105 protein-coding genes, 3 tRNA genes and 1 pseudogene (1 of these 109 running past the window's edge) are annotated in these 111,247 nt (G+C 70.5%); 46 read left to right on the top strand and 63 right to left on the bottom strand.

Annotated elements, in window-relative coordinates; translation table 11 throughout:
• The 5 genes from ACYVHU_RS13905 to ACYVHU_RS13885 form a co-directional block, all read left to right on the top strand.
• Window positions 1–934 carry the 3' portion of an AfsR/SARP family transcriptional regulator gene (locus tag ACYVHU_RS13905; protein WP_498948704.1) on the top strand. It extends 722 nt beyond the left edge of the window, so only the last 934 of its 1,656 coding nucleotides appear in the window; its start codon lies off the left edge, out of view; its stop codon occupies window positions 932–934.
• Between the two features lie 316 nt (window positions 935–1,250).
• Complete coding sequence (locus ACYVHU_RS13900) at window positions 1,251–2,186, top strand: N-acetylglucosamine kinase (RefSeq protein WP_498948703.1); 936 nt, start codon at window positions 1,251–1,253, stop codon at window positions 2,184–2,186.
• 172 nt (window positions 2,187–2,358) lie between these two features.
• The gene (locus ACYVHU_RS13895; RefSeq protein ID WP_078762247.1) at window positions 2,359–2,547 is read left to right on the top strand and encodes a hypothetical protein; all 189 of its coding nucleotides are present in this window, start codon (window positions 2,359–2,361) and stop codon (window positions 2,545–2,547) included.
• Between the two features lie 153 nt (window positions 2,548–2,700).
• Window positions 2,701–2,773 (top strand) — tRNA-Lys (locus tag ACYVHU_RS13890).
• 166 nt (window positions 2,774–2,939) lie between these two features.
• A tRNA-Lys gene (locus tag ACYVHU_RS13885) sits at window positions 2,940–3,012 on the top strand.
• A gap of 574 nt (window positions 3,013–3,586) precedes the next feature.
• Here ACYVHU_RS13885 and ACYVHU_RS13880 read toward each other — a convergent pair.
• A complete protein-coding gene (locus ACYVHU_RS13880) occupies window positions 3,587–4,438 on the bottom strand; it encodes a helix-turn-helix transcriptional regulator (protein ID WP_078762246.1) in 852 nt (283 codons plus the stop codon).
• Between the two features lie 86 nt (window positions 4,439–4,524).
• Here ACYVHU_RS13880 and ACYVHU_RS13875 point away from each other — a divergent pair, with 86 nt between their 5' ends.
• The 3 genes from ACYVHU_RS13875 to ACYVHU_RS13865 all read left to right on the top strand — a co-directional run bounded on the left by ACYVHU_RS13875 (window position 4,525) and on the right by ACYVHU_RS13865 (window position 7,092).
• Complete coding sequence (locus tag ACYVHU_RS13875) at window positions 4,525–5,307, top strand: SDR family NAD(P)-dependent oxidoreductase (RefSeq protein ID WP_078762245.1); 783 nt, start codon at window positions 4,525–4,527, stop codon at window positions 5,305–5,307.
• Between the two features lie 692 nt (window positions 5,308–5,999).
• Window positions 6,000–6,176, top strand: coding sequence for a hypothetical protein (locus tag ACYVHU_RS13870; RefSeq protein ID WP_159457272.1), 177 nt, complete (start codon window positions 6,000–6,002; stop codon window positions 6,174–6,176).
• Window positions 6,177–6,342: 166 nt separating this feature from the next.
• The gene (locus ACYVHU_RS13865) at window positions 6,343–7,092 is read left to right on the top strand and encodes a DsbA family protein (RefSeq protein WP_498948700.1); all 750 of its coding nucleotides are present in this window, start codon (window positions 6,343–6,345) and stop codon (window positions 7,090–7,092) included.
• 41 nt (window positions 7,093–7,133) lie between these two features.
• Here ACYVHU_RS13865 and ACYVHU_RS13860 read toward each other — a convergent pair whose 3' ends face one another.
• Window positions 7,134–7,583 carry an MFS transporter gene (locus tag ACYVHU_RS13860; protein WP_498948699.1) on the bottom strand — a complete coding sequence of 150 codons (450 nt, stop codon included), beginning with the start codon at window positions 7,581–7,583 and terminating at the stop codon, window positions 7,134–7,136.
• Between the two features lie 34 nt (window positions 7,584–7,617).
• Here ACYVHU_RS13860 and ACYVHU_RS13855 point away from each other — a divergent pair, with 34 nt between their 5' ends.
• Window positions 7,618–7,788 (top strand): type 2 periplasmic-binding domain-containing protein, encoded by a 171-nt coding sequence (locus tag ACYVHU_RS13855; protein ID WP_235001000.1) that lies wholly within the window; start codon window positions 7,618–7,620, stop codon window positions 7,786–7,788.
• Between the two features lie 405 nt (window positions 7,789–8,193).
• Here ACYVHU_RS13855 and ACYVHU_RS13850 read toward each other — a convergent pair whose 3' ends face one another.
• Window positions 8,194–9,036 (bottom strand): glycosyltransferase family 2 protein, encoded by an 843-nt coding sequence (locus ACYVHU_RS13850; protein ID WP_078762242.1) that lies wholly within the window; start codon window positions 9,034–9,036, stop codon window positions 8,194–8,196.
• Window positions 9,037–9,517: 481 nt separating this feature from the next.
• Complete coding sequence (locus tag ACYVHU_RS13845; protein WP_498948696.1) at window positions 9,518–10,606, bottom strand: serine/threonine-protein kinase; 1,089 nt, start codon at window positions 10,604–10,606, stop codon at window positions 9,518–9,520.
• Between the two features lie 215 nt (window positions 10,607–10,821).
• On the opposite strand from ACYVHU_RS13845, the gene ACYVHU_RS13840 reads away from it, so the two are divergent.
• Both ACYVHU_RS13840 and ACYVHU_RS13835 read left to right on the top strand, forming a co-directional pair.
• Complete coding sequence (locus tag ACYVHU_RS13840) at window positions 10,822–11,193, top strand: ArsR/SmtB family transcription factor (protein ID WP_200813649.1); 372 nt, start codon at window positions 10,822–10,824, stop codon at window positions 11,191–11,193.
• Window positions 11,190–11,819, top strand: coding sequence for an SRPBCC family protein (locus tag ACYVHU_RS13835; RefSeq protein WP_078762239.1), 630 nt, complete (start codon window positions 11,190–11,192; stop codon window positions 11,817–11,819). Before ACYVHU_RS13840 ends, ACYVHU_RS13835 begins: the two co-directional genes overlap by 4 nt.
• Window positions 11,820–11,861: 42 nt before the next feature.
• On the opposite strand, the gene ACYVHU_RS13830 is transcribed toward ACYVHU_RS13835, so the two are convergent.
• From ACYVHU_RS13830 to ACYVHU_RS13820, 3 genes are all read right to left on the bottom strand, one after another.
• The gene (locus tag ACYVHU_RS13830) at window positions 11,862–12,821 is read right to left on the bottom strand and encodes an MSMEG_6728 family protein (protein ID WP_078762238.1); all 960 of its coding nucleotides are present in this window, start codon (window positions 12,819–12,821) and stop codon (window positions 11,862–11,864) included.
• A gap of 60 nt (window positions 12,822–12,881) precedes the next feature.
• Complete coding sequence (locus ACYVHU_RS13825) at window positions 12,882–13,247, bottom strand: DUF3140 domain-containing protein (RefSeq protein ID WP_235000999.1); 366 nt, start codon at window positions 13,245–13,247, stop codon at window positions 12,882–12,884.
• Between the two features lie 373 nt (window positions 13,248–13,620).
• The gene (locus tag ACYVHU_RS13820; protein ID WP_498948693.1) at window positions 13,621–13,941 is read right to left on the bottom strand and encodes a hypothetical protein; all 321 of its coding nucleotides are present in this window, start codon (window positions 13,939–13,941) and stop codon (window positions 13,621–13,623) included.
• Window positions 13,942–14,316: 375 nt separating this feature from the next.
• Here ACYVHU_RS13820 and ACYVHU_RS13815 point away from each other — a divergent pair, with 375 nt between their 5' ends.
• Window positions 14,317–15,231: a tetratricopeptide repeat protein gene (locus ACYVHU_RS13815; RefSeq protein ID WP_078762235.1), complete on the top strand. Its 915-nt coding sequence runs from the start codon at window positions 14,317–14,319 to the stop codon at window positions 15,229–15,231.
• Window positions 15,232–15,480: 249 nt separating this feature from the next.
• On the opposite strand, the gene ACYVHU_RS13810 is transcribed toward ACYVHU_RS13815, so the two are convergent.
• The 4 genes from ACYVHU_RS13810 to ACYVHU_RS13795 form a co-directional block, all read right to left on the bottom strand.
• Window positions 15,481–15,678, bottom strand: a complete 198-nt coding sequence (locus tag ACYVHU_RS13810; RefSeq protein WP_078762234.1) for a DUF397 domain-containing protein — start codon at window positions 15,676–15,678, stop codon at window positions 15,481–15,483.
• A gap of 22 nt (window positions 15,679–15,700) precedes the next feature.
• Complete coding sequence (locus ACYVHU_RS13805; protein WP_432939051.1) at window positions 15,701–16,441, bottom strand: DUF5753 domain-containing protein; 741 nt, start codon at window positions 16,439–16,441, stop codon at window positions 15,701–15,703.
• Window positions 16,442–16,521: 80 nt separating this feature from the next.
• Window positions 16,522–16,710, bottom strand: a complete 189-nt coding sequence (locus ACYVHU_RS13800) for a DUF397 domain-containing protein (protein ID WP_432939054.1) — start codon at window positions 16,708–16,710, stop codon at window positions 16,522–16,524.
• A gap of 9 nt (window positions 16,711–16,719) precedes the next feature.
• Window positions 16,720–17,568 carry a helix-turn-helix domain-containing protein gene (locus tag ACYVHU_RS13795; RefSeq protein WP_432939057.1) on the bottom strand — a complete coding sequence of 283 codons (849 nt, stop codon included), beginning with the start codon at window positions 17,566–17,568 and terminating at the stop codon, window positions 16,720–16,722.
• Window positions 17,569–17,730: 162 nt separating this feature from the next.
• Here ACYVHU_RS13795 and ACYVHU_RS13790 point away from each other — a divergent pair, with 162 nt between their 5' ends.
• From ACYVHU_RS13790 to hrpA, 3 genes are all read left to right on the top strand, one after another.
• Window positions 17,731–18,087, top strand: a complete 357-nt coding sequence (locus tag ACYVHU_RS13790; protein ID WP_432939060.1) for a hypothetical protein — start codon at window positions 17,731–17,733, stop codon at window positions 18,085–18,087.
• Window positions 18,084–18,587 (top strand): ATP-binding protein, encoded by a 504-nt coding sequence (locus ACYVHU_RS13785; RefSeq protein WP_235000997.1) that lies wholly within the window; start codon window positions 18,084–18,086, stop codon window positions 18,585–18,587. The genes ACYVHU_RS13790 and ACYVHU_RS13785 overlap by 4 nt, the downstream gene beginning before the upstream one ends.
• Before the next feature lie 140 nt (window positions 18,588–18,727).
• Window positions 18,728–22,663, top strand: coding sequence for an ATP-dependent RNA helicase HrpA (gene hrpA, locus ACYVHU_RS13780; protein ID WP_078762231.1), 3,936 nt, complete (start codon window positions 18,728–18,730; stop codon window positions 22,661–22,663).
• A 57-nt stretch (window positions 22,664–22,720) separates the two neighbouring features.
• Here the strand turns inward: hrpA and ACYVHU_RS13775 are convergent, their stop codons facing one another.
• The 4 genes from ACYVHU_RS13775 to ACYVHU_RS13760 form a co-directional block, all read right to left on the bottom strand.
• Window positions 22,721–22,984: a DUF2795 domain-containing protein gene (locus ACYVHU_RS13775; protein WP_078762230.1), complete on the bottom strand. Its 264-nt coding sequence runs from the start codon at window positions 22,982–22,984 to the stop codon at window positions 22,721–22,723.
• Window positions 22,985–23,015: 31 nt separating this feature from the next.
• Window positions 23,016–25,535 (bottom strand): ATP-dependent Clp protease ATP-binding subunit, encoded by a 2,520-nt coding sequence (locus ACYVHU_RS13770; RefSeq protein ID WP_078762229.1) that lies wholly within the window; start codon window positions 25,533–25,535, stop codon window positions 23,016–23,018.
• A gap of 178 nt (window positions 25,536–25,713) precedes the next feature.
• Window positions 25,714–26,199 (bottom strand): C40 family peptidase, encoded by a 486-nt coding sequence (locus ACYVHU_RS13765; protein ID WP_498948688.1) that lies wholly within the window; start codon window positions 26,197–26,199, stop codon window positions 25,714–25,716.
• Window positions 26,200–26,563: 364 nt separating this feature from the next.
• Window positions 26,564–27,334 (bottom strand): TetR/AcrR family transcriptional regulator, encoded by a 771-nt coding sequence (locus ACYVHU_RS13760; RefSeq protein ID WP_498948687.1) that lies wholly within the window; start codon window positions 27,332–27,334, stop codon window positions 26,564–26,566.
• Window positions 27,335–27,434: 100 nt separating this feature from the next.
• On the opposite strand from ACYVHU_RS13760, the gene ACYVHU_RS13755 reads away from it, so the two are divergent.
• From ACYVHU_RS13755 to ACYVHU_RS13745, 3 genes are all read left to right on the top strand, one after another.
• Window positions 27,435–28,391, top strand: coding sequence for an ATP-binding cassette domain-containing protein (locus ACYVHU_RS13755; protein ID WP_144390128.1), 957 nt, complete (start codon window positions 27,435–27,437; stop codon window positions 28,389–28,391).
• Window positions 28,388–29,185, top strand: coding sequence for an ABC transporter permease (locus ACYVHU_RS13750; protein ID WP_078762227.1), 798 nt, complete (start codon window positions 28,388–28,390; stop codon window positions 29,183–29,185). The genes ACYVHU_RS13755 and ACYVHU_RS13750 overlap by 4 nt, the downstream gene beginning before the upstream one ends.
• A gap of 364 nt (window positions 29,186–29,549) precedes the next feature.
• A complete protein-coding gene (locus ACYVHU_RS13745; protein ID WP_078762226.1) occupies window positions 29,550–30,044 on the top strand; it encodes a metallophosphoesterase family protein in 495 nt (164 codons plus the stop codon).
• A 12-nt stretch (window positions 30,045–30,056) separates the two neighbouring features.
• Here the strand turns inward: ACYVHU_RS13745 and ACYVHU_RS13740 are convergent, their stop codons facing one another.
• On the bottom strand, window positions 30,057–30,902 hold the full coding sequence (locus ACYVHU_RS13740) for an SDR family oxidoreductase (RefSeq protein ID WP_235000996.1): 846 nt from the start codon (window positions 30,900–30,902) through the stop codon (window positions 30,057–30,059).
• A gap of 131 nt (window positions 30,903–31,033) precedes the next feature.
• Here ACYVHU_RS13740 and ACYVHU_RS13735 point away from each other — a divergent pair, with 131 nt between their 5' ends.
• The 10 genes from ACYVHU_RS13735 (at window position 31,034) to ACYVHU_RS13690 (ending at window position 39,297) form a co-directional block, all read left to right on the top strand.
• Window positions 31,034–31,495 (top strand): DUF6098 family protein, encoded by a 462-nt coding sequence (locus ACYVHU_RS13735; RefSeq protein ID WP_078762224.1) that lies wholly within the window; start codon window positions 31,034–31,036, stop codon window positions 31,493–31,495.
• Between the two features lie 805 nt (window positions 31,496–32,300).
• Complete coding sequence (locus ACYVHU_RS13730) at window positions 32,301–33,530, top strand: sensor histidine kinase (RefSeq protein ID WP_078762223.1); 1,230 nt, start codon at window positions 32,301–32,303, stop codon at window positions 33,528–33,530.
• A gap of 115 nt (window positions 33,531–33,645) precedes the next feature.
• Window positions 33,646–34,071 carry a roadblock/LC7 domain-containing protein gene (locus ACYVHU_RS13725; RefSeq protein ID WP_078762355.1) on the top strand — a complete coding sequence of 142 codons (426 nt, stop codon included), beginning with the start codon at window positions 33,646–33,648 and terminating at the stop codon, window positions 34,069–34,071.
• A gap of 53 nt (window positions 34,072–34,124) precedes the next feature.
• Window positions 34,125–34,487: a DUF742 domain-containing protein gene (locus tag ACYVHU_RS13720; protein WP_078762222.1), complete on the top strand. Its 363-nt coding sequence runs from the start codon at window positions 34,125–34,127 to the stop codon at window positions 34,485–34,487.
• Window positions 34,488–34,500: 13 nt separating this feature from the next.
• On the top strand, window positions 34,501–35,061 hold the full coding sequence (locus ACYVHU_RS13715) for a GTP-binding protein (protein WP_078762221.1): 561 nt from the start codon (window positions 34,501–34,503) through the stop codon (window positions 35,059–35,061).
• A gap of 206 nt (window positions 35,062–35,267) precedes the next feature.
• Window positions 35,268–36,002, top strand: coding sequence for a thioesterase II family protein (locus tag ACYVHU_RS13710; RefSeq protein ID WP_078762220.1), 735 nt, complete (start codon window positions 35,268–35,270; stop codon window positions 36,000–36,002).
• Between the two features lie 126 nt (window positions 36,003–36,128).
• The gene (locus ACYVHU_RS13705; RefSeq protein ID WP_078762219.1) at window positions 36,129–37,190 is read left to right on the top strand and encodes a lactonase family protein; all 1,062 of its coding nucleotides are present in this window, start codon (window positions 36,129–36,131) and stop codon (window positions 37,188–37,190) included.
• A gap of 154 nt (window positions 37,191–37,344) precedes the next feature.
• Window positions 37,345–37,959 carry a biotin transporter BioY gene (locus ACYVHU_RS13700; RefSeq protein WP_235000995.1) on the top strand — a complete coding sequence of 205 codons (615 nt, stop codon included), beginning with the start codon at window positions 37,345–37,347 and terminating at the stop codon, window positions 37,957–37,959.
• Window positions 37,960–38,020: 61 nt separating this feature from the next.
• Window positions 38,021–38,704 (top strand): energy-coupling factor ABC transporter ATP-binding protein, encoded by a 684-nt coding sequence (locus ACYVHU_RS13695; RefSeq protein WP_078762218.1) that lies wholly within the window; start codon window positions 38,021–38,023, stop codon window positions 38,702–38,704.
• Window positions 38,701–39,297 (top strand): CbiQ family ECF transporter T component, encoded by a 597-nt coding sequence (locus tag ACYVHU_RS13690; protein WP_432939076.1) that lies wholly within the window; start codon window positions 38,701–38,703, stop codon window positions 39,295–39,297. Before ACYVHU_RS13695 ends, ACYVHU_RS13690 begins: the two co-directional genes overlap by 4 nt.
• A gap of 14 nt (window positions 39,298–39,311) precedes the next feature.
• Here ACYVHU_RS13690 and ACYVHU_RS13685 read toward each other — a convergent pair whose 3' ends face one another.
• The 4 genes from ACYVHU_RS13685 to ACYVHU_RS13670 are packed head-to-tail and all read right to left on the bottom strand — an operon-like array spanning window position 39,312 to window position 43,691.
• On the bottom strand, window positions 39,312–40,643 hold the full coding sequence (locus ACYVHU_RS13685; RefSeq protein WP_078762216.1) for a Gfo/Idh/MocA family protein: 1,332 nt from the start codon (window positions 40,641–40,643) through the stop codon (window positions 39,312–39,314).
• Window positions 40,644–40,684: 41 nt separating this feature from the next.
• Window positions 40,685–41,548 (bottom strand): carbohydrate ABC transporter permease, encoded by an 864-nt coding sequence (locus ACYVHU_RS13680; RefSeq protein ID WP_078762215.1) that lies wholly within the window; start codon window positions 41,546–41,548, stop codon window positions 40,685–40,687.
• Window positions 41,545–42,435, bottom strand: a complete 891-nt coding sequence (locus tag ACYVHU_RS13675) for a carbohydrate ABC transporter permease (RefSeq protein WP_078762214.1) — start codon at window positions 42,433–42,435, stop codon at window positions 41,545–41,547. Before ACYVHU_RS13675 ends, ACYVHU_RS13680 begins: the two co-directional genes overlap by 4 nt.
• Window positions 42,432–43,691, bottom strand: coding sequence for an ABC transporter substrate-binding protein (locus ACYVHU_RS13670; protein WP_078762213.1), 1,260 nt, complete (start codon window positions 43,689–43,691; stop codon window positions 42,432–42,434). Before ACYVHU_RS13670 ends, ACYVHU_RS13675 begins: the two co-directional genes overlap by 4 nt.
• A 330-nt stretch (window positions 43,692–44,021) precedes the next feature.
• Between ACYVHU_RS13670 and ACYVHU_RS13665 the strand changes: the two genes are divergently transcribed.
• Both ACYVHU_RS13665 and ACYVHU_RS13660 read left to right on the top strand, forming a co-directional pair.
• The gene (locus ACYVHU_RS13665; protein ID WP_078762212.1) at window positions 44,022–45,035 is read left to right on the top strand and encodes a serine hydrolase; all 1,014 of its coding nucleotides are present in this window, start codon (window positions 44,022–44,024) and stop codon (window positions 45,033–45,035) included.
• A 51-nt stretch (window positions 45,036–45,086) separates the two neighbouring features.
• The gene (locus ACYVHU_RS13660) at window positions 45,087–46,100 is read left to right on the top strand and encodes a threonine aldolase family protein (protein WP_078762211.1); all 1,014 of its coding nucleotides are present in this window, start codon (window positions 45,087–45,089) and stop codon (window positions 46,098–46,100) included.
• A 64-nt stretch (window positions 46,101–46,164) separates the two neighbouring features.
• Here the strand turns inward: ACYVHU_RS13660 and ACYVHU_RS13655 are convergent, their stop codons facing one another.
• The 3 genes from ACYVHU_RS13655 to fabG form a co-directional block, all read right to left on the bottom strand.
• A complete protein-coding gene (locus tag ACYVHU_RS13655; RefSeq protein ID WP_078762210.1) occupies window positions 46,165–47,289 on the bottom strand; it encodes an acyl-CoA dehydrogenase family protein in 1,125 nt (374 codons plus the stop codon).
• Window positions 47,286–48,491 (bottom strand): acyl-CoA dehydrogenase family protein, encoded by a 1,206-nt coding sequence (locus ACYVHU_RS13650; RefSeq protein WP_498948679.1) that lies wholly within the window; start codon window positions 48,489–48,491, stop codon window positions 47,286–47,288. Before ACYVHU_RS13650 ends, ACYVHU_RS13655 begins: the two co-directional genes overlap by 4 nt.
• Window positions 48,492–48,562: 71 nt before the next feature.
• Window positions 48,563–49,321: a 3-oxoacyl-ACP reductase FabG gene (gene fabG, locus ACYVHU_RS13645; protein WP_078762208.1), complete on the bottom strand. Its 759-nt coding sequence runs from the start codon at window positions 49,319–49,321 to the stop codon at window positions 48,563–48,565.
• Window positions 49,322–49,542: 221 nt separating this feature from the next.
• Between fabG and ACYVHU_RS13640 the strand changes: the two genes are divergently transcribed.
• From ACYVHU_RS13640 to ACYVHU_RS13630, 3 genes are all read left to right on the top strand, one after another.
• Window positions 49,543–50,295: an amidohydrolase family protein gene (locus ACYVHU_RS13640; protein ID WP_432939084.1), complete on the top strand. Its 753-nt coding sequence runs from the start codon at window positions 49,543–49,545 to the stop codon at window positions 50,293–50,295.
• An 876-nt stretch (window positions 50,296–51,171) separates the two neighbouring features.
• Entirely contained in the window at window positions 51,172–51,684 is a 513-nt protein-coding gene (locus ACYVHU_RS13635; RefSeq protein ID WP_078762205.1) for an ATP-binding protein, read from the top strand.
• A gap of 208 nt (window positions 51,685–51,892) precedes the next feature.
• Window positions 51,893–52,777, top strand: coding sequence for a Sco1979 family transcriptional regulator (locus ACYVHU_RS13630; RefSeq protein ID WP_078762204.1), 885 nt, complete (start codon window positions 51,893–51,895; stop codon window positions 52,775–52,777).
• A gap of 102 nt (window positions 52,778–52,879) precedes the next feature.
• On the opposite strand, the gene ACYVHU_RS13625 is transcribed toward ACYVHU_RS13630, so the two are convergent.
• Together ACYVHU_RS13625 and ACYVHU_RS13620 are read right to left on the bottom strand one after the other, a co-directional pair.
• Window positions 52,880–53,113 (bottom strand): DUF397 domain-containing protein, encoded by a 234-nt coding sequence (locus tag ACYVHU_RS13625; RefSeq protein ID WP_078762203.1) that lies wholly within the window; start codon window positions 53,111–53,113, stop codon window positions 52,880–52,882.
• A gap of 225 nt (window positions 53,114–53,338) precedes the next feature.
• Window positions 53,339–54,241 (bottom strand): metal ABC transporter substrate-binding protein, encoded by a 903-nt coding sequence (locus tag ACYVHU_RS13620; protein WP_078762202.1) that lies wholly within the window; start codon window positions 54,239–54,241, stop codon window positions 53,339–53,341.
• Window positions 54,242–54,345: 104 nt separating this feature from the next.
• Between ACYVHU_RS13620 and ACYVHU_RS13615 the strand changes: the two genes are divergently transcribed.
• Window positions 54,346–55,476, top strand: a complete 1,131-nt coding sequence (locus tag ACYVHU_RS13615) for an NAD(P)/FAD-dependent oxidoreductase (RefSeq protein WP_498948677.1) — start codon at window positions 54,346–54,348, stop codon at window positions 55,474–55,476.
• Between the two features lie 106 nt (window positions 55,477–55,582).
• On the opposite strand, the gene ACYVHU_RS13610 is transcribed toward ACYVHU_RS13615, so the two are convergent.
• The 4 genes from ACYVHU_RS13610 to ACYVHU_RS13595 form a co-directional block, all read right to left on the bottom strand.
• Window positions 55,583–55,957, bottom strand: coding sequence for a nuclear transport factor 2 family protein (locus ACYVHU_RS13610; protein WP_078762200.1), 375 nt, complete (start codon window positions 55,955–55,957; stop codon window positions 55,583–55,585).
• 48 nt (window positions 55,958–56,005) lie between these two features.
• On the bottom strand, window positions 56,006–56,812 hold the full coding sequence (locus ACYVHU_RS13605; protein ID WP_498948676.1) for a DUF1684 domain-containing protein: 807 nt from the start codon (window positions 56,810–56,812) through the stop codon (window positions 56,006–56,008).
• Window positions 56,813–56,972: 160 nt separating this feature from the next.
• Window positions 56,973–57,866, bottom strand: coding sequence for a class I SAM-dependent methyltransferase (locus ACYVHU_RS13600; protein ID WP_078762198.1), 894 nt, complete (start codon window positions 57,864–57,866; stop codon window positions 56,973–56,975).
• Window positions 57,867–58,019: 153 nt separating this feature from the next.
• The gene (locus ACYVHU_RS13595) at window positions 58,020–58,601 is read right to left on the bottom strand and encodes an XRE family transcriptional regulator (RefSeq protein ID WP_200813648.1); all 582 of its coding nucleotides are present in this window, start codon (window positions 58,599–58,601) and stop codon (window positions 58,020–58,022) included.
• A gap of 92 nt (window positions 58,602–58,693) precedes the next feature.
• Here ACYVHU_RS13595 and ACYVHU_RS13590 point away from each other — a divergent pair, with 92 nt between their 5' ends.
• The gene (locus ACYVHU_RS13590) at window positions 58,694–59,698 is read left to right on the top strand and encodes an NAD(P)/FAD-dependent oxidoreductase (protein ID WP_078762196.1); all 1,005 of its coding nucleotides are present in this window, start codon (window positions 58,694–58,696) and stop codon (window positions 59,696–59,698) included.
• A gap of 135 nt (window positions 59,699–59,833) precedes the next feature.
• Complete coding sequence (locus ACYVHU_RS13585) at window positions 59,834–61,444, top strand: MFS transporter (RefSeq protein WP_498948674.1); 1,611 nt, start codon at window positions 59,834–59,836, stop codon at window positions 61,442–61,444.
• A 503-nt stretch (window positions 61,445–61,947) separates the two neighbouring features.
• Here ACYVHU_RS13585 and ACYVHU_RS13580 read toward each other — a convergent pair.
• The 4 genes from ACYVHU_RS13580 to ACYVHU_RS13565 all read right to left on the bottom strand — a co-directional run bounded on the left by ACYVHU_RS13580 (window position 61,948) and on the right by ACYVHU_RS13565 (window position 66,605).
• Window positions 61,948–62,616 (bottom strand): potassium channel family protein, encoded by a 669-nt coding sequence (locus ACYVHU_RS13580; RefSeq protein WP_078762195.1) that lies wholly within the window; start codon window positions 62,614–62,616, stop codon window positions 61,948–61,950.
• 20 nt (window positions 62,617–62,636) lie between these two features.
• Window positions 62,637–64,058 carry a TrkH family potassium uptake protein gene (locus ACYVHU_RS13575; protein ID WP_078762194.1) on the bottom strand — a complete coding sequence of 474 codons (1,422 nt, stop codon included), beginning with the start codon at window positions 64,056–64,058 and terminating at the stop codon, window positions 62,637–62,639.
• A 146-nt stretch (window positions 64,059–64,204) separates the two neighbouring features.
• Complete coding sequence (gene nhaA, locus ACYVHU_RS13570) at window positions 64,205–65,464, bottom strand: Na+/H+ antiporter NhaA (RefSeq protein ID WP_078762353.1); 1,260 nt, start codon at window positions 65,462–65,464, stop codon at window positions 64,205–64,207.
• Between the two features lie 229 nt (window positions 65,465–65,693).
• The gene (locus ACYVHU_RS13565) at window positions 65,694–66,605 is read right to left on the bottom strand and encodes a cation diffusion facilitator family transporter (RefSeq protein ID WP_078762193.1); all 912 of its coding nucleotides are present in this window, start codon (window positions 66,603–66,605) and stop codon (window positions 65,694–65,696) included.
• A gap of 110 nt (window positions 66,606–66,715) precedes the next feature.
• On the opposite strand from ACYVHU_RS13565, the gene cmtR reads away from it, so the two are divergent.
• Entirely contained in the window at window positions 66,716–67,063 is a 348-nt protein-coding gene (gene cmtR, locus ACYVHU_RS13560; protein ID WP_078762192.1) for a Cd(II)/Pb(II)-sensing metalloregulatory transcriptional regulator CmtR, read from the top strand.
• A 14-nt stretch (window positions 67,064–67,077) separates the two neighbouring features.
• Here cmtR and ACYVHU_RS13555 read toward each other — a convergent pair whose 3' ends face one another.
• Window positions 67,078–67,893 carry a (2Fe-2S)-binding protein gene (locus tag ACYVHU_RS13555; protein WP_078762191.1) on the bottom strand — a complete coding sequence of 272 codons (816 nt, stop codon included), beginning with the start codon at window positions 67,891–67,893 and terminating at the stop codon, window positions 67,078–67,080.
• Window positions 67,865–68,356, bottom strand: a complete 492-nt coding sequence (locus tag ACYVHU_RS13550; RefSeq protein ID WP_078762190.1) for a MarR family winged helix-turn-helix transcriptional regulator — start codon at window positions 68,354–68,356, stop codon at window positions 67,865–67,867. Before ACYVHU_RS13550 ends, ACYVHU_RS13555 begins: the two co-directional genes overlap by 29 nt.
• A gap of 214 nt (window positions 68,357–68,570) precedes the next feature.
• Between ACYVHU_RS13550 and ACYVHU_RS13545 the strand changes: the two genes are divergently transcribed.
• A complete protein-coding gene (locus ACYVHU_RS13545; protein ID WP_078762189.1) occupies window positions 68,571–71,774 on the top strand; it encodes an efflux RND transporter permease subunit in 3,204 nt (1,067 codons plus the stop codon).
• Between the two features lie 174 nt (window positions 71,775–71,948).
• The gene (locus ACYVHU_RS13540; RefSeq protein WP_200813645.1) at window positions 71,949–72,092 is read left to right on the top strand and encodes a hypothetical protein; all 144 of its coding nucleotides are present in this window, start codon (window positions 71,949–71,951) and stop codon (window positions 72,090–72,092) included.
• A gap of 93 nt (window positions 72,093–72,185) precedes the next feature.
• Here the strand turns inward: ACYVHU_RS13540 and ACYVHU_RS13535 are convergent, their stop codons facing one another.
• Entirely contained in the window at window positions 72,186–72,653 is a 468-nt protein-coding gene (locus ACYVHU_RS13535; RefSeq protein WP_144390144.1) for an ATP-binding protein, read from the bottom strand.
• 631 nt (window positions 72,654–73,284) lie between these two features.
• Here ACYVHU_RS13535 and ACYVHU_RS13530 point away from each other — a divergent pair.
• The 3 genes from ACYVHU_RS13530 (at window position 73,285) to ACYVHU_RS13520 (ending at window position 77,104) form a co-directional block, all read left to right on the top strand.
• Window positions 73,285–75,336 carry a PhoX family protein gene (locus ACYVHU_RS13530; RefSeq protein ID WP_078762186.1) on the top strand — a complete coding sequence of 684 codons (2,052 nt, stop codon included), beginning with the start codon at window positions 73,285–73,287 and terminating at the stop codon, window positions 75,334–75,336.
• A gap of 115 nt (window positions 75,337–75,451) precedes the next feature.
• Window positions 75,452–76,528, top strand: coding sequence for an L-glyceraldehyde 3-phosphate reductase (gene mgrA, locus ACYVHU_RS13525; protein ID WP_078762185.1), 1,077 nt, complete (start codon window positions 75,452–75,454; stop codon window positions 76,526–76,528).
• 75 nt (window positions 76,529–76,603) lie between these two features.
• On the top strand, window positions 76,604–77,104 hold the full coding sequence (locus ACYVHU_RS13520; protein ID WP_078762184.1) for a GNAT family N-acetyltransferase: 501 nt from the start codon (window positions 76,604–76,606) through the stop codon (window positions 77,102–77,104).
• 19 nt (window positions 77,105–77,123) lie between these two features.
• Here ACYVHU_RS13520 and ACYVHU_RS13515 read toward each other — a convergent pair whose 3' ends face one another.
• The 6 genes from ACYVHU_RS13515 to ACYVHU_RS13490 are packed head-to-tail and all read right to left on the bottom strand — an operon-like array spanning window position 77,124 to window position 84,686.
• Window positions 77,124–78,017, bottom strand: coding sequence for a mycofactocin-associated electron transfer flavoprotein beta subunit (locus ACYVHU_RS13515; protein ID WP_078762183.1), 894 nt, complete (start codon window positions 78,015–78,017; stop codon window positions 77,124–77,126).
• 46 nt (window positions 78,018–78,063) lie between these two features.
• Window positions 78,064–78,432, bottom strand: a complete 369-nt coding sequence (locus ACYVHU_RS13510; protein WP_235001007.1) for a ferredoxin family protein — start codon at window positions 78,430–78,432, stop codon at window positions 78,064–78,066.
• A 2-nt stretch (window positions 78,433–78,434) separates the two neighbouring features.
• Window positions 78,435–79,736 carry an FAD-dependent oxidoreductase gene (locus ACYVHU_RS13505; protein ID WP_235000992.1) on the bottom strand — a complete coding sequence of 434 codons (1,302 nt, stop codon included), beginning with the start codon at window positions 79,734–79,736 and terminating at the stop codon, window positions 78,435–78,437.
• Window positions 79,733–80,758 carry a mycofactocin-associated electron transfer flavoprotein alpha subunit gene (locus tag ACYVHU_RS13500; protein WP_235000991.1) on the bottom strand — a complete coding sequence of 342 codons (1,026 nt, stop codon included), beginning with the start codon at window positions 80,756–80,758 and terminating at the stop codon, window positions 79,733–79,735. The genes ACYVHU_RS13505 and ACYVHU_RS13500 overlap by 4 nt, the downstream gene beginning before the upstream one ends.
• The gene (locus tag ACYVHU_RS13495; RefSeq protein ID WP_235000990.1) at window positions 80,755–82,725 is read right to left on the bottom strand and encodes a mycofactocin system FadH/OYE family oxidoreductase 2; all 1,971 of its coding nucleotides are present in this window, start codon (window positions 82,723–82,725) and stop codon (window positions 80,755–80,757) included. The genes ACYVHU_RS13500 and ACYVHU_RS13495 overlap by 4 nt, the downstream gene beginning before the upstream one ends.
• Window positions 82,722–84,686, bottom strand: coding sequence for a mycofactocin system FadH/OYE family oxidoreductase 1 (locus tag ACYVHU_RS13490; protein WP_078762180.1), 1,965 nt, complete (start codon window positions 84,684–84,686; stop codon window positions 82,722–82,724). Before ACYVHU_RS13490 ends, ACYVHU_RS13495 begins: the two co-directional genes overlap by 4 nt.
• A gap of 603 nt (window positions 84,687–85,289) precedes the next feature.
• Here ACYVHU_RS13490 and ACYVHU_RS13485 point away from each other — a divergent pair.
• The 4 genes from ACYVHU_RS13485 to ACYVHU_RS13470 all read left to right on the top strand — a co-directional run bounded on the left by ACYVHU_RS13485 (window position 85,290) and on the right by ACYVHU_RS13470 (window position 91,331).
• A complete protein-coding gene (locus ACYVHU_RS13485; protein WP_078762179.1) occupies window positions 85,290–86,273 on the top strand; it encodes an ABC transporter permease in 984 nt (327 codons plus the stop codon).
• Window positions 86,274–86,493: 220 nt separating this feature from the next.
• Window positions 86,494–87,420 (top strand): ABC transporter permease, encoded by a 927-nt coding sequence (locus ACYVHU_RS13480; protein ID WP_078762177.1) that lies wholly within the window; start codon window positions 86,494–86,496, stop codon window positions 87,418–87,420.
• Window positions 87,421–87,437: 17 nt separating this feature from the next.
• Window positions 87,438–89,564 carry a dipeptide ABC transporter ATP-binding protein gene (locus ACYVHU_RS13475; protein ID WP_432939113.1) on the top strand — a complete coding sequence of 709 codons (2,127 nt, stop codon included), beginning with the start codon at window positions 87,438–87,440 and terminating at the stop codon, window positions 89,562–89,564.
• Window positions 89,565–89,615: 51 nt separating this feature from the next.
• A complete protein-coding gene (locus ACYVHU_RS13470) occupies window positions 89,616–91,331 on the top strand; it encodes an ABC transporter family substrate-binding protein (protein WP_078762175.1) in 1,716 nt (571 codons plus the stop codon).
• Window positions 91,332–91,449: 118 nt separating this feature from the next.
• On the opposite strand, the gene ACYVHU_RS13465 is transcribed toward ACYVHU_RS13470, so the two are convergent.
• The 21 genes and pseudogenes from ACYVHU_RS13465 to ACYVHU_RS13365 form a co-directional block, all read right to left on the bottom strand.
• A complete protein-coding gene (locus ACYVHU_RS13465; protein ID WP_078762174.1) occupies window positions 91,450–92,490 on the bottom strand; it encodes a MinD/ParA family ATP-binding protein in 1,041 nt (346 codons plus the stop codon).
• Window positions 92,491–93,388: 898 nt separating this feature from the next.
• Complete coding sequence (locus ACYVHU_RS13460; RefSeq protein WP_498948668.1) at window positions 93,389–93,805, bottom strand: hypothetical protein; 417 nt, start codon at window positions 93,803–93,805, stop codon at window positions 93,389–93,391.
• A 31-nt stretch (window positions 93,806–93,836) separates the two neighbouring features.
• Window positions 93,837–94,442 (bottom strand): hypothetical protein, encoded by a 606-nt coding sequence (locus ACYVHU_RS13455; protein WP_498948667.1) that lies wholly within the window; start codon window positions 94,440–94,442, stop codon window positions 93,837–93,839.
• A complete protein-coding gene (locus ACYVHU_RS13450; RefSeq protein WP_078762171.1) occupies window positions 94,439–95,812 on the bottom strand; it encodes a hypothetical protein in 1,374 nt (457 codons plus the stop codon). Before ACYVHU_RS13450 ends, ACYVHU_RS13455 begins: the two co-directional genes overlap by 4 nt.
• A gap of 735 nt (window positions 95,813–96,547) precedes the next feature.
• Window positions 96,548–97,198 carry a C40 family peptidase gene (locus ACYVHU_RS13445; protein WP_235000989.1) on the bottom strand — a complete coding sequence of 217 codons (651 nt, stop codon included), beginning with the start codon at window positions 97,196–97,198 and terminating at the stop codon, window positions 96,548–96,550.
• A gap of 30 nt (window positions 97,199–97,228) precedes the next feature.
• The gene (locus ACYVHU_RS13440; protein ID WP_498948666.1) at window positions 97,229–97,759 is read right to left on the bottom strand and encodes a hypothetical protein; all 531 of its coding nucleotides are present in this window, start codon (window positions 97,757–97,759) and stop codon (window positions 97,229–97,231) included.
• A 31-nt stretch (window positions 97,760–97,790) separates the two neighbouring features.
• Window positions 97,791–98,852: an OmpA family protein gene (locus ACYVHU_RS13435; protein ID WP_498948665.1), complete on the bottom strand. Its 1,062-nt coding sequence runs from the start codon at window positions 98,850–98,852 to the stop codon at window positions 97,791–97,793.
• A 117-nt stretch (window positions 98,853–98,969) separates the two neighbouring features.
• Window positions 98,970–99,686, bottom strand: coding sequence for a pilus assembly protein TadG-related protein (locus tag ACYVHU_RS13430; RefSeq protein ID WP_498948664.1), 717 nt, complete (start codon window positions 99,684–99,686; stop codon window positions 98,970–98,972).
• A gap of 41 nt (window positions 99,687–99,727) precedes the next feature.
• Window positions 99,728–99,949, bottom strand: a complete 222-nt coding sequence (locus tag ACYVHU_RS13425) for a hypothetical protein (protein WP_498948662.1) — start codon at window positions 99,947–99,949, stop codon at window positions 99,728–99,730.
• Window positions 99,950–100,058: 109 nt separating this feature from the next.
• Window positions 100,059–100,796 carry a response regulator gene (locus ACYVHU_RS13420; RefSeq protein ID WP_078762167.1) on the bottom strand — a complete coding sequence of 246 codons (738 nt, stop codon included), beginning with the start codon at window positions 100,794–100,796 and terminating at the stop codon, window positions 100,059–100,061.
• The gene (locus tag ACYVHU_RS13415) at window positions 100,793–102,037 is read right to left on the bottom strand and encodes a sensor histidine kinase (protein ID WP_235000987.1); all 1,245 of its coding nucleotides are present in this window, start codon (window positions 102,035–102,037) and stop codon (window positions 100,793–100,795) included. The genes ACYVHU_RS13420 and ACYVHU_RS13415 overlap by 4 nt, the downstream gene beginning before the upstream one ends.
• Window positions 102,038–102,059: 22 nt before the next feature.
• Window positions 102,060–102,968, bottom strand: a complete 909-nt coding sequence (locus ACYVHU_RS13410; RefSeq protein ID WP_200813643.1) for a type II secretion system F family protein — start codon at window positions 102,966–102,968, stop codon at window positions 102,060–102,062.
• Window positions 102,969–103,000: 32 nt separating this feature from the next.
• Window positions 103,001–103,930, bottom strand: coding sequence for a type II secretion system F family protein (locus ACYVHU_RS13405; RefSeq protein WP_078762165.1), 930 nt, complete (start codon window positions 103,928–103,930; stop codon window positions 103,001–103,003).
• Window positions 103,927–105,279 carry a TadA family conjugal transfer-associated ATPase gene (locus ACYVHU_RS13400; RefSeq protein ID WP_078762164.1) on the bottom strand — a complete coding sequence of 451 codons (1,353 nt, stop codon included), beginning with the start codon at window positions 105,277–105,279 and terminating at the stop codon, window positions 103,927–103,929. Before ACYVHU_RS13400 ends, ACYVHU_RS13405 begins: the two co-directional genes overlap by 4 nt.
• Before the next feature lie 25 nt (window positions 105,280–105,304).
• Complete coding sequence (locus ACYVHU_RS13395) at window positions 105,305–105,691, bottom strand: TadE/TadG family type IV pilus assembly protein (protein ID WP_078762163.1); 387 nt, start codon at window positions 105,689–105,691, stop codon at window positions 105,305–105,307.
• A 3-nt stretch (window positions 105,692–105,694) separates the two neighbouring features.
• Window positions 105,695–107,308, bottom strand: coding sequence for an AAA family ATPase (locus ACYVHU_RS13390; protein WP_078762162.1), 1,614 nt, complete (start codon window positions 107,306–107,308; stop codon window positions 105,695–105,697).
• Window positions 107,309–107,311: 3 nt separating this feature from the next.
• Window positions 107,312–108,070, bottom strand: a complete 759-nt coding sequence (cpaB, locus tag ACYVHU_RS13385; RefSeq protein WP_078762161.1) for a Flp pilus assembly protein CpaB — start codon at window positions 108,068–108,070, stop codon at window positions 107,312–107,314.
• 38 nt (window positions 108,071–108,108) lie between these two features.
• Window positions 108,109–109,182 (bottom strand): hypothetical protein, encoded by a 1,074-nt coding sequence (locus tag ACYVHU_RS13380; RefSeq protein WP_498948659.1) that lies wholly within the window; start codon window positions 109,180–109,182, stop codon window positions 108,109–108,111.
• A 344-nt stretch (window positions 109,183–109,526) separates the two neighbouring features.
• Window positions 109,527–109,602: transfer RNA gene (locus ACYVHU_RS13375), tRNA-His, on the bottom strand.
• Window positions 109,603–109,677: 75 nt separating this feature from the next.
• The gene (gene orn / locus ACYVHU_RS13370; protein ID WP_078762160.1) at window positions 109,678–110,319 is read right to left on the bottom strand and encodes an oligoribonuclease; all 642 of its coding nucleotides are present in this window, start codon (window positions 110,317–110,319) and stop codon (window positions 109,678–109,680) included.
• A gap of 91 nt (window positions 110,320–110,410) precedes the next feature.
• Window positions 110,411–111,247 (bottom strand): annotated as a pseudogene (locus tag ACYVHU_RS13365) (hypothetical protein); the annotation flags it as partial.

The following is a 111,247-nucleotide window of genomic DNA, read 5'->3' as shown; positions in this document are numbered from 1 at the left end:
CCTCGCGGGCCGTCTCGGCGTCGACCCGGGGCCCGCGCTCCAACGGACCTTCCACGCCATCTTGCGCGGGGACCTGGAGGAACGGACCGTCGTGCCCCGCCCCCGCCCGGCCGATGCGGGCGACGGACGGGAAGGCCCCCCGCCCGCCCAGCTTCCGGCGGCACCTCCGGTCTTCGTCGGGCGACGCGAACAGCTCGCCGAGCTGGATCGCCTGGCCGACGAGGGGAGTGAGGCGAGCCGGGCGCTGGTCAGCGGACCGCCGGGGGCCGGTCGCACCGCGCTGGCCGTGCACTGGGCGCACCGCGTCGCACACCGCTTCCCCGACGGGCAGCTCTACGTCGACCTGCGCGGTCAGAACGGCACCCCGCTGGACCCCGCCGACGTGATGCGCCGCCTCGTGCGCCCGTTCGGTTTCCACGAGGGACTGCCCGCGGCGGTCGACGAGCGGGCCGCGCTGCTGCGGTCGGTGTTCGCGCGCCGGAGACTGCTCCTCGTGTTGGACAACGCCTCCTCCGCGGCGCAGGTCCGTCCGCTGTTACCAGGGTCGCCTTCGTGCGCGACGGTCGTCACCAGCGACTTCTGGCTCGCCGACCTCATCGCGCGCGAAGGCGTGCTCACCGTGGCGGTCGGGGAGCTGGCGGACGATGAGGCCCGAGCGCTCCTGGACCGCCTGGCCGGTGCGCAGCGGACAGCGGCCGAACCCGGGGCGACCGACCGGTTGCTCGACCTGACCGGCCGCCTGCCATTGCCCCTGCGAATGGCGGCGGCCTGGCTGGTCACCCATCCCTCGACGAGGATCGGCGCGCTGGCCGACGCGATCGCCGCCCACCGGGACGCCGACCCCGTCGCGCGGACGGTGGCCGCCCTCGACGGGGACCCCCGCTTCCTGCTGGACCACTCCAGCCGGGAGGGAGGGCGGATCCGGCGGAGCTGAACCCCCCGCCCCGCCGGACGCGCCCCTCCCGCGTGGACCGCCCTTTCACCAACGCGGGCGACGACCCACCATGGAACCCCCGCCATGGCGGGCCGCCAGGACCGATGTTCCCGGCCACGCACACCACAGTGACGGATCGAGCTTTCGGGGCGCTGCTGTTTCGCTTACGTTCCGCTTTGTTCGGATCTGCGAAGCGAAGGACGGGAGAAAGCGGACCCACGCGGTTACGGCGACCCGAAAACCATGGCCTCGCGGTGGTGGCACCGTGTCGTGGCGGGGCGGTGTGCGGGAACCGATCCTGACCTAGGGTTCCCTCATGAGCGCCGAAGTCGTCATCGGGGTCGATGCGGGGGGCACCTCCACCCGCTGTGCCGTCGCCACCCGGGAGGGGCGGATCCTGGCGCGGGGAAGCGCGGGCGGGGCCAACCAGTACTCCAGTCCGGATCCCGCCGCCGCGCTCGCCGCCGCGCTGCGCGACGCGCTGGCCGGAGCCGGGCGGGTCACGGTCACCGGGGCGGTGTTCGGCATCGCGGGCGCGTCAGGCCCGGGCCGGGTCAGGGCCATGGAGTCGGTGCTCCAGGCCTGGGGCGAGCTGGGGCTCCCGGGCACCCCTCACGTCAGCGACGACATCGCGGTCGCCTTCGCCGCGGGAAGCACCGTTTCCGCGGGGACGGTGCTCATCGCGGGAACCGGCGCGGTTGCCGCACGGGTCCGCGAGGGGACGGTGACGCGCCGCTGCGACGGACACGGCTGGCTGCTCGGGGACGAGGGGTCGGCGGTGTGGATCGGACTGGCCGGACTGCGCGCGGTGCTGGCGGCGGAGGACGGGAGGCAGGGGGCGACCGTGCTCGCGCAACGCCTGCCGGCGGCCTTGGGGGTCGCGCCGGGTGATCCCCAGGCGTTGGTCCGGGCGGTGCACGACCGTCCTGCGGCCCGGTTGGGGGAACTGGCCCCCGAGGTCACCCGGGCCGCGGAGGAGGGCGACCCGCAGGCCCTGCGGATCACGGTGGAGGCGGCCGGACGGTTGCTGGCCGCCCTTGAGGCGGTCGCCCCCCGGCCCGCGGAGCCGTTGGTGCTGGCGGGGTCGGTGCTGGGAGAGGGGCCGGTGGCCCGCGAGGTGCGGGCGGCCGTCGAGCGTCGCCTCGGCGTCACGCCGATCCGCGCCGGCGAGGGGGTGCTCGGGGCGTTGGGGCTCGCCCTGCGCCGTTGCGGCGTCGGCGAGGAGGCGCACGCGGCGCTGTTGGAGGCGTGAGGGTTCCCGCGGCGAATGTGATGTACCTCATTCTGTGAGGGGTGGGTGTCGTCGTGACACCGTGGTGACGTCTGTGCTTCTTCCCCCGCGGGGAGCCTCCGGTCGGACGCGGGTGGAAAAGAGGGCCGCCGAGGGCTTCGAGTGGTGCCGCCGAGTCGCTAATGTCGAGCCCATGTCACAGCACAATCAGGAACAGCCCAACGACCCCGCCGGCTCCACCACCATGTTCCGCCGCTTCGTCGCGGAGAACAACGAGCCGGAGGAGGCGCCGCGTCGCCCCATCACTCCCTACGTTCTCGCCGCCGTCGGCGCCATCGTCGCCATCGGCATCATCGTCGTGGTGGTCATGACGTGGTCGTGACCGCCCCGACCCGCGGTCGCGGCTGAGCGTCGGCTCCCGTTCGCGGGGGCTCTCAGCCGCGACCGGGTCGGACGGTTCGCGAGTACTCCGAGGTCCTGCTAGAGTTAACGACGTCGAAAGGGCCGACGGCCTGGACGGCGAGCCGCTAGGCGGGCGCCATTAGCTCAATTGGCAGAGCAGCTGACTCTTAATCAGCGGGTTTGGGGTTCGAGTCCCTGATGGCGCACAGACAACGCCCCACGATCATCCGGTCGCGGGGCGTTTCTTGTTTCCACTGGTCGCCGGGGCGGCGCTCCTGTGACCCAGGCTGCACCCGTTCGTGTCTCGGCGCCCTCCGACATCGGGTAGAGTTTTACCTGTCGCCGGGACGTCGGATCGGACCGGAACGACGGGCGCCATTAGCTCAATTGGCAGAGCAGCTGACTCTTAATCAGCGGGTTTGGGGTTCGAGTCCCTGATGGCGCACGCGAAAAGCGTAGATCAGACGCGATAAGGACGGTACAGGCGTTGTTGTTCGCCTGTTTCGTCCTTTTTCTTGTGCCTCGTGCCTGGCTCTGGTACGTCCGGGCGCATCAGCCTCCGACGGATCGGGTTCCCATGCCCCGCACCGGTGAGTGCCGGCGACGGTCATGTCCGTGTCGGCGGCCCGCGTGACGGCCCTGTCGAGGCCGTCCGAGGACCACGGGGTGCCGCGGAAGATCCGCCCTGGTGTGAGGTCGAGCAGGGGTCTGCCCCCGCGTCCGTGCACGGTCTCGTGGTGGCCGGCCGATCGCCCCAGGGCAACGGAGTTCGCCGGGGCGTCCGGTTCCCGACACGTGCCACATGGGAGGAACCCACGCCGAGAGGTTCCCCGCGTCCGTTCGGCGGACACGGGACCGGACACGCGGGTCTTCGGATCTGCGCCGTGATCTTGCTCGGGGCGTCGTCTGCCGCCCGGCCGCGCCTGTCGGCGAGGTCGGCCGGGGGAGGGCGGTGCCGGACCGGCGTGCCCTTCCGGCCTCCGTTTCGGCGATGGTGTTCGCGGTGGCCGAGCGCGGCGCTAGCGCAGGAAGTCACCGGCCTGGGCGCCGAGCACGTGCAGCAGAGCCAGCGCCTCGGCGTCAGGGGAGCCCGGTTGCGCGCTGTAGAGCACGAGGTGCTGGTCGCGGTCGGTGAGGGCGAGCGAGTCGCAGTCGACGGTGATCTCCCCGACCACCGGGTGGCGGAACGTCTTCGTGAGCGTTTGCGCGGCCTGTACGTCGTGCCGCTGCCAGAGCCGGGCGAAGTCGGGGCTGGCGTCGCGGAGTTCGTCGACGAGGCCGGTCACCATGGGGTCCGTGGGATAACGGGCGAGGGCGGACCGGAGCTCCATGACGACGTGATGCCGGAACTCCGTGGCGTCGGAGAGCCCGCCCAGCGCCGCGGCGGCGCGCTCCGGCCCGAGGAACGCCCGGCGCGCGAGATTGCGCTCCGGTGGGGCCGGCGAAGCGAAGTCCCCCATGAGCGCGGCCGCGAGGTCGTTCCAGGCCAGCACCTCGAACACGGCGGACATCACGAAAGCGGCCGTCTGCTCCAGCCGTTCGAGCAGCGTGAGGATGCTCGGTCGGACGTCGCGCCGGTGCAGCCGGGTACGGATCGGCGCGGTGCCCGCGAGGACGTGGAGGTGGTCGGACTCGGCACCGGTGAGCCGCAACGCGCCGGCGATCCCGGCGAGGACCTCGCCCGAGGGGCGTGGCGCCCTGCCCTGCTCGAGCCGGACGTAGTACTCGGTGGAGATGTGCGCGAGGACCGCGACCTCCTCGCGGCGCAGCCCCGGTGTCCGACGGCGCGGTCCCGAGGGGAGGCCCACGTCCTCGGGCCGGAGCCGCTCGCGGCGGCTGCGGAGGAACGCCCCGAGCTCTTGTCTGTTCATACCCCGAGTCTGCACGCTGTCCGGCGGCGGATCCTGGTACTGCCTGTGCCTGCATCCGGTCGGGGGACCGGCCGGATGCTGTCGTCATGACGAACACCACCGACATCGCACCCATCGGCCTGCTCACCGGCAAGGTCGTGTTCATCACCGGCGCCAGCCGCGGCATCGGGGCCGCCGCGGCCCGGCTCTTCGCCTCCGAGGGCGCGGCCGTCGTGCTGGCCGCCCGCAGCACTGACGCCCTCGACCGCATCGTCGCCGAGATCCGTGCCGACGGAGGTGTCGCCGACGCCGTCACCATGGACCTCGCCGACCGCGGGAGTATCCGCGCCGCCGTCGGCCGCGTCGAAGAGCTGCACGGACGGCTCGACGGCGCCTTCAACAACGGCGCGGCGGTCCAGCGGCCCGGCCCGCTCGATTCCACGACCGACGAGGACATCGACGAGCAGTTCGCCGTGAACTTCCGCTCGCACTGGACCGCCATGACCGCCGAGGCCGCACTCATGCAGCGCAACGGCGGCGGGGCGATCGTCAACACCTCGAGCATCGGCAGCCGTCGCGCGAACCCCGCCCTGCCCGCCTATGGCGCGATGAAGCGCGCGCTCAACAGCATCACCGAGACCGCGGCCGTGACCTGGGGCGGTCGGGGCATCCGCGTCAACGGCATCACCCCCGGCGGCACCGCCACGGAGATGATGGAGGCGTGGGAGGCGGTCTCCCCGGGCATCATCGAGCGCAACAGGGCGGCGACCCCACTCGGCCGCATGGCCGAGCCCCGCGAGGTGGCCGAGGTGGCCGCGTGGCTGCTCAGCGACCGCGCCTCGATGGTCACCGGCGCGATCGTGCCGGTCGACGGCGGCGCCGGCGCCTGAACGGGGAACCCGGCAGGCCGTGGCGGTGCGCCGCGTCTCAACAAGGGCGCACCGCCCGGTCCCGGCGACATTCCCCGCACCCGGTGTCGCCCGATCCCTGACGCCTTTGGCGGTGGCGACCGTCCCGGTGCAGGATGAGGGGCGGCCTTCTCCGGGGCACTGATGATGAGCGCTGCCGGTGCCCCGCCGTGGAGACGGTGCGCGCTTCACCGGCCCATGACCAGGTGGACCTTCCGGTGTCGACGTCTCCGGCCGCGCGCCCGGCGTCCTCTGGCAGAGCTCCGCGGGGGCCTCCGGTTCCCGGCGCGTGCCAGGAAGGAGCGGTCCCTTCGCGGCCGTCCAGCGGACAGGGGACCGGCCGTCGGGAACCGGTGCGGGGCCGTCGTGGTGGTAGGCCTCCTGGGACGGAGCGGCGGCGGGGGCTCTTGACCGGCGGTTCCGGGTTCGAGCCCCTGGTGGTGCGCGGGCGAGACCCGTGTTCACGGGTCTTTCCCGTTTCCGTGGGCTCCGGGACCCGCGCAGTGGGGACGCGACACTTTTATCACGCTTTGTCATTGATCTACTGCGTCTCGTTATATTGAGAGGCGGGGTGGCCCGTCACGTCCGCGCGGCGGTCGCCACCGCGCGGGAGCACGGTCGGGGGAGACGGGGCCGTCGCCGCGCACCGCGAGAGCCCACGGGGGGACCAGAAGATGACCAGGTACCGCATCGAGTACAGCGACGGTGAGAACTCGACCATCCAGACGCTGGACGCCGACCAGATCGTGCGCGAGGACGGTCTGCTCACCTTCTTCAAGGGGGACGAGGCCGTCATGCGGCTTCAGGAGAGCCACGTGCACAACCTCGACGAGCTGCCGATCGAGGGCTGATCCGGACCGGGCACCGTCGAGGTGCCGCAGGAAGACGTGTCGCGGCCGGTCCCGAGCGGGTCGGCCGTCTCGTTCGACCCCGGAGGTGTTCGAAGATGACCGCAGCAGCGCCGTGCGTCCTCCCAGAGGCCCCACGCCCTCGCCGACGCGGCCGGGAGGTCCCGTCATGACCGACTCGGATCCGCAGTGGCCGGTCGGTCCGGGACACCCCCCTCCCGCGACGCCGACCGCAGGCGCCGACACGGGACTCGGGGGGCCACGCCCCCCGCAGATCCTCCAGGAGGACGGCAGCGTCGTGCTGGCCCGGGCCGGCGAGTGGGCGCCGATCGTGGAGGTCTACCTCGACTTCCAGTGCCCGGTCTGCCGCCGTTTCGAGGAGGTCAACGCCCGGACCCTGAAGGAGGTCGCCGAGGACGGCGTGGCCATCGTCCACTACCGTCCGGTGTCGGTCTTCGCGGGAGCCCCCGGGCCGGCCGGCGTCAACTCGCTGAGAGCCGCCGCCGCGGCACGCGCCGCGGCCGACCACGGCAGGTTCGTGGAGTACAAGGATCTGCTGTTCGCCAACCAGCCGCCCGAGGACGCCGAGGGGTTCGTCCCGTTGGACCTGCGGGCGTGGGGGGAGCAGGTCGGGATCTCCGACGCGGCCTTCGCCGAACGGGTCGACGCCGAGAACACCGTCGCCCAGCGTTGGGCGAACGCCCGGCGCGTCTCCGTGAGCGGACCTGAAACCGACGAGAGCTTCCTGACGGGCACCTATGTCGGTGAGGTGCTCGACGCCACGGCCGCCGTCGCGGAACGTTACTCGGGGGAGAACGCCTTCCAGGGGACGCCGGCGGTCTACGTCGACGGGCGCCTCCAGGGCGAGGAGATCTTCACCGCCCAGGGACTGTCCCAGGCCATCGCGGCGGCGGGGTGAGCCGTCCCCGCCCCTGCCGGGGGCGGGGACACCGCGACCGGTCAGCGCACCGTCGTGCGCGTCAGCGACAGCGATCTCGTCTCCTTGAACAGCAGCGCCGCCACCAGGACGCCGATGACCGCGGCGCCGACCAGGCAGTAGGCCGGGGCGACAGCGCTGCCCGAGGCGATCACCGGCCAGGTCGCCACGGAGGGCGCGGTCCCGCCGAACAGGACGTAGGCCGTGGTGTAGCCCAGGGCCGAACCGCCGGCCCGCAGCTGCGCGGGGAACATCTCCACCATCGCCGGGACGTGGGACGTCCCGATCACCGCGACCAGCATGGCCAACGTTGACGTGCGGACCAGCGCGCCGGCCAGACCGGTGCCCATCAGGTGGAAGGCCGCAGCGGTCAGCACGACGAACCCGCCACAGGCCGCCAGCGGCATCGGCCGGCGCCCGAACCGGTCGCCGGCCCTCGCCGCGAACGGGCACAGCGCCGGGGAGGCGAGCATCGCCACCACGCTGGTCAGCCATGTAGGAGATCGTGTGACTGCTCATGGCGAACAGACGGCGGCCCTACGCGAGGCGACGCCGGATGTCGGGGTCGTGCGGCACTCCTCCGGCACCTCCGGCCTGGAGTCGGGGCCGGTGGTGCGGCGCTCGCTGGGGGTGCTGCTCCCGGTCGGCCACCCCCGCGCGGGGGAGAGGTGCGGATGAGGGACCTCAACGGAGCGCCCCTGGTGATCTTCCCCCGAGCCATGGCGCCGATGCTCTACGACCGGATCCTGTCCGACTGCCGTTCCGAGGGGTCTCGGCCCGGAGCCGTCCGGCACGCGCGCAACCCGCTCTTCGTCAACGGCCTGGTTCTGGCGGACAGGGGATCCACTTCAACGAACGTCCGCTGGGCGGTCTGCCGGAGGGACCGGTCTGGCTTCCCTTGGAGGGAGCGCCCCTGGCCTGGTGCACCTCGGTGGTGTGGGCGCCCCGGCGCCGCCCCGCGTCGGTCGACGCCTTCGCCGAGGCGGCCCTGGCCGGCCTGGCCGCCGCCGGGCACACCGGCGAGGAGGAGACGCGGCCCCATGGTGGGACCGGGGAGCGGCGCCGCGCCGATGGGCCGACGGGTCAGGGCAGGGGGCGGGCCGCGCCGGAGGCGCGGGAGAAGAACCGCGTCACCGGCGTTCCACCGGTGTCCGGAGAGTAGGGGCGCACCAGCAGGACGTTGGTCGGATACATCAGCGCCTGGCCCACCGCCGCCACGGCCACGGCGCCCGCCGCGGCGCGGCGCTGCCCGTGCAGCCGGTAGGTGCGCGGCCACATGCGCAGGTAGCGGCGCAGGTCGCCGGCGGGGCCGCTGAGCCGGCGGATCGAGGTGGCGGCGCGCAGACGCTCGGCGTAGTGGACGCGCAGGCCCAGCCGGTGCAGGTGGATGGCGAGGTCGAGGTCCTCGAAGATGTCGGGGCCGGGGCAGGTGTGGCCGCGCAGCTTCTCCCACCCGACCCGGCTCAACGCCATGTTCGACCCCCACAGCATCGGGTGTCCCGACAGGACCCGGTTGACCCGATGGCACAGTAACCGCTGGGCGGCCAGGCCGGTGCGCCGCAGGGGAGCGTCGTGGAACCAGGAGGGACCGGTGGCGGCGGCCACGGTCGGGTCGGCGAACACCTCGCGCAGCCGGGCCGCCCAGTCGGCCTCGACCACGGTGTCGGCGTCGATGCGGCCGAGGACGTCACCGTCGGCGCTGTCGAAACCGTGGTCGCGCGCGGGGATCAGACCCTGGCGGGGTTCGGAGAGGAGCCGGACCCCGCGATGCCGGTATCCCCGGACGATGTCGGCGGTGCGGTCGGTGGAGTTGTTGTCGACGACGAGGATCTCGTCGATCGGCTCGGTCTGGGCGAGCAGCGCGTCCAGGCACCGCCCGATCACGGCCTCTTCGTTGTAGGCCGGGACGATCACCGAAATCCTCACGCTCTGTCCTCACTGTCGGGTCCGGCCGTGATGCGCACCCCGCCCCGCGGGACGGGTGAGTGGGGACCCCGTTCGCGTGTCGCCGTGGTGCCGGGCTCACGGACGGTGGCCGCTGCGCGTCCGCCTTCCGGCATGAGCGAGGGGAGGTGGACAATTCTCGCCGGAATTGTAGCCAAAGGGCTCTCTTCCGAGGAGAGGGCCGTGTCTATTTCCAGGGCCGGTGCGCTCGGTGCGGGCATTCTCTTCCGGGATTCCTGATGAGGAAAGCAAAGAAATGTGGAAATCTGGTCTTTTCCGGATTGTGCCCTGGGTGATGGCGCGGGACGCGAAATCACGGTGTCGCCGGGGTGAAGCCTCGGTGCCGGAGTGGCACGTCGGTGGAGGGGCCGCGACAAGGCGCCCGCGGCGACCCCTCCACGCACTCCGACGTCTCGTGGTGGAACGTGGTTCCCCGCTTCATCGGGGCAGACGAGGGGGCGGGTCACACCCGCCGCTCGACCCCGCGCCTGCCGAACACGTCGGACAGTCCCCGCCGCGGAGGTCCGGCCGGCCGTGCCGCGACCCCGGTCCACTCCCGGGCGAGCAGGGCGCGGACCCTGCGACGCTCGCCTTCCGCATCGGGGTCCGTCGGCGAAGGGGCGCGGCGTTCGGCCAGTGCCAGCGTCCGATGGAGCAGGGTGGCCGAGTCCGGCCGCGCGGCCGGGTCCTTCGCCATCGCCGTGACGACCAGCTCCTCCAGCCCCGCCGGCAGGCCCGCCAGATCGGGCTCCTCCGTCAGGACGCGGCGAGCCAGCTCCCGGGGATGGCCGTGGCCGAACGGGTCGTGCCGGGCCGCGGCGAAGGCCACGAGGGCGCCCCACAGGAACACGTCGGAACGGGCGGTGACCGCCTCGCCCCGGTACTGCTCGGGACTGATCCAGCCGGGCGTGCCGACCGCGTCACGGCCGGTCCGCGGGCCCGGTCCCGGCGGGTCGAGCAGGCCGGGCGGGTCGGGTATGCGCAGTTCCCGGGTCCTGCGGCGTAGCCGGCGCAATCGCAGCCAGCGGGTCGCGTCCTCCACTGGGGCGTGGGCGATGCCGAAGTCCAGCACCTTGGGGCCGCCCGGGGCGAGGATGACGTTGCCGGGTTTGAGGTCGCGGTGCACCACCCCGGCGTCGTGGATCGAGCGCAGGGCGTCGGCGACCCCGACGGCCAGCCCCAGCAGCATGCCCCCGCGTAGCGCGCCCCGGCGCTCGACGTGGTGGCGCAGGGTCGGACCGGGCGCGTACTCCGTCGCCAGCCAGGGGCGTGGGGCCTCCACGTCGGCCTGGACGAAGCGCGCGACACAGGGACTGTCCACGCGGGCCAGGGCGCGGGCCTCGCGCGCGAAGCGGGCGCGGAAGTCGGGGGACGCGGCATGGACGTCGTGGACCACCTTGACGGCGAGGTATCCGCTCAGTCCCTCGGTCCGGCCGGCGTAGACGGTCCCCATTCCACCGATGCCGATGCGACCGATCAGCTCATAGGGGCCGACCGAGCGGGGGTCCTCCGGCAGGAGCCGCCCCAGCCGTCGGGGGCCGCGCGCGATCACGCGCCACCCGCCCGAGGGGCCGGACGGCGCGTGGTCTCCTGGTGGCGGGAGAGGGGAGGTGGCGCGTGCACGGTCACGTGGCGGTCCCGAGACGGTCGGTGCTGGGGCGGTTCGAGCCTAACGCGCCCGGCCCGCCGGGTTTCCGGGGAGGAGACCACCCGTGGAACAGATAATAAGTTTTGACTTATATAAGCAGAGAGTGAAATAGTGTGGGTGTGCATGCGTTCGACGTCCTGGGGGATCCGGTGCGCCGTCGGATCCTGGAACTGCTGGCCGAAGGGGAGCGCTCCTCCGGAGCCGTGACCGAGGCCATCAGCGCCGAGTTCGGGATCTCCCAACCCGCGGTGTCGCAGCACCTGCGCGTGCTACGGGAGAACGGGTTCGCCTCGGTGCGCGTCGCGGGGACCCGGCGGCTGTACGCCGTCGAGGCCGCGCCGCTGCGCGAGGTGGACGTGTGGCTGGACCGGTTCCGCGGCTTCTGGGAGCAACGTCTGGACGCGCTCGGCACCGAACTCGCCCGAGGAAGACGGAGACGGCGACTCGACGGTGATGCCGTCGAGCGACCGAAACACGAGGAGAACCAATGAGCGACATCGTGGACCGGATCAACGAGGTGCACCGCGAGGTCGGTGAGCGTGCCCTCCCCGAGGGACAGGCCAAGACCGTGATGCTGCGCCGGGTCTACGACGCGGAGGTCGAGGACGTGTGGGACGCCTGCACCGACCCCGAACGGATCGGGCGCTGGTTCGCGCCGGTCACCGGTGACTTCCGTCTCGGCGGGCGCTACCAGGTCGAGGGCAACGCGGGCGGCGAGATCCTGCGTTGCGAACCCCCGCGCCTGCTGAGGGTGAGCTGGCTGTTCGGGGAGAACCCCGGGTTCAGCGAGGTCGAGGTCCGTCTGACCCCGCAGGAGGACGAGCGGACCCTCTTCGAACTGGAGCACATCGGCGTGATCCCGCCGGAGATGTGGGACCGCTACGGCCCCGGCGCCACGGGCGTCGGCTGGGACCTGGGCCTGCTGGGGCTCTTCCTGCACCTGCGCGGGGAGACGATCGAGGACCCCGGCGAGTGGGAGCAGAGCGAGGAGGCGCGCGAGTACACGCGCCGCCTCAGTGACGCCTGGGGCGAGGCCTACGCGGCGGCCGGAACGCCGGCCGACGTGGTCGCCTCGGCGGTCCGCGCCACCACGGAGTTCTACGTGCCCGAGAGGTGATCCGGCGCTGCCCGGGGACCTCGCCGGCCGCGGCCGGCGAGGTCACGCCCCGGTCCAGGCCGTCCCCTCGCCGGACAGGCGCAGCACGGGCGGACCGTCCGGCGGGGGGATGATCTCGGCGTCGGCGACCACGACGAGTCCCACCCGCTCGGGGATGTGCACCGCGCCGGCACCGGGCGGGATGCGGCGGAAGCGGAACTCCGGCGCCGCCTCCGCCTCGGCGCGCATCGCCGCCACGTCCTCAGGTCCGGGCCGGCGGGCCACCGACGCGCTCGCGGTGCCGATCACCCCCGCCGAACCGGTTCCCCCGGTCACCGTCACCTCGGCGGGCGGGGTCCCGGTCAACAGCCACAGGGTCTCGCCCGGCGTGCACAGTCCGGCCAGCAGCCCGGCCGTCGTGTCCCCGGGGGCGGTCGGATGGACCTCGGCGCCCTCTCCCCGGGACACCCGCTCCACCGCCTCCAAATACCCGGTGGGCGCCTCCTCCAGGCCCAGCAGGGCCAGCGCCTCGCGCGGGCTCAACGGTTCGGGACGGCCGCGACGCAGCGGCCAACGCGGGAACACCGGTTGCGGCCAGACGTAGGGCAGGTGCTCGGGAACCTCCGGGAAGTGGGCGAGGTAATGGGCGGCGTCCTTGCGCAGCAGCGAGGAGCGGTGGGAGTCGTGCAACGGCTCCGCGCCGAGCCACGGGGGCATCAGGTCGCCCGCGCACAGCTCGGGTTCCTCGGGGACACGGCCACCGGTGAACTCCAGCAGCGCCGGCAGGACCGCGTCGGAGTAGCCCCGTTCGCGCCACTCCCGGCAGATCGCCACCCCGTATCCGACCAGCGCGGGGACGAACCCCCGCCACATCGCCACGGCGGGGTGGTGTTTCCACCCGTACTCCGGCCAGACCAGGGCGCGCAGGATCTGTAGCGTCTCCACCCGTTGTTTGCCCAGACGGCGATCGTCCAGGACCTGGGCGGAGGCCGCGAAACCGGCATGGGGCAGGAACGTCTGCATCGGACCTCGTCCGGATCGGAAACGGGGAGGCGGTGCCGCCGGTCGCCCGGCGGCATCCGGTCACCTCTTCAACGGGTCGTGTCCCCAGTTCATCAGCGAGTAGCGCCAGGGAGTGTTGTGCACGTCCCCTTTCGGGCGCTGCGCGAGGTGGCGGTGGACGTAACCGATGACCTTGCGCATGTGCCGGTAGTCGGCGTCGTTCAGGTCGTCGACCCTCGTCCGCTTGATCCGCACGATCTCGCGTCCCGAGTGGTGGCCGGTGGACTCCTCGTGGCCCTTGGTGTCACCGACCTCCTGTGACTCCTCCGACTTCAGCCAGTTCTCCAACTCCGCCACCGTCATGTTGACGGCCTCGTCGAACTCGTCACGAAGGCTCTTGTGGTCTTGCTCGGCCAACGTCGGCTCTCCCCTTCCCAGTGTGCTCACCCGCGCCGATGAGAGCCCCGCTCGGGACGCGTTGCTCCCGCTCCGGCGCGGAGGGCCGGTGCGCGGCCTCACGGCCGTCTTCCTCGCTGCGCACCCGGTACCGCGGGCCCTCTTCCGAGACGTCCACCGTCCGCCTGACGGCCGTGGTTCTTCCCGCCCACCTCGCCGCCCGGCTGGAGCCCGTCATCGGACATGAGGCGTCCTTCCTCCCAGGGTGCTGATGGCCGGGCGCTACCCACCGTCACCGGGCGCTACCCCAGGAAGCGGTAAAACGGTGCCGGAAGAAGGGCGGACACGGACGAGTCGCGCAGGAAGGGATCCCATCGTCCGACGCGGACACCTGGGAGGACAGGGAAGGTCCGGGAAAACGGGATCAGATGGGCAGGGGGGCGCGCTCGGAAATGGTGGAAAGGTCCTCCGCGATCGCGAGGGGATCCACCGGAAGCGAGGGGCGCCGCGCGGCGTGCGCCGGTTTGTGCGGGCGGGGAACGGCCAACCTGCGGGCGGCTTCGGCGAGGGCCTGCTCGAATTCCTCGAAGGTGTTCCCCTCGACGAGGAGATAGAGTCGTGGGTGACTCGCCCAGAATGACCGAGTCCACTCGCCGTACCACAGGCACCAGCCGAGCGGACCGAAGTGCTGGCGGAGTCTGTCCAGTTCGGCGGGGCGTTCCGGCGTCGCGTGCCTGGAGCGCATGGCATCGTTTCCTTCCTCGGAGGGTGGCCTGGTGGCGGCCCCGCGGGGGAAAGTCGGAGATCGGGAGAATGCCTGTTCGCATAGGGGTCACTCCGCGCCGGTGGAATTCCGATTCGGGAGCACCGAGGGCGGTGATGTGTCCGGAATGGGAGCGCACGGGATGAATGCGCTGTAGGGGTGTCGCGGTGTGACGAAAAATTAGTAGCGAAGTTCGGGAGCGCGTGTCAAAGAAATGTGAAACACGGGAGTGTCGTGACGCCTAATGCGTCTTTTTTCGCTAGCGCTTCCAGGGGAGTTCCGGCAAGCGTATGGGAAGTCCGATATCGGCCGTTTCTTGGGGCTCGTCGCTTACGTTCCGTCGCGCCACAATGACGTATGCCCCAGCGAGAAGACTTCTCCCACCTCTACGAGCGGTGCTCCGAACTGTTCCAGGAGAGCGTCCGCCTCGCCGACCACATGCGTTTCGCCGAGGCCGCCGACGCCTCGGGGGAGGCGCTCGACCTCATCCAGCGGATGAGGCGCCTGGACCCCGCCCACCCGGATCTCCTCCCCCAGGAGATGGCCCTGTTGTACAACCGCGCCCGCTTCCTCGCGAGTGACGGCCAGGTCCACGAGGGCATGGAGTCGGCGGCCCGCGCCGTCCGCGGCTACCGCGACCTGGCGACCCTCGACCCCGACAGGTTCACCCCCCTCTACGCCGACGCCCTCAGCCGCCTCGGCCAGTACCAGCGGGACGCGGGATCGGTGCCCGACGCCATCGCCTCCAGCGCGCGGTCCGTCGAGATCTACCGGGGCCTGGTCGCGGACCAGCCCGACCGCTACGGCTCCGATTACGCCCGTATCCTCACCCAGCACGGCCGCCTCCTGGTCAACACCGGCCGGATTCCCCGCGCCCACGAGGCGCTGGCCGAGGCCGCCGGCTACTACCGGTCGGTGCTGCGCTCCCTGTCGGCGGCCCAGGCGCCCTATTGCGCGGTCGCCTTCACCAAGCTCGCGGTGATCCTGCACAACCAGCAGCGCTACGACGAGGCGCTGAGCTATGCCGAGGACGCGGTACGGGTGTGGCGCAGGCTGATCGAGATCTTCCCCGACAACCTCTCCTATCAGGAGGGGCTGACCGAGGCGCTGGTTTACCACGCCACGGCCCTGGCGGTCCACCGCCGCTACCGGCAGGCTCTCACCGAGGCCGAGGAGGCCATCTCCGCCTACGCCCGCCGCTCCCACCCCGACACCAGCGGTCGCCTCGCCGCCATCCTCAACCTCCGCGACCAGCTCTTACAGGTGGTGTGACGGAGGGGAGTCCCCGGATGTCCTGCCCGCGTCGATTTCACCCGCTTGGGGCCGGGGAAGGTCCACCACGGCGGCCACCGCCCCTGTCGGGCCGGCGCGCCCGCGGTCCCGCCCGGACAAGACCTGGGCGGCTCCAGGGCGAGCAGGCCCGTGTCCCGCCACGCCCACGGGGCCGGGAGGGGGACGAGAGAGGCACGGCCGGGTGCCTGGACACCCGATGTCAGCGGGAACGGGCCGTTGCGCCGAAGGTCAGAGGCCGCCGTGTTTGAGGGTGGTGAGGAAGGCCGACCACTCGGTGGCGGTGAAGACGAGGTGTCCACCGTCGGGGTGCTTGGAGTCGCGGACGGCGGTGGCGTCGTGGAGGTCGGCCACCTCCACGCAGTTGCCTCCGTTGCCGTTGCTGTAGCTGCTCTTACGCCAGGGAGCGGACAGGGCGAGCGGGTCCATCCCGCACCTCCTCGAAGAATTGTCAGCTCTCATCGATGATCCCATGGAGCATGCCGATCGTACGGTCGGTGCCCAACGCGGTGGCCCTGAGGTGGTTGAACACCACGTTGTAGCGTTCCACCTCCTCGGGTTCTTCGATGTAGAGGCTGCTCGTCTGCATTTCGAGGTAGACGATGTCGGTGTCTGTAGCGGCGGGGAAGCCCAGGATGGTGAAGGCTCCGTCCATGCCGGGATGCGCGCCGAGGTCATAGGGCAGGATCTGCACGGTCACCCGAGGCGGCTCGATCACTTCGATCAGATGCTCCAGTTGCCTGCGCATCACCTCCGGGCCTCCGACGAGGCGTCGTATGACGGCCTCGTTCAGGATGAACCAGAGTTGCGGACTGTCGGGGCGTTGCAGCAGTTCCTGTCGTTTCATGCGTACGGCCACTCGACGCTCGATCTCCTCATCGCTGTGGGAGCGCACCGCTCCGTGATGGATCGCCCGAGAGTAGTCGGCGGTCTGCAAGAGGCCGGGGACAAACTCCGATTCATAGGAGCAGATGCTCGACGCTTCGGACTCCAGGCCGACGAATCCTTGGAACCAGTCCGGTACCGCGTCACCGTGCACGTGCCACCAGCCGCGTTGCCGGGCTTCACGCGCGAGGGAGAGCAGCACGTCGCGTTGCTCCCCCTCGACCTCGTAGACATCGAGAAGCAGGCGGAGATCGGCCGGCCGGGGCAGCCGTTCGCCGAGCTCCCAGCGTGAGACCGTGCTGCCCACATGGTCGCGGAGTAAGGCGGTGACCGGTGGGTCCTGTGGAAGGGCAGCGAATGTGTGCCTATGGCCGATCTCTCTTGGCTTCAGAGGTTGCCGTGTTTGAGGGTGGTGAGGAAGGCCGACCACTCGGTGGTGGTGAAGACGAGGTGTCCAGCGTCGGGGTGCTTGGAGTCGCGGACGGCGGTGGCGTCGTAGAGGTCAGCCACCTCCACGCAGTTGTCGTCGGATGCGGAATAGGACGATTTGCGGAACACCGTGGGCCGCATGCTCATTGTTCTCTTTTACTCCGGTAGCCGTTCGATGATGTGCTGGATGCGGGCCACCGAGTCGACCGGACTCAGGGCTGAACCGTGCACGTGATCGTAAATGAGCGTATATCGATCCACGTAGGTCTGATCTTCGATGTAGAGGGGTTCGACCGCTGTCGGCAGATAGACCACGGACGGCTCGGGACGTGGGAAGTCGATGAGGGAGAACGCCCCAAAGACCGCTGCGTGGGTACCGGCCTCGTTGCCGACGACCTGGATCGTCACCCGAGGATGCTCGGCCATCTCCATGAGAAAGTGGAGCTGGCCGCGGGTGGTCTCTGGAGAGCCCGCGATCTTCAGTAGGGCGGCCTCGTCGATGATTGCCCACAAGTGCGGTCCCGACGGGTCGTCCAGCACGCGCCTTCGCGCCATACGGGCTTCGACACGACGTTCGATCTCTTCAGGGTGGACCACGCGGCCGCCGCGGAAGACTTCGGCGGAGTAATCGGGCGTCTGTAGCAAACCCGGGACGACCAAGCCTTCGTAGGTGCGAATTCGGGTGGCTTCTGCCTCAAACTCGGGAAGCGGCCCGACGAAGACGTCCTGGTATTCCCGCCAGAAACCGCGTTCCCGGGACTCCTCGGTCAGACCGATGAGATGTTCCCTCTGTTCCCGCGAGACGTTGTAGAGGTCGGCCAGATCTTCCACGTCGCGGTAGTTCGGACGCTTCCATTCGTTGCGCTCGATCCGTGTCACCTTTGCGGGTGACCAGCGCAAACGCTCGGCCACTTCGACGGCGGACATCCCCGAATCAGCGCGCAGTCGCCGGAGCGCCGCGGACAGTCTCCGCCGACGGACGCCAGGGCTGTGCCGCTCGGACATGGACACCCTCCTCGTCTTGTCGGAGTCATGCTAGGGGCTCTCTACAGCGACTTAACTTAAGTCAACTCATCTTTAGTCTTTCCAGTTTGAGTCGACTCACTTATGCTGTGCGTGTTCGAGCTTTTACACAGCGTGTCACTCTGCTTGGGAGGGGACCTCCTCATGCCGTCCATCGCTTCTCCCCGCAAGGGGCTGGACAGTTCAGGTCAACATCGACGCTCACACCTCACCCGGTTGCGCGGGCTGTTGCTGCGACTCGGCCGCCCGGTGGTGGTCGCCCTGGCCGATTCCGACCACCCGGTGCTCTACACCACCCGGCAGGGGAGGCGCGTCGCCGTCGTGGTCGCCGAGTACGGCGGCGACTGGTGGTTCCTGTGGGACGGCGGCGGGTACGCGCCCGTGGACGAGCCATGGCGGGTCACCGCGTCGCTCGCTCCGACCGCGCGCGGCGAGACCCCCGCCGGAATCGCCCGGGCGGTGCGGTCTCGTCCACGGTGCCTGGCGCGGGCCGCCGCGTGAGCGCCGGCCGCTCGGGCGGTCTATGCCTGCTCGCCGAGACGCGGATCTTCCCGGGCAGACCCGAACAGTGCCGCGAGGCGCGGCTGTGGATTCGCGGCCTGGTGCGCCCGTTCGGGACGGTCGCCGACGCCGTGGAGCTGGTCACCAGCGAGTTCTTCGGCAACGCGATCCGCCACACCGCCTCCGGCGACGTCGGGGGAGAGGTCACCGTCGTCCTGGCCGGCCTGGGGCGGGGGGTCGTTTACCTGGAGGTCGCCGACCAGGGGGCAGGGACCGGGCCGGTCCGCGCGCAACTGCCCTCGCCGGGCCGGACGGGAGGGCGGGGGCTGTACCTGGCCGAGGCGTTGAGTACGGCCTGGGGCCGGCACCCCGCCGATGGTTCTCCCGGGGATCCGGGCGGCACCGGCGTCACAGGGCCTTCCCGAGGCGACGCGCCGATGGCCACCTGGGCGCTGTTCCTCGGTGGCGGGCGGACGTCGGCCTGCGGGGAGCCGCGATGACGCCGTGACCGTGCTCGCGGGCCTCACGGACCGGACCGGCGTGACACTCCCAAAGTGCGGGAACAACGGGGATGGCCGTACCGTTGCCCTTCTGGGCAGCGAGGAAAACCCGTTGCACCCCCGCCTATCCTTGCGACTGTATGAGAACGCCGCCTGTGACACCCGCCTCCACCCAGCTCCGGGAGCGTCTGGCCGAGCTGATGCCCGCCGACCGGCATCGGTTCCGTCGCCGTATCGACGGCGCGCACAAGATCCGTGACGACAAGAAGCGCGCCGCCGTCCTCGACACCATCGGCGCCGAGATCGACGCCGCCGTCCAGCGACTGGAACGGCGGCGTTCGTCCGTGCCCGCGATCACCTACCCCGCGGCCCTCCCGGTCAGCCAGAAGAAGGACGAGATCGCCGAGGCGATCCGCGACCACCAGGTCGTCATCGTCGCCGGTGAGACCGGTTCGGGAAAGACCACCCAGCTCCCCAAGATCTGCATGGAGCTGGGACGCGGCGTGTACGGGACGATCGGCCACACCCAGCCGCGGCGGATCGCGGCGCGCACCGTCGCCGAACGCATCGCAGAGGAGCTCGGCACCTCCCTCGGCGAGACCGTCGGCTACAAGGTCCGCTTCACCGACCAGTCGAGCGACGACACGCTCGTCAAGATCATGACCGACGGCATCCTGCTGGCCGAGATCCAGCAGGACCGTCTGCTGCGCCGCTACGACACGATCATCATCGACGAGGCGCACGAACGCAGCCTCAACATCGACTTCCTCCTCGGCTACCTCAAGCAGCTCCTGCCGCGCCGCCCCGACCTGAAGGTCGTCATCACCTCGGCGACGATCGACCCCGAGCGCTTCTCCCGGCACTTCGGCGACGCGCCGATCGTCGAGGTGTCGGGCCGCACCTACCCGGTGGAGGTGCGCTACCGGCCGCTCGCCGGCGACGCGGTGCTCGACGAGGACGACAGGGTCACCACCGACTCCGACCGCGACCAGATCCAGGGCATCTGCGACGCCGTGGACGAGCTGTGCGCCGAGGGGCCGGGCGACATCCTGGTGTTCCTCAGCGGCGAGCGCGAGATCCGCGACACCGCCGAGGCGCTGGACAAGCACCTGCGCAACAGGCGCGAGGTCCCCGAGATCCTGCCGTTGTACGCCCGGCTGTCCTCGGCCGAACAGCACCGGGTGTTCCAGCCGCACCGGGGCCGCCGGATCGTGCTGGCCACCAACGTCGCCGAGACGTCGCTGACCGTCCCCGGCATCAAGTACGTGATCGACCCGGGCACCGCCCGCATCTCCCGCTACAGCCACCGCACCAAGGTGCAGCGCCTGCCGATCGAGCCGATCTCGCAGGCGTCGGCCAACCAGCGCAAGGGCCGTTGCGGTCGTGTCTCCGAGGGCGTGTGCATCCGGCTGTACTCCGAAGAGGACTTCCTCTCCCGCCCGGAGTTCACCGACCCGGAGATCCTGCGCACCAACCTCGCCTCGGTCATCCTCCAGATGGCGTCGCTGGGCCTCGGCGACATCGCGGCCTTCCCCTTCGTCGAGGGGCCGGACCGCCGCCAGATCAAGGACGGCGTGCAGCTCCTCCAGGAGCTGGGCGCGATCGACACCGAGGGGAGCGATCCGGAGAAGCGCCTCACCCCGCTCGGCCGCAAGCTCGCCCAGCTCCCCGTCGACCCCCGCCTGGGGCGCATGGTGCTGGCCGCCGAGGACAACGGTTGCGTCCGCGAGGTCATGATCATCACGGCGGCGCTGTCCATCCAGGACCCGCGCGAACGCCCGGTCGACAAGCAGCAGGCCGCCGCCGAGAAGCACGCCCGCTTCTCGGAGAAGGAGTCCGACTTCCTCGCCTACCTCAACCTGTGGAAGTACCTCCAGGAACAGCAGCGGGAGCTGTCGGGTAACCAGTTCCGCAAGCTGTGCAAGGCGGAGTTCCTCAACTACCTGCGCGTCCGCGAGTGGCAGGACATCTACGGCCAGCTCAAGCAGGTGGCCCGCACGATCGGGGTGACCGTCAACGGCGCCGACGCCGACCCCCAGCGGGTCCACGCCGCGCTGCTGGCCGGTCTGCTCTCCCACATCGGGCTGAAGGATCCGGAAAAGAACGAGTACCTGGGGGCGCGCGGCGCGAAGTTCGCGATCTTCCCGGGCTCGTCGCTGTTCAAACGGCAGCCGAGGTTCGTCATGTCGGCGGAGCTGGTCGAGACCTCGCGCCTGTGGGGTCGGGTCAACGCCCGCATCGAACCGGAGTGGGTCGAGTCGCTGGCCGGGCACCTGGTCAAGCGCACCTACAGCGAGCCGCACTGGGAGAAGAACCAGGGCGCGGTCATGGCCTACGAACGGGTCACCCTCTATGGCGTGCCCATCGTGGCGCAGCGCAAGGTCAACTACGGGCGTATCGACCCCGAGGTATCGCGGGAGCTGTTCATCCGCCACGCCCTGGTCGAGGGCGACTGGCAGACCCACCACAAGTTCTTCCACGCCAACCGGCGCCTGCTCGAAGAGGTCGAGGACCTCGAGCACCGCGCCCGCCGGCGCGACATCCTCGTCGACGACGAGACCCTGTTCGCCTTCTACGACGAGCGGGTGGGCGCCGAGGTCGTCTCCGCGCGCCACTTCGACACCTGGTGGAAGCAGGCCCGCCGCTCCGACCCCGAGCTGCTCAACTTCGAGAAGTCGATGTTGATCAACGAACGGGCCGACGAGGTGAGGGAGGCCGACTATCCCGACACCTGGCGGCAGGGCGAGCTGGTATTCCCGCTGTCCTACCAGTTCGAGCCGGGAACCGAGGCCGACGGCGTCACCGTGCACATCCCGCTGAAGGTCCTCAACCAGGTGGGGCCCGAGGGCTTCGACTGGCAGATCCCGGGCCTGCGCGAGGAACTGGTGACCGCGCTGATCCGGTCCCTGCCCAAACAGCTGCGGACCTCCTTCGTCCCCGTCCCCGACACCGCGCGGGCCGTGCTGGCCCGGCTCTCGCCCCACGCCGAGCCGCTGACCCGGGCGCTGGCGCGCGAGCTCGGCGAGATGAAGGGGCTGCGCATCCCCGAGGACGCCTGGAACCTCGAACGGGTCCCCGACCACCTGCGCGTCACCTTCCGCGCGGTCGACGACCGCGGGCGCGCCCTCGCCGAGGACAAGGACCTCGACGGCCTCAAACGCCGGCTCAAGCCGAAGTTGCAGAAGGCGATCTCGGCCGAGGCCCGCGGCATCGAGAAGAAGGGGCTCACCGACTGGGACTTCGGCCCGTTGCAGCGCACCTTCGAACGCAAGACCGCCGGGCACGCCGTCCGCGGCTATCCCGCCCTGGTCGACGAGGGCGCCAGCGTCGCCGTGCGCATCTTCGACAGCGAGGCCGAGCAGCGGCAGGCCATGTGGGCGGGGACCCGGCGCCTGCTCCTGCTCCAGATCCCCTCACCGGTGGCCGTGGTCCAGCGCGGGCTGTCCAACCAGGCCAAGCTCGCGCTCAGCCGCAACCCGCACGGCGGGGTGGCCGCGCTGTTCGAGGACTGCACGGCCTGCGCCGTGGACAAGCTCATGGCCGACGCCGGCGGACCGGTGTGGGACGCCGACGGGTTCGCCCGGCTACGCGACCACGTGCGGGCCGAACTGGCCGACACCCTCACCGACGTCGTCGGCCGGGTCGAGAAGGTCCTGACGCTGTGGCACCAGGCCGGCCGCGACCTCAAGGGCACCACCAGCATGGCGGTGCTGCCGTCGCTGGCCGACGCGCAAAAGCAGCTGGCGGGCCTGGTCCACCCGGGGTTCGTGACCGAGACCGGGTGGCGGCGCCTGCCCGACCTCGTGCGCTACCTGCGGGCGCTGCGCCACCGTGTCACCAAGCTGCCCGAGAACCCGCGCCGCGACCAGGTCAACATGGCCAAGGTCGAGCAGATGCGCCGCGCCTGCGAGGACGCGATCGCCGCGCTGCCGCCCGGGCGCGCCGCTGATGAGGATGTGCGCGAGCTCCGCTGGATGCTGGAGGAGCTGCGGGTGAGCCTGTTCGCGCAGGAGATCGGCACCGCCTACCCCGTCTCCGACAAGCGCATCCTCAAGGCGCTGGCGAAACTGGCGTGACGTTGGTGGGGCCGCCCCGTTCGACGGGACGGCCCCACGAGGGCACGGCGGCGCGGGTCAGCTTCCCCGGTTCTCGCCGAGTTCCTCCTCGATCGGGTTCACCGGTGTCGACCCGGTGTCGCGGTCGGGGTCCAGAGGCAGCGAACGCAGCACCTCGGCGGTGTTGGCGTACTCCCCCAGGGGCAGGGCGCGCAGCGCGCGCAGCACCTCCTGCGGGGCGTCACCCTGTTCGGCGTGGCGGACCACCTCGTCCTTGCCCGCCGGATAGTCCAGGTCCGACAGGGCCCGCTCCACGGCCTTGGTGTCACGCAGGTGGGTCATGGTGCCTCCTCGATCAGGCGGATCGGCGAACTCACGACGGGGACGGGACGACCGGCGTGGACTCCGTCCGGAAGGAGAGCCCGTCGTCGTCCACGCCGACGATCACGCGGTCGCCGGCGTCGATGTCCCCGTTGAGCAGCAACCGCGACAGCCGGTTGTCGACGTTGCGCTGGATGGTGCGGGCCAGCGGCCGGGCGCCGAAGTCCGGCTGGTAACCGTGCTCGGCGATCCAGCGGACCGCGCCGTCGGTGAACTCCACGTCGATGTCCTGGGCGCGCAGCCGCCGCTCGGTGTCGGCCAGCATCAGCCGGGTGATCTGGGCGATCTGCTCCTCGGCCAGCTGCGAGAACACGATGATCTCGTCGATGCGGTTGACGAACTCCGGCCGGAACTCCTCGCGCAGCCGCTTCATCACCCGATCCTCCAGCTGGGAGCCGCTGGTGCCGTCGCCGGCGGTGAAACCGATCGGGCCGCTGCTGGTGATCAGCTCCGAGCCGAGGTTGCTCGTCATGATGACGACGACGTTGCGGAAGTCGACTGTCCGCCCCTGGCCGTCGGTGAGCCGGCCGTCGTCGAGCAGCTGCAACAGCAGGTTGAACACGTCGGGGTGGGCCTTCTCGATCTCGTCCAGCAGGACGACCGCGTACGGACTGCGCCGCACCGCCTCGGTGAGCTGCCCGGCCTCCTCGTAGCCGACGTAGCCGGGCGGCGCCCCGATCAGCCGGCTGGCGGTGTGGCGTTCCTGGAACTCGCTCATGTCGAAGCGGATCATGCGCTCCTCAGAGCCGAACAGGGCCTCGGCCAGCGCACGCGCCAGCTCGGTCTTGCCCACCCCGGTGGGGCCGAGGAACAGGAAGCTGCCGATGGGGCGGTCGGGGTCGGCCAGGCCGGCGCGCGAGCGGCGGATCGCCTCGGCGACGGCCGTCACCGCCTCGTCCTGGCCGATCACCCGCGCGTGCAGGTGCTCCTCCAGGTTGACCAGCCGTTCGCGCTCCTCCTGGGTCAGCTGGGTGACGGGGATGGAGGTCAGCCGCGAGACCACCTCGGCGATGTCGACGACGCCGACCTCGGGCACGCCCCCGGTCCCGGTCGAGCGGGCCTGCGCGATGGACTCGCGGACCTCGTTGATCTCGTCGCGCAGCGCCGACGCCTGTTCGTAGTCCTCCTCGAAGACCGCGTGCTCCTTGCGCTCCTCCAACTGACGCAGCCGCTGTTCCAGCTCGCGCAGGTCCGTGCTGGGCGTCTTGACGCGCAGCCGCACCCGCGCGCCGGCCTGGTCCATCAGGTCGATGGCCTTGTCCGGCAGGAAGCGGTCGGTGAGGTAGCGGTCGGACAGCTCGGCGGCGGCGACCAGGCTCTCGTCGCTGAACCGCACCTGGTGGTGGGCCTCGTAGCGGTCGCGCAGGCCGCGCAGGATCTCGATGGTGTCCTCGACGCTCGGTTCGGGCACCAGGATCGGCTGGAAGCGGCGTTCCAACGCGGCGTCCTTCTCGATGTTCTGGCGGTACTCGTCGATGGTCGTGGCGCCGATGATGTGGAGCTCGCCGCGGGCCAGCGCCGGCTTGAGCATGTTGCCCGCGCTCATCGATCCCTCGGCCGCGCCGGCCCCGACGATCGTGTGGAGTTCGTCGATGAAGATGAGCAGCTGTCCGGCGTTCGCCCGGATCTCGTCCACGAGGTTCTTCAACCGCTCCTCGAAGTCGCCCCGGTAGCGGGTGCCGGCGACGACGCCGGCCAGGTCGAGCTGGACCAGCCGCCGTCCGCGCAGCGTCTCGGGGACATCGTCGTCGGTGATGCGGCGGGCGATCCCCTCGGCGATCGCGGTCTTGCCGACGCCCGGGTCGCCGATCAGCACCGGGTTGTTCTTGCGGCGCCGCGCCAGGACCTCGATGGCCTGTTCGATCTCCTCGTCGCGGCCCACCACCGGGTCCAGCCGGCCCTCGCGGGCCAACGCGGTCAGGTCGGTGCCGTGCTCGTCCAGGTTGGGCGTTGAACTCTTGGCCGTGCCGCCCTGCCCCGGCGGCCGTTCCCCGCCGGCGGCGGCCTGGAGGGTGTTCGGGGTGACGCCGGATTCGGCGAGCAGTCGGCCGATGGGACTCTCGTCGTTCACGGCGAGCGCGAACAGCAGGTGCGGTGGGCTGATGTAGGAGTGTCCGAGCGCGCGGGCGATCTGGTGGGCGTCCAGCAGGGTCCGCTTCGCCGCCGGGGTCAACGTCGGTGGACTCTGGGGGACGGGCTGATCGGTCGGTGTGTCCCCGAGTGCCTGCTCCAACCGGTCGGGGTCGCCGCCCGCCCGTGACACCAGGGCGCGGGTGCCCTCGTGCCGCAGCAGCGCCCACAGGATGTGCCCGGCGTCCAGATCGGAGCGGCCGGACTGGGCCGCGCGGGCGAACGCCTCGTTCACCACCTGCCGTGCCTCGTCGTCCATGAGCTGGGAGATGTCGACGCGCCGCACCGGCCGCCGCGGTCCCCCCGCTCCGAAGAAGCGGGCCAGGAACTCCTCGAAGGAGCCCGGGTCGTAACCGCCGTGGGACGGGAAATCGTGCGTCATCGGGTGATACCCCCATGCTCCTCTCGGCGTGGCCGTCCGGCCCGGCAGGCGCCCACGGCCCGGTTCCACCGCCGTCCAAGACCGTGGAAAGCCGTGGGCATGGCCCCCGACTAACCCCGCCGGGCGGGGTTGAAACCCCCGGCCGGTGTGAGGAGGGCCCACCCGGCCGGGGGCGAGGTCAGGCCACGCGGACGGCGCCGGTGAGGTTGGCCTCGAAGTGGCCCGACAGGCTCACCGTCTCCACCTCGTCCCCGGAACCGGGGGCGTGCACCATCCGTCCGTCGCCGATGTAGATCCCGGCGTGACCGGGCCCCTCGTAGAAGAACAGCAGGTCGCCGTAGCGCAGATCGTCCCGGTCCACCGGGGTGCCGGCCTCGTGCTGGTCGTAGGTGGTGCGGGGCAGGTCCACTCCGGCCTGGCGGTAGGACCACTGGATCAGCCCGGAGCAGTCGAAGGAGTCCGGTCCGCTCCCGCCGTACTCGTAGGGGGAACCGATCTTCTCCTGCGCGTGCCGCGCGGCCTCGTGCGCCGTGGTGGAGGCGGCCTGCGCCGGCGCGGCGCCGGTCAGGCCGGACACCGAGAACGCGGTGGCCGTCAGCGCGGTGGCCAGGAGGATTCCGGCGCAGCGGCGCCGGACGGAGGTGGTGATCGTGGTGGTGTGCATGGATTCCTCCCGTGAATCGGGACGCTCCGCCGTGAAGGCGCGGAGCGGTGTCGGGAAGCGGAGGAAAGGCCCGTGGGGGCCGGCCCGCCCACCCTGGAAGAGCGGGGCGAGGGCCCGGAGACGAACGCCGGGTCCCGTCACACGCGCGGCGTCCTCGCCGTCGTCATGCGCATCGGTGAAAGTGTCCACGCGCTCCGCGGGCGCGCCTTCGAGCGCGTGGGAAGCGGGAGCGGGGATCAGAAGGAGACCGGCCGCGGGCCTTCGCCCTGTCGCGAGGCCCACCGTGGAAACGGAGCGTCAGGCCGCCGTGTCGGAGCCTCCTCCGCGGGCACGGTGCAGCACCTTACCGGGGGGCCGTGTGGTGTCAACCCCCCGTGGGGAAGGCGGTGTCGCGTGAGCGGACGAGCTGTTCGACCCCGTCGAGCAGCAGGCGCAGGCCGAAGGCGACGTCGCTGGAGGTGTAGCCCTCCAGGTCGGCGCCGAAGACGCCGGAGTCGAGGGCGGCGCGCAGGGCCGGGAAGTCCTCGGGGGTGACCAGCCGGGCCAGCGTCCGCCCATAGGAGGCCGTCGCCGCCGCGCCGGTCTGCCACCCGCTCTGCTGGAGTTCCTGCACGGTCTTCGCCTCGCGGCGGACGTGCCCGTCCAGCAGCATCATCACGGCGATCTTCTCCGCCTCGTGCAGGCGGGTCTCCGCCAGGCAGGCCAGGCCCGCGTCCAGCCAGGCCAGCGCGTTCGGGGTCAGCGGTGGGCCGCTGAGCGGGACCTGGGGGATCCAGGGATGGCGCTGGAGCACCGCGAACTGGGCCCGCGCCCACTCCTCCAGGCCGCTACGCCAGCCGTCCCGGCCGGACAGGTCGGGGGGAGCGCCGATGGCGGAGTCGAGCATCGCGGCGAGGAGCTCGTCCTTGCCGCGGACGTGCCGGTACAGCGCCATGGTGGTGAAGCCCAGCCGTTCGGCGACGCGCCCCATGGAGACGGCGCCCAGGCCGCCGCCGTCGGCGATCTCGATGGCCGCCCCGACGATGCGCCCCAGGGAGAGGGCGGGACGGGACCGGCGCGAGGGGGCGCGCAGTCCCCAGAGGGTCTCCAGGAAAGGGGGCAGCGAATCGCCGTTCTCGCCGGTGTCGCCCTGCATGGCCACCGTCCACCCCCCATCCGTCCTTGACCCGCCATCCTAACGATGTGTATAAGATACACATTGCGTGTACGCCATACACATAGAAGGGGGTGGGCGCGTGACCGACGACGCGAGCATCCACGTGGCCGGACTGGAGAAGGCGTTCGGCCGAACCGCCGTACTCCGAGGCGTCGACCTGGACGTCACCGCAGGGACGGTCTACGCGCTGCTGGGACCCAACGGCGCGGGTAAGACCACCATGGTGCGGATCCTGTCGACCCTCATCCCGCCCGACGCCGGCCGGGCGAAGGTCGCCGGGTTCGACGTCGTGCGCGAAGCGGACCGGGTGCGCGGCGCGATCAGCCTGACCGGGCAGTACGCGGCCGTCGATGAGCTCCTCACCGGCGAGGAGAACCTGGTGATGATGGGGCGTCTGGGCGGATTGGGCCGCGCCGGCGCCCGGACCCGGGCTCACGAGCTGCTCGACCGGTTCGGACTGGGCGGCGCGGCGCGGCGCCGGGTCGCGACCTACTCCGGGGGGATGCGCCGCAGGCTCGACCTCGCGGCCGGCCTCGTCACCCGTCCCACCGTCCTCTTCCTCGACGAACCCACCACCGGACTGGACCCCCGCAGCAGGCAGGAGATGTGGGCGGCCGTCACCGAACTCACCCGCGAGGGGGTCACCGTGCTGCTGACCACGCAGTACCTGGAGGAGGCCGACCGACTCGCCGACCGGATCGCCGTCATCGACGGCGGCCGGGTCGTCGCCGAGGGGACCCCCGACGAACTCAAGCGCGGTGCCCCCGGAGAGTGCGTCGAGCTGCGCTTCGCCACCGAGGACGACTACCGCCAGGCCGCCGCCGTCCTGGCGGGGGCCGGGGTCCATCCCGCACCCGAGGAACTCCTGCTGACCGTCGACGCCGACGGCAGCGTCGGACAGATCAAGTCGCTCCTGGACCGCCTGGACCGCCATGACGCCGTCATCGACCGGCTGGTCCTGCGCAAACCGACCCTCGACGACGTGTTCCTCACCCTGACCGGTCACCAGACCCAGCCCGAGGAGATCCACCGATGACCGTCCAATCCCCTCCCCGGGCGCCCGCCCCGAGGATCGCGCGCGCCTTCGCCGACTCCGCCACGATGACCGGCCGTAGCCTGCGCCGCGTCCTGCGCGCCCCGGACTCCCTGCTCATCGGGGTGCTGCTTCCGATCCTGCTGCTCCTCCTGTTCGTCTACGTGTTCGGTGGCGCCATCCGGACCGATGGCGACTACATCGACTACGTCGTTCCCGGGGTGGTCCTGCTCTGCGCCGGATACGGTGCGGCCATCACCGCCGTCAGCGTCCACAACGACATGACCAATGGCGTCATCGACCGCTTCCGCTCGATGCCCATCACCCGATCGGCCGTCCTCGTCGGCCACGTTCTGGCCAGCCTGGCGCGCAACCTGTTCGCCACCTTCCTCGTCCTGCTCACCGCCCTGCTCGTGGGGTTCCGCCCCGAGGCCGGGCTCCTGGACTGGGGCGCGGTGATCGGTCTGGTCCTGCTCTACGTCCTCGCGGTCTCCTGGGTCTCGGTCTGCTTGGGCCTGGTGGCCCGCAGCGCCGATGGGGCCAGCGGATTCAGCTTCTTCGTCCTTTTCCTGCCCTACCTGAGCAGCGCGTTCGTGCCGCCCGAGACCATGCCCGCCGTGCTGCGGGCCTTCTCCGAGCATCAGCCGATCACCCCGATCACCGAGACCGTCCGCGCCCTGATGATGCAGGGGACCGCCGGAGACCAGGCGCTGGTCGCCCTCGCCTGGTGCGTCGGCATCCTCGTGGTCGCCATGGTCGTGGCACAACGGCTGTTCGAGCGCAGGACCGCCCGCTGACCCACGACGGCGGATTCGGGGGTTTGCGACACCGCTGATCGACCGGCCACGGCCAGGAGACCGGCAAGGCGCCAGGCCGGCGCCGCGGACCTCGATCCCCCGCTCCTCCTCGACGCCGCCCGGTGCGCGGGCGGCACCCGCCATCCGCCCGCCGCCTCGCCCGATGGAACAGGGCGGGGCGGCGTCCGCGTTCGGCCGGGAGCCTCCCGCGCCCCTATGGCCTCCGGCTCTGCGATCTCGACGTCGTCCACCGCGCCCCTTCGGAGCCGGAGCGGAGATAAGGGACGGAAACGACCCCGAGGACTCGACTCATCCGGCTGAGGGCCTTCGGGTCGTGGCCGGCCAGAGGGGAAGGGAGAGGGGTATGCGACTGCTGATCCTGTCCGACACCCACATCCCACGGCGCGCCCGTGACCTGCCCGCTCGCGTGTGGGAGGAGGTGGATCGCTGCGACGTCGTCATCCACGCCGGCGACTGGTGCGACCTGGCCTCGCTGGACGCCCTGGAAAGGCGGGCGCCCCGACTCCTCGCCGTCTACGGCAACAACGACGGCCCGCCCCTTCGCCACCGCCTTCCCGAGGTCGCCCGGGCCGAACTCGGCGGGGTGCGCTTCGCGGTGGTCCACGAGACCGGGCCGGCGCGTGGCCGGGAGAAGCGCTGCGCCGGGCGTTTCCCCGACACCGACGTGCTCGTGTTCGGCCACTCCCACATCCCGTGGGACTCCACCGCGCCCAATGGGCTGCGGTTGCTCAACCCCGGATCGCCCACGGACCGGCGCCGGCAGCCGCACCACACCTACCTCACCGCCCGGGCCGCCGACGGCGCGCTCACCGACGTCGAGCTGCACGCCCTGGACTGAGACGGGCCGCCCCTACCCGGCCCGCCACTCCCCGGTCTCCAGCGCTCCGGAGGCCTGCGGGCCCATCATGGTCATGCCCCCGTCGACGAACACGGTCGCACCGGTCACATAGGAGGATTCCGGGCCGGCCAGGAAGGCGATGACCGACGCCACCTCGCGAGCGTCGCCGGGGCGCCCCAACGGGTAGCCGCCCCGCGAACCGGACACCGGGGGCTGCTCGTGCTGCCCGGTCATCGGGGTGGCGATCTCGCCGGGGGCGACCGCGTTGGCGGTGATCCCGTGCGCGCTCAGCTCCAGCGCGAGGGTGCGCGTGAGCATCCGCAGCCCGCCCTTGGCCGCGCAGTAGGGGCCGGCGCCCACGCGCGGATAGGCCTCGTGCACGCTCGTCACGTTGACGATGCGCCCACCGCGCCCCTGGGCCACCATGTGGCGTCCGGCGGCGCGCGCGCACAGGAAGGGGCCGTCGAGGTCCACGGCGAGCGTGTCCCGCCATTGCGCGTAGTCGATGTCGAGGAGCGGCTGTTGCGTGCCGACGCCGGCGTTGTTGACGAGGACGCCCACGCCGCCGAGCTCCGCGATCAGTTCCTCCACGACGCCGGCCGCGGTCTGGGGATCCCTCAGGTCGTGCCGGCGCACGGCGGCCGTCCGCCCGGCCGCGCGCACCTCCTCAGCCGCGCCGCGGGCGCCCTCCTCGTCCTCGTGGTAGGTCAGTCCCACGTCGAAGCCGCGCTCGGCCAGGGCGACCACCGTCGCCCTGCCGATCCCGCTGTCACCGCCGGTGACGATCGCGACGCGGTCGTAGTCGCCGAAAGTCCCGCTCGCGCTCTCCGCCGCCTGGAGGGGTGTGTTCTCGGACAATTGGGTGTCCTCCTCGTCTGAGCCGGGATGGCCGGTCGTCCTGGGCGTCTGCCCGCCGCTCGGACGGCTACACCCCGTGTGTCCGGCTGCCGTTGGCATGCCCCGGCTCCCCGCGGGTAGCCGCGGCGGACATGGAACGGGACAGGGAACGCGCCTACGAGGACCTTCCGGTGGTGGAGGGGCTCGATGAGCTGACGTCACTGGTGGAACGCGACCACGGTCTCTACCTGCGCTACTCGCAGGGGCCCCAGCGTGATGGCGAGGGGCCGAGCAAGGACTACGAGAGCGGGCTGGAGTTGCCGGGGCTGTCGGTGACCGTGCTGAGCGCCGAGGACTGGTGGGAACGTCCGTTGGCCGACTGGGTGGCGCGCCAGGTCTGCAAGTACGTCGACCTCGCCGAACAGGGGGAGTCCCGTCGGGCCTGGGTGTTGCGCGGACGGGTCGTGGGGCACGGACCCGACCACGAGCCGCTGCTCGTCGATGTCACGCCGGTCGCCTGGGTCGGCGACGAGGCGGTGCGGCAGGCGCGCGCCCGCTACGAGGAGCGGTTCGACGTGGGCCGTGACTCCACGGGCCGAAGCGACGATGATTGACCCGAGCCCCGCGCGGCGGGAGCGACGGACGGGAAGGCGCAGGTGAAGTGGTGAATTCCGGCATGCCAGGTCCACCCCTTCCAGGAAAAGCCGTGGAGGGGGCTGCCGGGTTTTCGGCTTTCCCTTCCTGAGGCGTGACACGTGGAATTCGAAAAGGACAAAAAGGGGCATAAGTCCTCTCTTTTCGTTGCGTGTGTCACACTGCCTCCCGAGATGGGTGGGGAGGGGAAGGCGGGGAGTGAGCCCCGTGCCTGCACGGTTTCGCACGCCCCTCCCGCTCGGCGGAGTGGAAAACGAGAGGGAGTGAGGGAATTCGCCCTCTTGGTGGCGGGGAAAGGGCTAAGGTCGGTCGGTGATCCGGAAAACGGCACGGAAGAAGAGGGGAGTGGGTGAAGGGCGCTTTTCGGGTGTCTGCCGCGCACCTTCGGGTGAGCGTCCGGTTGGGTGCGCTGTGCTAATCTGCCTGACGATTCGGTGACGTTTTGGTGGTTTTGGTGGCGATCCGTTGGCTCTGCGCGAAGCTGTGCCATGTGATCGGTTGTGCCCTCCGGCCGCCCTGCGTCAGACCGGTCGGCGGTCGAAGCCGGACGCCCGCCACGAGCCCTGGAAACCTCGGCCATCCGCGAGCCCTGCTCGGCGTACACGTGTCACGGACACGGTCGCGCGCGGATGCCACGGCGTGTAGACCGGACGGTCGGACACGCCCGTCGGGCTCGTAGTCATTGGTCAATCCCGTCTACTGAGGAGATGTGCTGTGGCACAGGCGCCATCATCGGCCGATCGTGCTGACCACCCACTGGCGCACATGATGAGCACAGAGGAGACGTCGAGGCCGGTGGGGCGCGGAGTTCGGAGGGTGCTGGAGTGGTTCGGGCTGGCCCGACCGCGTCCTGTCCCCGCCCCCGCTCCCCAGCCGGCCGACAGGCCCGCCGCCTCCGAGGAGCCGGCCACATCCGGTGAGGAGTCCCTCCCGCCGGCGAGCCCCGCCCTCCAGGAGCCGACGGCGGCCGTCATCCAGGCAGACGCGGTCGACAGGGAGCGCGAGCTCCTCACGGTCACGCTGGCCAACATGGCCATCCGCGATCTCACACTGGTCGAGTCGCTGCTCGACATCGTCGAGGAGCTCGAGACCAAGACCGAGGACCCGGACCTGCTGGAACAGCTCTTCCGGATCGACAACCTCGCCACCCGCATGCGCCGCAACGGGGAGAACCTCCTCGTACTGGCCGGACAGGACACCGGCGACCCCCACATGGAGCCGGTTCCGCTGCTGGACGTGGCCCGCGCGGCCATCTCCGAGATCAGCGACTACGAGCGGGTCCGCATCGGCAAGTTCCCCGAGCGCGCCCTGTCCGGCACCGCCGCCGACGACATCAGCCACCTGCTCGCCGAGCTGCTGGACAACGCCACCGCGAAGTCCCCCGACCACGCCCAGGTCGTCATCAGCGCCCAGGAGATGGCCGACGAGCGTCTGCTCATCACCGTCGAGGACGAGGGCATCGGCATCCCCGAGAGCCAGCTCGCCGACCTCAACGACCGCCTGAGCGGCGCCCCGGTCATGGACGAGCGCGTCATCAAGCACATGGGCCTGTACGTGGTCAGTCGCATCGCCCAGCGTCACGACCTGCGCGTGCAACTGGAGGCGCGCTCCTTCCGCGGTGTCAGCGCCCACGTGATCGTGCCCGACACGCTCCTGCGTCACTCTTCGACGCCCAAGGCGGCCGCCGAGCCCCCGCGCTCCGTCGTCCAGAGCCCCCCCGCCCCCCGACCCACCCCCGCAACCGTGCCCACCTCTGCATCCCCGGCTTCCGGCCCGGCGGCGGGATCGTCGTCCGGGCTCACCGCGGCAGGTCTGCCCCGGCGCAGCGCCAATCGCACCACCACGCCGATGCCCACTCTCGCCCAGACGGATGACGCCTCTTCCGGGGAGACCCCGCCGGAGGACGCCGCCAGCAGGGCCGAGCGTATTCGCGCCGACCTCGACGGCTTCCTCGAGGGCGAACGCGCGGCCACGAAGGACGAGAAGGACGAATAGCCGGACGTGCTCCAAGGAGTGACCGGGTGGCGGTCGGCCCCGCACCACCGATCGCCACCCGTCCCTGGAGCGCGCCATCGCGACCCCCGACGAACTAACGAGAAGCTGGATGCACATGACTAACGGGTTGAGTGAGAACGCGGAGAACTTCACCTGGCTCATCTCCAACTTCGTGAAGGACGTTCCCGGAGTCGAGCACGCCGTCGTGGTCTCCTCTGACGGACTGCTGCTGACTTCCTCGCGTGACTTCCCGGAGGAGCACGCCGAACAGCTCAGCGCGATCGCCAGCGGCCTGCAGAGCCTCGCCGAGGGTGGTGCCCGACTGTTCGGCAAGGGCGAGTGCGAACAGCTCATCGTGCGCATGCGGCGCGGTCATCTGTTCGTCATGTCGATCAGTGACGGTTCCTGCCTGGCCGTCTTGACCTCGGCCGACGCGGAGATGAAGATCGTCGCCTACCAGATGACCCTTCTCGTGGAGAATGCAGGTCACGTGCTGACGCCGCAGCTGCGTTCCGAGCTCCGCGAAGTCATCGCCCGCTGACCCGGGTAGCTCTGGCCCGCCGGAGCGTAACTCACGAAGAGGTTGCCACAGCAATGAGCTACCGCAGGAGAAGAAGGGGCTCCCGCATCCGTCCCTACACCTTCACGGGTGGACGGACGCGATCGCGGCATCCCCTCATGGTTCAGACGCTGATCTCCACCGCAGATCCGTCGATCGACCCGCCGCGGAACCTGATGCCGGAGTCGGAACGGATACTGCTGCTCTGCCGCGAGACACGCTCGGTCGCCGAGATCTCGGCGGAGCTGAAGATCCCGTTGGGCGTCACCCAGGTTCTGCTGAGCGATCTGGCGGATCAGGGCCTCGTCTACATCCATCCCACCATCACCGGACACAGTCCGTCGGAAAACCAGGTTCTCGAGAGGGCGCTCCGTGGTCTCGAACGACTCTTCCAGTGACACCTTCTCCAAGATGTCGACCAAGATCGTCATCGCGGGAGGATTCGGCGCGGGTAAGACGACCCTGGTCGGCTCGGTCTCCGAGATCGAGCCGGTGACCACCGAGGCGGTCATGACCGAGGCCAGTGTCGTCCACGACGACACCACCGCGGTTCCGCAGAAGGTCACCACCACCGTCGCCATGGACTTCGGCCGGATCACCCTCGATGAGGAACTGATCCTGTACATGTTCGGCACGCCAGGCCAGGCCCGTTTCTGGTTCATGTGGGACGACCTGGTGCGTGGTGCCGTCGGCGCCGTCGTCGTGGTCGACCCTCGTCGTCTGGCCGACTGCTTCGACGCGATCGACTACTTCGAACAGCAGCAGCGCATCCCCTACATCGTCGCCCTGAACAAGTTCGACGGCCAGTTGAACTACACGGGCGAGGAGATCCGCGAGGCGCTGGAGATCAGCGACAACGTGCCGATCATCGACTTCGACGCGCGGGACCGCTCGTCGGCCGGGCACGTTCTCAAGGAGCTTCTGGTGCACGCGCTGGCCAACAGCGGCTCCCAGAGTGAACTCGTAGGCTGAGTCCGGCCCGCGCCCTCGGGCGCGGGCCGTCCTTCTCCGGGAACACGGGACCGCCGTGGCCGGGATCATATGTGCTGACGCTTTCCGGTCGGCGCAGCGTCCGAAAAACAGCGGCCTTTGCCAAGCGCGGTCCCGCGGGGCTAGCGTCGGGGCGATCTTCGACCGCGCCGCGGCGCGATGGTCCCTATGACGAGGAGAGGAAGCCGGTGAGAACGCACATCGAGGCCGAGGGCATGCTCCGCAGGTTCACCGGAGGGACTCCGCGGTCTCGGCACCTCGTCTGCTTCCCCCACGCGGGGGCCCCGGACTACGTCTACCGGTCCTGGGCCGCCCCGCTGGGCTCCCACTTCCAGGTATGGGGCGCCAGCATCCGCGGCCGCGAGCTCGACAACGAGCCCGAGCGGCGCTGGCGTGTGCTGGTGGAGCGGTTCGCCGACGCCCTGATGGGCTTCGAGGGCGACATCACGGTCTACGGGCACAGCCTGGGCACGCTCATGGCCTATGAGACGGCGCGCGAACTCGACCGGCGCGGGCGCGAGGTCACGCGCCTCGTCGTGAGCGGCCGGGTCGCCCCCCACGTCAGGCTCCACTACGAGCTTCCCACCGATCCGGTCGAACTGGCCCGGGCGGTGGCCGCGCGCTATGGGGGCGTGCCCGCGGAGGTGCTCGCCGAGCCGGAGATGCTCGAACTCGTCGGCCGCACCATGAGCGAGGACTTCACCCTGCACACCCACTACCGCTGGGAGCCGGGGAGCAGGCTGAGCGTTCCGCTGACCGCGATCGGAGGCGTCGACGATCCCGTCATCACGGAGGAGGGGCTGCGCGCCTGGGGTGAGCACACCAGCGGCCCGTTCACGGAGCTGACCATCCCTGGTGGGCACTTCCCCGGTCCGGACGAACTGCCCCTGCTGTTCGATGCCGTCAGGACCGGCACCGGCTGAGACGGACCCGACGCGGACGCCACGCCGATCGCGGCGCGGTTCCGCTTCCGCGCCCGGAGCCCTAGGGTGGCCTGGCGGCCGGGCGGTCCGGCCACCAGGCGATCACCCCGATCAGAACGGACGGTCATGGCCGAGCGTCGACTCCTGTGGATCGGTACCTACACCCCCGGTTGCGACCCGGCCGGGGACGGTTCGGGTGTCCACCGCGTGTGGCTGGACCCCCGGACCGGAGAGCTGTCGGGCGGACAGGCCGCGGGGCGGACCGACAACCCCTCCTTCCTGGCCGCCCATCCCACACTGCCGTATCTGTACGCGGTGAACGAGCGTCCCGACGGGGGTGTCTGCGGCTTCGCCGTCGAGGGGGAGGAACTCCGCCTTCTGGGAGAGGCCCCCACGGGGGGCGGCTCGCCCTGTCACCTCCTCGTCCACCCCGCCGGCCGGCACGTCATCACGGCCAACTACGCCGACGGGGTGGTCTCGGTGCACCCGATCGGCCCGGACGGCGCGCCACAGCCGGCCGTCGAGGTCGTCACGGCGGTCGGATCGGGCCCGGACGCGGACCGCCAGGAGGGGCCGCACGCCCACAGCGTCGTGCTCGCGCCGGACGGCCGGCACCTGCTCGTGGCCGACCTCGGCACCGACGAACTGCGCGCCCTGCCCTTCGACCCCGATGCCGCCGACCCGTTGGGGGAGCCCACGGTCGCGGCCCGGCTCGCGCCCGGGACGGGGCCGCGCCACGTCGCGGTCGGCTCCTCCGGTCACCTCTACGTCGCCGGCGAGCTCGACTCCCGTGTCCACGTGCTCCGCTGGAACGGCGCCACGGCCACCGCGGAACGGATCGCCGACCTCCCGGCGACCTCGGTCGAGGGGGAGCGCAACTATCCCGCCGAGATCGCGCTGACGCACGATGGAGCTCTCCTCCACGTCTCCAACCGGGGAGCCGACACGATCGCGACGTTTCGGATCGACCCCGACACCGGGGTGCCGCATCCGCTGGCCGAGACCCCGGTGGGGGTGCGCTGGCCCCGCCACTTCGCCCAGGCCGACGGGTACCTCGTGGTGGGCGGTCAGCAGTCCGGGGAACTGTCGGTGCTGCGGGTGGACCCCGAGACGGGGATTCCCACCGACACCGGCCACCGATTCGGTCTGCCCGACCCGGTCTGCGTCCTTCCCGCGACGCCGCGCTAGCCGGGACCGCCTCGGAACGCGGACGGCCATTAGCCACTTTCAACAAATTCCGGTTGAAAATGCTGTGGCTGTCCGCATCCGCGCACGGTGACGGAAGTGGACGACAATGAGCGCGTCACCCCATCACCGACCAGGCGCGAAGACGAGGACGGACATGAGCCAGACCCCTGTGAGCCGACCCCGATACCGGGGCTTCACCGCGCGTGACGCGGCCCTCGTCGCCCTGTTCGCCGCGCTGCTCGCCGTGTTGAGCATGCCGATCGCCATACCGGTCGGCCCGGTGCCGATCACCCTCCAGACGCTCGGCGTCATGCTGGCCCCCAGTCTGCTCGGCGCCAAGAGGGGCACGCTCGCCGTCGTGACATTCCTCGTCCTCGTCGTGGCGGGGCTGCCCCTCCTGCCCGGCGGGCGGGGAGGCATCGCCCCGTTCTACGGCCCCACCGGGGGCTACATGATCGGCTGGATCCTCGGCGCCCTGGTCATCGGGCTGCTGGTGGGCCGCACCCTGCCCCGCTACCGGCTGTGGTGGGGGATCCTCGCCAACATCGTCGGCGGTATCGGCGTGGTCTACCTGGTCGGGGTGCCCTGGAGCGCGATGGTCCTGGGCGACGGGCTGCTCGCCGTCATGACCGGGGTGGTGTGGTTCCTGCCCGGCGACCTCGCCAAGGCGGTCGTCGCGTCACTCATCGCGGCCGGGGTGTACCGTTCCTACCCGATCCCGCCGGCGGGCCGGCGGGTCGAGGAGCCGGCACCGACGCGCCCCCGGTGACCCGCCGCGCCGGCACGACGCCCTTCACCCCACGGGCCGCAAGGAACGGAAGAGACATCCCATGATCCGCCTGGAGAACGTGACGCACGCCTATGAGGGCCGTCGCGTGCTGTGCGACATCTCGGTCGAGTTGTCCGAGCACCGGATCGGGCTGATCGGCGCGAACGGTTCCGGGAAGTCCACGCTGGCGCGCACGCTCAACGGGCTCGTCGTCCCCGACTCGGGACGGGTCAGCGTCGACGGCCTCGACACCCGGACCGACGCGCGGGCGATCCGACGCAGGGTCGGGTTCGTGTTCTCCGACGCCGACACCCAGATCATCATGCCCACGGTCGCCGAGGACGTGGAGATCGGCCTGCGGGGCAGCGGGCTGGACCGGGCCGAGATCCGAAAGCGCGTCGACGCCGTGCTGGCCCGCCACGGGCTGGCCGACCACCGCGACCACCCCGCGCACCTGCTCTCCGGCGGCCAAAAGCAGATGCTGGCGTTGGCCTCGGTGCTGGTCACCGAGCCCGACGTCCTCGTCTGCGACGAGCCCACCACACTGCTGGACCTGCGCAACGTGCGCGTCGTCGAGCAGATCCTGCGCGGGTTGCCGCAGCAGGTCATCCTGCTCACCCACCACCTCGACGTCCTCGACGGGTTCGACCGGGTGCTGGTCATGGACGAGGGGCGGATCGTGTTCGACGGCGATCCCGGCGAGGCCGTCGACTTCTACGTCGGCCTCATGGACCGGCGGTCGTGACCTCGCTCGGTCTCTACGTCCCCGGCCGGACCCCGCTCCATCGCGCGCCGGCCGGGGTGAAGCTGGCCCTGCTGCTCGCGGTGGTGACCGTGGTGGTGCTCCTGCCACCGGTGGGCGCGGCGGTCGCGGCGCTCGTCGCGGCCGCGCTCTACCCACTGTGCGGCCTGCCCTCGCACCACCTGTGGGGGGTGCTGCGTCCGCTGCTCCCCTTCCTCGCGCTGATCGCCCTCTTCCAGGCGGTGACCGCCGGCCCGCAGGTCGCGCTGGGGGTGTGCGCCCGGCTGGCGGCCGCCGTGCTGGCCGCCAGCCTCGTCACCCTCACCACCCGGGTCGCCGAGATGCTGGCGCTGTTCGAACGGCTCGCCCGTCCCCTGCGCCTCGTCGGGGTCCGGCCCGACCGGGCGGCCCTGGTGCTCGCGCTCACCGTCCGCTGCGTCCCGATGGTGGCCGCGGCCTGGCGGGGCGCCCGAGAGGCGTGTCTGGCCCGAGGCATCCGGCCGCGACCACACCGCCTGGTGGTGCCGGTCGTGGTCGGCATGGTCCGCTCGGCCGAGGCCCTGGGGGAGGCGATGAGCGCGCGGGGCCTCGACTGAGCGGAGCCCGCCCGCTACCTTGGCGGGGCGAGGCCGGCGGAGGGACCCGGGGCGGGGGACCGCTCGCCGTCGAGGACGGGAGAGGACCATTCGGGGGTGTCCAGGCGGACCACGCGCCCCTCCAGACGGGCCTGCTCCGCCGCGAACACCAGCAGGTGGGAACGGAGCGCGTCCTCCCCGCTGGTGGCGACCAGCGCGGGGTCGCCCGCGGCGACCGCGGGCAGGAAGGAGGCCAGCAGACCGCCGTCGCCGCCGCCGTGCCCGGAGTCGATCAGGCCGTCGTTGGCCGCGGCCACCTCGATCGTCTCGGCGGAGTCGCTGAGGAAGTCGTACACGGTGATGCGCTCGCCGTCGCAGAACAGCTCGCCGTGGGTGCCGAACAGGGTCGTCTCGCGCGGACGGGCCCGGTTGAAGGCGGTCATGGTGAACGTCGCGGTCACGCCCCCGGTGAACTCCAGCGCCACCACCTGGTGGTCGACCACATCGTTGTCGCAGTGGTAGACGCAGCGCCCGTAGGGACCGGTGCGCAGCGCCTCGGTGACACTCTCCACGGTCGGTCGCGGCGTGAGGACGTCCAGAGGCCAGCCCGTCCGTCCCTCGGCCAGGAACCGCCCGTAGATGCGCGGGGCCGAGTAGGGGCAGGTGGCCTCCACCGCGCAGTCCAGGCAGCGTTCCCCGGCACCAGGGGGCGCCTGGTCGGGACGGAAGTGGCGCAGGCGCCCGAAGGAGGACACGGCCACGGCGTCACGGCCGATGACGTGGCGCAGCCAGTCGAGGTCGTGGCAGGACTTAGCCATCAGCATCGGCGCGGTGTCGGCGGCGCGCCGCCAGTTACCGCGCACGTAGGAGTGGGCCTGGTGCCAGAACCCGACCGGTTCGACGTGGTCGACGCTGACGATCTCGCCGATGCGCCCCGACTCCACGATCTGCTTGACCATCCGGGTGTAGGGCGCGTAGCGCAGCACGTGACACACTCCGAGCAGGACCCCGTTGCGCCGCGCCGCGGTGACGATCGCCTCACAGTCGGCCCTGGTCTGCGCGAGCGGCTTCTCCACCAACAGGTGGTATCCGCGGTCGGCCAGCGCCACCGCGGGCTCCACGTGCGCGTCGTCGAGCGTGCACACCAGCGCGACGTCGGCCAGGCGGGGCAGGGCGGCCACCTCGCGCCAATCGGTGAAGCGCAGGCCGGCGGCGACGCCGTGCGCGTCGGCGAGCGGTTCGCGGTAGGCCGCCCGCGGTTCGGCGACCGCCACGACCCGCGCGACCTCGGGGTGGCGCCGGATCCACTCGGCGTAGCCGCCGCCCCGTGAACCCGCGCCGACGATGAGCACCCGAACCGGCGACATGGTCTCCTCTCCTTCCGACCCGACTCCCCGGCGTTCCGCGATCAGCGGAATCCGCCCGCGGACAGGCCCTTGACGATGCGTCGTTGAAACAGCAGCACCAGCACGACCAGCGGGAGCGTCACGATGACGCCGGCCGCCATCTGCGAGCCGAAGGGCTGTTGGAACTCACTGTCCCCCGCGAACTTGGCGATCGCGACCGTCACCGGGTTGGAGGCGAGCGTGATCGACACGACGCTGGAGATCAGGTACTCGTTCCAGGCGGCGAAGAACACCAGCAGCCCGGTCGTCACCACACCCGGCGCCGCCAACGGCAGGATGATCCTGCCGAACGCCCCGAACGGCCCGCACCCGTCCACCCGCGCGGCCTCCTCCAGCTCCCAGGGCATCTCGCGGAAGAAGGTGGTCAGCACGAAGATGGCCAGGGGCAGGGCGAAGCTGATGTTCGGCACGATCATGGCCTGGTACTCGTCGATCCAGCCCCAATCGGCGAACAACTGGTACAGGGGGGTCACGATCGCCACGCCGGGGAACATCGAACAGGCGAGGATGAGCGCGAGCACGAGATTGCGGCCGCGAAAGCGCAGCCGGGCGAGCGCGTAGCCGGAGAACACCGCGATGACCATCGCCAGCAGGGTCGTCGTCACCGCGATGACGACGCTGTTGCGCACGGCGTAGCCGAAGTGGTCGCGCCCCCCGAGCACCCCCCGGTAGTTGACGAGGGTGGGGTCGCGCGGCCACAGCGAGTTCGACGCGATCTCGCCGGGACCCTTCAGGCTGGAGACCACCATCCAGTAGAACGGGGCGAGACAGTAGAGCAGGAGCAGCGCGATGCCCGCGCCGATCACCCAGTTCTCCCACCCCCATCGGCGCCGCTGCCGCGGCCGTCCCGTCGTTGCCGTCCTCATCTGGCCGCCTCCTTGACGCCGGCGAACACGTTCGTCCCCAGGAGCCGGATGAGGAGGAACGCGCACAGGAAGACGAACAGGAACGTCAGCGTGGACAGCGCGCCGCCGTACCCCTGCTTCAGCTCACCGGTCGCGGTACGCACGACCAGGGTCGACAGCGTCTCGGTGTTGTTCGCGCCCCCGGTGAGGATCTGGGGGAGGTCGTACATCCGCAGCGCGTCCAGCACCCGGAACAGCACCGCCACCACGATGGCGGGTTTGACCAGGGGCAGCGTCACCGAGGTGAAGCGCCGCCAGGCCGAGGCCCCGTCGAGCGCCGCGGCCTCGTACAGGTGCGGTGGGATGGTCTGCAGACCGGCCAGGATGAGCAGGGCGACGAACGGCGCGGTCTTCCACACCTCGGCGAAGATGATCGACCACTTCGCCGGCCACTCGCTGCCACCCCACACGATCTCGGTGCCCAGCACCGCGTTCACGACACCGTCGGGCTGGAGCATCCACCCCCACATGACCGCGCTGACCGCCGTCGGCAGGGCCCAGGGCAGCAGCACGGAGGCGCGCACGATGCCGCGCCCGCGAAACGCCCGGTGCATCACCAGGGCCATGAGCAGCCCGAGCAGCGTCTCGATGGCCACGCTCACCACGGTGAAGAACAGGGTGTTGCCCACCGCGGCCCAGAAGTCCTCGCGGTCGTAGCCGAAGAGCGCCTGGGCGTAGTTGTCGAACCCGACGAACGTGGGGGAGCGACCGATGGGGTCGTCGAAGAACGAGCGCGCGATCGCCGAGAGGATCGGGTAGACGACGACGAGGCTGAGCGCGATGAGGGTCGGGATCAGCAGCAGGGTCGCCAGCCGGCGCTCGTCGCGCCGCTCCGTGTCACCGATCATGTGCCACGCACCGCCCTCTCCAGTTCTTCCTGCATGGTGGTGACGGCCTCGTCCACCGTCATCTCACCGGTCATCGCGGCGTAGGCGGACTTCTGGATCGCGTTGGTCACGTCGTTGTAGCGGGCCGTCACCGGGCGGGGGCTGACGTTGTCCATGCCCTCGCGCACCGCCGCGAGGTAGGGGGCCTCCTCGAGGAGGGCGGGGTCCTCGAACAGCGCGTCGCGGGCCATGGGGGTGCTGGTGTCGGCGAGCCAGTCGCGCATGACCTCCTCGCTCTGCATGAACTCGATGAAGCGCAACGCCTCGTCCTTGTGGTCGCTATGGACCGACAGGGCCAGGTTGTTGCCGCCGAGCGTGCCGGTGCCCGGCCCGTCGGGGCCCGGCAGGGGCGCGGCGTCGAAACGGCCCTGGACGACCGACTCCTCCCCGGGGGAGTTCATCAGGGGGTAGGCGAACGCCCAGTTGCGCATGAACAGCAGGTCGCCGCGTTGGAAGGCCAGGCGGGTCATGTCCTCGTTGTAGGTGAGCGCGGCCTGGGGGATGTGACCGTCGGCCATGGCCTCGACGAGGAAGCCCAGTCCCTCGCGGCCCTCGGGGGAGTCCACGACGACCTCGCCCTGTGGGGTGATGACCTCGCCCCCGGCGGAGGCCACCGCCTCGACCAGGGCGACGGTGATGCCCTCGTAGCGCATGTACTGGCCGGCGTAGCAGTCCATGTCGTTGCGCTCGGCGATCGCGCAGGCGTCGATGAGCTCCGCCCAGGTGCGCGGGGGCGAGTCGAGCAGGTCGGTCCGGTAGAACAGCAGGCCGGTGCCGGTCGCGAACGGCGCGGCGTACAGCCGTCCGTTCCAGCGGCCGGTCTCGGTCGCCGCGGCGAGGATCCCCGGCCCGGCGAACCGTTCCTCCTCCAGGGGCTCCAGCCAGCCACGGGCCGCGAACTCCGCCGTCCACACCGCGTCCAGGTACAAGACGTCGTACAGGCCGGTGCGGGCCTGGAGGTCCTGGACCATCGCGGTCCGCTGTTCGTCGGCCTCGGCCGACAGCGGGACGTAGCGTACCGGCGCGTCCGGGTTCTCCTGGTTGTAGCGCTCGACCAGCGCGCCGAGGTCGCCGCCGCTGGCACGGGTGGCCGCGAAGGTGACCACCGCTTCGTCCTGGTCGCCGGGGAGGCTACCCGAGCAGGCGGTGGAACCAAGGACCAGACACACCGCGAGGGCGATCGCTCGGGAGAACGGGCCGGGACCAGGTCTGCGCATGCGGACCCCCACATTCGCTCGACGGCTCCTGCCTAGGCGTTGCGCTCATGGAACAGTGCGGATCAGGCGATGTCAATCACGATCCGCGCCCGCGTCGTGGCCGTCCGGGGTGGGGGCGGATCGTCCCCATCCGTCTCACCAGCATCGACGTCTCAAGGGCACGGGGCGGGCAACGGCGGAGGAAACGGCCGATGTCGGCCGAGTGGCTCGTGGGGCAATGCAGGGAATTCCGTGACTTTTCTGGGTGATCCGCCCTGTTAGGGTCCGTCTGCCGGCCACGTTGGTGGCCCATGCCCCGAGTTCGGTTCCCGGCCGGAGGGAGTGGCCGACATGCGCGCACGCTCGACGTCTTCGCCCCCGCCGCGCCGTGCCCGAGACGGCGGCCCGCGGTGGCCCGTCTGCGTTGCCGCGCTGGCCGCGCTCCTCCTCAGCGTCCCCGCGTTGCTCGGCACCGCCCCGGCCACCCCACGGCAGTCCGGGCGGGACGCGGCCGCCTCCCCTCCTCCCGCGGCCGCGCCCCCACTCGTGGCCTCCCCGTCGCCCGTCCCGGGGCTGAGCCCCGAGGAGGGGCAACGGATCACCGCCCGGATCGAGGACTACCTCGCCGGTCAGGAGGGCCGGCTCGCCATCTCCGTCCACGACCTCGCCACCGGGACGACCTATGGTTACGGCGGCGACCAGACGTTTCCCACGGGCAGCCTGGTCAAGCTGAACATCCTCGTCCTGCTGCTCCTCCAGGCCGACGACGAGGAACGCGAACTCACCGCGGAGGAACGCGACCTCGCCGAGCAGATGATCCGCTACAGCGACAACGACGTCACCGACCTGCTCTACCAGCGCATCGGATTCGACGCGGGCTTCGCCCGGGGCAACGCCCGCCTCGGCCTGCGCGCCACCGTCGCCGGAGGAGGACAGCCGGGGGTGTGGGGGGCCACCACCACGACAACGGCCGACCAGATCCGCCTCCTGCGCGCGGTGTTCACCGACTCCGGCCCCCTCAGCCGGCACAGCCGCTCCTACGCCCGCCGTCTCCTCGGCTCCGTCGCCCCGGAACAGGCCTGGGGGGTGTCCGCCGCCGCGGGGGAGGGCGACAGGGTCGAGCTCAAGAACGGCTGGGTACCACGCGACGTCGACGGAGGCCGCTGGGCGATCAGCAGCGCCGGCCACGTCCACGGCGAGCGGCGCTCCTACCTGATCGCCGTGCTGTCAGACCGCCATCTCGGCTACGGGGAGGGGGTCGCCTGCGTCGAGCACGTCGTCACCGAGGTGGTCGACGCGCTGGAGGAGAACGCGGCGAGACAGCGGGGAACCGACCACGCCGGCCTCGCCCCCAGGGCGTCCTAGGCTGGGGGCGCCCGCGCGAAAGCCCGACCCCGTGCAGAGTGGAGCGAGTCGATGATCGACCTGCGTTCGGACACCGTCACCCGACCGACGGCGCAGATGCGCCGCGCCATGGCCGAAGCCGAGGTCGGCGACGACGTTTTCGGCGAAGACCCCACGGTCCGCGAACTGGAGGAGGAGACCGCGGCCCTCCTGGGCAAGGAGGCCGCCCTCTACGTTCCCTCAGGGCACATGTCCAACCAGTTGGCACTCTACGCGACGGTCGCGAGCGGCGAGGAGGTCTGGGCGCACGAGCGCTGCCACATCCTCTCCAACGAACAGGGCGCCTCGTCGATCCTGACCCGCGCGCTGCCGCGGGTCTTCTCCGACCCCCAGGGATATCCGGACGCCGGGCTGCTGGAGGAGTGGGCCGTGGGCGCGGAGGACATCCACCGCGCCCGGCCGCGACTGATCTGCCTGGAGAACACCTTCGGGGGGCTGGCGATCCCGCTCGCCGAACAGCGGAGGGTGGCCGACTTCGCGCACGGCCACGGCATGCGCATGCACCTGGACGGGGCACGGCTGTGGAACGCGGCCGTCGAACTGGGGGCCTCGCCGGCCGAGGTGGCCGAGGGCGCCGACACGGTCTCGGTGTGCTTCTCCAAGGGGCTGGGCGCCCCCGTGGGCTCGGCGCTCGCCGGTGACGCCGAGACGGTCCTGCGGGCCCGCCGCGCGCGCAAGATGCTGGGCGGCGGCATGCGGCAGGCCGGCATCATCGCCGCCGGCGCGTTGTACGCGCTACGGCACCACCGGGAGCGGATCGTCGAGGACCACGCCCGGGCCGAACGCCTGGCCACCGGACTGTCCGGGCTGCCGGGCCTGTCCGCCGCCGCGCGCACGAACATGGTCCTGGTCGAGACGCCGCGCGGCGAGGCCGCCCGCTACGCCGCGGCGTTCACCGAGCACGGCGTGCGCTGCCTGGCCACCGGTTCCGGCCGGGTCCGCCTCGTCGTCCACCTGGAGATCGACGACGCGGCGATCACGGAGGCGGTCGAACGCATCGCCAAGGCCGTCGCGGCCCTCGCCTGACCCGTCCCGAGCGCGCCGCTCATCGGCCCGGGGAGGGCGGCTCCGCCCTCCCCGGGCCCGAAGATCACCGCGCCGCCGGCAGGTCCACCAGCCTGGCGATGGTCAGCCGGTGCCGGTCGGCCGTCCCCAGGGCGATCGAACAGCTCTTGGCCCGCTTCAGGTACAGGTGCGCGGGGTGCTCCCAGGTGAAGCCGATCCCCCCGTGGAGCTGTACCGCCTCCTCGGCGGCCGTGACCGCCACCCCCGAGACGAACGCCTGGGCCAGCGCGGCGGCCAGCGGGGCCTCCGGGTCGTCGGAGGCGACCGCGCTCGCCGCGTTGCGGACCACGGCCCGGGCCTGCGAGATCGACACCCACAGGTCGGCGAGGCGGTGCTTGAGCGCCTGGAAGGAACCGAGCGGACGGCCGAACTGGTGCCGGGTCTTCAGGTACTCCACGGTGGTGGACAGGGCCCACTCCGCGCATCCCAGCTGCTCGGCGGCCAGCAGCGCGGCGCCCGTCACCAGTCCTCGGCGCACGGCCGATTCGGCCTGTTCGCCGGTCGCCAGCAGACGTCCGGAGGCGCCGGCCAGCTCCACGTCGGCCAGGGGACGGGTCAGGTCGAGGGAGACCACCGTGGTGACCGTCGCCTCGCCCGCCTCGACGAGGTACAGCGCCGGCCCCTCGGAGCCGGCCGCCGGCACGACGAGCAGGTCGGCGGTCGAGGCGTCGACGACGCCGCCCACGCGGCCGCTCAGCCGTCCCTCTTCGACGCGCACCCCCTCCGGGAACCCCGCGTCGGGCGCGGTCGCCAGGGGGATCAGCAGGGTCGCCGTGCGCTCGCCGGAGGCCAGCGAGGCCAGCGCCTCCCCGAGGGGGGAGTCGGCCCGCCCGTCCAGGGCCAGCAGGGTTCCCGTCGCGAGCACCGCGCTGCCCAGGAAGGGGAGCGGCGCCACGGCGCGGCCGAGCTCCTCGGCGACCACCGCGCTCTCCCGCAACGTCGCCCCCGCGCCGCCCGCCTCCTCGGGGATCGCCAGGCCGGCCACGCCCAGGTCGGCGAGGGAACGCCACAGGGCGAGGTCGGTGACCTCGTCGGACTCCACGCGGGCCAGGACCCTGTCCCAGCCGCACCTGTCGGCGAGCAGGGAGCGCACGCTGGCGCGCAGCTCCTCCTCGACGTCGCTGTAGAGCAGGTCCGGGTCGTTGCTCACTTCGGCAGGTCCTTCCACGCGACGTCCTTGTCCACCCTGATCTCCCCGGGTAGGCCCAGCACCCGTTCGGCGATGATGTTGCGCAGGATCTCGGAGGTGCCGCCCTCGATCGAGTTCCCCTTCGAGCGCAGATAGTGGAAGCCGGGGACACGTTTGGCGAGGTCGACCCCGTCGGGACGGCGGAACGTCCAGTCGTCGTAGGTCAGCCCCTCGCCACCCAGCAGCTCCAGCTCCAGCCCGGAGATCTCCTGGTTGAGCCGGGCGAAGGACAGCTTCGCCGCCGACCCCTCGGGGCCGGGCTGTCCCACGGCGAGCTGCTGGCGCAGCCGCTCCTTGGTCAGCCGGGCGGCCTCGGCCTCGACCCACAGGCGCAGCAGCGCGTCGTGCAGGCCCGGAGTGCGCAGTTCGGGACGGTCCCGCCAGATCCCGGCGACCAGGCCGATGAGTCCGCCCTCGCGGGGTTCGGCCCCGCCCCCGATGGACACCCGCTCGTTCATCAGCGTGGTCTGGGCGACCCGCCAGCCGTCACCGACCTCGCCCAGCCGATGGGAGTCGGGGATGCGCACGTCGGTGAGGTAGACCTCGTTGAACTCCGCCTCGCCGGTGATCTGGCGCAGGGGCCGCACCTCCACGCCCGGAGCGGTCATGTCGCAGACGAAGTAGGTCATGCCGCGGTGCTTGGGCACGTCGGGATCGGTCCGGGTGACCAGGATCGCCCAGCGGGCGCGGTGGGCGAGCGAGGTCCACACCTTCTGCCCGTTGACCACCCACGTGTCGCCGTCGCGGACGGCGCGGGTGCCCAGGGCGGCCAGATCGGAGCCGGCCCCCGGTTCGCTGAAGAGCTGGCACCAGATCTCCTCGCCGGTGTACAGCGGCTTGAGGAAGCGCTCCTGCTGCTCCGGGGTGCCGAAGGCGAGGATCGTGGGCGCCGCCATGCCCAACCCGATGACCAGGGCCTCACGGCCACTCGGAGCCGCGCCCAGCCGGGCGAACTCCTCGTCGACGACCGCCTGGAGGGCGCGGGGCGCGCCGAGCCCGCCGAGCCCTTCGGGGAAGTGCACCCAGGCCAGACCGGCGTCGAAGCGGGCGGCCAGGAACTCGATCGGGTCGGTGGTGGCGGGATCGTGGGCGGCGACGAAGTCGGCGACCCGTGCCCGCAGGGCGGCGGTGTCGGGGACGCCGCCGGTTGGAGCCGTTGTCATGGAGCCTCCGTGAAGCGGTGGACAGGAAGTGGGGACACGAGGCGGTCCGCGGCGCTCCCGCCGCCCGCGGGTCAGTCGAGCGGTCCGCCGGCCACGTAGATGACCTGGCCGGACACGAACCCGGCCTCCTCACTGGTGAGGAAGGCGATGGTGGCGGCGATGTCCTCGGGCTGCCCCACCCGGCGGACCGGGATTCCGGCCGCCGCGGCCTTGGTGAACTCCTCGAAGTCCATGCCGACACGTTGCGCGGTCGCCCGCGTCATGTCGGTGGCGATGAAGCCCGGGGCGACCGCGTTGGCGGTGACACCGAACTTGCCGAGCTCGATGGCGAGGGTCTTGGTGAAGCCCTGGAGGCCGGCCTTCGCGGCGGAGTAGTTGGCCTGGCCGCGGTTGCCCAGCGCGGAGCTGCTGGACAGGTTGACGATGCGGCCCCAGCCCTGCCGGGTCATGTGGGCCTGGGCGGCCCGGCTCATGAGGAAGGAGCCGCGCAGGTGCACGCCCATGACGGTGTCCCAGTCGTCGTCGGACATCTTGAACAGCAGGTTGTCGCGGATGACCCCGGCGTTGTTGACGAGGATCGCGGGCGGGCCGAGACGCTCGGCGATCTGCGCGACCGCCGCCGACACCTGGTCGGAGTCGCTGACATCGGCGCCCACCGCGATCGCGGTGCCGCCCTCGGAGGTGATCGCCGTCGCCGTGGCCTCGGCGTCGCCCTCCTTGAGGTCGACGACGGCGACGGAGTGGCCCTCGGCGGCGAGGCGGCGGGCGGTCGCGGCGCCGATGCCGCGGGCCGCCCCGGTGACGATCGCGACGCGGGGAGTCTGGGCCATGGGGTTTCCTCCAGTCGGTGTGGTCTGGAACACGCTGGACCGATCCTATCCACTTCATACCGACCGGGTGGTATGTGGGGTGTGGTGGTGGCGGCCGGGCGCGTCCGAGATCGGCGCGCCGCCCCCGGCGCGGGGCTGGACGCTAACGTGGAGGGGCGGGTTCGCGTCGGCGTGGCCGCCGTTCTCGCGCGCTCCCCCGTCCCTTCGGAGAGGCGAAGGCGTTGTTCGACGCCCACCTGCACATCATCGACCCGAAGTCCCCACCGTGGCCCGGGGACGACGAGGATCCCCCACGGCCGTTCACGGTCGCCGACTACCGCTCGCGTGTCGCGGCGCTGGGGGTCGTGGGCGGCGCGGTCGTCGCCGGATCCTCCCATCCCCGGGCCCGCGCCGGCCTCGTCAACGCCCTGCGTGAACTCGGCGGCGGGTTCGTCGGGGTGGCCATGCTGGAACCCGACACCCCCGATTCGGAGTTGCGCGACCTGCACTCGGCGGGGGTCCGCGCGCTCCGTCTCGACCTGCGCAGGCGGGGCGCCGTCGATGTGGACGGCCTCGTCCAACTCGCGTTGCGGGCCGCGGACCTCCTCGGCTGGCCCGCGGAGCTGCGCGTCGACTCCCGCGAGCTCGGCGGCCTGTCCACTCACCTGGCGCCGCTGCGCAGGATCAGCGTGGACCACCTCGGACTGGCCGAGGAGGGGCTGCCGGCGCTGTTCGACCTCGTCGCCTCGGGAGCCCGGGTCAAGGCGACCGGATTCGGCCGCGGCGACCTCGACGTTCCCGCCGTCGTGCGGACCATCGCCGGGATCAACCCCAGCGCGTTGATGTTCGGCACCGACCTTCCCTCGACCGGGGCGGCCCGGCCCTTCGTCGACAGCGACGTGTCGCTGCTCACCGCCGCGCTCACCGAACACGAGGCCGAATGCGCGCTCTCGCGTAACGCCGTCGACTTCTACGGCGTCGATTCCCTGGGGTGAGCCTGGGGGAGAGGTCGAACGGTCCCACCGCGGGCGGTCGGCCCCGCGCGCGGGGCGGGCTCATCCCGTCCCGCTCCACAGCAGCAGCGAGCCGCCGAGCAGGACGGCTCCGGTGACCGCGACGATGACGAACAGGAGCTGGACGCCGAAGCAGGCGATGTACCCCCAGGTACCCCCAGCCGGCCGCGGTGACCCCGGGAGCGGGGCGCACGATCACCAGGGTGATCGCCGCGCACAACAGGATCACGCCCAGGAGCGGGGCCGCCCTGCTCCAGGAGGCGGGGAGCGTGGCCAGGAGGACGGCGGGTGTCAGGGCCAGTACGACCCCACTGGCGGCTCCCGCCACCACCGTGACGCCGAGGGGGCCACGGGAGGGAGCCGGCGGTCGCCGGTGGTCCATCGTCGTCTCCTTGGGAAGGGTGGGCCGTGGGGGAGGCGGGTGGGCGCCGAGGGGCCGAAACCGCCGTGGCGGCGTCTTCTCGGCGGCCTACCCGGGTGACGGCGAAGGTAATCGGCGCGCGGTCTGTCGCCGGAGCCGGGCGAGCGCGGGCGCCCCGGGATGGGTCCCGCCTCGGAGGCGAACATGAGGCGGGAAAGCCCAGGTTCAGAATCGCCGATTAAGCACCTTAAATCCCATATGAGTGCTTAATCCTCTCGGTTTTGTCCAGGCTTCAACTGTTCTCCCGGGGACGATGTCCTAGGATGGGGTGCAAGAGGCGCCTGCACGTGCATCTGGACCTTGCATCTGCATAAGCCTCGGGAAATACTGGCGTTCGCGCGCCAAGGCATACGTGCGATCGAGTCGACTCCAAGGGGATCGCGGTGACCGGACATTCACCCCAGCAACCGACAGGACGGGCGGCGGGATGGGACCGGATGCACCCAGTCGTCCTTGAGGCCGTCCTCGAAGCCGACTCTCCGCAGCCTTGGTGGCTTCCGTCCCTGCGTAACGGAACGTTTCGATGGGACACCCGTCCCGGTCACGCCAGCCACGACAGCGCCTCCTGGACCCTCAGCCGCGGTTCGGGCTCGGTGCACGCCGCGCGTGAGCTCGCCATGGCCGTCCTTCGCGAGTGGAGCATGGCCCGGCTCTCCGGCGACGTGGAACTGGTCGTCTCCGAACTCGTCACCAACGCCCTGCGCCACGCCCAGGCGATGACGCCCGCCGCCCCCGGTTATGAGAACGTGATCCAGTTGGCGATGTTGCGCCGGGGAGGCGAACTGGTCTGCGCCGTCCGTGACGGCAGCGACCGTCTCCCGGCCCAGCGCGAGCCCGATTTCCTGGCGGAGACCGGGCGGGGACTCCACCTCGTCTCCTGCTTCAGCCGCAGTTGGGGTAGTGTTCCCGTCGCCTCAGGAGGCAAGTTCGTCTGGGCGTTGTTCACCTGACACACCCGCTCGAAGGTCCTCGGTGCCCAGCCGGGACATGGGATGCGGCGGATGACCCTCTTCGTCCCAGTGTGTGGTGTCTCGGCACCGCCTGCCGAGTGAGCTGTGCTGCCCGCTATATCGTGTAAACCGTTGCACGGCGCGAACGAGACGATCCTCAGGGGAGGGGACGCGCCGGTGCGGAACCGTAGGTGGGGAGGCAGTAGCGGTGAGCGTGGCCCAACCGGAGCCGGATAGTGGCCCGACCGTACGCCGGATCCTGCTCGGCTACCAGTTGCGCAAACTGCGCGAGGCCAAGGGCATCACGCGCGCCGACGCGGGCTACAAGATCCGTGGCTCCGAGTCCAAGATCAGCCGTCTGGAGCTGGGACGGGTCGGTTTCAAGCTCCGCGACGTCGAAGACCTGCTGACCCTCTACGGGATCACCGAGGACAGGGACCGCGAGCCGCTCCTCAAACTGGCCAAGGAGTCCAACAAGCCCGGCTGGTGGCAGCGTTACGGTGACGCCCTGCCGACCTGGTTCCAGTCCTACGTCGGCCTTGAGGAGGCGGCGACCCGGATCCGGACCTATGAGGCCCAGTTCCTGCCGGGTCTGCTCCAGACCGAGGACTACGCCCGCGCCATCATCGCCGGCGGCAAGAAGAAGCCCGATCCCGAGGACGAGAACCGGATCGCGGTCCGGATGCGCCGGCAGCGGCGCATCATCGAGAACGAGAACGTCAAACTGTGGGCGATCGTGGACGAGGCCGCGGTCCGTCGGCCGGTCGGTAACAGCGAGGTCATGCGCGGCCAGCTCCGCCGGCTGATCGAGCTGTGCGGCTATCCCAACATCACGCTCCAGATCATCCCCTTCAGCGTGGGGGCGCACGCGGCCGAGGCCGGCTCGTTCACGATCCTGCGTTATCCCGAGTACGACCTGGCCGACGTCGTCTACATCGAGCAGCTCACCGGGGCGCTCTATCTGGACAAGCGCGATGACGTGGACGCCTACACGATGGCCATGGAGCGGCTGAGCGTGGCGGCGGAGCCGCCGAACCACACCCCCAGAATGCTGGAGCGGATGATCGACGACCTTCCCTCCGGCACGGCCTGACAGTCTGGTAGGCGGCGGGCCCGGACAGCAGAAGAGCCCCACTCGGAAGGGGTGGGGCTCTCACGGCCGCGGTGCCGTTGGCGATGTCTGTCGGGGTGGGACCTAGCTGAGCAGGTTGTCGAAGTCGCCGTCCTTGGCGCCCAGGATCAGCGCGTCGATCTCGGCCTGGGTGTAGACCAGCGCGGGCCCGTCAGGGAAGCGGGAGTTGCGCACGGCGATCGATCCGTTGGACAGCCGGGCCATCTCCACGCAGTTGCCGCGGGAGTTGCTGCGCCGGCTCTTCTGCCACGTCACGTCCTGGAGTTCGGTCGCGGGGATGCCGTTGTAGGCGCTCATGGAGATCCCTCGTTTCGCTTGTGCGGGCCGATTCCGTGCCGTGTGCTTATGCACTCTCTGATGCACGTGCATTAGCACCGTACTTTGAACAGGATAGCGCACGTGCATGAGAAGAACCCGAGAGGACGGTCTCGTGTAGGCGACGTGTAAGGCTGTGCAATCTCGCTCAGGAAATTGCATGAAAAAGTCCCGCCGGATGTTCCGACGGGACAGGACCGATACAGGTCAGGAGCAGGACAGGGCTTCGGCCAGCGTGTCGAGGTTGGCGCGCATCACCGAGGGGTAGTCGTCGCCGGGCGAGGCGTCGGTGATCCCTTCGAGCGGGTCCAGCACCGCGGTCCGCGCGCCGGTCTCCTCGGCCACGGTCTCGGCCACCGCCGGGCTGACCAGGGTCTCGGTGAAGATCGTGGTGACCCCCTGCTCACGGACGGTCTCGGCGACCTCGGCCATGCGGGCGGGGGAGGGCTCGCTGTCGGGCTCGATGCCGGTGATGCCGATCTGGTTCAGGTCGTACTTGTCGGCGAGGTAGCCGAAGGCGGCGTGACTGACCACGAAGTTGCGCGTCTCGCAGTCGTCCAGGCGCTCGGTGTACTCCGCCTCAAGGGTGCCGAGCTCGTCGGCGACCCGCTGCGCGTTGGCGCGGTAGGCCGCGGCCCCGTCGGGGTCGATCTCGGCCAGGCGTTCGCCGAGGCTGCCGGCGACCTCGGCCATGCGCTGGGGGTCCAGCCACATGTGCGGGTCCGTCCCGCCGCCGTCCGCGGACGGGACCTCACGCAGTTCGACGACCTGTGCGACGTCCAGGGCGGAGTCCGCGGCCTGCTGGGCGACGGCGTCGTCCACCGCGGGCTGCATGCCCTGGATGTAGAGGGCGACATCGGCGTCGCTGATGACACCGATCTGGCGTGGGCTGAGTTCCAGGTCGTGCGGTTCCGCGCCGGGTTCGGTGAGGTTGGTGACGGTGACCGCCTCGCCCCCGACCTGGGAGGCCAGCCACTCCAGGGGGTAGACGCCGGTGACGACGCTCACGCCGTCGGCCTCTTCGGTGGCCCCGCCGCATCCCGCCGCGGCCACGGCCACCAGCCCGGCCGCCCCCGCGGCCGCCACCTTGGTCATCATCCCCGATCGCATGCGTCCATCATGCGGAGAATGAAAATGGTTGTCAATTTGGGAGTATTGTGCTACCCCGTGGGGCGCCGGGAAGGGAGCGGCGCCCATGTGCGAGGCTGACGGCCATGGCCACCAGCTCGTCCGGCTCCGAACCCGACACCGACGTCATCGTCGTCGGGGGCGGCATCGCCGGTGTCTCCATAGCCGCGGAACTCGCCGCCCGGCGCCGCGTCGTCCTGCTGGAACGCGAAACCGAACTCGCCCGGCACGCCACGGGCCGCTCCGCCGCGATGTTCTCCGAGAGCTACGGGGGCGCGGAGATCCGGGCCCTCACCCGCGCCGGCCGCCGCGACTACGAGGAGGCCGAGACCGAGGCCCCGTTGTTGCGGCCACGGCCCGTCCTGTGGATCACCGACTCACAGGGGCGGGAAAAGCTCGACGCCGCCGTCGCCTCCACGCCGGGACTGCGCCCCCTCGACCCCGCGGACGCGCTGCGGCTGTGCCCGGTGCTCCGCCCCGACGGCCTGCACACCGCCGTCGAGCCCGACGCCCGCGACATCGACGTCGCGGCCCTGCACGCCCACTACCTGCGGCGGTTGCGCGCCCTCGGCGGCCGGGTGCGCTCCGGGACGGGTCTGCAGAGCGCAGAGCGCGTCGCCGGGCGCTGGGAGGTGGACTGCGGGGGCACGCGCCTGCGCGCCGACGTGATCGTCGACGCCGCCGGGGCCTGGGCCGACGACGTGGCCCGACGCTGCGGTGCCAGCCCACTCGGCCTGACCCCGCTCCGCCGCACCGCCGCCCTGGCGCGTCCCGGCGCCGTGGGGATCGACCCCTCCTGGCCGATGGTCGTCGACGCGGATGAGACGTTCTACTTCCGGCCGGAAGGGGTGGGAGTGCTCCTCTCTCCCGCCGACGAGACCCCCACGGAGCCCTCCGACGCCCGCCCCGAGGACGTCGACGTGGCCCTCGCGCTGGAACGGGTCAACGCGGCGACCACGCTGGGACTGCGCGCGATCCACACGGCCTGGGCGGGACTGCGCACCTTCGCCCCCGACCGGGTTCCGGTCATCGGCCACGACCCGGCCGTCCCGGGGTTCTTCTGGTGCGCGGGGCAGGGTGGGTACGGCATCCAGACGGCTCCGGCCGCGGCGCGTCTGGGCGCCGCCCTGCTGCTGGGCGCCCCCGTCCCCGCCGACATCCTCGACCAGGGCCTGGATCCGGAACGGTTGGGACCGGGCCGCTTCGGCGGAGCGTGAGGCCGCCCTTCGAGGTCATGGCGCCGCCGCGCTTGACCGGCAGCGTCCCCTCGCCGGCACGGACCGTGCGCCGTGACGGCGAGGGGACCGGTACCGACTGCCGGCGTCAGCTCCGGCCATCCACGGGGATGAAGTTGGCGTACTCCTCGATGCGGGTGATCCGTCCAGCATCGTCGAAGCCGAAGTAGACGGCGGCGTGGACCTCGCCGCGCATGCCGCTGGTGGTGGCGACATGGACCACGTGCTGCTGGAGGACTTCGCCCGGCTGGGAGAGCTGGCGCAGGATGCTGTAGCGCATCGACTCGATGGATTCGATCTGCCCCTCCATTCCGGCGATGTTCTCCTCGATGGACTGCTCACCCTTGCCGTCGTTGTGCCAGACGGTGGCGGTCTCGGCGCACAGGGCTCGGGCGGCCTTCCAGTCGCGGTTCTCCAGCGCGCGGAGGTAGGTGACGGCTCTGTCCTTCAGGTCCTGGCTCATGCGGGTCTTCCTTCACGTGGGTCGGTGGGTCCTGGCAGGGGGGGCGTATCAGCCCTGGTCGGCGGTGGCGTGGATCAGGGCGCGCTCGCCGGCCTCGATGCGCATCGGCAGGTGGTTGCCCGGTGGCGAGAGCGGACAGACGAACACGTCCGGGTTCAGGTGGTGGTGCGAGAGCGTGGCCTTGTTGAAGTCGACGGTCACGGTGCTGCCGGGTTCCAGCAGCGGTAGCACCAGCCAGCGGCCGATCGTCGGCGTCGATTCGCCGTTGGTCTCGTCGGTGAAGATCACCAGGCGCTGGCCGGGGAAGTCCTGGAGGACGGCCAGGACGTATTCGGCGCCGTCGATGGTCACGGCCAGGTCGACGGGGGCCAGGATGGCTTCGGTGCTGCGCGGGCTGGTCAGCCGCGGCACCTCGATGCGGCGCCCTTCAGGAGCTGCCCGGTACCGGCCCTCGAAGACCCAGACGGGGTTGTAGGGGAAGGTGTCGATGCCCTTGAGGCCGGTGCGCTCAAGGCGGTCGTGGTCCGTGACGACCAGCCCATAGGAGCCGTTCGCGCCGCCTGCGAGGCCGACCCGGTTGTCGGGGAATTCCAGGGAGCTGCCAGAGGGGACGGGACTCGTTCCATCGACCAGGTGGCCGGCCACCTTCACGCCGTCGGCGGCCTTGGCCGTCACGGTCAGGTCTCCTGCTTCGGTGGTGCGCCACTCGCCGGGGATGCCGGGAAGCGTGTGAGGGCCCGGATCGGTGATCTTGGCATTGGCGACGACCTTTCCCTTGCCGTTGGCTCCGGCGATCTCCTCCCACCGGCCCCGGCGCCAGGCTTCGTAGTCGGCGGGGATATGCGGTGCGGTCATGAAGGTGCTCCATTTCCTCTTCTTCGCGCCGTGGGGAGCGCGGCGGTGGCGATGCGCGGGCATGGCCGCTCAGCGCGACGAGACGCGCGACGGCGCGCAGGCGGTGGTCGCCGGGCGAGTGAACGGGCACCCGGCAGGCGACCATGGGGTGCGCCGGATGTCAGGCGCGGCGTGCGGCCCAGACGGTGCGCTCGGTGCGTACCGCCAGGTCGTCGCGGCGCAGGATGCTGTTCGGGCTGTCGGTGTCGAGGAGATCGTCGAGGGCGGCGCGGTCCTCGGGGCTGAGCGCGGGGGCGACGGCACCGCGGATGCGCTGCAGGCCGCGGTAGGCGTAGCGGCCGATCGCTTCGCTGCGCTCGCCTTCGATGTTGATGGTGAAGGTGCGCTCGTCCGCAATGGTGAACCCCGCGGCGGACAGCATCGGGCCCCAGTTGGCGCCGCGGTGCGGGACGCGCTCGGCGTGGAGGCCGTCGGCCGCGGCGTGGACGCGCTCTTCGAGACCGGGCCGGCTTTCGGGGGCGTCCGCGGGCAGAAAGCGGGGAAAGCCGTCCAGCTCGACGACGGCGAACAGGCCGCCAGGAGCGAGCAGATCGTGGACGCGGGCCAGGGCGCGGTCGGGGTCGGCCATGTGGTGCATCGAGGCGGAGGCCCACACCAGGTCCGGGGTACCGAGGTCGGGCCAGTGGTCGCTGTCGAGGTCGGCCTGCACGGTACGTACGCGCCGCTCGACACCGCGGTCGCGTGCCTTCTCGCGCAGGATCTGGAGGTGCCCGGCCGAGAGGTCGACGGCCGTGACGTGCGAGTCGGGGAAGCGTGTGAGGAGCGCGAAGGTTCCCGCTCCCGTGCCACAGCCCAGATCCACGATCTGGCGCGGCTCGTTGTTCAGCGGCAGCCAGGCGGTGATGGACTCCACGTGCTCGGCGAGCACCTCGGCATCCAGGTCGAGGATCTCCGCCTGGCCGGCATCACCATGCTCCTGGTGGCCGTCATGACCATGGCCGGGCTGGTGGCTTCCTTCGCCGGGGCGGGGGGCGTGCTGGTGTGTTCGGGTCATAGCGACACCGTAAGCCTGTCATGCGCCTGCGGCATGACTATTTGCGGAATGCGCAATAAGGTGGCGTGAAGTGCTGCCTCCCGCGCAAGATCACCCGTCAGGTCGGGGGCGGGTGCGGCGGCGGCCTGTTGTTCACCGGGACCCGGGGCCGCCTCAGCCGGCTCCGGGTCCGTCGACGTCCTTGTGGTGGCCGCGGCGGGCGTCACGGTCGAAGATGCCCATGATCTCGCACGGTCCGCCAGCGGAGCCGATGGCGTGCGGCATCATGGTGGGAAACTCGGCGGCCTGGTTGGTCTCGACGCGAAAGCGCCGGTGACCGAGCATCAGGATGGCGGTGCCGGACAGCACCACCAGCCATTCACGGCCGGGGTGGGCGCGCATGCGGGCGGGATTGTCGGGTGGCGGGTCGGTCATCCGCTGACGCATCACACTCATGCCGGGGTCGCCCATGATCGGCCACCGCATCACGCCGTGGGTGCCATCGATCATCGGACTGATGACGACATCGTCGGCGGCGTTCTCTACGAGCTGGTCCAACGTGGTGTCCAGGGCGCGGGCGAGAGTGACCAGCTGGTCCAGGGCGAGGCGCCGCTGACCGTTCTCGATGCGGCTGAGTGAGGACTGGCTGAGGTTGGCGCGGGTGGCCAGTTCCTCCAGGGACCAGCCCTGCGCGACGCGCAGGGCGCGGATCCGTTTGCGTACGAGGCTGTCCAGCTGTCCATCTTCTTGCGTCATAAGCAACATGGTATGCCCTCGATGCAAGGCGGATTTAACGTCGTGTACCGGAGGTCCGGCACAGGGGACCACGGACGACGAAAGGGTGTGACATGTCTGCGCAGACGTCCCGCTACGAGAGCGACGCGCTGCCCACCGAGACCGTGGATGTGGTGGTGATCGGCGGCGGCGCCGCGGGCCTGAACGGCGCGCTGATCCTGGCACGCTCGCGCCGCTCGGTCGTCGTGGTCGACAGCGGCACCCCGCGCAACGCACCCGCCACGGCCATGCACGGATTCATTGTCCTCGACGGCACCCCACCCGCCGAGATTCTCAAGCTCGGACGCCGGCAGGTACGCGAATACGGCGGCCGGATCGTCTTCGGGGAAGTGGCCACGGCCGAACCCGCCGCCCCCTCAGCAGACGGCGACCTACGGTTCACCATCACCCTGGCCGACGGTCGCATGCTGAGGGCACGCCGGGTGCTGGTGGCCACCGGCCTGCGGGACGTGCTGCCCGAGGTGCCCGGCCTGGCCGGGCACTGGGGCCACAGCGTGGTGCATTGCCCCTACTGCCACGGCTGGGAGGTCCGCGACGAGTCCATCGGTATCCTCGCCACCGGCCCCGCCTCCGTCCATCACGCCTGGCTGTTCCGCCAGTTGACGGATGACCTCGTCTTCTTCACTCGCGGTACCGAGCTGGACGCGGACACTCGCGCCCGCTTCGCCGCCCGCGACATCCGCATCATCGAGACCGACGTCAAGGAGGTCGTCGACGAACAGGGCGCCCTCGCCGGCGTCCGCCTGACCGACGGCACCTTCGTGGCACGGCGGATTCTGGCCGTGGCCACGCAGATGCAGGCCCGTACCGAGGGCGTGGAGGGTCTGAAACTGCCGATGGAGGACCTGCCCGGCAACACGGGCCGCCGTTTCGCCTCCACCCTGGCCGGCGCCACCGAGATCCCGGGCGTGTGGGTGGCCGGCAACGCCACCGACCTCACCGCCCAAGTCGGCGCCTCCGCCGCGGCCGGGGCCCTGGCCGGCTCCCACATCAACGCCCTGCTGGCCACCGCGGACACTGACGCCGCGCTCGCCGCCGCACAGAAGGCCACCGGCTGACGCATGAGCCCCCGCCGCTGAAGAACCGCGCGGACCGCGGTCCAACGGTCCGCGCGGTGCGGAAGTCCCTACCTCACCAACGTGGCGACCGGCCTGTCCCGGCGCTGCTTCCGCATGCCCCTTCGAAAGGAAACCATGAGTACTGATCAGCCTCCCCAGGCGGCCGCGCCAGTGAGCAATGGGGACGCGCCGGATGCGCGTCAGCTGCGCGCGATCCTGATCACCGTCTCGATCGCGCTGATGGCCGTCATCGCCTCGGTGTCCGGGCTGAACGTCGCCCAGACCCACATGGCGGTCGAATGGGGTGCCTCCCAGACCACCGTTCTGTGGATCATCAACATCTACACGCTCGCCCTGGCCGCCCTGCTGCTGCCCCTCGGAGCGATCGGTGACCGGCTGGGCCGCAAGCCCATGCTGATCACCGGTCTGATCATCTTCGCTACCGCCAGCGTCGCCGCCGGCCTGGCCCCCTCGGCCACGGTGATGATCGGCGCCCGTGCGGCGGCCGGTATCAGCGCCGCCATGATCATGCCGATCACGCTGGCCGTCATCACCTCCACCTTCCCCGAAGAGAAACGGGGCAAGGCGATCGGTGTATGGACCGGTGTCGCCGGAGGCGGTGGCATCCTGGGCATGTTCCTCTCCGCTCTGCTGCTCGACGTCGCCGACTGGCGGTGGCTGTTCGTGCTGCCCGTGGTACTGGCCGTCGTCGCATTGGCGATGACGCTGAAGACGGTGCCCGACTCCCGCGAACGCTCCCCCCATTCCTTCGACACCATCGGCGCGCTGGTCTCCACCATCGCCGTGATCGGTTTCATCTTCGTCCTGCACGAGGGGGCCGAGGTCGGCTGGAGCGACCCTCTCACCCTGGTCGGCCTGGCCGTCGGCGTAGTCGCCGCTATCGCCTTCGTGGTCTGGGAGCTGCACCGCGGTGATGCCTCGCTGCTGGATGTGCGCCTGTTCCGTGAGCGCGGTCTGGCCAGCGGCTCGATCACACTGCTGGTCGTCTTCGGTGTCCAGGCCGGTATCGCCGTCGTGCTCTTCCCGTTCTTCCAGGCCGTGCTGGGCTGGTCCGGGCTGCTGTCGACCGTGGCGATGATGCCCATGGCCGTCATGATGATGGTGACCTCGGGCCTGGCCCCGAAGATGGCCACCAAGATCGGCGCCCGCTCCACCATGACCGTGGGCGTCGCCCTGGTCACTCTCGGCCTGGTACTGATGGCGCTGTTCGTGTCCGTTGACGGCGGCTACCTGTCCATCCTGGCCGGCATGCTCGCCATGGGGATCGGTATGGGCCTGTCGATGACCCCCTCCACCGAGGCCATCACCAACTCGCTCCCCCGTGCCAGGCAGGGGGTCGCCTCCGCGCTCAACGATGTCACCCGCGAGCTCGGCACCGCCCTGGGGGTCGCCATGCTCGGCGCGCTCCTGGCGGGCGGCTACCGCAGCACCATCGACGGCAGGCTCGACGGCGTTCCCATGGGCGCCGCGGACACCGCCCGCGAAGGCATCGCCAACGCCATCGAGGTAGCGTCCACGACCGGCGCCCACGCCCAGGACCTGATCCACGCCGCGCAGCAGTCCTTCGTCGACGGCTGGCAGCAGGCCATGTGGGCCGGCGCCGCCGTCATGGCCGCACTGCTCGCCTACGTCGCCCTGCGCGGTCCGAAGAACACCGCGCCCCGCCAGGCCGACGACGCGGCGGTCCCGGAGGTCGGGGCCGCGGAGAACGCCGCCGCCCGCTGACCCCGCAGGACCTGTCCCGCAGACGGTGTGGGGACCGTCGGGCACGCCGCGACACCGTGGTGGGCCCGACGGCCGCGCGGCTCCCGGCACAGCCCACCACCTCGGCACATATCAGGAGTGGCACTCATGAGCGACGTCGAGCTGACCGCGGACGGCTTCGACGAGGTCATCTCCGGAAACGGCGTTGTGATCATCGGCTTGCGGATCGATCGGTGCGGCCCGGGCCCGGACCCGCCGTGGTGTGCGCGGCGGTCTGCGCCGCGCTATCGCAGCCGGGCGCGGACCACGGTACCGTCCGGCCGGTGGCGCGGATCGTCACGACCGCGTTCGGGAACGCCTTCGCCCGACGGGTGGACGCGCACGGACAGAAGGGATCCGGCCTCCCGGCTCTCTGCGCTGACCGCTGCTCCCCGGGACCCCGGGGAGCGTTCCGACCGAGCGCGCAGTGTCGTCGGTCCCGGCCCCTTGCCACTCAGCGTCGACAACGCTCGTGGTCACTACATCTAGGTCAGCTCGGCGAAGCGCTCCACCCGGTCGGTCTTGCCGGCGACGATGATGATGTCGCCCTTCTGCGGCACCGTCTCGGCCGTCGCGTAGGTGAACTGCTCGCCGTGCCGCTTGATGCACACCACCGTGATGCCGTGGGTGGCGCGGATCCCGCTCTCGCCGAGCTTGCGCCCGAGGATCTCGCGGGGCGCGCGGGTCTTGCCGAGCGCGAAGTCCTCCTCGATCTCGACGTAGTCGAGCATCCGGCCCGACACCAGGTGAGCCACGCGCTCGCCCATGTCGTGCTCGGGCAGCACGACATGGTGCGCGCCGATCTGCTGGAGGATGCGGCCGTGCCGGCGGCTGATGGCCTTCGCCCAGATGTTGGGCACCCCCATGTCCACGAGGAGCGAGGTCGTGAGGATGCTCTCCTCCAGATGGGTGCCGATCGCCACGACGGCCCGGGAGAACTCCTGCGCCCCGACCTGGCGCAGGGCCTCGTCGTCGGTGGAGTCGGCGACGACGGTGTGGGTCAGGGAGTCGGCGTAGGCCTGGACGAGTCGGGGGTTGCTGTCCATGCCGAGCACCTCCCACCCGTGGGTGACCAACTCCAGGGCCAGGGAGCTGCCGAAGCGGCCCAGCCCGATGACGAGCACCCGTTTGTCGTGGGTCTTGTTGTGCTGCACTGGCTCTCCTCCGTGCGTTCTCACCCGATGATGGGCCGTGCCTCGGCCAGGTCGTAGCGGCGGGTGCGCTCCCGCAGCGCCAGAGCCGAGGCGAACGTGATGGGCCCGACCCGGCCGGCGAACATCAGCATCGCCAGCATGAGCTGGGCGTGTTCCGGCAGATCGGGCGTGATCCCCGTGGACAGTCCCACCACCGCGGACGCCGAGACCACCTCGAACAGGATCTGCTCCATGGCGAAATCGGTCGTGATGAGCAGGTAGACGGTCGCCGTGGCCACCACCGTCATCGACAGGAAGGTCAGGCTCAGGGCCTGACGGATGGCGCTGGAGGACAGCCGCCGCCCGAAGGCGTGGACGTGCGGGTGGCCGCGCACCTCGGCCCACACCACGAGGAGGATCACCGCGAACGTGGTCACCTTGATCCCGCCCGAGGTGCCCGCGCTGCCACCGCCGACGAACATGAGCATGATCGTGACGAACAGCGTCGAGTCCTCCATGGCGCCCACATCGACCACGTTGAGACCGCCGCTGCGCGGCATGACACCGTGGAACGCGCCCGCCAGCAACCGGTGGAGGGTGTCCATCGTCCCCAACGTGGCGGGGTTGGACCACTCCAGCGCCGTCACCACGACCATGCCGATGGCGAAGAGGGCGCCGCTGGTGTAGACGGTCATCTTGGTGTGCAGTGTCCACTGACGTGGCGCGGTGAACCTGCGGCGCAGCTCCAGGAGCACGGGGAAACCCAGCCCGCCGAACATCGTGGCCAGCGCGATCGGGACGAGGATGATCGGATCGGAGACGAACCTGGTGAGGCTGTCGCCGTACAGCGACAACCCGGCGTTGTTGAAGGCCGACACGGCGTGGAAGACGCCGCTGTAGATCGCCTCGGGCAGCGTCATGTCGTAACTCAGCCACATGCGCGGCACCAGCACCAACGCGACCAGCACCTCGCACACCAGGGCGAGTTTGAGGACCCGTCCGGCGATCCCCCTGACCTCGCCCACGTTGAGGCTGCGCGTCTCGGTCTGCACGCTCAACTGCATGCGCAACCCGAACCTGCGGATGACGACGATGCCGAGCAGCGAGGCGAGGGTCATGATGCCCAGCCCGCCCACCTGGATCAGACCCAGGATGACGAGTTCGCCGAACACGGACCAGTGGCCGCCGGTGTCCACGATCGCGAGCCCGGCCACGCACAGGGCCGAGGTCGAGGTGAAGAACGCCTCGGTGAACCGCGCCCCCTCACCGTCGGCGTGCGCCGCCGGCAGCAGGAGCAGGACCGTTCCGAGGAGGTCGACGGTCGCGAAGGCGAGAACGAAGAGCCGGGCGGGGCGCCGCCAGAGGTTCCCCTTCCCCGGGGAGTGCGCAAAACCGGGGAAGGCGCGCTCCCGGTGCAGCAACCGCACGATCCTGCTGCGCGCCCCGCGCAGGCTCCCCAGCATCTCTACGTCCGCTACCTCGTGTCCGACAGCCGCCGAGGCGGCCCTTCCAGGGATCGACGGTAGCGCTGTCGGGCGTTCCGGGCCAATCGACCTGCGGTGTTGATGACAGGCATCCGGCGGGCCGGGCGCAGCCGATCGGAACCGGCTCAGTCGATGCTGCCACCGGCGGTGTCGGTGCGGACCGGAGCCAGCCCGAGCTTGCGGTAATGGCGGCTGCGCGAGCCGAGCACGGCCGCGGCGAGCACCGTGGCGATGAGGGAGGCGATGAGCACACCGCCCTTGGCGTGGGCCAGCTCGACCGGGTTGGCGGCGAAGGACAGCTCGCTGATCAGCAGCGAGACGGTGAAGCCGATCCCGGCCAGCAGCGACATGCCGGCGATGTCGATCCACTTCAGCGAGGGGTTCAGCTCGGCGCTGGTGATCTTGGTGGTGATCCAGGAACCGCCGAAGATGCCGACGAACTTGCCGCCCACCAGACCCGCGATGACGCCCAGGGCGACGGTGTCGGTGAACAGGCTGCCCAGGCCGTCGAAGACGACGCCGGCCGACATCAGCGAGAAGATCGGCAGGGCGATGGCCGACGACCAGGGGCGCAGCAGGTGTTCGGCGCGGTGACTCGGGTCGTGCTCCTCGCCGGGCAGCTTGCGGGTGCGCATGAGCATGCCCATCGCGACACCGGCGATCGTGGCGTGCACGCCACTGGCGTGCATCAGGGCCCAGATGGCGAAGGCCAGCGGAACGTAGACGACCCAGTTGGGCAGCGCCGAGCGGTCCAGCGCCGCGGCGATTCCCCGGCCCCGCTGGAGGTAACCGAACACGGCGAGCAGCGCGAAGGCGCCGAACAGGGGCAGGAAGGCGAGATCGGCGGTGTAGAAGATCGCGATGACGATGATCGCGCCGAGGTCGTCGACGATCGCCAGGGTCAGCAGGAAGGTGCGCAGCGCCGGCGGCAGGTAACGGCCGATGACGGCGAGGATCGCGACGGCGAAGGCGATGTCGGTGGCCATCGGGATGCCCCAGCCGTGCAGCGCCTCGGCCCCGCGCGACATGTTGATCACCGCGTAGATCAGCGCGGGGACCACCATCCCGCACAACGCGGCGATGATCGGCAGCATCGCCCGCCGCGGGTTGCGCAGCTCGCCGTTGACGAACTCCTGCTTGAGCTCGTTGCCGACGATGAAGAAGAAGATCGCCAGCAGGCCGTCGGCGGCCCACGCCTCGACCGAGAGGTGCAGGTGCAGTGACTCGGGGCCGAAGGAGAACGTCCGGATCGCCTCGTAGGCGGGTTCGAGCGGGGAGTTGGCCCAGATCAGCGCGATGACGGCGCCGGCGATGAGGATGCTGCCCGAGACCACGTCCTTGCGCAGCCACGAGGCGAGTCGGTTCGTGCCGTCTGTCCTGGTCATGCTCACGCCCCCTGGGAGTCGGTACACCAAAAACGTTCGCCGACCAGACTTCCCGGCACACCCGTGGGGTGCAGGTCCGATCCGGAACCTGTTCCGACGGATGCCGGATCCCCTCGGGCACTATGCCAGCGCGCTGCCCGGTTTGTCCAAACGTGCGAGGTCCTGGTGTCGAGCCGGAGGCGGGGGAGCCCCCGACCGCGAGCGGGAGCGCGCCGGCGTGTGAATCACATCACCTGTGTCGCGCGCCCTCGTGGTCGGCGTGTCCGGCCGGCTCCAGTTGCAGCGTGGAGTGCTCCACGTCGAAGTGCCCGGACAGGCAGGCGTGCAACTCGTCCAGCATCCGGCCGGAGTCGCCGAGCCGCTCGTCCTCGACCACCACGTGCGCCGACATCACCGGAACGCCCGAGGTGATGGTCCAGGCGTGCAGGTCGTGCACACCGAGCACCCCGGGCTGGCGCAGCAGATGGTCGCGCACCTCGTCGAGGTCCATGTCGCGCGGGGTGGCCTCAAGGAGGATGTGGGTCGCCTCGCGCAACAGGCTCCAGGCCCGCGGCACGATGAACACCGCGATCCCCAGGGAGACGAGGGAGTCGGCGCGTTCCCAGCCGGTCAGCCATACGATCGCGCCGGCCGCGATGACGCCGAGCGAGGACAGCGTGTCGCTGAGCACCTCAAGGTAGGCGCCGCGCAGGTTGAGGCTGTGGGAGTGGCCCTCGCGCAGCAGGAACAACCCCACGATGTTGACCGCGAGGCCCACGGCCGCCACCGCCAGGACCGTGGGGCCGACGACCGGTTCGGGGGCGAAGAGGCGCTGGACGGCCTCGTAGGCGATGTAGGCGCACAGCCCGAACAGCAGGAGCGCGTTGCAGGCGGCGGCCAGGATCTCGGCCCGTTGGAAGCCGAACGTCCGCTTCGCGCAGGAGGGGCGTCCCGCGATCCAGACGGCGAACAGCGCCAGCACGATGCCGAAGGAGTCGGCGGCCATGTGACCGGCGTCGGCCAACAGGGCCAGACTGCCCGAGGCGAGACCGCCGAGGATCTGGACGACCATCACGGCCAGGGTCAGTCCCAAGACGATGGCGAGTCGCCCTCGATGGGCTGCCGCGGCGGTTCGATGGCCGTGGTCGTGGCCATGGCCCATGGGACCTCCTCGTGTCGTTGGACGGCCGGTGGGCGCGTGTGCCGGTCCCGGTGGACGGGGACACTCTCTGTTTATACAGCCAAGACTGTCTATACAGCAAACAATGTACAATGATTTTCATGTTGACCACCGAGCAACGCCTCTCCGCGCTCCACCGCCTCGGACGGGCCCTGGCCGACCCCACGCGCTGCCGGCTCCTGCTGGCGCTCCTGGACGGACCCAGCTACCCCGCCAAGCTCGCCGAACACCTCGGACTGACCCGACAGAACGTCTCCAACCACCTCGCCTGTCTACGCGAGTGCGGTCTCGTGGCCGCCACCGCGCGCGGTCGGCAGGTCAGCTACGAACTGGTCGACGCCTCGCTCACGCACGCCCTGGAGGACCTGCTCAACGTGGTCTGGGGGGTCGCCCAGGACCACGTCCCCCCGGGGGAGTCCACCCCGGTGCGGGCCGGCTGAACCCGACGCCGCCCTCAGGAGGCCGCCAGCTCCGCGCGCCATCGCGCCGCCAGCTCGGCGCGGTCGAGAAGGGAGCAGTCCCCGCACATGTCACCGCGCGGCGCCCGGTAGAACAGGCAGCACGAACGGCGGGCGAAGAAGCGCTCGGGCCGGGCGGGAAACGGGTGTTCGACGGTGCCGAGTCCGGCCATCGGTCCCGACCCGATCAGGGCGTCGGCGATGGCCTCGGCCGTGTCGGCCTGGCGGGGCCAGCGGCGGGACAGCATCCACACCGCGCCCCCCACGGCCGAGGCGGCGTTGCCCCACAGCAACCGCTCGGCCACCCGCACTCGCCCGCGCACCGCGGCCACGAGGGGGCGCAGGTGCTCCTCGACGACCGTGCGACGCAGTCCCGCGGCGGCGGTGGCGGGGTCGGACGGGTCCAAGACCGTGGCGCGGGCTTCGGCCAGGTGGAGTCGCTCCGGTCCCGTCTGCGACCCGCACCGGTACAGCGACGTGGCCGGAAGCTCCACCAGGGCTCCCCGGCAGGCCGCGGCCAGGGCGGGGGAGACGAGACGGGCGGCCAGGCCCAGGAACATGATCGAGGCCGCCACACGCGCCTCGGCGGGTTCGTGCCTGCGCCGAACCGTCTCGATGCGGGCGTCCACCAGGGCCGGCGTCGCGTACAGCCGGGCGAAGGAGTACAGGTCCGGCGTGTCGGGGAGGGTGGTCGACAGCGAGAAGAAGCCCCCGAGGGCGTCGACGTCGTCGATGAGCTCGGCCGTGTCGGCGTCGGAGAGAGCGCGGTCGCGCGGGACGTCCTCAGCCCCGGTCACGGGTCCCGTGGTCATCGCACTGCTCCGCCTCGATCGCCTCGCATAGCGCCTCCAGCCCCTTGACCAGCCCGTTCAACGTCTCGGTGTCGAGCCGGGCCATCGCGATCTCGCTACCGCGCTCGCCGACGTTCCACAACTCGTCGATGAGCTCCTGCCCCTTCCCGGTCAGACCGATGCGGCGCACCCGCCGGTCGTCGGGGTCCTCGCGCCGGTGCACCAGGCCGCGGGCGACCATCCGATCCACGATACCGGTCAGTGTGGCGACGCTCACGCCGATGCCCCGGGCCAGTTCGTGTGCCGCCATCTCGCCGTCGACCGCCAGCAGGACCAGCGCCTTGAGCTGCTGGATCGTCAGTGTCGTGGTGAGCAGGGAGAAGGAGCGGTCGCGCATGGCCAGCCGGGCGCTGCGCAACCGCAGTTCGCGCAGCCGGAGGAGGAGCTCCTCCCTGTCGTCGCCACCCGCTCCATGAACGCGCATCCCTGAGATCCCGTCGAGTCTTCCCTGATGTTTCACTGATTTGTATCACTCTGATGTGATTTTCAAAGTGACACGAAGTATCGTGAACTGCGCGTGCCCGGCATAAGCCGCGCGGTCCCCCTGCTCAGCTCCGCGCGGAGCCCCCAAAAACCTTCACCGCCCGTCGAGGCGGTGCCGTTTCCAGCGCGAACAGCTTTCGAGGAGCACCTCTTTCATGTCCAGATTGGCCAAGATGAGCCTTGCCAACCGGGCGCTCATCCTGCTGATCACGCTCGCGTCGATCGTCTTCGGTGTGATAGCCACCGGATCGGCCAAGCGTGAGCTCATGCCATCGATCGAACTCCCCATGGCCGTGGTGGGCGCCCAGTACCAGGGAGCCTCCCCCCAGGTGGTCGAGACGGAGATCGTCGCTCCGCTCGAACAGGCGGTCAAGGGCGTTCCCGGTGTCAGCGGATACACCTCCACCGCGGCCAACGGCTCCGGCTCGGTCATGGTCGAGTTCGACTACGGCGACTCCACCGACGACGTCGTCCGCGACCTCCAGCAGGCCGTCGACCAGATCCAGCCCATGCTGCCGGAGGACGTCGATCCCTACGTGCAGGCGTTCGGCATCGACGACCTTCCGGTCGTGATGCTCGCCGCGGGCGCAGGGGACGGCGACGAGCAGAAGCTGGCCGAACCGCTCGAGGAGCAGGTCGTCCCCGAGCTGGAGTCGATCGACGGCGTCCGAGGCGTCCAGGTCGTGGGTGTGCGCGAGTCCAGCGTCACCATCACGCCCGACGCCGACGAGCTCGCCGACGCCGGCCTGAGCGTCACCGACCTCACCAACGCCCTGCAGTCCAGCGGCGTGCTCTCCCCCGGTGGCGACGTCACCGAGGACGACCGCACCCTCACCGTCACCACCGGCGGCCGGCTGGAGTCGCTGGAGGAGGTCGAGGACATCTGGCTGATGCCGAGCGGTGCCCCGGCCGCCGCGCAGCAGACGCCCCAGGGCATGGGCGGGGCGGCCCCCGCGGCGCCCGAGCCGGTGCAGCTCAAGGACGTCGCCGAGGTCGAGCTCAGGCAGGACCCGGCCAGCAGCATCACCCGCACCGACGGTGAGCCCAGCCTCGGCATCATGATCACCAAGACGCCCGAGGGCAACACGGTCGAGATCTCCGAGGCCGTGCAGGACGCACTGGACGAGCTCACCCCGCTCCTCGGCGACGACGCCGAGATCAGCATCGTGTTCGACCAGGCGCCCTTCATCAACGACTCGATCATCGCAATGGCGGAGGAGGGCGCGCTCGGCCTCGCCTTCGCGATCATCGTCATCCTGGTCTTCCTGCTGTCGCTGCGCTCCACCATCGTCACCGCGGTCTCCATCCCGGTGTCGCTGCTGGTCGCGATGCTCGGGGTGCAGGCCTTCGGCTACTCGCTGAACATCCTCACGCTGGGCGCGCTCACCGTCGCCGTCGGCCGAGTGGTCGACGACTCGATCGTGGTGCTGGAGAACATCAAGCGCCACATGGGCTACGGCGAGGACAAGTACACGGCCGTCTACACCGGTGTCCGCGAGGTCGCCGCGGCCATCACCTCCGCCACCCTGACCACCATCGCGGTCTTCCTGCCGGTCGGCTTCGTCGGGGGCATGGTGGGCGAGCTGTTCCGCCCGTTCGCCGTCACCGTCAGCGTCTCGCTGGCCGCGTCGCTGCTGGTCTCGCTGACGATCATCCCGGTCCTGGCCTACTGGTTCATGAAGCCCAAGGAGGTTCCGGCCGAGGAGCTGGAGCGGCTGAAGGCCGAGGAGTACCAGCGCGAACTGCGCAACCCGTTGCAGCGGGCCTACCTGCCGGTCATCCGCTGGGCCACCGCCCACCGGGCGATCACGCTGGTCGCGTCCGTGGCGATCCTCATCGGCACGCTCGCGCTCGTCCCCCTGCTCAAGACCGAGTTCATCGGCGACCAGGGGCAGAACACCGTCTACGTCACCCAGGAGCTGCCGGTCGGCACGTCGCTGGAGAAGGCCGACGAGGAGGCCCTCAAGGTCGAGGAGAAGCTGGAGGAGCTTCCCTGGATCCAGTCCTACCAGTCCTCCATCGGCGGCGGCGGCATGGCCGGCATGATGGGCGGCGGAAGCGACACGATCCAGTACACGCTCACCACCGACCCCGACGGTGACCAGGCCGAGTACAAGGAACGTCTGCGCGAGGCGCTGGACGAGGTCGACACCGAGGCCGAGACGCGCATCGACCAGACCGGCGGCATGGGCAGCACGCTGGAGGTCCAGGTCAAGGCCGAGGACCAGGAGACGCTGGAGGAGGCCGCCGAGCAGGTCGAGCAGGCCGTCCGGGACATCCCCGGGGCCGCCGACGTGCAGAACAGCATCGCGGCCGAGCAGCCCGCCCTTGAGGTGCAGGTCGACGCGGAGCAGGCCGCCGAGGAAGGGCTGACCGAGGGCCAGATCGGCCAGGCCGTCACCCAGGCCTTCCAGGGGGCCCGCGCCGGCACCGCCACGATCGACGACGTCCAGCGCGACATGGTCGTGCGCGTCGAGGAGGCGCCCGCCAGCGTCGAGGAGCTGGAGGACCTGGAGATCGCCTCGCCCCGGGGCGAGGTGCGGCTCGGCGACGTCGCCGAGGTCGAGGAGGTCATGCAGGCGCCGGAGCTGTCGCGCAGCGACGGCGTGCGCAGCGCGACCGTCTCCGCGACGCCGACGGCCGACGACCTCGGCGCCGTGACCGCCGAGCTCACCCAGGCCCTGGACGGGCTCGACCTGCCCGAGGGCGCCACCGCCGAGATCGGCGGCGTCAGCGCCGACCAGGACGAGGCGTTCGCCCAGCTCGGCATCGCCATGGTCGCCGCGGTCGCGATCGTCTACCTGATCATGGTGGCCACGTTCAAGAGCCTGATCCAGCCGCTGATCCTGCTCGTGTCCATCCCGTTCGCCGCGACCGGCGCGCTGGGACTGCTGCTCATCACGGGGATCCCGCTGGGGCTGCCCGCGATGATCGGTCTGCTGATGCTGATCGGCGTCGTCGTCACGAACGCGATCGTGCTGATCGACCTGATCAACCAGTATCGCGAGGAGGGGATGGAGCTGCGCGAGGCGGTGATCGAGGGATCGCGGCACCGGCTCCGTCCGATCCTGATGACCGCGCTGGCCACGGTCGGCGCGCTCACGCCGATGGCGCTGGGCATCACCGGCGGCGGGGCGTTCATCTCCCAGCCGCTGGCGGTCGTGGTGATCGGCGGTCTGATCACCTCGACGCTGCTGACCCTGGTGCTGGTCCCGGTCCTGTACACGATGGCCGAGGCGCGCAAGGAGAAGCGCGCCCTGCGTCAGGCCGAGCGGCGTGAGGCGGCCCTGGCCGCGGCGGGCACCGCCAAGAAGCCGGCGGCCACCGACGACACCGAGAAGGAGACGGACAAGGAGTGACCCCGTCTCCGGTCTCGCCGGAGTGACACACCAGGGCGCCGTACCCTCCGTTTCGGGGGGTACGGCGCCCCTTTTCGCGGCAAACGCCCGCTGGGGGCGAGAGGAACCATGCGATTCCGCTGACGGGGCGCGTCGAATTTGTCATTCCGTCCGCGGCACAGGCAGGCTCGCCCCATGGAACCTATCGACACCGACCTCGACGACCTCGTCCGCGCGGAGCTCGGCGCGGAACCCTCGCAGGAGGCCATGGACTACGCGCGGGAACTGTATGAGAGGTACCGCCTCCCGCGGGAGCCACAGGCGCCGGCCGACGGCTGACGGGCGTGCGCGCAGCTCCGATCCCCGGCCCCGGCGGCCGTCACGGGTCCCTCACCTCGGTGGGGGACCCTCGTCATGGAAGGGGCGGCGGGGTCAGCCCGATCGAACGCCGGGGGAATCCAGGGAGGCCCCCTCGTCCCAGGTGAGCTCGAACCACACCAGCAGGCCCAGACCGTCGGCGCGCGGCTCGGTCCCCCACTTCGTGGCGAGAGCCTCGACCAGGTCGAGGCCGCGGCCGTGCTCGCTGGTGTCGTAGGGATCCTTGTGCTGGGCCTGGGGAAGCTCGGAGCCCCCGAGGTCGCGCACCTCGACCCGGGTCCACCCTGAGGCCGCGCGGACCGTGACCTCGAACTTGCCGCCCGGGCGGCCCGAGGCGCTGTGGGTGATGGCGTTGGTAGCGAGTTCGCTGGTCAACAGGGTGGCGGTGGCCGCCTCGGGCGAGGTGGCGAGTAGTCGCTCGACGAACCGCCGGGCGTGCTTGATCTGACTGGGCAGCCCGGGGAAGCGCCGCCGGGAGAAGGGAGCGTCGGCGTCGGGCGGGAGGACAGGGCGCTCTTCCATGGGATTCGCCGGAAGGTCGGGGGCCGGGTGGACGGAGCCGGCACGGGGCGTGGGCACCTGTGCCGGTGAGGTTGGGGTGTCGGGCATGTGATCACTCCCCAGCGGCGTGCGCGGACACGCCGGAATCAAGCCGCGGCGACGTACGTGGGGTGGCCGTCCGTGAGGCGTCCGCTGCCCGAAGGCTCACGGCGCGATGGCGAAGGGCCACACGCGGGGCAGTGCATGCGGTGACGGGTGAGGTTCGCGGCTATGGACTTGTCATCCACGGCCAGGATACGCGCGATGCTCCCGGTGTCCCAGGTGGGGGTGGGAAGTAACCCGATTCTGTGGACGGAGACCGTGGGGCAGATCCGCGGGACGTCCCTGTCGGCCGGCACTGAAGGCCGGGGACGGCCAAGGAGGAACTTCCCTGGCGACCCATCGTGATTTGTGAGTTACTTAGCGGTACGGGAGGTGGAAACGTGAACAGAAGTTGTTACGAGGTAAACGCCGGGTTCACCTCCCTGAGGAACTGCTCAGCGAAAGTCAAGAGGGTACGGCGACTCCCCGCCCGCCGTCATGAGCCTCCGCTGACCGATGGTGTGACCCGTCGTGCGGCGAGGGCCGTTCCCCGCTTGTGACAGGAGGACCAGTGTCCCAACCCGCGCCCCGCCGACGGCTGCTGCCGCTCATCTCGCACTTCGGCGGCCGTTCCCGCGCGACCTGCCGCTTCCGCTGCGGTGACGCCTGTTTCCACGAGGCCCCCAACACCAGCGGTAACGAGTACTTCGGCGACATCTACGCCGGAGTGCTCTCACGCCGCAACGTGCTCCGGGCCGGAGCCGTCGGCGCAGGGGCCGCGGCCGTGGGCGTCGGGGCCGGCGGCGCGTTCAGTCCGGCCCTCGCCGCCCCCGGTGGCCGGGGCAACCCCCGGCTCGGCTTCACCTCCGTCGCCCCCAACACGATCGACGACGTCGTCGTTCCCGAGGGATACGACCACCGGGTCGTGGTGCGCTGGGGCGACCCCGTCCTGCCCGGCGCCCCGGAGTTCGACTTCTCCCGCCAGACGGCCGAGGCCCAGGAGAAACAGTTCGGTTACAACTGTGACTACGTGGCCTTCGTCGAGCTGGAGCGCGACCGGGGTCTGCTCTGGGTGAACCACGAGTACACCAACGAGAACCTCATGTTCGCCGGTTACACCGACGGCAACGACGCCGACCTCGAACAGATCAAGATCGGGATGGCCGCCCACGGCGGCTCCATCGTCGAGATCGAGCGGGTCGGCCGCACCGGCGCCTGGAAGCTCGTCACCAAGGGACGGCGTCGCTACAACCGGCGCATCACCGCCACCACCCCGATGCGGTTGACCGGTCCCGCCGCCGGCGACCCGCTGCTGCGGACCGAGGCCGACCCCAAGGGCACCGAGGTGCTCGGCATGCTGAACAACTGCGCCGGCGGCATGACCCCCTGGGGCACCATCCTCACGGCCGAGGAGAACTTCAACCAGTACTTCGTCGGCGGCGAGAGCGCGCCGGAGGAGGCCAAGGCCGCCCTCAAGCGCTACGGCTTCGCCACCAGCGGCGACACCCGCGCGGGCAGCCGGCGCTTCGACCGCGTCGACGAGCGCTTCGACCTCTCCAAGCACCCCAACGAGGCCAACCGGTTCGGCTACATCGTCGAGATCGACCCCTTCGACCCCGACTACAAGCCGCGCAAGCGCACCGCCCTGGGGCGCTTCAAGCACGAGGGCGCCAACACCCGCCTGACCAAGGACAAGCGGGTCGCCGTGTACATGGGCGACGACGAGCGCTTCGACTACATGTACAAGTTCGTCAGCGACAAGCAGTACCGCAAGGGATCCCGACGGCACAACGACACGCTGCTGGACTCGGGCACCCTCTACGTCGCGAAGCTGACCGGCGACAGCCCCGCCAGCCAGATCGACGGCTCGGGCAAGCTGCCCCGCGACGGCGAGTTCGACGGCACCGGAACGTGGATCAAGCTGTGCGACTCGCGCAAGAGCTACGTCGAGGGGTTCACCGTCGCGGAGGTCCTCATCCACACCCGTCTGGCCGCCGACGCCGTCGGCGCCACCAAGATGGACCGCCCCGAGGACTTCGAGGCCAGCCCCGTCACCGGCAAGGTCTACTGCGCGCTGACCAACAACACCAGCCGCACCCCCGAGCAGGCCGACGAGCCCAACCCGCGGGCGGCCAACAAGTTCGGCCACATCCTCGAGATCACCGAGCGCCGCAACGACGCCGGGGCCACCTCCTTCACCTGGAAGGTCCTCCTCGTCTGCGGTGACCCCGAGGACGAGAGCACCTACTTCGCCGGCTACGACAAGTCCAAGGTCGTCCCGATCTCCTCGCCGGACAACCTCACCTTCGACAAGCGCGGCAACCTGTGGATCTCCACGGACGGCCAGCCCGGCACGATCAACTGCAACGACGCGCTGCACGCCGTCCCGGTCGAGGGCCGCCACCGCGGCGAGCTCAAGACCTTCGCGACCGTCCCCGTCGGCGCCGAGTGCTGCGGCCCCTTCATCACCGAGGACCAGAAGACGGTCTTCATCGCCCCGCAGCACCCGGGCGAGGACGGTGTGGTCGGAGCCCCCCAGAGCACCTGGCCCGACCGCGGCGACTTCCCGCGGCCCTCGGTGGTCTCCATCTGGCACACCAGGGGCAAGGACGTCGGCGTCTGACGTCGGCCCCCCGGGTCCCGCCCGCGGTCCCCGTCCCCGTCCAGGGGCGGGGACCGCTCCGTTCCCGGCCCGCCCGCGGCCCGGTCGGTGTCACCCACGTGAAAGGATTCCGATCATGGTGCGAAGAGCTGATGTTCCCCGTCTCGACGTCCCCAGCGCGGGGGTCTACCAGGCCGACGCGGCACGCTACGACGGCCGCATGCCCTACCGGCGGACCGGCCGCAGCGGCCTGGACCTCCCCGAGATCTCCCTCGGCCTGTGGCACAACTTCGGCGACGACCGTCCGCTCGCCACACAGCGGGCGATCCTGCGGCGGGCGTTCGACCTGGGAATCACCCACTTCGACCTCGCCAACAACTACGGTCCGCCGCCCGGTTCCGCCGAGCTGAACTTCGGCCGCATCCTGCGTGAGGACTTCCGCCCCTACCGCGACGAACTGGTCATCTCCACCAAGGCCGGTTACGACATGTGGCCCGGCCCCTACGGCAGCGGTGGGTCGCGCAAGTACCTCATCACCAGCCTCGACCAGTCCCTGGCCCGCATGGGACTGGACCACGTCGACATCTTCTACAGCCACCGCTACGACCCGAGCGTGCCGCTGGAGGAGACCATGGGAGCGCTGGACCACGCGGTGCGCTCCGGTCGCGCGCTCTACGCCGGCATCTCCTCCTACTCGCCGGAGCGCACCGCCCAGGCCGCCGCGATCCTGCGCGACATGGGCACCCCCCTCCTCATCCACCAGCCCTCCTACTCCATGGTCAACCGCTGGATCGAGGAGCAGGGACTGCTCGACACGCTGGAGCGCGAGGGGGTCGGTTGCATCGCCTTCTCCCCCCTGGCCCAGGGCATGCTGACCGACAAGTACCTCGACGGGATCCCCGTCGACTCCCGCGCGGGCGCGGGCAAGTCGCTGTCCCCCGACTGGCTGACCGAGGACAACCTGGCCCGCATCCGCGCGCTCGACGCGATCGCGCGTCGCCGCGGACAGTCGCTGGCCCAGCTCGCGCTGACCTGGGCCCTGCGCGACCCGCGGATCACCTCCGTGCTGATCGGCGTGAGCAGTGTCGGACAGCTGGAGGACAGCATCGCCGCGGTGCGCGGCCCCCGGTTGACCGAGTCCGAGCTCGCCGAGATCGACCAGTACGCCCAGGACATCGGTGTCAACATCTGGAGCCGTTCCAGCGAGGACTGAGCCCTCGCCCCCGCCGCCCCGGGCGGCGGGGGCTTCGGCCGCCCACGGCGCAGACCCTGATGCGACGATGGGGCGATGGTCGAAATACGTGCGGCGCGCCGAGCCGATGCCCCCGTCATGAGCGAGATCTTCCACGCCGCCGGCCTGGCGGCCTGGAGCGGGTTCCTCCCCGAGGAGGAGCTGCGGGCCGAGGCACTGCGTCCACAGATGTTCGACCAGGCGATCCGCGCCTTCGAAACGACCGTCCGCGTCGCGGTCGACGGGGACCGGGTGACGGCGTTCGCGGTCCTGCGCCCCTCGGCCGACAACGACGCCGAGGCCAAGGTGGGGGAACTCCACATGTTCTACGCCCACCCCCGGGTCTGGGGGACCGGTGTCGCCCGGCTTCTCATGGCCGACGCCCTCGCCCGGTTGCGCGCGGCCGGCTACCGCGCGGCCACCCTGTGGACGGCCGAGGAGAACCACCGCCCGCGCGCCTTCTACCGGTCCACCGGATGGCGCCTGGACGGGGCACGCCGCTCCAAGACCCGCCACGGTGTCGTCTTCACCGAGCTGCGTCACCGCATCGAGTTGTGACCCCGCCCGCGCGCACGGCTCACCGCCGTCCGGTGTCGGGCGGCAGGTGGCCGGTCTCGCGCAGATAGGCCAACAGCTCCTCGGCGGCCTCCTCCGGAGTGGCGGTGACGATGCGCGGCGCGCCGCGCATCGTCACCGAGACCAGCGCCAGCGCCCGCTGACGCGCGCTGGCGGCGGGGTCGGGAGCCGGCAGGGCGCGTGGACGGGGCCGGAACGGCCCCGGACGTTGCGGGAAACCGGAGAAGCCGTCGCGCGGCGCCGGGGCCAGCGCGGTCTCGACCGACAGCGACCCCCGCTCCAACATCGCCTCCAGCGGAGCCCGCCGCAACCGCGCCACCCCCGCCTCGACCGACACCACGGCCGGCGTGGGCACGCGCAGGACCTCGCGCCGGCCACCGTCCAACCGCCGGACCGCGCGGAGCTCGCGGGAACCGTCCGGGCCGCGCGCCTCCAGCGACACCAGCCCCAGGGCCTGCGCCGCCCCCAGCTCGTCGGCGAGGAAGGCCGGAACCGCGCCGCTTCCCCGGTCGGTGCTCGCGTTCCCGCACACCACGACCCCGGCCGGGGCCGGACCGGCGGGCTTCAACACCGAGGCGAGGGCCGCGGCCACGGTCGAGCTCCCCGCGGAACCGTGCGGCCCCGCGGTGGGCAACTCCACCCGGACCGCCCGCGTGGCGCCCACGGACAGGGCGTCGCGCAGGATCTCCGCGGCCTCGGGAGGCCCCACGCTGACCGCCACCACCTCCTGCCCCCACGCCTCGCCGATCCGCAACGCCGTCTCCAACGCCGCCATGTCGGCGGGCGAGACCCCGAGCGTGTGCGTCGCGCGCCGGTGTCGGAGGCGGACCGTCCCCGTCAACGGATCGATGTCGGGGCGCAGGTCGACCAGCTTGAGAGCGGCGGCGATGGTCATCTGGCGATCTCCTGGAGAACGGGGGAGAGGGGGACGCCGGAACCGTTCACGCCCACCGCAGCACCACCCCCTGGCCGCCCGGGGGATAGGACCAGGAGATGGTCCCCTCCTGGGAGCAGACCAGGGTGCAGGCGCCACACTCGAAGCACTGCTCGTGGTTGAACACCATGCCGCCATCGGCGGTGGGGGTGAACAGGTCGGCGGGACAGACTCCGATGCACGGCCGTCCGGCACAGGAGCGGCACGCCTCGGTGTCCACGACGATGTGGGGCTGCTCGGCCACGCGGAACTCCACCGTGGCCATCCGGTCCTCGAACGCGTGCTCCGGCCAATCGGGAGGGCCGGGTGTCTCGTCACCGCTCCTGCGGGGGGCCGAGGTCCGCGACCAGGGACGACGGCGGAAACGGGGCAACATCGTCACGTGAAGCTCCTCAGGATCTGCCAGCCGTCCCGGACGAGGTCGCGCAGCCGGGTTCCGTTGGCCGCCGCCGTCTCGCGCAGGATCGAGCTGAGGCCCTTGCGTGGCCGCGGCGCCGGAACGGTGAGCACCCGTTCGGCGGCGTCGCACACCAGCCGCGGGTATTTCTCGTGGACGGCCTGTGAGCGTAGCAATCGCGGAACCTCCCGCCACCTCCGGTGGTCGGAGAGGACGAACGAGGCCTCCAAGCGGTTCCGGTAGGCGGCCAGGGCCGCCGTGGAGACGTCTCCGGCGCGCACGGACCGTGCCGCCACCTCGCCGGCCGCCATGCCCGAGCCGATCGCGAAGTTCACCCCCTCCAGCCACGGCCCCGCGGCCAGGCACAGCCCGGCGGCGTCACCGCACACGAGCAGACCGGGACCGGCGAGCCTGGCCAGCGCGTCGTAGCCGCCCTGCGGTGCCAGGTGCGCCGAGTACTCCTTCAACTCGGCGCCGCGCAGGTACGGTGCGATCGAGGGGTGGGCCTTCACCCGGGCGATCAGCTCCTCGGGCCGCACCCCCGAGGCGGACAGCCCGTCGACCGACACCACCACCCCCACCGCGACCGTGTCCAGGTAGGTGTGCAGGAACGCCCCGCCCGGGATGCCCGCGGTACAGCCCAGCATCTCGATCTCGGCGCCCTCGCGCCCGCTGAGCCCGAACCGTTCGTCGATCTCCTCACGGGACAGGGCCAGGACCTCCTTGGCCCCCAGCGCGAAGTTGCCGGGATCGCGGGCGGCGGACAGCCCCGCCTCGCCGGTGAGCAGGGAGTTCACCCCGTCGCAGGCGATCACCACGCCCGCCTCGATGTCGCCGCCCTCGCGATCGGTGGTCACGCCGCGCACCGTGCCGTCGGGGGCGCGCAGCAGCCCGGTCACCGTGGTGGAGCACACCAACCGGGCGCCCGCCCGCTCGGCCTCGCCGGCCAGCCAGGAGTCGAACTCCGAGCGGTAGGCGGTCGCCCCGTTGTAGGGCGGCCGGGTCCAGCCGGCGGAACGGAAATCGAGACTGAGCGACTGCGTCCCCGTCATGACCATGGTCGTGCGCCGGGTCACCCACCGTTGCACCGGTGCGCGCTCCCACCAGCGGGGGATCAGCCTCTCCAGCACGCCACCGTGGATGACGCCCCCGTGCATGTTCTTCGCTCCGGGGAACGGGCCACGCTCGACCAGCAGCACCGAGGCCCCCGTCCGGGCGGCGGCCAGCGCCGCGGCCGATCCGGCCGGGCCCGCTCCCACCACCACCACGTCGAATCGCGTCACCCGAGCTCCTCCTCGTCCCCGCCCACCCGATCGACACCGGTCCCGACCCCCAGCCGCCGCGCCAACACCTCCAGCAACGCGGCCGCGTCGGTGACCAGCCCCAGGTCGGCGACCGCCATCATCGGACATCCCGGGTCGAGGTTCACCGCGACCACATGGGCCGGATGGTCGGTGCCCGACAGATGCTGCGGCGCTCCAGACACCCCCAACGCCACATAAAGGTCGGGGCTCACCCTAGCCCCGGACGAACCGATCCGCCGGTCCAATGGGAGCAAACCCGCGTCCGTCACCGGACGGGTCGCTCCCACCGAGGCACCCAACGCCGCGGCGACCTCGCTCAGCAGCGCGAACGCCGCCACGCCGCGATCCGGGCCGCTCATGAGTCCGGCACCGCCCGCGATGACGCGCCGCGCCTCCCACAGGTCCACGGCCGTTGGATCGGGGGCGACCACCGCCAGCGTCTCGGCGTCCAGAACGTCCGCGTGCTCGTCTCCGGCGGCAAGCCCGCCGACCGGTGCCGGTGCCGTGTCGGAGTCGGCGCGGGGAAGCGCTCCCCCCGTCCCCGGACGCAGCGTGACCACGGCCGGACCGGTCAGCCCCACCCGGATGCCACGGCGGTCACCGTCACGCGGGAGCACCGCGAAACCGGGGCCGATCTCGACGGCGCCGGCCAGCAGCGGGCGGCCCAGCCGCGCCGCCAGCCGCGGAGCGAGATCACGCCCGTCGGGGCAGGCCGGCAGCAGCACCACGCCGAACCCCGAGCAGGTCTCGGCGAGGGCGTGGGACCACGCGGCGGGACGGAACCCCTCGGTCTCCCATACGAGCAACGGGTGAGCGGCGCCGTCCAGCGCGGACGCCGCCGCCCGGGCGCCATCGCCGGCCAGGACCGCGCCACCGGCCTCAGCGATGACCTCCAGACCGCCCTCGGGCAACCGGCCCTCGCGGACCGGGACCACCGCGATCGTCCCGCTGGGCTCCCTTTCCTCCCAGCTCTGTTCCCGGCCCACCGGACTCCCGCTCACAGCGACGTTCCGATCCGCTCGCCCTCGATGACCGCCATGTCCACCCGACGTGGCGCGACACAGTCGCCCACGCGCAGCGTCTGGACACTCGGGTGCCTGCGCAGGGCGCGGTACAAGCCGTCCAGCGGGGCCTGGGGCAGCGCGCACACCACCCAGTCGACGGTGCGCCCACTGGTCTCCCCGGTCGGCAGATAGGCCAACTCGACCTCCAGGCGGCCCGTCCGCGCGCACTCGCCCACCCTCACCACCTCGTGGTCACACGTCTCACCGATCCCCTTGGCGGTCGCCCGCACGCACCAGTTCTCCAGATCCAGCGTCGTGGCGAGATCCTGGCCGACGACCATCGCCGATGTCACCACCTCCACGACGCAACCACGGTCGGCCAGCAGCTCGGCCGTCCCCGTGGCCTGGTGGAACCCCACCTCGTCGACGAGCAGCACCGACCCGCTGGGACGCACCCGGCCGGAAAGGACGTCGCGCACGTCCACGACCCGCTCGCGTCCCCGCCCCCAAGCGGGACGCCGCGGCCTCGCCCCGGTCGCCACCACCAGGACCTCCGGGGCCTCGCGCCGCACCAGTTCGGCGTCCACGGGCCGACCGTACTCGACGCGCACCCCGAGACGACGGCACTCGGTCAGCTGGTTGCGGACCAGGACGCCGAACTCGGCGCGACCGGGCGTGGACGCCGCCAGGAGCACCTGGCCTCCCGCCGCGCGCTCGGCCTCGTACACGCGCACCCGGTGCCCCGCGCGTGCCGCCGCGAGCGCGGTCTGCAGACCGGCCGGGCCGGCGCCCGCGACGAGCACGTCGCGCCCGGCCCGCCGCGACGACAGCGCGGGCAGGAACTCGCGGCCGACCCGCGGGTTCTCCACACACCCCAACCGCCGGTTCGCGCGGACCCGGCCGACACAGTCCTGGTTGCAGGACAGGCACACCCGGACCGCCTCGGGCGCACCGGCGCGCGCCTTCGCCGCGAAGTCCGGATCGGCGATCTGGCCGCGCACCACGTCCACCAGATCGCAGTGGCCATCGGCGAGGGCCCGGTCGGCCTGAACGGGATCCTTGAACCTGCCGGCGCCGATCACCGGCAGGTCCACCGCGCGGCGCAGCGCGTTGGCGACGAACAGGGCATAGCCCGGCGGAATGTGCATGGACGCCCCGTCCAGGTGCGGTGCCGCGGTGGACACGCCGATGGAGGCGCCGACGTAGTCGACCTTCCCGCTGGCCTCCAGCACGCGGGCCACGGCGATCGCGTCCTCCAGGGTCGTGCCGCCGTCGACGAGCTCGTCACAGCACAGGCGTACGCCCAGGACCAGATCGGGGCCGATACGGCGCCGTACCTCGCTGATGATCTCCGACAACAGCCGCGTCCGGTTCGCCGGAGACCCCCCGTAACGGTCGCCGCGCCGGTTGGTGGCGGGGGACAGGAAGGCGCGGACGATCGAGGAGTGGGCGCACTGGAGCTCGACCCCGTCGAATCCGCCCTCGACACAGTGACCCGCCACCAGCCCGTAGCCGTCGATGATCTCGGAGATCTCCTGCCGCTCCAGCGCCTTGGGCACCTCGCGGAAGGCCGGATCGGCCACCGGGGAGGGCGCCCACAACGGGCGACGCGAGTACAGGGAGGTCGACTGGCCGCCGTTGTGGTTGATCTGGGCCAGGATCGGCACGCCCTCGCGGTGCACGGCCTCGGTCACCTTCCGGTGCCGGGCGACCACGGCGGGATCGAAGCCGCGGATCGTCCGCTCCCGGGGCCGATCCGAGGGATGGACCGACTGCTCCTCGGCGATGATCAGGCCGGCGCCGCCGCGCGCCCGCGCCGCGTAGTAGGCGGCGTGACGCTCCGTGGGCAGACCGTCCTCGGCGTACCCGGTGGGATGGGCACCGAACACGATCCGGTTGGCGAGGGTGATCGGCCCCAGCCGCATCGGCCGGAACAGGTGGGGGAAGCGGCCCGTACCGGTCACCTGTACATCTCCTCGATGCCGGCCGCCGCGCGGCGCCCCTCCAGGATCGCCTCGTAGACGCCCCGGGGCGCGACCACGTCGCCGGCCCGGTCCATACCGAGCCGTTCCCCCCGCCACAGCCCGTCGTCGGGCAGCCGGAAACCGCACTCCACCACGAACCCTCCCTTGACCTCACCGGTCTCGCCGGTGTGGACGTGCTCGATCCGCAGCACGCCCTCGGCGGCACCGCGCACCGCGCAGCGTTTCACGACCCCCACCCGGGCCCGGGCCAGCCGGGCGAGCGCGCGGGCACGGTCGTCCGGTGTCGCGATCCTGGCACCCACCAGATGGTCCGGCGTGACCAGCGTGACCTCGTGGCCCAACGCGGCCAGGGTCTCGGCGACGCTCACCCCCGACACGCCCCCGAACGGATCGTGCACCGTGGCCGGCCCCGCGGGCAGCCGCCGGCGCAGCTCCTCCTCGGGCAGCGACAGCAGCTCGGCGACGTCGTGGACGACCGCGCCCTCCTCGATCGGGTATCCCGGCTCGCCCATCCGGCCACCCGCGCACAGCACGACCACGCCGCCGGTGGCCAGCCGGGCGTCGATGTCGGCGGCACCGGCCCGTACCCCGGTCTCGATCCGGACGCCCAGGCGCTCGCACTCGGCCGTCAACCAGTCGGCGAGCAGGGCCAGGCGCCCCAGGCCGGCTCCCGCGGCCAGCACGCGCAGCATCCCCCCGGTCCGCTCACGCTGCTCCACCACCCGGACCCGGTGCCCGGCCTTCGCCGCGTTGCGCGCCGTCTCCAGGCCGGCGGGGCCGGCGCCGATCACCAGCACCTCGACGGGGTCATCCACCGGGGCGGGCACGACAGGCGGGTGGGACTCGTGGCCGCTGTAGGGGTCGCCGATGCAGCTGACCGGCGGATTGCGCGGGTCGCGCACCTGGCACGCCTGGTTGCACAGGACGCAGGGGCGGACACGTTCGGGCGTCCCCGCGGCGAGTTTGGCGCCCAGCCGGGCGTCGGCGATCTGGGCCCGGGTCATCTCCACGAGCGCGGCGGGGCCCTCGGTGAGGAGCTCCTCGGCGTGCCGAGGGTCCACGATCGACCCCTGCGCGCACACCGCGACCGAGGAGGGCAGGGCGGCGCGCACCCGTCGGGCCGCCGCATCGTTGAAACCGGGCGGTACGTGCCCGTCGGGGCGCGACACATCAGGGGCGCGCAGCGAACCGCGCACCACGACGACGTAGTCCACGGCCCCGGCCGCGGCGAGCTCGGCGGCGATGGCGGGCGCCGTCTCCGGAGTGATCCCGCCCGGGGTTCCCGGCTCGTCACAGCACAGCCGCAGTCCCACGACGGCGCCGCGCCCCACGGCCCGCCGGACCGCGCCGAGCACCTCGCGGGCGAAGCGGGTCCGTTGCGCGCCACCGTAGCCGTCGGCGCGGAGGTTGGTCACGGCCGAGAGGAACTGGCGGATCAGGGCGCGTCCACCGGCGTCGACTTCGACCCCGTCCATGCCCGAACGCACCGCGAGCCGGGCCGCGTTGGCGAAGGCGGCGACGATCTCGGCGATCTCGGGGGTGTCCATCTCCCGGGGCACCTCGCGGCTGAGCGGGTCGGCGACGTCGGAGGGGGCCCACAGGGCGGTCCGGCCGTAGGCGTCGGTGCCCTGGAGGCCGGTGTGGCCGAGGCCGGCGAGGGCCAGGCCGCCCTCGTCATGACAGGCCCGGGCGATGGCGGCCCACCCCGGGGCGCATCTGGCGGCGAGCGGGGCACGTTCGTAGGGCCAGTCGGAATCGTGCACGGAGGCGGTTTCGGTCACGATGATTCCGCTGCCGCCACAGGCGCGGCGCCGATAGTAGGCGGTGTGCCGCTCCGACAGGGCCCGTCCGTGGCCCAGGTTGGTCACGTGTGGTCCGAACACCAGGCGGTTAGGGGAGGTGACCCCGCAGGCCAGGCGCAGCGGGGACAGAAGCTGCATCGATGGAGGAGCCTTCCTGATCGCGTGCGCGGTACTGCCACGGCGATCCGGCCGGGGACGCCGTACAGCCCATGATGTCGGTTGTCCGGGCCTTTGAGTGCTTCCTCCGGCATATCGACGTCACGGACCTGCTCAGGCGGGGCGCGGGCGTGGCGCCGGAAGGGAGGGGCGAGGAGCGGGTCGTGGGGGAACTCGGTGCGGAGACGAGAGCGCGGCCTCCGGGAAAGGAATTATGGACAGTACGCGAATGTAATTTCGGGCATTTTATTGAGCTCGATGATCTTGAATCCCTCGGATGGCCGCGAACGTTAATCTTCTGCGCGGAGAACGGTCCGTGCCGCCGTGGAACCGCCCTCGTGACGCTTTCTTGATGTCGCGGTGATCACTAGGTGTCTGGAGGTACCGCAGACTCGGGGACATTCGGCGCACGGATCGTGAACCGGAGAAAACGCGTTTCGGTAGTCGTGTGGAGCAAGATCCTCTGCAGTGGCGCGGGACGGACGCTCTTGGCGACAAGAAGCGTGTCGCAACGCCACGTCAGGAGATCCCACCCGACCACCGTGGAACATTCACGCCCCTGCGGCACGAGGTGGGAGGCCCCCATTGGGGAAGTTCCTGGCCAGGCGACTGGCGAACTACGTGGTCCTGGTCTTCCTGGCCACCACGTTCGCGTACCTGCTCGCCGCCTCCACGCTCAGCCCCCGCGCCAACTACGCGGAGATGAGCCCCCGTCCCACGGAGGCCGCGGTCGACGCCCAGCTCGACCGGCTCAACCTCAACGACAAGACGCCGCTGGCCGAGCGGTACACGGTGTGGCTCGGCGACGTCGTCACCGGCGACTTCGGCCGGACGGTACGCGACACCTCGGTCAACGAGGAGATCCAGCGCCGCGCCGGGGTCTCCATCCGGTTGATCGTGTTCGGTACCGTCATCGGCGCCGTGTCCGGCGTGCTGATCGGCGCCTACGGGGCGGTCAGGCAGTACCGGGTCTTCGACCGGGTCTCCACCGGCGCCGCGTTCTTCATGCTCTCGGTCCCCGCCGTGGTCGTGGCGATCTCACTCCAGGTCATTGCCGCGGCCATCAACGAATGGACCGGGACGACGATATTCCAGTACGCCGGCGAGTACACGACCGGCCTGGACGCCGGATTCTGGGGCACGCTCGGCAACCGCATCCAACACGCGATCCTGCCCACCCTCGCCCTGGCGCTCGGTCAATTCGCCGCGTTCAGCAGATACCAGCGCAACATGATGCTCGACGTGATCGGCTCGGATTTCGTGCGCACCGCCATGGCCAAGGGGCTCACGCGCCGCAAGGCGTTGTTCAAACACGCGTTGCGCACCGCGCTCATCCCGACCGTCACCTATTTCGCGTTCGTGTTCGGCTCTCTCATGGCCGGGACGACGTTCACCGAGAAGATCTACGGGTGGAACGGAATGGGCTCGTGGGTCATCGACTCCATCGTCAAGAACGACGTCAACTCGGTCGCCGCCGTGTCGTGTTTCATGGCGGTGTGCATCATGGTGGCCTCCTTCCTGTCAGACGTCCTCTATGCCTGGCTCGACCCGCGGGTGCGGGTGAGCTGAGCGTGAGCCCGATCGAGATCGTCGCCGGCCCACACGCCACGCGGCCCGCCCACGCCTCGGGCATGTCACGTGGAAGGCGTCGCGCGGACGAGAACCGGCGTGCGCCGCGCCCCCAGGATCGCGTGTCGGCCCGTCCGCGCGCCACCCGTTTTCCCGACCCGTGGACCGACAACGGGGCGGTGCCCCTCGCGCCCCATTTCACCCCGCTGGAGAAGACGCCATGAGCATGTCCACCGAGCGCGTGGCCGGAGAGACCGGGGCCGGCCACGAGGGCGGCACCGACGAGGTACGGATCCCCGGCCGCTGGTCGACGGTGCTGCGCACCATGCTCCGCCAGCGCAGGGTCGTGGTCGGCATCGTGGTCCTGCTGCTGCTCACCGCCGCCGCCTGGATCGGGCCGGCCATCAGCCCCTGGACCTTCGAGGAACGCGACTACGCGAACTTCCTCCAGCCGCCCAGCCCCGAACACTGGCTCGGCACGGACAACACCGGACGCGACGTCTTCACCATCACGATGGTCGGCCTGCAGAAGTCGATCATCATCGGCCTGCTCGTCGCGGTCATCTCCACCCTCGTCGCCGCCGTCGTCGGCTCCTTCGCCGGATACTTCCTGGGCGTCACCGACAAGGCGCTGATGTGGATCACCGACCTGGCGCTGGTGCTGCCCAGCTTCCTGATCCTGGCGATCCTGTTCCCCTGGATCCGGGGCAGCAACTGGCTGCTGTTCGTCCTCCTGCTCGCCGCGTTCATGTGGATGATCACCGCCAAGATGGTCCGCGGCATGACGATCTCGCTCAAGGAACGCGAATACGTCCTCGCCGCCCGCTACATGGGCGTACCGGCCTGGAAGATCATCTTCCGCCACATCCTGCCGAACATGTCCTCGCTGCTCATCGTCGACGCCACGATGAACGTCAGCTCCGCCATCATCGCCGAGACCAGCCTGTCCTACTTCGGCTTCGGCGTGCAGCCCCCCGACGTCTCCCTCGGCTCGCTCATCGCCATCGGAGCCCGCCAGGCGATCACCCACCCCTGGACGTTCGTCTTCTGCACGGGCCTGCTCGTCGTCCTGGTCCTGGCCGTCAACCTCATCGGCGACGGACTGCGCGACGCGCTGGACCCCCAGTCCAAGTCGCGACGCGCCTAGACGGGAGGCACCCGCACATGACCGCATCCCAGACCAGAACAGAGACGTCCGTGACCGACCAACGACCCGGGGACGCCCCCGTCCTCGAAGTCACCGACCTGCACGTCACCTTCCCCGGGGTCGGCAAGGCCCCCGACGTGCGCGCCGTGCGCGGGGTCAGCTACGCGCTGCGGCGCGGCGAGGTGCTCGGCATCGTCGGCGAATCGGGGTCGGGCAAGTCCGTCTCCTCCCTCGCCGCGATGGGCCTTCTGCCCGACTACGCGCAGATCCGTGGTTCGGTCAGGCTGCACGGGGAGGAACTCCTCGGCCTGGACGACCGGGAGATGGCCAAACGCCGCGGCAAGTCGATCGCCATGGTCTTCCAGGACCCGCTGTCCGGACTGACCCCGGTCTACACCGTCGGCGACCAGATCGCCGAGGCCGTGCGCATCCACAACCCCGACGTCGGCAAGGAACAGGCCGCGGCGCGCGCCGTGGAACTGCTCGAACTCGTCGGCATCCCCAACGCCGCCCAACGGGCCAAGGCGTTCCCGCACGAGTTCTCCGGCGGCATGCGGCAGCGGGCCATGATCGCCATCGCCATCGCCAACCAGCCCGACGTCATCATCTGCGACGAGCCCACCACCGCGCTGGACGTCACGATCCAGGCCCAGATCCTCGACGTGCTCAAGACGGCGCAGCGCGAGACCGGCGCCGCGATCGTCATGATCACCCACGACCTCGGCGTCGTCGCGGGATTCGTCGACCGCGTCCTGGTCATGTACGCCGGCCGCCCCGTCGAGATCGGCGACGTCGACGACGTCTACTACCGCACGCGCATGCCCTACACCATGGGCCTGCTCGGCTCGGTGCCCCGGCTCGACGACGCGGGCAGGGCGCCGTTGGTGCCCATCAAGGGCACCCCGCCGTCGCTGAGCGACCTGCCGCCCGGCTGCCCGTTCGCGCCGCGCTGCCCGATCGCCGAACCACGGTGCACCGCGGCCGAACCCGAACTGGTCCCGATCGGCGCGTCCGGACACCGCGCGGCCTGCGTCCGCGCCGAGGAGGTCGAGGAGAACGGGTGGGGCGCGGCCGACATCTACCCGTTGCCCGACATCCCCGACGACACCGCCGCGGAGGTCCCCCGGCAGGAGCGCGACGTCGTCTTGGAGGTCGAGGACCTCGTCAAACACCACCCCCTGATGAAGGGCGCGGTGTTCAAGCGCCGCGTCGGCACGGTCTACGCGGTCGACGGCATCTCCTTCGACGTCCGGGAACGCGAGACGCTCGGCCTCGTCGGCGAGTCCGGCTGCGGCAAGTCGACCACCCTCATGGAGATCCTCAGCCTGGACCGCCCCCAACGCGGCCGGGTCGTCGTCCTGGGACGCGAGTCGGGCACGCTCAACTCCCGGCAGCGCTTCGAGACCCGCCGCGAGCTCCAGGTCGTCTTCCAGGACCCGATGTCCTCCCTGGACCCGCGCATGCCGGTCTTCGACATCGTCGCCGAGCCGCTGCGCACCCACGGCCACCCCAAGGCCCGGCTCGCCGCCCGCGTCAACGAACTGCTGCGCCTGGTCGGCCTGGACCCCGCCCACGCGGCGCGCTACCCCCAGGAGTTCTCCGGCGGCCAACGCCAGCGCATCGGCATCGCCCGGGCGCTCGCCCTGGAGCCCCGCCTGCTCGTCCTCGACGAGCCGGTGTCCGCGCTGGACGTCTCCATCCAGGCCGGCGTCATCAACCTCCTCGACGAACTCAAGGTCAAGCTGGGGCTGTCCTACCTGTTCGTCGCGCACGACCTGTCGGTGATCAGGCACATCGCCGACCGTGTCGCCGTCATGTATCTCGGCAGGATCGTCGAGCTGGGCGACGTCGAGTCGATCTACCGGGCGCCCGCCCACCCCTACACCCAGGCGTTGCTGTCGGCGATCCCCATCCCCGACCCGGAGAAGGAACGCGCCCGCACCCACATCGTGCTCGAAGGCGACCTGCCCAGCCCCGCCGACCCCCCATCGGGGTGCAGTTTCCGCACCCGTTGCCCGAAGTTCAAGGAACTCGGCGACGGCGAGCGACGGCTCTGCCTGGACGAGGAGCCGCAGATCAGGCCACTGTCCACCGGCGATCACGGCGCGGCCTGCCACTACGCGCAGCAGCGCGCCGTCGTCTGACCCCGCTCGGCCCGCCGGGCCGGTACATCCCCTGAGGAGGAAACGATCACGATGCGAATCAGACGGAGCGCGGCGTTCGCCGCACCGGTCCTGGCGCTCACCCTGTTCGCCACCGCGTGCGGTGGCGGAGGCGGGGAGGAGGACGAGGGCGGCAACGACACCCCGACCCTCGCCGACATCGCCAACAGCGACGTCAACCCGCAGGAGCGGGACGCCCTCCAGGACGGCGGCACCCTCAACTGGGCGGTCAGCGATTTCATCACCCAGTTCAACAGCTACCACACCGACGGCAACCTGGGTGTCAACCTCGACATCCTGCAGGCGCTGATGCCGCGCGCCCACAACTTCGACGACACCGGCGCGGCGACGCCCAACACCAACTACGTCGAGGAGAGCAGCGTCAGCGACGACGGGAGCACCGTCACGTTCAAGCTCAACCCCGACGCGAAGTGGTCCAACGGCGAGCCCATCACCTGGGAGGACTACGCCGCGACCGTCGAGACGATGTCCGGCCGGGCCGACGGTGACTTCAACATGGGCACCAAGGCCGGCTACGGCGACATCTCCAAGGTCGAGGAGGGCGCCGACGAGTACGAGGTCGTCTTCACCTTCGACACCCCCTACGCGGAGTGGCAGGGGCTGTTCGACGTCTTGTACCCGGCCGAGTACATGGAGGACCCGGAGAAGTTCAACGAGGGCTACCTCGAGGACATCCCGGTCACCGCGGGCCCGTTCAAGCTCGACGAGATCGACAAGACCACCCAGCGCGTCACCGTCGTCCGCGACGACAACTGGTGGGGTGAGCCCGCCAAGCTCGACCGCATCACCTACGCGACCTACGAGAGCGACGCGATGGCCGGCGTGTTCGTCAACGACGAGATCGACGCCTTCTACGTCGGCTACGACGCGCCCTCCTACGAGCGCGCCCAGGAGCGCGAGGACGCCCGCATCGCCCGCGCGATCGACAACGGCTACCGCTACATCGAGATGAACGCCGGCCGCGGCCCGCTCGCCGACCTCGACGTCCGCCACGCCGTCATGCTCGGCATCGACCGGTCGGCCCTGGCCAAGGCATCCCTCGAAGGGGTCGACTGGCCCAGCGACCCGACCGTCAACCGGCTGATCCGCTCCAACCAGCCCTCCTTCCAGGACAACAGCGGTGACCTGGGGCAGCGTGACGTCGAGCGCGCCGCCCAGCTCCTCGACGAGGCGGGCTGGACCCAGGAGGCCGAGGGCGAGACCCGCGTCAACGCCGACGGCGAGAAGCTCTCCCTCACCTACGTCGTCCCCTCGGGCCTGCAGACCACGCAGAGCGAGGCCGAGATCACCCAGCAGATGCTCGGCGAGATCGGCATCGAGGTCAAGATCGAGTCGGTCCCCTCCACCGCCTTCTTCACCGACTACATCTACACCGGCAACTTCGACATGTCGTCCTTCGTCCAGGTCGGCACCACCCCGTTCGCCGGTGAGTCCTACGAGAACTACGGCGGCCCGTTCAACGACGACGAGGAGGACTGGGGCAACAACAACGGCCGCACCTCCACCCCGGAGATCAACGAGAAGTACGCCGAGATGGTGCGCACCACCGACCTCGACCGCTACTACGAGATCGCCAACGAGATCGACACCCTGCTGTGGGAGAACGGCCAGGGCATCCCGTTCTTCCAGCGCACCGGTATCTGGGCGGTCCAGGAGGACCTCGCCAACTTCGGCGCCAACGGCATGGCCTCGGTCATCTACGAGGACATCGGCTACATGAAGGAGTAGCACGCCCCGGGCCGGCCGCCACGGCCGGCCCGCTCGGACCCGCGTCTTCGCCGACCCCTCTCCCGGCGAAGGCGCGTTCCCTTTTCCGGGGCCCCCGGCCCCGCACCTTCGAACGCTGTCAGCCCGCCGCGAAACCGGAGGCGACCTCCACCGCGAGCCGGAGGTAGGCCCGACGGGTGACCGGGCGCAACACGGCCGGCTCCACGGCGGCCCCCGCCGCGAGACCGGCGTCATGGGGGATCGTCACGACGGACCGGCAACGGAGCGCGAACCCCGCAGCGGCGCGGTCCGACCCCGGCTCCCCGCGCCCTCCGGCGGCGCAGACCGCCACGACCGCGCCACGCGCAAGGACGTCGTGCCCCTGACCGCTCAGCCGGTCCAACGCCCCCGTCACCCCGCGCACCCCCTCCGGCGACGGCGGCGTCACCAGCACGATCTGGTCGGCCGACGACAGGACCTCCTCCAGCAGGGGACGCGGGAGGTCGGCGTCGCAGTCGATGACGCACACCGAGTAGAAGCGTTCGGCGACCGCCGCGAGATCGCGGTACTCCCGGGCGGTGAACGCCTCCCCCACGGGCAGCGGGGCGCAGGCCAAAAGCTCCAGGCGGGACCGCAGCTGCCCGGTGTAGGACCGCACGTCGGCGTAGCGCTTCAACGTGTCCCCGGCCGCCAGCAGGTCCCGTACCGTCCGTTCCCGGGGCGGGCGCGCGGAGGCGTGCCGGGCGAGGGCGCCCCGACCGGGGTCGGCGTCCAGGGCTATGACGCGGTCGCCGCGCCCCTCCGCCAGTGCCGAACCGAGCCCCACCGCGGTCGCGGCGCGCCCCTCACCACCGTTGATCCCCAGCACCGCGACGCGGTGATGCCCCCGATCCGCCGGCGTACGCGCCCGATTCCGGAACTCGCGCCGGCGCAGCTCGTCCCGCGACTCGCCAGGGTTCAACAGTCCTCCGGTCAAGGTGAACAGGGCGCGCCTCCAACCTCCCGGCGGAGGGGGCCGGCCATCCCGCAGCAGGGCTGTCGAGGACAACTCGTCGTCACGGGCCCACCCGGTCGGGGCGGGGGCCCGATGTGCGGCGGGCGGGGGCGCGGCCGGCACGCCGCCACCCGAGGGCGGGACGTCGAAACCGGCGGGCAGGGCCGGGCGGTCCGGCGCCCCCACGTCTCCCGCTCCTCCCGGGGAGGCCTCGGGAACGTTGGCGTGGGGGGAGGGACCCTCGGATCGCGGAACAGGCGGGGGAGCGGGGAAGGAGGACACGGGACGGGTCTTCCTGGTCAGCGGTTTCCCGCGGGATCGAGACGGGACGGGTAGACCCGCATCCTACGCAGCGCGATCGAACGAGCACGTAACGATTCCACGCCCACCATGGGGCGGTCACGGTGCGTGGCCGAGGGAGGGGACTTCGGCGTGGCGGACGGAGTGACCGGGCCGGACCGTTACCGCGTTCGACGCGCTAGGCGCCACCCGATCGAGTAGCGGCGGGCGGGCGGAGCGCGGGCGCGCTCACGGTACGTGCCGGCGGCTGACCGGATACGGCCAGGTCCTGCGGCCGGGGGCGGGGCCAGTGGCGGGCGCGAAGGGCGGCGGGCGGCAGGTTCCGCCCGGCACGGCCCGGAGAGGACGCGTGAGGCCCGGCTCCCCTGCGCGGTGAAGGGGGCCGGTTCCTGTTGTCCGCGCTCACCGGGCCGGTCGTCCCACTCCTAACGCCCCCGTCGGGTTGGGCGCCTCCCGTGGAACCTCGGCCCCGTGCCGGGATCCTCCTGTCGGCGGCCGCCTGCCGCTCGCCCCGCGCCCGCCCAGGACGGGAGGGCCCCACCGCGCGTCTGGGCGCACCGATGTCACCGCGCGCTGCTCGCCTCCTCTGTTCGGCGAGGGCGCGTCGGTCCCGGCCCCATCGGCCGGGAGCCGTCGTGGCGCCGGCGTCGGCCCGCGCACCCCCTCGCCGTCTGGTTCCCGGCACGGCATGGGCCGGGGCGCCTGACCGTGGCACGCCGACGGCGCAGGACCGACGAGCGCCCACGGTCCCGGTGACCCCGTCAGGGAGTGGCAGACGTTCAGGTCAACGGTGGGGGCGGGAGGGGCCGGTGCGGGGAGGGCGCAGGAGGCGCGCCGACGCCCACCCCAGCGCCACCCCCGCGACGCGCAACACCGTCAAGGCGGCGACACCGGCCGAGCCGGATTCGCCCGCGAGCAACCACGACGGCACCGTGTCGATGAGGACCGTCGCCACCGGGACGGTCGCAACGCCGAACGCCCGGCGTGTCGGCCCTCCCGGCCACGACCGCGGATAGCCCAGGCCCGCGGCGAGCGTGGTCGCCAACGGGACCAGCAGCGCGCCCGGACCGAACAGCAGCAGCACCGCGCCGAGCTCCCCGCTGGCGCCTTCGGCGATCCGCGAGGTGACCGACGCGGTCGCCAGGGCGGTCGCCACCAGGTAGGCGACGAGCGCCGCACCCCAGGAACGGATCAGGTCCACCGGTCCGACTCCTCACCCTTCGCCCGGCGCGTCACCCGGGAACGCGAACGGACGACACGATCTCCTCCAGCTCCTCCTCGCTCAGGTGGTCGGTCAGCCCGGTCAAGCGCAGCACCACGCCGTCCCCGCCCTCCAGGACCACCGCGATGTCGACCCCCCTTACCTGGCCCGACCTGCCGTCGGGATGTTCGTAGTGGTAGTCGCCGCGCTCGGAGTCGGCCGCTCCGGGGACCTCGAACCCGGGATCACGCTGGGGAGGGGCGGCCCGCATCTCGAACCGCACCAACGACAGGGACTCGAACGCGAGCTCGCGGGCATCCGCGACGTCTCCGAACGCCGTGATCACCCCCACCTCGGCGACCGGCCTGTCACCGTCGCGCAGCTCGTGCAGGCCCTCCCAGGCCTCCGCGCGTTCGGAGGGCGGTTCCACCGCCACCCAGCCGGCGGGGACGCCGTACGCCAGTCCGCCGGCCCGCACCTCGGTGAAGCCCTCCGGCGGCGCGGGACCATGCCCTGGGGCTCCCGAACAGGCCGTGAGCGCCAAGCCCGCGGTCAACCCCAGACAGGCGGTTCGGCGGGCGACGCGGAACAGGTCGACCGGGTGCCGTCCCCGGCGTCGGGGCCATCGTGTTCTCATCGGGAACATCCCTCCCAGGCAACATAGTCGCGGCTGGTCCCGTCGGGGGCGCCGAGGTAGCGGGCCTCGGTGACGTCGAGCCTCTCATCTCCCCAGGTCGCCCCGATCCCCAGGGCCACCCCCAGCTTGCCGCTGACCCCCACCTTCTGGACGTCGCTCGTCTCACCGTAGGAGACGCTGCTGGTGCGCCCCTCCTCGAACAGCAGGCGGTCCATGGGACTCGGGTCGGACACCAGCTCCGTCGGTGCCATGTCGTCCCAGGTCAACGGGAGCACCTGGTCGTCCCAGAACACGCCGAGCCACTCCTCGACGATCGCCCGCTCCTCCGCGTCCTCGACATCCAGCTCGGTCGTGACGACTTCGGGGCCGTCGGCACCCCGTGTCGTGCGGGTCAGCGCGATCGAGACGATCTCGCCCCGCGCGTTCTCCTTGATGCTGAGCGAACCACTGGTTCCCGGGCTTTGCGTCCAGTCGCCGACGACCCAGTCCGCGCCGATCGAGGCCGTCCCGCCCAGCTCGTAGACCGTGCTGGTGGAACCGTCACGGCCGTCGGTCTCCCTGCTGAGCACGCTGGTGACCCCGACCGCGCCCTCGGCCCGTAGACGCGGGGAGACACTCCACTCCGGTCTCTCCTCCGCCGTGGGCGAATCGGACCGCCCGCCGCCGTCCCCGGGACCGCTGCCGAGTCCGCCGCCGAGCGACGCCGACGCCTCGAGTTCGGCCCTGCCCGACACCCGCGTGATGTCGGGATCGCGGATCGGATCGGGCTCGTCCCCGAACAGCCAGGTGCCGATCGGGTTGTGCTGGAGCTGATACTCGTACAGCTCGTGCTCGTCGATCAGGTCGCGAAACGCCGTGGCCTCCTCCGCGGAGTCGAAGACCCAGGTGCTGCCGTTGGCGACCGACAGCGCCCCGGTGAGGGAGACGTCGCCGCCCAGCTCCAGCGCCCTGCCCACCCCCACCCCGGCTCCCAGCCCGAGCGAGGCCTCCAGCTTCGCGGTGTCCACGACGGTCAGGTGGGTCCGGCCGTCGGAGTAGTGCTTGGTCAGGTAGGAGACCTCCTCGCCGAAGGTCACCACCACGGTGAAGCTCATGCCGGACACCTCGTGCTCCTGCGAGACCAGGCACTGCGCGGGCTCGTAGTCCTCCTCCGCCACTGGTGGCGGGACGTCGCAGTCACTCCCGAAGATCGCGCAGATGACCTGCTCGATCCGTTCCGGCAACGAGGTCCGGGGGAGACCGATCACCAGTACCGCCAGTACGGCGGCGGCCAGTCCGACCAGGGCGGCGTATTCGAGGAGACCACCGCCTCGGTCGGAACGGTCGCGTGGCCGCAGGGGAAAAAAGGGGGAGGGGGGCGAAGGGGACATGGGAACCCCAGACCGGAGTGGGCGCGGTGGAGCATTGCGGGATCAGCGTGATCCTAGGAAGGAGGCGTCGTGCGGACGAGAGTCCGCGGGATCAATCGCAACCGCCGCGAAATAGGTCCAAGGACCCTAGAAAGGGTGTCTGGGACGCTGCGGTCGGAGCCGGGTGGAACGGCGGGGGTCGACCGGCGGCGCAGGCCGTTGGGGGCGCCGGCCGAGCGCGGGCGCGGTGCGGTGGTCGCGACGTGGGGATGTCCGTCGACCGCGATCGCTTCGTCCCGCTCCCGCCGTTCTGGTCGCGGCCCACCGGTTCGCCCGACGCCGCAGTCTCGGTGCCTGGGCCGCCGGGCCAGGGCCGGGTGCTGTCCGGGGCGGTCTCCGGTCGCCATGAGCAGGTCCGGGCCGTCGCGGAACGTCCCCTCGATCTTGTCCCACGTTCCCACTGGGAGGCCGCTGCCCGTGGGCACTGCGGCATGGGGTCCTGAGCGCGGAGACGGGGCGTCCCCGCCGAGGAGGGCGCCGGACCGCACAGCTACTCGAACGTTGCGGCCGCGGACGCCGTGCCCACGGTCTGCCTTCGCTCACCGTCCCGGGCACGGCCTGGCAGCGCCGGGTGGGCGCTCGGCGGAGAAGGCGGCCGGGGCGTATCGGCCGGGCAGGGGCTTCCTCAGGCCACGGTCACCACGGTCTGGGCCGCTGGAGTGAGGGAGAAGACCCTGTCCCGGCCGATACGGGGGCTCACTTCTGGGGCACCCGTCCCGCGCCGACCCAACGGGACTTCCAGTAGTCGTTGAACGGGACCACCTGTACCGGGTTGCCCGCGTGCACCATCATTCCGTCGCCGATGTACATCCCGACGTGGGTGGGGGGCGGGCCGGGAATCGTCTGGAAGAAGATCAGGTCCCCCGGTTGTAGATCGGCCATGGAGACCGGGGGGAGGGCGGCGTGCTGAGGCCAGGTGGTGCGGGGGATCTCGACGCCGGCCGCGCGCCAAGCGGCCTGCAGGAGGCCCGAACAGTCCCAGCCGTCCGGTCCGGTCCCGCCCCAGACATAGGGGTCACCCTGCTGCGACAAGGCGAACTGGATGGCGACGCGGGCGTCCCCCTCCCCTTTGATCTCGCCGTTCCAGACCGTGGCGGGAGAGTACTGGTAGATGTCCGGCTCTTCGGGACGGTCGTGCTCGGTCCAGGTCTCGCCCCCGCACTCGGGCCCCTCGACCAGGCACACCATCTCGCGGACACTGTCGTGGAACTGATCGCCGATGGGGGACTGCGCCACGCTGATGATGATCCCGGCGGCGAGGGTGACCAGGACCCCTGTCTCGACGAAGTACGCACCGCGGTCGTCACGCGGTTTTTCCGGAGAGAAGCGGACACCGAATCTCGCCACCGAAGGCTCCTTAAGGTCAGGGGAACGTGGTCAGCCGACCGGTACATCCTTGATGGGAAGAAAACCTGGAATCTCGACGGTCACGGTCTCGGTGTCCTCGGAAAGCTGGTAAGAGGCCCAGTAGGTCGTTGATTCACCAGGCTCGGTGAGGAGTTTGAATTTCGCTGGAGAGTGATCGGCGCCAGCACAGAGACATTTCTCGTTAGAGTCAATGAAAGGATTGTATCGGTAAGAGTTTTCCTCGTCGATTAGGGCCACTCCGCTTCCGTCGTGTGACCCTTTATAGTAGTAGATTTTGTTTCTCATTTCCCCGAGGCTAATAGTTTCAGTGCTGTTGTTATGTAGTGTCCAAGTGAGGGATGTGTAACCTCCTGTGGAGGACCTCTTTAGCTCGTTTACTTCAACCTCGGCTCCTTCCCAGTTGGTTCTGCTTGAGGCGCTGCTTCCCAGGGAAGGAATTGAGGGATTTTCGGGGGTGGGCGACTGCTCTGCGGTACTCGCGTGGGAGTTTGGAGACGATGCTATTGTCGATGCTGTGAAAAGAAAGGCAAATGCGATCAAAGGGGAAACGTATCTGAGGTGCATTAATGACCTACTTTGCGAAAGTTATGGTGACGCGACGGTTCTTTTCGCGTCCTTCCTCGGTCCTGTTGTCGCCGACTGGATCGCTGGATCCATGGCCCGCAACTTCGAAGGTAATGTCATTTCGGGACAGAATTTCTTCAAGGCGGGCTTTGACTGCGCTAGCGCGCTCTTCCGACAAAGGATTATTTATGGAGTCATTTCCGGTGTTGTCTGTATAGCCGTCAATTTTCACCCAGTCTCCGGGGGAATTTTCTATTTCCTCGACTACTTGCCTTAATGATTCTTCTGCTTCAAGGGTGAGCGTTGACTCGTTCACATCAAAAAGAACGTCGGATGAGAGAATGACTGTAGTCTCGTCGCCGGATTCACTTCTAGAGTTCCCATCTTCCGTGCTGTCTCGGAACGCGGTGATATCGATTATTTGAGGATCATTAACTGGCGCTTCAGATATATCTTTATTTGAGGGGGAGGCGTTTGTGATAGGGATGTCTAGAAAGTCGGGGGTTACTGGAGTCGTTACGGAAACCTGGGTAACTTCTTTAGGGGGGGAGGGGTAAGCGGCCCAAATTTCGATACTCTCTCCGGGGGGTAGATTTTCCTCCCCCTTCCAGTTCGAGCAGTGACAGGTTTCGCCATCGGTGAGCTTGAGTGGCAGATGACGCTTGTTATTCGACGTGTCAATCAGGGAGACTCCGTCTGGAGAGGCGGCTTCCCCTCCTAGTTCAGCTAAAGTGTAGAGCGTCTGGGCTTTTTCTTGGCCCTCATTAGTGACTCGCATGTTCAAAACGAGCATGCTCTCGCTATGGCGCTCAAGGGAGAGGATTTCAAAGCGAAGCTGATTTCCAGGTGAAGCACTCGCAAGCGAGGTTGCGATAGCTTCCTCAGCTTCCTCCGAGGTTTTTGGTGCTGCAGAACTTTCACCGTTTCCTTCGGTGGTGCTTTCAGGGGAAGGGGGGGAATCAGTATCCAATTGACCCACGCAAGAGGAGGCCAAAAAGATAACCGCGATAATGCACGCGGATAGGCGAACTGAATGGATGAATTGGTTTGTTGGGCCCGTTGTGCCCATGCTGCACCTTTCGGTGAGTGTTTATCTGCTCCGCTTGCCTTGTGAATTTTTATGTAAAAGCTCTGTAAATTTAGCGAATATTGATGGGTGGTCTCTATGTAGTTCTGGATGCTTTGGTTATCCGAGTGGCGGGTCCGCTTCTTCTGACGTCTCCTCTTCGGTCTCGATGGAGTTTAGTGGGCGATAGAGCCATCGTCCTTCTTCTGATATAAGGCGTGTCTCTACCATTCTTTGGGCGGTGGCAAAGTCTCCGTATGCAATAGAGACTCCGTCGCATTCTACGCCGACTATCTGGTAGTTGACGCCGAAGGTGTAGTTACAATCAGGCACCACGACTTCAGCTATAGCTGAGGCGTTGCCTATGTTTATAGGGACATCGCCGTCTTCTTCCTCTCCTGTGCAGACGATTTCTGACCAATGTCTGCTGCGGTTTTCTTCTAATTCACGTTGACAATTGGCGCCTCGTATTTCAACTCGGATTATATTTCCAGTCTGCCCCATATTGTTGTCGCTAGCGCGTATACTGCTCAGAATGGCGCCATTCTCGCGGGCGTATTTATCTGCGGCAGACCTGGCAGCGGCCGGTGTATGCTGTGAGTGGAAAGTTATTCGATGTTCGGCGAGCGCGCGAGCTGCATCATCGCGAGCAACTCCTACGGCTGCTAGTGCGGCAGCGTCAGCAGCTGTCTGGGCTTGGGAGCGTAGATCATTGGCGTTTCCAATGCGAATGAAGAGAAGTGCGAGAGCGAGCAAGGAAAGGGTTAAGCCGACAAGCAGGAACAGGCTCGCCTGTCCCTGCTCATCGACTTTTTTGGATCTCGGTGAAAGTTTCATAGAAATTTTCTTAGGTTTAGCTTGAGATCCGAATGAAGAATTTAGTTTCCGAGGATTTCACTAATTTCTGTTGTAATTCCCTCCATGATCTGTCCGCCAATATCAGTACCAAGGACCACTCCGGCGATCGCGCCGACGAGGACGATGATCGCCGCGTACTCGACGAAGCCGGCTCCCTCGTCGCCGTGGGCGCGTAGGGCGTGCGTTCGGTTGGCCAGGGCGGTACGGGCCTTCACGTAGGCCGAGACCAGCGGGTTCTGCATTTCAACACTCCTGTGAGGGGCTGGAAGCCGTTCCGTCTTCCTGTCTTCGCGATGGAGAACAATCTAGAGAAGAACACGTCGGGCGCATAGGGCCCCGAGGCCCAATCGGTCACGGCCGGGACCCCGTTCCCCAGCGGCTCCTTCTGGGACCGGTGGTGGGCACCGGGACGCCGGGGAGATGCCCTTCTGGGACGGGGTGGCCGTTCCAGCGGGCGATGGCCGCGGCTCGTGTCCCCACTCGGAGCTTGCGAAAAATGCGGTTGATGTGGTTCTTCACCGTCTTTTCGGAAAGGAACAGCTCGTGGGCGATCGCGGAATTGGAGAGGCCGCGCGCGGCGCAGGCGAGGATCTGCGCCTCGCGTTCGGTCAACCCCAGATCCTGCGCCGAGGGTCGCTCCGATCGGGATTCCGGGGCCGCGCGCATGGCGTCGAGGACGGCCGTCGCGGCGACGGGGGAGAGAGGGCTTCCCGTCCCTCGGACCACCTCGCGTAGGGCGCGGCTGAGTTCCGGCAGGGTGAAATGGCCGTGTACCAGGTATCCGCGGGCTCCTCGTTGTAACGCGGTGTGGATGGTCGCGGGGTCCTCGGTGTGGGTCAGCATGATGACCCGGCACAGTTCGCTGAGCTCCTCGACCGTGTCGACGCCGTCGCGGACGGGCATGCGCACGTCCAACAGCGCGACGTCGGGGCGCAGCTCGCGCGCCCGCTGGATGGCTTCGGCGCCGTCACCGGCCTCTCCGACGACGACGAGGTCATCGGCCGTCTCCAGAAGGGAGATCAGGCCCGCGCGCACGACGATGTTGTCGTCGACGGCCAGAACCGTGATGGGGGGAGGGGAGGGGGTCATCGCACCGTCCTCTCAGGGGTGGGGGTGGCGGAGGCCAAGGGGACTCGGAGCGTGAGCCGGGTTCCCTTTCCCGGCGTCGATTCGATGGTCAGGTCTCCGCAGGCGCGCCGTGCGCGTTCGACCATGCCGACCAGGCCGTAGTGCCCGGGAGGGCCGGAGGGGGCGTCATGCTCGTGGGGGATGGGGGCCTGGAACCCCCTCCCGTCGTCGGTGACGTGCATGACCAGGTATCCGGGGTCGGAGGTCCCCTCCCGGTGATCCGCGTGCTGAACGGTCAATTCGACGGTGACGAGAGTCGCCCACGCGTGCCGCTCGATGTTGGTGAGGGCTTCCCGGAGGACGGCCAGTGCCTCGTGCCGCGCGGTGACCAGGAGGGAGGGGGGATACCGGGGGACGCTTAAGTCGGTGGCGATCCCGGTCTGACCGGACCACGTGTCGAGGACCGTTTCGACCGCGTCGGTGAAGGGCATCCCGGCCGCTTCGTCGCGGAGGTCGGCGATGAGGTTCCGCGCCTCCTGGGCGGCGGTCTCCGCGGCGACCACCACCTGCGCGGCGGCGGCCTCGGCGCGTTCGGGGTCCTTCTTCATCCACAGGGGGAGGGCCTGCGCGGCCATGGCGGCGCCGCGCAGGGTCTTGGCCACCGAGTCGTGCATGTCGCGGGCCAACCGGGCGCGTTCCTCGGCCGCCGCGGCGGCCAGCTCCGCGGCTCTGCGGCGTTCCTGTTCCAGGGCGAGTTCGGTGAAGATCTGGCGCAGACGCCATCCGCTGTATCCGGCCACCGGATACAGCAGCGGGTGGACGACGAGGAACTGGAAACGGAGAAGCTCGCCCGTACCGGGAGCGGTGATGAGGGAGGTGTGGGAGAGCAGGGCGGCGGTGTAGCCGAGGATCTGGAAGGCGGTGACGGCGGCGATGCCGCGAGGGCCGAACAGCACACCGGCGGCGGTGCTGGTCAGGACGGTGGCGATGAAGAAGGCCCCCGAGGGGCCGTCCACGGCGAGGATCGACACCGCGATGAAGACGTCCGCTGTGATGAGCAGCGGGTGCCGCAGCAAGTAGGGGGTGAACCGTTCCCAGTAGCGCCCCAGCATCAGGGACAACAGGGCGTAGAGCACCATCAGCACGACGGTGGCCGGAGACAGCCGCTCGTCGGGGAGCAGGAGCAGGGCCACCGCGATGAGCATGGTGCGTATCTGGATCAGGAGTCGCGCCAGCCGGGCGAGGCGTGGCGTCGTCAGCATCTCCCCACCGCCGTCCATGGGGTCACCCGAGGATGCTGGTCAGGTCGACCTCGGAGCCGATGAACAGCCCGCCGCCGATCAGCAACAGCAGGCCCGGCAGCATGGTGGCGGCCGTGACCGCGGTGACCCTCGGGTTGAGCTGCTGGGCTTTGCGGCGCAGGTACTGGGCGTCCTCGCGGCGCATGTCCATGCTGATCGTCTGGAGCGACTGGGAGAGGGGGGCGCCGAGCTCCTCGGCCTGCTGCAGGGCGGAGATGAACCTGCCCAGCGACTCGTTGGAGTTGCGCTTGCGCAGCGCCCCGAACGCCTCCCTGCGACTGGTGCCCAGTTCCATCTGGCGGAGCGCGATCTGGAACTCGTCGGCGAGCACCCCCGGCATGGAGTCGGCCACCCGTCCCAGGGCCTGGCGGAAGGCCAGCCCGGACCCGACGGTCACGGCGAGGACGTCGAGGAAGTCCGGAAGCTGCTTTTGGATCTTCTCCTGGCGCTGCTGCGCGCTGGTGTACAGGGAGAGGTCGGTCAGGGCGACGAAGGTCAGCACGAGCAGGGCGAAGAACGGCGAACCGTTGAGCAGCATGAGCAGGGCGACGCCGCCGTAGAGGATGACCTCGCCGGCCTTGCGGCGCACGTAGCGCGCGACGGTGAGGTTCTCCGGCCGGCCCGCGGCGTCGATGCGGAGCTGGATGGCGGCCTGGCGTTCCGGTCCCAGCCACTCCAGCAGGGCCGCCCCGAACGGTCGTCCGGCCAGTTCGGTGATGCGGTGGAGGATGAAGGTGCCCTCTGCCCGTTTTCTCGGGGGCGCGCTGACGAGGTCGGCCGCGATGTCGCTCTTGCGGGTGACCAGATGGTAGCCCCACACGGCCAGGACGACGCACAGCGCCCCGGCGAGCCCGAGCAACAGGATCAGGGGGAAGGTGAGGGTGATGTTCATGGTGGTGTGCTCTCAGGGGGCTCGGAACGGGGTCAAAAGTCGATTCGGGCCATCCGGCGGATGAGGACGAAACCGGTGGTGAACAGCGACAGGGAGACGCAGAGGATGATCAGCCCGGCCGGGCTCTCGGTCATGCGCGCCACCGTTCCGGGCATCGTGAGGTTGAGGAGGAACAGGGAGCCGATCCCCATGGCGAGCAGCGCCCAGGCGGTGCTGGTGGTCTCGCCCAGGATGGTCTTGACCTCCCGCCGGGTCTCCTTGCGGCTTTCCAGGGTCTCGGAGATGTTGCGCAGCGCGGTGACCAGCGCGCCTCCCGAACGGGCGGAGACCAGCAGGGTCGAGATCAGCACGCCGATCTCGCGTGAGGGCATCCGCCGGCGCATCTCCTCGATGGCGGCCTCGAAGGACTGGCCGAGCTTGATGGACTCGGCCGCCCTGCGCAGTTCCGAGCCGGCCGGATCGTCGAGCTCGTCGGCGGCCATGTCGATGGCGGTGGGCAGGGCGAGTCCGGCCGAGGTGGCGTTGGAGAGCACCCGGGCGAGTTCGGGGAGTTGGGCGGTGAACGCCTCGCGGCGCCGTTCCTCCTGCCGGCGCAGGTAGGCGTAGAAGAGGAAACCGACGAGCCCGGCGGAGAGCAGGCCGAGGAGCGGCGCGAGGATCTGCCAGACGAACACGATGGCGAGCACACAGGCCACGGTCAGCGACAGCAGGAACGTGGAGACCTTGACCCGCACCCCCGAGCGGGCGAGGCGTCGTTCCACGGCCTTTCCCAGGTCGGTGCGGCGCAGCACCACGTCCAGTCGGGCCATGGGGTGGTTGGCCCGCCGTTCGACCTCCTCCAGGACGCTCCGCGAGGCGAGCAGCCGGCGCTGGGCGAGTCCGTCGGCGAACACCACGATGCCCCACACCAGGACGGAGAGCGTGGCCGCGGTACCGGCCAGGATGATCAGGGTGTGGTTCACAGCCGCCCTCCGAGGGAGTAGGAGAAGGGGGTGCCGTTGGAAGGCGTGGCGGAGGAGACGCCGAAGGAGGCGGGGACCGTCTCGCCCGCGTTGTAGACGCGCGCGGCGATGTGGCGGGGGAGCGGGAAGCGGTGGAACTCGCCGGTGACCTTCTGCTCCACGTCCATCCGGTGGGGCTCGAAACGCAGGAGGGGCTCCAGGCGGAATTCCTCACGCCGGGTCGAGGCCACCACCGAGACCTCGGAGACCCGTCGGCTGCCGTCGGGGTAGCGGCTCAGGTGCACGATCACGTCGATCGCCGCGTTGATCTGGTCGCGGATGGCCTCGAAGGGGACCCGCACCTCGCTCATCGAGGCCAGGGTGAGGAGCCGGTGTACGGCGTCGTCCGCGGAGTTCGCGTGCAGGGTGGCCAGGGAGCCGTCGTGGCCGGTGTTCATGGCCTGCAACATGTCGAGGGTCTCGGCGCCGCGGACCTCGCCGACGATGATGCGGTCGGGACGCATGCGCAGCGAGTTGCGGACGAGATCGCGGATGCTGATGGAACCGGCGCCCTCGATGTTGGGCGGGCGGGACTCCAGCCGGATGACGTGTTCCTGCTGGAGCTGGAGTTCGGCGGAGTCCTCGATGGTGATGATGCGTTCCCCCGAGGGGACGAACGCCGACAGCGCGTTGAGGAACGTCGTCTTACCGGTGCCGGTACCACCCGAGACGATCACGTTGAACCGGGCCCGCACCAGGGAGGCGAGGAGGACGCCGGTGGCCTCGTCGAGGCTGCCCTTTGCGATGAGCTGCTCGACGGTGAAGGGCTTGGGGAACCGCCGGATGGTGATGACGGGACCGGTCAGCGACAGGGGCGGGATGATGACGTTGACGCGCTCCCCGGTGGGGAGGCGGGCGTCGACCATCGGGCTGGACTCGTCCACGCGGCGGTTCACCTGGGAGACGATCCGGTCGATGGTCTGGTAGAGCTGTTCCTCGCTGGCGAAGGTGGTCTCGATGCGCTCGACCCGTCCCCGGCGTTCGATGTAGACGTTGTCGGGGCCGTTCACCATGATCTCGGTGATGCTCTCGTCGGCGAGCAGGGGTTCGAGGACGCCGAGCCCGAGGGCCTCGTCCACGACGCGGCGGATCATGTTGCCGCGCTCGCGGTCGGACAGGACCGGTCCTTCGCGGGAGATGATGTGTCCGACGACCTTCTCCAAGCGGATCCGGCGCTGCTCCAGGGTGAGCATGGCGAGGTCGTCGAGGTTGATCTCGCTGAGCAGGCGTTGCCGCCAATGGGCGACGCTGCCGCGGTCGGATTGCTGGTCGACGAGGCGGTCCTCGTCGAGACGGTCTTTCAGTCCCATGGGCCTTACCTGCGTGGGGAGAGGGTCAGACGGGCATGTCGACTCTGCGGGTGATCGTGATGTTGAGATCGGCGATCTGGAAGGCGACCGGTAGATCCACCCGCACTTCGGTGTAGTAGCCGCCGTCGTCGCGGGGGCCGGAGGTGATCTCGGCCTCGTCGAGCCAGTCGGGCAGTGCTCGCCGCGCGGTGTCGACGGAGCCGGTCAGCCCCTGGGTGCCGGCGACCCGGGCTCCGGCCCGGGCGGCGTGTTCGGCCCGTTCCACGGCGACGAAGCAGATGAACACCTCCAAGGCCACGGCGACCATGATCAGGAACAAGGGGAAGTAGGCGGCGAACTCCAGGATCTGGGAGCCGCGGTCGTCCCGGGGACGGCCACGCGGCGGCCGGAGGGGGGCCTGCCTGGCTTCCATGCGTCACCTCTCGGGGATGACCATCGCCCTGTCGCTGATGTTCCACGGAGTATCGAGTCCGGGGAGCACCGCGGGCATGGCGATGGTGACCGTTACGAACGTGCCCTCCTCGTCCTGGACGAGTTCCAGGGCGAAGGTGTCCTCTTCGTTCCAGGGCGCGCGGATGCGCTTCTTGGCCTCCTCGACGATGGCCTCCTCGTCGCCGGGGGTGATGGCGGCCTGTCGGGCGCCCTCGTTGGCGGCGTGACCGGCGTACATGCCGGTGAGGCCGATCAGGATGACCTGCCAGGTCAGCAGGAGGGCCAGGCCGAGGAAGGGGACCAGTGCGGCGAACTCCACGAGCAGCGCGCCGGAGTCGTCGCGGCGGGAGCGCCGTCCCTTGGCCGGGACGGCGGCGGGACCGCCCACGGTCTCCGGGGCCGGGTCGGATTCGGTGGACTCGTTCCCGTCGTCACCGGGGGTGTCGAGCATTCCGAGCTCACCGGCGAGCCTGCTGAAGGAGCGGAGGAGTGACTCGTCGGTGAGACGGGCGGGGTCACCGGTGTTGGAGGCCTCCTCCAGCGCCCGGTAGGCGGCGGGGACGGGCGTGCGCAGCATGGCGGTGCCCAGGAGCTTGCGGGCGAAGTCGGGCTGGATCTCGTTCTTGCGGCTGTGCCGCATGAGCAGGGCCGTCACGTTCTTGCGGTCGCGGATCTGCAACCGGTCCCACATCGCGACGAGCCGTTGCGCGCCGCGCAGCGCGGGGAGGTCGGGGGTGACCAGGACCACGGCGGTGTCGGACAGCTCGATCGCCATCGCGGTCGCCTCGGTCATCGTGGTCCCGCAGTCGACGATGACGAGGTCATAGCGTGAGCGCAGCGCGCCCAGGACCTGCCGCGCCCCTCGGGCGGTGACGTCCTCGCCGCGCTCCCCCTCGTCGGGGGCGAGCAGGATGTGCGGACCGTCCGGATGGACGTAGAGGGTGTCGGCGAGCATGGCCGCGCTGATGTCGTCGGCCGCGCCGACCAGGTCGACGATGCTGCGCCGGTGTTTCAGGTCGAAGTATCCGGGGATGTCCCCTGCCTGGAGGTCCAGGTCGACCAGGCAGACCACCCGTCCCGCCTTGGCCGCCAGGCGCGCCAGGTGGATGGCGGTGGTGGTGGTCCCGACACCGCCCTTGGCCCCGGTGAAGGTGATGATGGATCCTCGCCGCCCCGACACCGGCAGGTCCAGCGAGGCGGCCTCCAGGTGCCGGCGCAGGGTCCGTGACCATTCGGCGGCCGTGGTGACCCGCGCGCTGAGCTGTTCGATCGTGGCGTTGGTCGGGAGCACCGCGCGTGCTCCGGCCTCCATGGCGTTGGTGAACGTGTCGGGTTCGACCTCGTTGACGACGAGGATCACCGCGAGCTGGGGGTGGTTGCGGGAGATGTCGCGGATGAGGTCGAGGACGGGCAGGGGGCCGAGGTCCTCGTGGATCAGGACGACGTCGAGAGCGGGAAGCTTGGCGACGGTGTCGCCCACCTCGTGGGAGGAGCGGTGGACGCTGACGACCTCGGCCTCGCTCAGCTCCTCGAAACGCGCGGTCAGCGCCGTCTCCAGCTCGGCTGAGGGCGCACCGATCATGACCTGGTAGTTCATCGGTTACTGCTCCCCGTTTCCGGGAGTGGCCCCACCGTTTTGGCCGGACAGGAGATCGGCCTGGTCGGAGCTGCAGAACTCGAGCCCGCCCGGGTCGCCGGCGCCTTCGGGGCTGACCAGGGCCAGCCGCAGCTTGCTGGCGAACCCCTCGGCGTAGGTGAGCTGGAGGGTCTGTTCGGCGGTCAACCTGAAGGTGACGGGCACCACGGCGTTGGTGGCGCCGGTGTTCTCGTCGATCTCCGAACCCAGTTCGCCGACCTCGAGCACCTCGACGTTGGTGAGGACCCGGACCGCGCAGGCGGCCTGTTGGTCGTTGGGCTGGTAGGCGGCGTAGACGTCCACCCGGGACTGTCGGTCGACCTTGCCGGCCACGCCGGTCTCCGCGTCGATCATGATCGCGATCTCGCGTTCGCCGTTCTCCAGCTCGGGGGCGGCGATCACCATGCTCTTCTGTAGGAGCGATCCCGCGTTGAGGAAGGTCGCCGACACGACCTGACGGCCGGGTTGCTCGACGGCCTGGGAGAGGTCTGAGAGGAACACGTCGGCGTCGAAGAACTTCGCGGGGACCTCGTACTCCTCGATCATGTCCTCGGTGATCGGCTGGTAGGGCGGCACGTCCTGGGTCAGCCGCAGGGCGGTGCGGTAGCTGCCCATCTCGTTCTGCAGCGTGTTGACGTAGGAGACGACGGTGAAGAAGACCGCGATGGCGCCGATCCCGGCGACGATCATCAGCATGACGCCGCGTCGTTGACGGGGGTTCATGACGCTCCGTTTCTAGATGGGCTCGGGGGAAGAGGGGCCTAGCGGCGGACCGGCTGGGACGGCGCGTGCAGGTGGGGGTCGACGTTGCCGTGGTCGACCCGTCCGTCTCCGGCCGTCTCGCCACCGGCCGGGAGGAGGGAACTCGCCGGACGACCTGGCAGGCCGTCCATGGGGGCGGACGCGCCTGGACGGGCCGGAGCCGGTTGTGTCGGGGCGGGCACCTGGGCGGCGCGGGAGTAGGAGGGGGGCCGGCCGGCCGGACGCTGGTTGACGGCTCGGCAGAAGGGACACTGGGCGGCCGTCACGGGTTCGCGACACCAGGCGCAGGCGGTGGGGCGCACCGCGTGCGCGGGCCGGGTCAGGGAGTCCTGATGGGCGCTGAAGGCGACGAACTCGATGTACTTGGACGACCCCCAGTATTCGGCGCCCAGGGGTTGTTCGGGCAGTTTCTGCGCCGAGACGGGCTGTAGTGCCGGGAGGAACCGGGAGTCGAAGGACTCCGTGTCGGCTCCGCCGCCCGCGGAGACGAGCATCTGTACGGGGTCGACCGGACGGAAGGGGATGTTGGGGGTGGGATCGCCGCGCCGGACCCGTCCCACCTGCTGAATCGGTGCGGATACCGCGAGGAAGGTCACTTTCGGGGCGTAGGAGCCCATGTGCTGGCCGACCGTGATGGGGATGGTCGACAGGTTGCCGACGTTCTTCAGCCAGGCGCCCGCGAGGATGTGGCGTTGCAGTTCGTCGGCGAGGGCCGCGATCAGGCCGGAGGGAAGGTAGGGAGCCAGGTAGGCGAGCTGGTCGGCCATCAGGGAGAAGGCCAGCGGTGAGAGGTCGACCTCGACGGCGGCGATGTGGTCGGTGCGGAAGGAGCCCCGGGCGAAGCGGATGGCACGGCGGGCCCGTTCGGCTCGCCACTTGGGATACAGGGCCACGACCTTGCGGCCCGCTGCGAGGTGCCCTCCGGCGAAGTCGAGGAAGGCGTCCGCCTGGGTCGCGAGGTCGGGTCCGTCCAAGGGGAAACGCCGGGCCTGGGCGTCACCGAGTTGTCCCGTGGTGGGAATGTCGGCGAGCAGGGCGACAACGCTCACCGACCTGGGACGGGCGTTGGACACGGGCAGGCTCCTGGGGGGTCGAGCGCTTGAGCTGAGGTCCTGGGAGATGGTTCACACTAAGGGACGGTGGTGACTCCACGCTGACGTATCGTAACGAGTGTTCGAAACCGCCTGCCAGGGAGAAAGCTCCCTGTGGACAGGGACGGGACCGGCTTTCCACCGTGCGTCATGGGATACCGGGAAGGCAAGAGGGGTCTTACCCCAAATAGGGCGGTTTGTTGCCCTATGGCCGGTAATGGACATGGGATGGGGGCCGGAACGGACCTTCCGGCATGTCCATAGCGGGGACGGGTGTCCGGAAAAGGAAAAGAGGCGCGTCGGTGGTGACCGACGCGCCTCTCGCGTGGGGTGAGTGACGGGACTTGAACCCGCGACATCTTGGACCACAACCAAGTGCTCTGCCAGCTGAGCTACACCCACCACGACCGCGGTTCCGAAGTGACTTCGGCGCCTGCGCTCTAGAAAGATTCTAGCGGGTCTTGGGGAGTGCTTCGCTCACCTTTTCCCGTCGATCGCGTCGGGGGCGGTGAGGACACCCGTTCCACCGCTGGCGACGTCGGCCGCGATCGCCCGCGCGGTGGCGGTGTCGGGGCCGGGCTGGGGCACGAACGCGGCGGCGCGGTAGTAGCGGAGCTCCTGGATGCTCTCGGTGATGTCGGCCAGCGCGCGGTGCCCTCCGTGTTTCTCGGGGCTGGCGAAGTAGACCCGCGGGTACCAGCGCCGCAGGAGCTCCTTGATGCTGGAGACGTCGACCATCCGGTAGTGCAGGTGCTCGTCGATGCGGGGCATGTCACGGGCCAGGAAGGTGCGGTCGGTCGCGATGGAGTTGCCGCACAACGGAGCCTTCTTCGGCTCGGGGATGTAGCGCTTGATGTGACCGAGCACGAGTTCCTCGGCCTCCTCCAGCGTCACGCCCTTGTCGAGCACGTCGAGCAGACCCGAGGTGGTGTGCATCTGCGTGACGAACTCCCCCATCTGGTCCAGTGCCGCCTGCGGCGGCTTGATGACCACGTCGATGCCCTCATCGAGCTGGTTGAGGTCGCCGTCCGTGATGAGACAGGCGACCTCGATCAGCGCGTCGTGTTCGAGGTCGAGCCCCGTCATCTCACAGTCGATCCACACCAGGCTGTCATTCATAGGGGACAGCTTAGGACTTTTTCGCCGGTCCGCTCCGCCGCGGTGGAGGCGCGCCCCCCGGACCGGCGTGGTCCGGGGGGCGCGCCTGGGATCAGAGGAAGGGGAGGTAGATGCCGAACCACTCGCCGAGGAAGTCGTAGGTGCCGGAGAACTGGAGGTAGCCGACGACGAAGAACACGACGGTGATCAGCAGGACGAACACGAGGCAGCCCAGGCAGCCACGGCAACCGCGCCTCTTCTTCTTCGGGGGCGGAACGGGGTAGGGCGTCGCCCCGGAGGGACGCCCCCAGGCGGGTCCGCCCGCCGGCGGGGCGGGAGCGGGGCGGCCGTGACCGGCACGCGGGTCGTAGGCGGGGGCGGGCTGGGGATAGGGAGAAGGGTATCCCTGGGGCGCCGGAGAACGGTCGCGCTTCTTGCGCGGCGCCGCCGGCGGGGAGTAGGGAGGGTACTGCGGGCCGGAGGGCGGCTGGTAGGGCGGGTACTGGGGGCCGGTGGCGGGGGGAGCGGACGGGCCCGCCGCCGCGGAACCGAACGGGGGGGCTCCCTGCGCCGGGTGGGCCGGGGGCGGGGGGCCCAGCTCGCGGCGCCGCCGCTCCTCCTCCGCCTGTCGTTCGGCGCGCTTACGTGCCTCCTCCTCGGCCCTGGCCCGCTGTTCCTCCTGCCGCCTCTTGCGATCGTCGGACAGCTCCGACCGGTACTCCTGCAGTCCCTCCCTGAGGTCACCGAGGAAGCGGTTGAACTTCGACCCCTTCTGCTGCTCCCCGTCTTCGTCGGAGCCGGAACCGGCCGCCGCGTTCGGGGTCGTCTCCCCGGGACGTAGGACGGAGGTGCGGGGAGCGTCGTCGTCGGTGCGGGGTGTGGGAGGGACCGGGTCGATGCGCATGGTGGCGTCGGCCCCGGTGGGGTGGGTGTGGTCGGTGAGGTCGGC

This window comes from Marinactinospora endophytica, from assembly GCF_054780875.1.
This window is presented reverse-complemented; position numbering and strand designations above follow the sequence as displayed.

What these genes read in the sequence shown, in the direction of transcription:
- ACYVHU_RS13795 (WP_432939057.1), bottom strand. Translation starts at nt 17,568, where the DNA reads ATGTCCGAGCGGCACAGCCCTGGCGTCCGTCGGCGGAGACTGTCCGCG.
- ACYVHU_RS13480 (WP_078762177.1), top strand. Translation starts at nt 86,494, where the DNA reads ATGAGCATGTCCACCGAGCGCGTGGCCGGAGAGACCGGGGCCGGCCAC.
- ACYVHU_RS13720 (WP_078762222.1), top strand. Translation starts at nt 34,125, where the DNA reads ATGAGCTACCGCAGGAGAAGAAGGGGCTCCCGCATCCGTCCCTACACC.
- ACYVHU_RS13820 (WP_498948693.1), bottom strand. Translation starts at nt 13,941, where the DNA reads ATGCGCTCCAGGCACGCGACGCCGGAACGCCCCGCCGAACTGGACAGA.
- ACYVHU_RS13390 (WP_078762162.1), bottom strand. Translation starts at nt 107,308, where the DNA reads ATGAACTACCAGGTCATGATCGGTGCGCCCTCAGCCGAGCTGGAGACG.
- ACYVHU_RS13435 (WP_498948665.1), bottom strand. Translation starts at nt 98,852, where the DNA reads ATGGGCACAACGGGCCCAACAAACCAATTCATCCATTCAGTTCGCCTA.
- ACYVHU_RS13880 (WP_078762246.1), bottom strand. Translation starts at nt 4,438, where the DNA reads ATGAACAGACAAGAGCTCGGGGCGTTCCTCCGCAGCCGCCGCGAGCGG.
- ACYVHU_RS13520 (WP_078762184.1), top strand. Translation starts at nt 76,604, where the DNA reads ATGGTCGAAATACGTGCGGCGCGCCGAGCCGATGCCCCCGTCATGAGC.
- ACYVHU_RS13665 (WP_078762212.1), top strand. Translation starts at nt 44,022, where the DNA reads ATGCGCGCACGCTCGACGTCTTCGCCCCCGCCGCGCCGTGCCCGAGAC.
- ACYVHU_RS13745 (WP_078762226.1), top strand. Translation starts at nt 29,550, where the DNA reads ATGCGACTGCTGATCCTGTCCGACACCCACATCCCACGGCGCGCCCGT.
- nhaA (WP_078762353.1), bottom strand. Translation starts at nt 65,464, where the DNA reads ATGACCAGGACAGACGGCACGAACCGACTCGCCTCGTGGCTGCGCAAG.
- ACYVHU_RS13695 (WP_078762218.1), top strand. Translation starts at nt 38,021, where the DNA reads ATGATCCGCCTGGAGAACGTGACGCACGCCTATGAGGGCCGTCGCGTG.
- ACYVHU_RS13700 (WP_235000995.1), top strand. Translation starts at nt 37,345, where the DNA reads ATGAGCCAGACCCCTGTGAGCCGACCCCGATACCGGGGCTTCACCGCG.
- fabG (WP_078762208.1), bottom strand. Translation starts at nt 49,321, where the DNA reads ATGGCCCAGACTCCCCGCGTCGCGATCGTCACCGGGGCGGCCCGCGGC.
- ACYVHU_RS13475 (WP_432939113.1), top strand. Translation starts at nt 87,438, where the DNA reads ATGACCGCATCCCAGACCAGAACAGAGACGTCCGTGACCGACCAACGA.
- ACYVHU_RS13870 (WP_159457272.1), top strand. Translation starts at nt 6,000, where the DNA reads ATGACCAGGTACCGCATCGAGTACAGCGACGGTGAGAACTCGACCATC.
- ACYVHU_RS13535 (WP_144390144.1), bottom strand. Translation starts at nt 72,653, where the DNA reads ATGGAAGAGCGCCCTGTCCTCCCGCCCGACGCCGACGCTCCCTTCTCC.
- cpaB (WP_078762161.1), bottom strand. Translation starts at nt 108,070, where the DNA reads ATGAACCCCCGTCAACGACGCGGCGTCATGCTGATGATCGTCGCCGGG.
- ACYVHU_RS13810 (WP_078762234.1), bottom strand. Translation starts at nt 15,678, where the DNA reads ATGGACCCGCTCGCCCTGTCCGCTCCCTGGCGTAAGAGCAGCTACAGC.
- ACYVHU_RS13575 (WP_078762194.1), bottom strand. Translation starts at nt 64,058, where the DNA reads ATGCTGGGGAGCCTGCGCGGGGCGCGCAGCAGGATCGTGCGGTTGCTG.
- ACYVHU_RS13470 (WP_078762175.1), top strand. Translation starts at nt 89,616, where the DNA reads ATGCGAATCAGACGGAGCGCGGCGTTCGCCGCACCGGTCCTGGCGCTC.
- ACYVHU_RS13770 (WP_078762229.1), bottom strand. Translation starts at nt 25,535, where the DNA reads ATGACGCACGATTTCCCGTCCCACGGCGGTTACGACCCGGGCTCCTTC.
- ACYVHU_RS13415 (WP_235000987.1), bottom strand. Translation starts at nt 102,037, where the DNA reads ATGCTGACGACGCCACGCCTCGCCCGGCTGGCGCGACTCCTGATCCAG.
- ACYVHU_RS13730 (WP_078762223.1), top strand. Translation starts at nt 32,301, where the DNA reads ATGATGAGCACAGAGGAGACGTCGAGGCCGGTGGGGCGCGGAGTTCGG.
- ACYVHU_RS13865 (WP_498948700.1), top strand. Translation starts at nt 6,343, where the DNA reads ATGACCGACTCGGATCCGCAGTGGCCGGTCGGTCCGGGACACCCCCCT.
- ACYVHU_RS13620 (WP_078762202.1), bottom strand. Translation starts at nt 54,241, where the DNA reads ATGCGATCGGGGATGATGACCAAGGTGGCGGCCGCGGGGGCGGCCGGG.
- ACYVHU_RS13515 (WP_078762183.1), bottom strand. Translation starts at nt 78,017, where the DNA reads ATGACCATCGCCGCCGCTCTCAAGCTGGTCGACCTGCGCCCCGACATC.
- ACYVHU_RS13395 (WP_078762163.1), bottom strand. Translation starts at nt 105,691, where the DNA reads ATGGAAGCCAGGCAGGCCCCCCTCCGGCCGCCGCGTGGCCGTCCCCGG.
- ACYVHU_RS13800 (WP_432939054.1), bottom strand. Translation starts at nt 16,710, where the DNA reads ATGAGCATGCGGCCCACGGTGTTCCGCAAATCGTCCTATTCCGCATCC.
- ACYVHU_RS13715 (WP_078762221.1), top strand. Translation starts at nt 34,501, where the DNA reads ATGTCGACCAAGATCGTCATCGCGGGAGGATTCGGCGCGGGTAAGACG.
- ACYVHU_RS13705 (WP_078762219.1), top strand. Translation starts at nt 36,129, where the DNA reads ATGGCCGAGCGTCGACTCCTGTGGATCGGTACCTACACCCCCGGTTGC.
- ACYVHU_RS13410 (WP_200813643.1), bottom strand. Translation starts at nt 102,968, where the DNA reads ATGAACATCACCCTCACCTTCCCCCTGATCCTGTTGCTCGGGCTCGCC.
- ACYVHU_RS13490 (WP_078762180.1), bottom strand. Translation starts at nt 84,686, where the DNA reads ATGCAGCTTCTGTCCCCGCTGCGCCTGGCCTGCGGGGTCACCTCCCCT.
- ACYVHU_RS13750 (WP_078762227.1), top strand. Translation starts at nt 28,388, where the DNA reads ATGACCGTCCAATCCCCTCCCCGGGCGCCCGCCCCGAGGATCGCGCGC.
- ACYVHU_RS13555 (WP_078762191.1), bottom strand. Translation starts at nt 67,893, where the DNA reads ATGACCACGGGACCCGTGACCGGGGCTGAGGACGTCCCGCGCGACCGC.
- ACYVHU_RS13835 (WP_078762239.1), top strand. Translation starts at nt 11,190, where the DNA reads ATGAGCGACATCGTGGACCGGATCAACGAGGTGCACCGCGAGGTCGGT.
- ACYVHU_RS13650 (WP_498948679.1), bottom strand. Translation starts at nt 48,491, where the DNA reads ATGACAACGGCTCCAACCGGCGGCGTCCCCGACACCGCCGCCCTGCGG.
- ACYVHU_RS13590 (WP_078762196.1), top strand. Translation starts at nt 58,694, where the DNA reads ATGTCTGCGCAGACGTCCCGCTACGAGAGCGACGCGCTGCCCACCGAG.
- ACYVHU_RS13900 (WP_498948703.1), top strand. Translation starts at nt 1,251, where the DNA reads ATGAGCGCCGAAGTCGTCATCGGGGTCGATGCGGGGGGCACCTCCACC.
- ACYVHU_RS13540 (WP_200813645.1), top strand. Translation starts at nt 71,949, where the DNA reads ATGGAACCTATCGACACCGACCTCGACGACCTCGTCCGCGCGGAGCTC.
- ACYVHU_RS13585 (WP_498948674.1), top strand. Translation starts at nt 59,834, where the DNA reads ATGAGTACTGATCAGCCTCCCCAGGCGGCCGCGCCAGTGAGCAATGGG.
- ACYVHU_RS13605 (WP_498948676.1), bottom strand. Translation starts at nt 56,812, where the DNA reads ATGACCGCACCGCATATCCCCGCCGACTACGAAGCCTGGCGCCGGGGC.
- cmtR (WP_078762192.1), top strand. Translation starts at nt 66,716, where the DNA reads ATGATTTTCATGTTGACCACCGAGCAACGCCTCTCCGCGCTCCACCGC.
- ACYVHU_RS13400 (WP_078762164.1), bottom strand. Translation starts at nt 105,279, where the DNA reads ATGGGACTGAAAGACCGTCTCGACGAGGACCGCCTCGTCGACCAGCAA.
- ACYVHU_RS13600 (WP_078762198.1), bottom strand. Translation starts at nt 57,866, where the DNA reads ATGACCCGAACACACCAGCACGCCCCCCGCCCCGGCGAAGGAAGCCAC.
- ACYVHU_RS13425 (WP_498948662.1), bottom strand. Translation starts at nt 99,949, where the DNA reads ATGCAGAACCCGCTGGTCTCGGCCTACGTGAAGGCCCGTACCGCCCTG.
- ACYVHU_RS13635 (WP_078762205.1), top strand. Translation starts at nt 51,172, where the DNA reads ATGCACCCAGTCGTCCTTGAGGCCGTCCTCGAAGCCGACTCTCCGCAG.
- ACYVHU_RS13625 (WP_078762203.1), bottom strand. Translation starts at nt 53,113, where the DNA reads ATGAGCGCCTACAACGGCATCCCCGCGACCGAACTCCAGGACGTGACG.
- ACYVHU_RS13420 (WP_078762167.1), bottom strand. Translation starts at nt 100,796, where the DNA reads ATGACCCCCTCCCCTCCCCCCATCACGGTTCTGGCCGTCGACGACAAC.
- ACYVHU_RS13675 (WP_078762214.1), bottom strand. Translation starts at nt 42,435, where the DNA reads ATGATCGGTGACACGGAGCGGCGCGACGAGCGCCGGCTGGCGACCCTG.
- ACYVHU_RS13430 (WP_498948664.1), bottom strand. Translation starts at nt 99,686, where the DNA reads ATGAAACTTTCACCGAGATCCAAAAAAGTCGATGAGCAGGGACAGGCG.
- ACYVHU_RS13875 (WP_078762245.1), top strand. Translation starts at nt 4,525, where the DNA reads ATGACGAACACCACCGACATCGCACCCATCGGCCTGCTCACCGGCAAG.
- ACYVHU_RS13615 (WP_498948677.1), top strand. Translation starts at nt 54,346, where the DNA reads ATGGCCACCAGCTCGTCCGGCTCCGAACCCGACACCGACGTCATCGTC.
- ACYVHU_RS13610 (WP_078762200.1), bottom strand. Translation starts at nt 55,957, where the DNA reads ATGAGCCAGGACCTGAAGGACAGAGCCGTCACCTACCTCCGCGCGCTG.
- ACYVHU_RS13455 (WP_498948667.1), bottom strand. Translation starts at nt 94,442, where the DNA reads ATGAGAACACGATGGCCCCGACGCCGGGGACGGCACCCGGTCGACCTG.
- orn (WP_078762160.1), bottom strand. Translation starts at nt 110,319, where the DNA reads ATGAATGACAGCCTGGTGTGGATCGACTGTGAGATGACGGGGCTCGAC.
- ACYVHU_RS13760 (WP_498948687.1), bottom strand. Translation starts at nt 27,334, where the DNA reads ATGCAGGGCGACACCGGCGAGAACGGCGATTCGCTGCCCCCTTTCCTG.
- ACYVHU_RS13775 (WP_078762230.1), bottom strand. Translation starts at nt 22,984, where the DNA reads ATGACCCACCTGCGTGACACCAAGGCCGTGGAGCGGGCCCTGTCGGAC.
- ACYVHU_RS13860 (WP_498948699.1), bottom strand. Translation starts at nt 7,583, where the DNA reads ATGCTCGCCTCCCCGGCGCTGTGCCCGTTCGCGGCGAGGGCCGGCGAC.
- ACYVHU_RS13685 (WP_078762216.1), bottom strand. Translation starts at nt 40,643, where the DNA reads ATGTCGCCGGTTCGGGTGCTCATCGTCGGCGCGGGTTCACGGGGCGGC.
- ACYVHU_RS13735 (WP_078762224.1), top strand. Translation starts at nt 31,034, where the DNA reads ATGGAACGGGACAGGGAACGCGCCTACGAGGACCTTCCGGTGGTGGAG.
- ACYVHU_RS13680 (WP_078762215.1), bottom strand. Translation starts at nt 41,548, where the DNA reads ATGAGGACGGCAACGACGGGACGGCCGCGGCAGCGGCGCCGATGGGGG.
- ACYVHU_RS13660 (WP_078762211.1), top strand. Translation starts at nt 45,087, where the DNA reads ATGATCGACCTGCGTTCGGACACCGTCACCCGACCGACGGCGCAGATG.
- ACYVHU_RS13790 (WP_432939060.1), top strand. Translation starts at nt 17,731, where the DNA reads ATGCCGTCCATCGCTTCTCCCCGCAAGGGGCTGGACAGTTCAGGTCAA.
- ACYVHU_RS13815 (WP_078762235.1), top strand. Translation starts at nt 14,317, where the DNA reads ATGCCCCAGCGAGAAGACTTCTCCCACCTCTACGAGCGGTGCTCCGAA.
- ACYVHU_RS13725 (WP_078762355.1), top strand. Translation starts at nt 33,646, where the DNA reads ATGACTAACGGGTTGAGTGAGAACGCGGAGAACTTCACCTGGCTCATC.
- mgrA (WP_078762185.1), top strand. Translation starts at nt 75,452, where the DNA reads ATGGTGCGAAGAGCTGATGTTCCCCGTCTCGACGTCCCCAGCGCGGGG.
- ACYVHU_RS13765 (WP_498948688.1), bottom strand. Translation starts at nt 26,199, where the DNA reads ATGCACACCACCACGATCACCACCTCCGTCCGGCGCCGCTGCGCCGGA.
- ACYVHU_RS13830 (WP_078762238.1), bottom strand. Translation starts at nt 12,821, where the DNA reads ATGCAGACGTTCCTGCCCCATGCCGGTTTCGCGGCCTCCGCCCAGGTC.
- ACYVHU_RS13670 (WP_078762213.1), bottom strand. Translation starts at nt 43,691, where the DNA reads ATGCGCAGACCTGGTCCCGGCCCGTTCTCCCGAGCGATCGCCCTCGCG.
- ACYVHU_RS13565 (WP_078762193.1), bottom strand. Translation starts at nt 66,605, where the DNA reads ATGGGCCATGGCCACGACCACGGCCATCGAACCGCCGCGGCAGCCCAT.
- hrpA (WP_078762231.1), top strand. Translation starts at nt 18,728, where the DNA reads ATGAGAACGCCGCCTGTGACACCCGCCTCCACCCAGCTCCGGGAGCGT.
- ACYVHU_RS13510 (WP_235001007.1), bottom strand. Translation starts at nt 78,432, where the DNA reads ATGTTGCCCCGTTTCCGCCGTCGTCCCTGGTCGCGGACCTCGGCCCCC.
- ACYVHU_RS13545 (WP_078762189.1), top strand. Translation starts at nt 68,571, where the DNA reads ATGTCCAGATTGGCCAAGATGAGCCTTGCCAACCGGGCGCTCATCCTG.
- ACYVHU_RS13450 (WP_078762171.1), bottom strand. Translation starts at nt 95,812, where the DNA reads ATGTCCCCTTCGCCCCCCTCCCCCTTTTTTCCCCTGCGGCCACGCGAC.
- ACYVHU_RS13550 (WP_078762190.1), bottom strand. Translation starts at nt 68,356, where the DNA reads ATGCGCGTTCATGGAGCGGGTGGCGACGACAGGGAGGAGCTCCTCCTC.
- ACYVHU_RS13895 (WP_078762247.1), top strand. Translation starts at nt 2,359, where the DNA reads ATGTCACAGCACAATCAGGAACAGCCCAACGACCCCGCCGGCTCCACC.
- ACYVHU_RS13595 (WP_200813648.1), bottom strand. Translation starts at nt 58,601, where the DNA reads ATGACGCAAGAAGATGGACAGCTGGACAGCCTCGTACGCAAACGGATC.